Below are 115,343 nucleotides of genomic sequence, written 5' to 3'. Positions count from 1 at the left end.
CTGAGAATACGGGAATGAAAGCCGCTGCCCTGAGTTTTTCTTCAGGGGGTATCTCAAGAGAAGCCATATTTTTAAGCTCAAAAAACTGCCTGTAGACAGGTTTTCCTATCCTGAACAGGTTTGTAAGCCCCTGGGCTTTTCCAAAACCTGAAGCCGCTTTTACAAAAGCAGGGGACAGCCCTCTGCAGGTCTTTAATTTCAGCTCGCCGCTTGCCTCGTCCATTAGATAGATGCAGCCTGAGTCCAGGGGTCCGGCCTCAAGCGCCAGGTCAAGGAGCCGCCTCAAGATTTCCTGCAGCTCATCGGTGGATGCCAGGGCAGTGCCCGTATCGCGGCGGATGCGCAGGAAGTCCGAACTCTGCTTTTTTTCAGTAACGTCGATAACGGTCCCGTACAGATATTCGACATCCCCTTTTTCATCGGAATGGATAAACGTCTGCTCGTTCACCCAGCGGACTTCTCCGGAAGCTGTGAGAATCCTGTACTCCTGGAAAAAGTTGTTTTTGCCTTCTTTATAGTTCCTGAACAGGTTATCCCTGACTTTTTCAATATCAAGGGGATGAATAATATCCTCATATGCCAGTTCCCCTGAGGTGAAAGTCCCTGCAGGATATCCGAAAAGGATTACGTTTTCAGTTATGAATTCCACAGGTCTCTTTTCCCTGGGACTGCTCAAAAAAACAACTATAGGGCTGCTGCTTACGATTAATTCCAGGACTTTATTCACTTTGAGGGAGCTTAAAAGATCCCTTTTAATTTGTTTCTGCTCGCTGATATCGCTTGCAACCGTAAGGACCGTGCTTCTGCCCTCATAATCCATTACTTGAGCTTCAACTTCCACCGGGATAAGAGTGCCATCTTTTTTCAGGTAGCTGGTCTCAAAGACGATCTTCCCTTTCTGGTATATCTTTTTGACCTGCCTGGAAAACTGATTTCCATACCTGGTATCAATGTTTCCGGGAGAAAGCTTGAGAAGTTCTTCCTTGCCGTACCCGAGGCTTTCACATGCCTTTTCGTTTGTTTCCAGGAATTTTCCCTGCCTGTCCATGATAATTATAAGACTGCGGCTTGCGTTAAGCAGAGAGCTGAACTTCTGCTTCTCCTGCTCAAGCTTTTCTGCAAGCTCTCTGCGGATGTTAATGTCCGAAACAATCCCGATGTAGCGGCTTATCCTGCCGTTTTTCCCGTACTGGATGAGCGTCCTGTCCTCAACCCGGCGAACCTCTCCATTTTTTGTAAGAATCCTGTATTCCAGGGTATAGTCAGTAATCCCTCGCTCGGAGTTGCTTATAACCCCGAAATTGAAAGCTTCGAGATCCTCGGGATGGATGATATCAGCATACAGTATTTTTCCTGCCCTGAAGTCGGCAGGTTCATATCCGAACCCGGAAACGTTTGCAGAAGTAAACTCTACCGGAAAGCCAGCCTCGGCTTTCCTTATGAAAATAACCTGCGGAATGCTCCCCAGGAACATTTTCAGCTCGTCTTTTGACTCAAAAAAGTCAGGCAGCTCCTTTTCAGGAAGCCCCTTACCCGTGAATTTGTTCTGAAGGCTTTTTTCCGTAATGTTGATCCCCTGTTGAAATTAATACTGGCTGAGAATTATACCGGCTGGAAGTTATATTTTCTATTTACTTTTTATAATAATGATGCCTATTAAATAAAACTGTTCTTTTTTGTCACAGGGAAATGATATTTAAGGCCAATTCAACCGGAAGAGCAATTTATTGACCTCCAGAAAATGATTGAATGAGGGACAAAACGGGATTTTGAACGGAGGTTTTGAATGTGAAATTATATATAAAAATCATCTTAATTACTCTTATTGTGAACTAAACACAATAGGGGAGTGAAGTATGGCTGATAAAGCAGATAAAGTTTCTGAAAATGTTCCAGGACCTTATTATTGTGACTATGAATGTATCGCGTGCCACCTGTGTGTGGATACGTCACCAGAGAACTTCAAAATGAATGATGATGACTCTAATGCTTATGTATATAAGCAGCCTGAGAATGATGCGGAAAAGGAAGCCTGTGAAGAGGCACTGGAAGCATGTCCGGTTGATGCAATCGGCAATGACGGCTAAAATGGCTTTTTTTATTTTGGCCTACTTAATTAATTTTTTCAATTTGCCGGTTTTAGTTTAAGCAGTTTCTCTGGTTACCCGCAGTTTTTCCACAATTCTTATGCACAGGTTTTACGCATCTTTTGTCCTATTTTTTTGTCCTATCTTTTACCTTTCTTTATTCGATCAGTCCGATTTCGGAATAGATTCTGGAGAGCCCCTGGAGGGTGGAATACCCTTTTCTTGTGATGATGTAGTCCCCGCGCTCGTTTCGCTGTAAAACCATGCCTGTGTCGAGCAGTTTCTGCAGGTGGAAGAGCAGGTTTCCGCCGCGAAGCCCGGTGAGTTTCGAAAGTTCGGAGAAGGTCTTACTTTCCCCTGAAAGGGCTTTCAGCATCAAAAGCCTCTGTTTATTTGCTACAGGCTCGCAGACCTCAGAGACTATCCTGTCAGGCTCGATTGCACTGATATCACCTTTTTCGTCCTCTTCTTCTCTGTCTTCATAGATCTGAAGGGAGCGCATAAGGTTTACCTGTTTTTCAAAAAGGTTGCTGGCTTCTGAGAAGCACCTGCTGCATTGAGGTTTTTTTGCTTCTTTCTTGAATTCCTCAATCCTGTCCCTGTACATTTTTACAGTCTCGGCATTGACCCTCCCTTTTCCAACAAGTCCTGCTGTTTCCTGTAATATATCTTTAAACGCAGTTTCACAGAATTCCCTCATCCCGCAGTCCCGCGTCATCTGGTTGCTCATCCGATCATTTGCGTCCTCGCAGAGGTAATCAACCATGGGTTTCATGAAACTTTTCCGCATCTCCTCAAGCATGCCCTCGATATGCTGCTGGTTTGCCCGCTGGAGGAATCGGGAAAATTCGTTCCGGAGGGAGGTAACTTCTTCTTTTATGGAATGCAGTTCTTCGAAGTAATTACTCTCAACATCATATTTCAAAAAATAGTCAGGGACACTTTCAAGTGGACCTATGGGTTCCCTGCTTGTTGACTGGCTATTTTTTCCGCCCAGGTTCTTGCTTTCTGTAAGGGGTTCGGAGTTCATGTCAGGTACTTCCTGTGCTATATTTTGCATTGAAAATGTTTTAACTTTTTCGTAAACTTCTTCTTTTTTATTTTGTACTTTCTCATTCAAGGGTCATTTTTCTGTACTGCGCGCTATTTGTACATAATCATGACGCTTAAATATATATGTATTCTGCACATTTTTAAAATATGAAAACTATATATTTTATAATATATGGAGGCATCGATATATGAATATAGATGAATATCACGCCGCATGGAGGCGGTTTTGTCGCCCCTCGGTATACGAAAAAGTACAGTCTACACAGGAAGAAGAATGCGTAATGCCAAGTTTTGTCGACACTGACGACTACACGCACCCCATTACCGCTTTTGTTTTGAACGCGAGTGATGAACAGCTTGAAGCCTTCAGCTACCTCGATCAGTGGATGCAACACTACGGTATCCGGTTCTGCAACTCCGATTCCTGCGAGTGCGAACACACAGAAGCTTTCTACGGAGCCTTACGGTTTGCGAGCCAGCGTCTTGGTACGGATTAAGTAGATACACAACCCCCAAATCTGCTGTAGTGAGACTGATTTTTAGCCGTTTTTAATTCCTACACACCACAACATACGGCAAGTGTATACCTACTTTATTCGCATAGGGCTTGTGCAGCCTGGTGGATAAACTGCCATTTACCCTTCAGGCATCAAGTCCTAATATTTTTAGGTTTGCCCACTTATCAATATTTTTCTATATTGACCCGCTTTTTTATAATAAAAATTATTATTTTTACTATTTATATATTACGCCCATATTTTCAATACGTCCTGCAATCTGACTCAGATTTTTTCGGCCCCAGAATTCCTGGAAAGGTCCTTTCCTGCTCCCAGAAACCTTTCTCAGCCTCTGAATTTGTTCACCTTATCTTTCGCATATCCCCCAAAATATTCAGGAATGTCGTGAAAAATTCCTTGAAAAGGGTTTGAAAGAAATAAAAAAAAATCCGGAAAAAAGTCTGGAAAAAAAGTCTGGAAAATAAGGTTAAAACATAGGTAAATATATCACAAATGTCCTCTTTTTTAAATTTTTAAGGTCATATTTCTATACAAAAAAAGGGTATGTACATAATTATGACGCTCAGGTATATAAATCTGTACTCTTATTCACTGTATGGTGATAATTCGTGGAGTTAGAAGACCTTAACAACTTCGTACAGACTGCAAATGAAGAACAGCTCAAAGCCTTCGGCTTCCTTGGCCAGTGGCTGATGGAAAACAGCCCCAAGTACTGCACCTGCGCCTGTAAGTGCAACCAGAACTGCGAGATCGCAAAGTCTCTCGGTGGTGCCCTTATGGCTGCCGGGCAGAAGCTTCAGGGCCAGTAAATGAATGAGTAAGCAGGATTCCTACCAGAGTTCTGCTGTTCCTTCATTTTCTCCTTTATGTTTTATTTTTCAGCTTTGAAACGTTATAATTAGAGTTTTTACGGGTTTCGTTGCTATTTTTTATGCTGTCCTGTATCCTTTAAACCGTTTCCAAAACAAATCTGCCATATAAGCCTGCCGGATAAGCTGAATTTACAACACATTTATTGCCTGGACGATATATAAAATATAAATAAAATTATAAAACTATAAATTTTGAAACTATCAATCTTAAATTATGATTCAAGGGGGAATTTTGTATGGAACCAACAGCCTCAGATTGGATTAACTTCTGGGACGCAAACACTTTTGCAGTGATTACCGACAATACAAAGCCAGCCATGAAATGGACCGCCTCGGAACTCAAAAAGCAGGGCAAAAAAGTCTATGTCGTTGACCTCTCCGATAAACCCGACTCCAGCTCCCTGAAAAATGTTTCCGAACTCCCGACCGGCCTCGACCGTGCCATCATCGGCATAACAAAATCCGAACCCGGAGACCTGATCCCCGTCCTGAAAGAAAAAGGTGCCAAAAAAGTCTGGATCCACTGGAAAACCGAAACCGAAAAAGCCCTCGGCGCCTGCATGGACGAAGAACTCGAATACCTGGCAGGCCGCTGCCCGATGATGTACCTCGGAAGCGGGTTGAGTATACACGGGGTGCACAGGACGATTGCAAAGATGACGGGGAATTATTAAAAAAGACTGATCAAACCCGACAATAAAAGCAAACACTTTACTAACAAAAATTAAAGCAAAAAATTTCCCGGAATCCCAAAATTCATCCGGAAAAGTTCAAAAATTATAAATCAGAAGATTTGTCCGGGCTGTTTATTTGGACAGCTCTTCCTCTACTTCTTCGGCTCCTGCTTCGAGTTCCTCTTTTTGCTGGGTATCGAAGCGGAGTAAAAGCGTCTGAAACTCCCCGATATGGGTTTTTTCTTCCTTTGCAATGTCTAGGAGGATTGTCCTTATATCCTTATTTTTGGTAAGAGCAGCCATCTGCTCGTAAAGGTTTACGGCATCAAGCTCGGCAATAATCCCGGCTCTGAGAATTTCCTTATCGATATCGTCTTCAGATATACTTGCAAGGTCTATAGGAATTTTTGATAACAATTTATTCACCCCTGCTTACTATATATGGAGATCTAATTATAAATATTTTTACCAACTCAATAAATTTTTTAACTTCCTCATCAACCTTTTTATTTATCAACTGTCTTATTAATTTACCTTAACTCCGTCTTTACTTCTTCGGTGTATTTGCAGGGTATCAGGATCAGCCGTAACTGATCCTGTAGATTGCATTATTTTTATCATCCGACACGAGCAGAGCTCCGTCAGGCATTACAAGGACGTCCACAGGCCTCCCCCAGGCTGCAAGGCCCTGGAGCCAGCCGTCGGCAAAGGGTTCATAGCTTACAGGAGTTCCGTTTTCCAGCCTGACGAGGGTAACCCGGTAACCGATAGGAATTTTCCTGTTCCAGGAGCCGTGTTCGGCAATAAAGATCTGATTTCTGTATTCTTCGGGGAACATCGTACCTGTGTAAAAGGTCATCCCGAGGGCAGCCACGTGCGGGCCCAGTTTCTGTTCAGGCGGGGTAAACTCGGAGCAGTTCCGGAGGTCACCGAATTCCGGGTCAGGGATGTCGCCTGCGTGGCAGTAGGGGAAGCCGAAGTTCATTCCGGGCTCGGGCGCCCTGTTGAGTTCGTCAGGGGGAAGGTCGTCCCCGAGCCAGTCCCTGCCGTTGTCGGTAAACCACAATTCTTCGGTTTCGGGGTTCCAGGCAAAGCCGACAGAATTCCTTATGCCGCTTGCAAAGATTTCGAGCTGGCTCCCGTCAGGTTCCATCCGCATGATCGTCCCGTAGCGTTCGTCTTCCTGTTCGCAAATATTGCACGGCATCCCCACAGGCACGTACAGCTTTCCATCGGGCCCGAATTTGATATATTTCCAGCCGTGTGCGCGGTTGGAAGGGAAATCAGCATTGACCACAACCGGCTCGGGAGGATTTTCAAGCCTCGCTTCGATGTCATCATAGCGGATCACCCTGGAAACTTCAGCCACATACAGGGAGCCGCTCCTGAACGCCACCCCGTTTGGCATATTCAGGCCCTCGGCAAGCACGATTACTTCATCGGCTTTATTGTCCCCGTTCCGGTCAGGAAGGGCATAGACCTTTCCGGCGCTCCGGCTTCCCACAAAAAGGGTTCCGTTCGGGCTGAGGGCCATGGACCTTGCGTCTTCAACATTTTCGGCATAATAATCAATGGAAAAACCGGGCGGAAGCTCGATACAGCCAATCCCTACCTCGTTTTCCCCGCAGTTATCGAGCGGCACGGTTCTCAGGACGGCATAAGCTGCAAAAATAAGGACAACAAGAGCAAAAAAACCTAGTATTATCTTTATTCCCTTCATTTTTCCTCCCATTTTACCTGAAATCCGTTATCATCCGGGATTCATATTGATTCATAATATTTGGGATTTATAATATTTGGGATTTATAATATTTGGGATTCATAATATTTGAGATCCATACCATTTGAGATTCGTATCATTTGGGATTCATATCATTTAAGATTCATTGCAGCGTTGAGAAGTTCTTTTTCAGTCTCCGGGCTGGCGTATCCTTCCCCTTTCCAGCGAACGACACCCTCGGGGTCCAGTAAAAAAACGTGGGCAAGGTTCGTATTTTCCATTCCCAGGGCTTCCTGGTAACCGGAATAGTCCCCATAAAGGGTGACTACACTATCGTGTTTCTCCACAGGTATCCCTCCTCTCATCCCGGCATCAATCATCCAGGAGAGGACTTTCCAGCCGGTATTTATCATAGGGACTTCGTAGACTACGAACCTGCTGTCTTTTCCGAACTCCTGCTCAAAAGGGTGAGCCCAGGAATCAACCATGCTCTGCGCACTTCGAATAAAAGCGATACAGACAAGTGCTACTTTTCCTTTCACGGCATCCGGAAGGGTAACAACCCTACCTGCAAGTGACCTGGATGTAATTTCAGGAAAATGCTGTCCTATGATCTCGTTTCCGGCTATTTGACTGTCCTGTTCTGCTTGAATAAAATCCCCCCTTATTCAGGTTAAAAATAAAAGATTCAGCTTAACACCCATATTATCCCATATTATAATTCACTATTAATACAGAAATGCTTTTTCAAAAGGGGCTGATAGGAAGTTATATTTAATATTCCCATCTAAGGTAAGGATGTCCATTTCATACGACGGAAAGGGAGCCGCAGCACTCTGTATGAAGGGGCTGTCGCATTGGAGCCAGCAGGGAAGGCTGTCAGTGTTTTATTTATCGCTTTGTGACAGCCCGATTCATACTTACCCGAAGGTTCATATTCACCTGACTTTACATTTTGTGGTGATGAGTTAATGAGGATGAAAATTGCGCTGGCGTTGACATCAGTTGTTTTTATGATGACATGGGTCACGGGTTTTGTATCCGTTATATCCCGCTCCATGTCTGTCACAACAGCGGAGGTCATAACATCCGATTTATTTTTCATTGCCATCATCGAATTACTGAGCCTTATCTCTCTTTTCGGTTCCCTGCTTTTCTTGCTGGAAGCCAGAAAAACTCTCTCCCGATGGTATCTGACAATTCCCCTATGTGTTTCCATATTTTTATTCATTATAACGAATTTTCTGGTCTATTCCGATGAAAAATCCTTTCTTGGTGCCCCGGTAAGTACAGTGGAGACGCTCTGGCTGGTTATACTGGCATTACTGTCCCCTAGCTCCGTATTCTTTTTTTTATCCTCAAATGGACATGACGGTTCCATGTACGTATATGTTGCAGTTTCATTTGCAGTCAGTATTTTTTCTATTTTTTTCCTTTTTCTCGCCCTCCGAGAGATTTCAAAATGGTCAAGCATTGATGGGGTGCTGTTGCCTCTGATTTTTTACTGGGATATCTGCATGCCAGCTATAGGAGTTTGCTTCTTATCGAAAGCGACAATGCACAGGACTAACAATGATGAACAGGAGTCCTGACTAAAAAAGGACTCTGAACAGAGAAAGGAATCCTGAACATGAACAGGAGCGTTGAACATGAACAGGAGCGTTGAATAGAAGGAATCCTGAATAGGAAAAAGAGCAATGAATATTCTACTGAGATTACTTTTTAAACCGGATGTATTAATACTTTCACCCTACTCCCTCAAGCCTTTTTTACATGTTTTATTCTTATTCCTATGTGATGCCTGCCCCCAATTCCAAAACGAACGCATCCGAAAGGCGAATCACCTTTCATGTCGATATGGACAGCTTTTTTGCGTCTGTAGAGGTAAGAGAGAAGCCCGAACTGAAAGGGCTGCCCGTAGTTGTGGGTTCTGACCCTAAAGGAGGGTCCGGAAGGGGAGTTGTAAGCACCTGTTCTTATGAGGCAAGAAAGTATGGAATCCACTCGGCAATGCCTATTTCCCAGGCTTACAGGCTCTGTCCGGGGGCTGTATTTTTACCTGTAAACATGAAACTCTATGCAGGGGTTTCGGCAAAGGTGATGGAACTTTTGCGGGGTTTTTCAGATAAGTTCCAGCAGGTCAGTGTGGATGAAGCCTATCTCATACCCGGACCTGAGATCAGGAATTTTGAAGAAGCTGCCCTCTATGCTCTCAGAATAAAAGATGAGATGCAGAGGCGGCAGGGTATCACCTGCTCTGTGGGGGTCGGGCCGAACAAGCTAATTTCAAAAATTGCTTCGGGTTTTCAAAAGCCTGACGGGCTTACAGTTGTCAGGCCTGAAGATGTCCGGGAGTTTCTCTTTCCTCTGGCGGTTTCTAAAATCCCGGGAATAGGAGAAAAGACAACCGAAACCCTGAATGAGATGGGAATCAGCAGGGTGGAAGAGCTTGCAAACTGCGATATCCAGCTGCTTTCGGAAAGGTTTGGAAAAATGGGGCTCAGGATGAAACAGCTGGCAAACGGGCTCGATTTTGAAGAGGTCGTTGAAAAGGAAGGTGTAAAATCAATCAGCAGGCATGGAACCTTTGCAGAGGATACGAATGACCCCGTGAAAATCTCCGGGTCCCTGGATATTCTCATAGAGAGCGTACACGGAGCTCTCCTGAAACACCATTTCCTGTTCAAAACCGTAACCCTTACAGTGCGTTTTGAGGACTTTTCCACGTATACGCGCTCAAGGACGCTCCCGATCTGGACTTCTGATATCTTCGTGATAAAAAGGACAGCCATGCAGCTTTTATCGGAATTTATTGGCAGGCGAAAATTCAGGCTTGTGGGGATAGGGGTCACAAAATTCAGAGAAAGGGATGAAAGGCAGACTCTGATTACGGATTTTCCTTAAGCGGCCTACTTTCAGGCGTCTAACTTTACATGGTTGACTTCCCTCCCGAATTGCGATTCGGCACCCTAGTTTCTCTTCGCTCGCTCAGGAGGACCAATTTAAAGGTTAGAGTAGTAATGTTCACTCGAGTGGAATCATTCCAATTTCTCTAGCCCATACAGCCATAAACCCACACAGCCATAAACCCATACAGCCATAAATCCACACAGCCATAAACCCATACAGCCATTAACCCATATAGCCATATTCTCTATACTGAGTCGTTTTTGTCTCGCTCGACGTGGGAGAACGGTCTTCTCAAAAATGCAAAAAAAGAAAAGAAGGAATTTCGGTCTTCATTTCTCTTTCACTTATTCATCTTTTTGCGAAGTACCGCCAGATAAGCTGGCGGGGGCGCTTATATTTATTTGTGATTTTAAATGGGGTTCCCCAGGTCATGAAAAGTATTCTTTGGATAGGGGAAACAGTTCCGAATTCAGCATCTTTTAATGAAAGTATAAAATTCGCCTATGCTTGAGAAGAACTCTTATGCTTATATAATTTTATAATACAAAACCAGATAATATCTGATGGAAAGGTACGTTCGAACGGCACTGGCTTTGCTTCTTATTATTGTTCTGAGTGCCGTTATCCTCTACGCAGTTCTTCCGTATATAAACTATTTTTTTGGAGGTTTTATTCTTCATGCAATCTTCAAGCCTCTCTACTATTTCTTCCTGAAAAGAACCCGGATTAACAGACAAATTGTGGCAGTCCTGGTAATAGTAATTTCCATCTTCCTGATCCTGATTCCTTTTTATCTTCTCCTGAACCTGATTATAAGCGAAATCCAGCAGCTTTTACTTGACCGGGAAGCTATTATTGCCTCCATCCAGTCCGGGAACCAGTTTGTTAACCGTTTTTTCTCAAGAATCGATCTCCCAGATCATGTTTTCCAGGAAAAGGTGGAGGAAAAGATAGTGGACCTGGCATCTGAGGCCATCAATTACCTTAGTATCCTTATTCTGGGCTCGATACAGAACATAAGTAAGCAGGTCATTGGTCTCCTGATAATGTATTTCCTATTTTATTATCTTTTAACGGAGGAAGATTCGGATTTCATGCAAAAAATCTTTGTGGCGGTCCCTTTCAGTAAACGGAATACAATTACTCTCCTGGAGGAGTTCAGAAATGTTGTCTGGACAACTCTGATAGCCAGCGGGGCTATTGCTCTGATAGAAGGCGGGATTCTGGCTATCTCTTTTTTTATTTTTGGAGTACAGGGAGCCTTTCTCTGGGGATCTATCGCAGCAATTCTTTCTTTCCTGCCCGTGGTCGGGACTCCCATGATCTGGGTTCCTGCAATAATCATTCAGCTGTTCCAGCAGGACTATGCAGCAGCAATAGGCATTCTTATGACAGGAATTTTCATAACCGTGACAGACAACAGCCTCTTCAGGCCTGTAATCCAGAAAAAAGTAGGAGAACTTCATCCTTTCCAGTCTTTGCTCGGGATCGTTATAGGAGTCTCCCTTTTCGGACTTGTGGGAATCATCATAGGTCCCCTCCTCCTGGCTTATTTTTACCTTACCGTAAAAATGTTTTCGGAAGAATACCTTTCGGACAGAGAATGAGCAGAATACTTTAAACTTCTAACTGGTTTATCATGGAAATTCATTCCCTGTCATAACTTATCAGGGGAATCCTGCAGATAAATTCGCTGCCTATTCCGGGATGGCTGAAGACAAGGATCTCCCCTCCCAGGAGTTTCACCATCTGGTCCACCAGAGTAAGCCCAAGGCCCGTCCCTTCGTATTTTCTGGTGGAGGAAGAGTCCACCTGTACAAAAGGATGAAAAATTTTTCTAATATCTTCTTCAGCAATTCCGATTCCTGTATCTTTAACGGAGAGCTGGAGCATGTCTCCGGTCTTTCTGGCATTTACCTTTACAAGGCCGCCTTCTTCTGTAAATTTGATTGCATTACTTATCAGGTTATAGAGGATCTGTAAAAATTTCCCCTCATCGGAATAGACGGTCGTGATCCCATCTTCGATTTCAAACTCAATCCTTATTTTTTTCTTTGAAAAAACCGGGAAGAGGATGTTTCTGATTTCGTCAAATTTTTCCTTAACAGAGAACTCCGTGCATTTGAATTCCATTTTTCCGGCTTCGATTTTCGAGAGATCGAGGATTTCGTTTATCAGCCTGAGGAGATGTTTTCCGCTTGTAGAAATGTTGCCTATGAACTTCTTTTGCTTTTCATTAAGAGGACCAAAACTTTCCTCTCTCAGGAGGTCGGCAAAACCTATTACCGAATTAAGAGGCGTCCTGAGCTCATGGCTCATGTTAGACAGGAACTCGCTTTTGCTTCGGTTTGAATTTTCGGCCAGAATTTTTGCCTGGAGCATTTTTTCTTCGGATTTCTTGACTTCCGTAATGTCCAGGATCGATTCTATGGCTCCGATGAGCTTTCCTTCTTTGTCCCTAACCGAGCCGATGGTCACGGACCATGTCTCCCCTTTCCATCTGTCATTATCTTTTATATTGATCTCAAAAGATTGGGTTTTTCCGTTTTTCAGAGCTTTTCTAACAAATGGGGCTAGAAAAGGGCTTTTATCGCCCCAGAGTTCGTGGTGCGTTTGGCCTGTGATCGCTTCAGCCCCCTCTCCGAAATATTCGTTTATCTTGCTGTTTGTCCAGACAATTCTGAGCTCGGAGTCAAGGTAAATTATCACTTCTCTAAGGGAATTCAGCAGAGCATGTTTCTCACTTTCCCTGTGCATAACCTCCTTCTGGGATAACTCCAGGTCGTGAAGCATACCGTTTATTCCCCTGGAAAGCCGGATAAACTCGTCTCCTCCCTTGATTTCAAGCCTCCTTGAAAGATTATTTTCTTCCCCTATGTCAGTAACGAAACTTTCAATTTCTGTCAGGTTGGAGATAATGAGGCGCTTGAGCAGGTAATTTGTTGCAATTGCCACGATTACGCATGCCAGGCTGAAAATAATTATGAAGAAAACTAGGTTATGTTTTCCCTGGGTATAAAGAGTTCTTGGAGAATTTACTTTTATGAGAATCCCGGGCTCCTCTTCAAGGTCTTTTATGCTGATGTAACCTGAAATCCATTTTTCGTCGATTACCTCTATGCTGTGCTGTTCGTGTATCTCTATTTCCGGGTTCTGAAAAGGAAAGCGGTCTTCAAAGTAAGAAGCGGGTTCAGGTTCAAAATCCACAATCTTCTCCAGTGTGACCTGAACTCCCTGAATCCCGGAAATCTTATTCAAAAGGGCTTCATCGACATACCTGCCCATGATAAGGGTTCCCCTGACGGGCCCGGAATCCGTACTTGTAAGTACAGGCCTGGAGCTGATAATAAGGGGGCCGTTTTCAGTCCGGATCAGCCCGCTTTTCTGATCCCCTGGGTGCCGGGCAAGCAGGTTCTCTCTCTCGGGGACTATCTTCTGGAGGTCAGAAGGCATTTGAAGTTTTTCTCCGGTTTCCGGATCTATGACTTTCTCATAAACAATTCCCCCTGAATTGTTCACGTAAAGAACGAGGTTGATCCCGGCTTTTGAAAAGATCTCATCCGTAAGGTAAGAATTTACATATGCCGGGTTTCCGTTTTCAATAAACTCGGAGGTTTTGTCCCAGGAAGCCCACTCATGGTTAAGGGAGGATATCCTTGAAACCTCACCCTGGAAATTGCTTTCTACAAGCTCGAGCTTTTCCCCTATGTCCTGCTCTTCAAGGTCCAGATAGCCTGATAACAGGATGGTTCTGGAGGCGGCTCCGGAAACAGCAATCAGGAATGCAAAAATAAGGCAAATTATGATCAGCGTTTTATCACTAACATTCATACTTACCGCTCAAAAATTCCAATGTAGGGCTTAATTCAATCATAACTTTTTTCTTGCGGTGAAGCTGCTCTTTCTCAGAGAAGAATCTTCGCTCTGGACAAAATCTCAGTCCATAAAGATGGTTTTTCAGAAAATGTCGCATAAAGCCCACCTCTCAGTTAATTTCCCTGATTGAAAAGTACCCGCATTCCTTGAAAATGAAGACTGCATCCTGAGACCTGGCAAAATCGATAAATGCCTGTTCCAGGGGGTCGGGTTTTCCTTTGGTAAGATAGTTCAGGGGTCTGGTGAGGGTTAAGTTTTCGGATGGAAACGGCTTTTCGGTTCCCGCAAGAGCGGCTCTTATGTTTTTATCCGTTATTTCCGTACTCCCGTAAGATTCTATCCCGGCAATGGAAACCTTCTGACTTCTTTCCGCAAAACCGAAATCAACAAAAGCAATGGAACTGGATGTATTTTCAGTGGCTGCAAGCACTCCCTCATTTCCCAGCCTTCCTTCAGCCCCGTAGCTGTCGAGGTTCTTTCCTATCCCGAGGTAGCTTGCAAAGATTTCTTCAGTACCGCTTTCATCCGATCTCTGGAAGACCTGAAAACTGTTGCCATCCTTATTTACGCGAATTTCCCCGCTTTTTTCGTCGAGAACAAGATCCGCTTTCCCATCGGAATCGCTAAAAACCTTAATAAGCTCATTTTTGTCTGTAAAATTGCCCTCTATTCCGTTCAGGATCACCACAACAGCACTCTGTCCTATTGTATGGGTCTGGAGATCTGGATATTTCAGGAGTTCTTCATCTGTTACAGCTCTCGAAGCCGAACCTATGTTTACTATTCCCGTGCCAGCCGATGAAATCCCCGCACCTGATCCTCCTCCGATTACGGTTACAATGCAGTTTTCATGAGTCTCCGTAAAAGCTTCGGCCAGGAGATCCGATACAGGCTTTACTGTGGTACTACCTGAAATAGTAAGTTCGGAATGGGGAGAAAGTTCAGTTTCAGGGGCCTCCGTAAAATCTGTTTTTTCAACTGGCTGAAAAAGGGAAAAAGGGTCTTCAACCATCCCAATAGCTGCAAATGCCGCAATAACTACAATCAGAAGAGCTATCATAGCTCCGGGAAAAGAACCCGCTTTTAAGCGGGCAGGACGCTTTTTAGGGGAGTTCTCGGGGTTCATGTCTTTGACTCCGTTTTATATGGTGGCTTCAAAAAAATAGATTTTTTCGAAAACTATTTTTTTAGTTTTTAAAGAAATTTTATTTAGGATTTTTCAGAGAATTTATTTAATATTATCAGAGATATGCTTTATATTCTTTAAATTAGATATCAGCTAGAGATTTTCCACATGTGTCATATATCAGCTTATTTTACCTTAGAGACACTTTGTTATAGTTATAATTATCACTATCTATATTGTTTTAGAAACTTCCTCCTATATAATCTTTAACATAGGTTTTAATATTTATTTTGTAGGTAAAGGCCATATTACGTTTAAATTAACAATTTTTTTCTTGTTAAAGCCTCAGAAAAACAGTTTTATTCTTAATACCAATAAGAACGCATGAAAATCGAAATCCTCGGGTGCGAGTCCTTCGGAGCAAGGTCTCTTGCCTGCACTGTAATAACCGGGAAGAAAAAAATTCTGATCGATCCGGGAGTTGCCCTGGCTCGCCTGCGGTATGGTTTGCCTCCTCACCCTGTAGAGATTGCAGCTGCCCTCAAAATCAGAAAAAAAATCCTTTATGCCTTTGAGGGTGCAACTGATGTAGTAATCAGCCACTACCACGGGGACCACATGCCCATGAAAGCCGAAGACCCTTACCAACTGCCAGTAGAAGCTCTACCTCCTCTGAAAGATATCCGGTTCTGGAGCAAAGGTCCGGAAAAGATTTCAGGTCTGTCGGCCCGCAGGAGAAAAGAGTTTTCTCATTTTCTGGATTCCTCCCTCCCTTCGTCCGAAGGCAGCAGTTTCGATTGCATAAGTTTTTCGTACCCTGTCCCGCACGGGACAAGAGATAAGGGGTTTGGCACGGTAATGATGACCCGGGTCTGTGAAGGGGATGACGTGTTTGTCCACAGCTCAGATATCCAGCTTCTGGACAGGGAAACTGTGCTTGAGGTACTTGCCTGGAAACCGACAGTAGTTTTCTCTTCAGGTCCCCCGCTCTACCTCTCCCACCACGTCCCTGAAGCTTCGGAAGAGGCGTTTGAAAACGCACTTCTGCTTGCCAGAAATGTTGAAACCCTGATCCTTGACCACCACCTCCTGAGGTCTCTTGAAGGCTATATGTGGTTAAAAAAGCTTGCAGGAAAGGTTGAAAACACTGTCCTTTGTGCGGCAGAGTTCATGGGAAAGGAGCCGGAACTGCTTGAAGCAAGGAGAAAAATGCTCTATGAAAAATTGCCTGTGCCCCGGGGCTGGCATGAAGCTTATGCAAAAGGAGAGGGGGGACTTGAGGAGTATCTCTGATCAGAACCTCGGGACTATCTTTAATATATCTTGCAGGAATCGATAAACATCTCTAATATGTCTTGCAGGAATCGACAAACATCTCTAATATATCTTGCAGGAATTGAAGAAACGGAATTGACAAATACCTCTACACATCGCAGGACTTAAGGATACATATCTAATTTACCATACGAGGAATTTTTTTGTTTTTTTCAGGGCATACTGCTGGCGTAGCTGTCTATATTCTGAACTCCTTCCGAGTTTTTTTCGTAGTAGTTAAAGAGTTCTTTGCCCCAGGCAAGAGCTCCGGGTTCAAAACTTATCAGGTATTTTCGATCAAAGGCGGCGTCCTTAGGGAAAAGGGCCAGTCCCATGAAATTGTCTGCCGCCACAATATTAGGATGCATTTCACAGTCTTTGCAAACCCGGATTTTAGTATTCTCCATCTCAAGAAACTGCCTTGTTTGCTCCCTGTAATCCTCCTCGATCCACCTTCTAAGGATTGATTTGGGAAGGATCAGGGATACCGAGGTACCTTTTTTGGCAAGTCCGAGATAAAATGAAGGAAAAAGAGGGTGGAAATAAGAAATAAGCGCTTCGAACTTCTTAGCTTCTTCAGCATTTTTTACATATTCGGGAATCATTTCGAACATATGTTCTATCTGGGGTTCAATTGTAATGCAGTGCCCGAGTTCGCCTATACGGTGCAGGAGAAAAGGTGGGATTTTGCTCAGATCCCTGTCAGTCCAGTAATCTACACTTTCTTCCAGCACAGAAAGGGTATCCAGAAGGGGTTTCATTTTTTCGGTGATGATTTTTCCTATATCGCTGAGCCTGTAAAGGTCCTTTTCCTGAACTACAAGGTGTTTTTCCCTGAGCATTTTTATCTGGGGCTGGACTGAAGTTGCACTTGCTTTAAGTTTTTTCTTAATCGTATTGATATCCTTCGGTCCCTCGAGCAGCAGGAGAAGCACATTTTTTCTTTTTTCTGAGAGGAAAATAAGGTTAATTAAAGAGTCTTCCATATTATGCACCTGAACCGGACAAATGAAGTCTTTAGCCTGTACTTTTACAGCATATCCAAGCTTAAAGCATGATAATCAGGTCTATAGTATCATCAGGCATCAAATCGATGATAAGGTCTGTAAGATTTGTAGTACTTTATTCAATCGTACTGCACCCAATCATATTATGCTTATTATAAAGCACACATTTATACATTTTATATGATATATTTTATTAATTATAATGTATATTTCCTCCTCTCTTATAAATATCGTTCGTTATAGGTGCTTTTTTCTTACAACCGGTTTTTCTTCAAGTAAGTTTTTCAAGATTAAACAGAGAAACGAGTTCTTTTGACCTCAAAAACTGCCTTCCTATCCGCAGATAGATATAGGGAGCCTTTTCCAGCTTGGTTGACGCCCCTGCAAAAAAAGCACAAAAAGCAAAAAAGAAGTTTGAATGAAAAAGAGACTCAAAAAATTATTTTTCAGGTAGAGTTTGATTTGTTCGTTTTTTGTTTTTACGGCTTCTTCGAGTGTTTTTACTTTCGGGTTTTCTTCATCTTCTTCTTATTTGTCTGCAAGACCATTCTCCTGCGCCTGGCGGGACAGTATTATACCTGGCAGGACAGTATTGAATAATCTACTCAAAATTTAGTCCTCTTGAGCTAAACTCATTGCTAAAATCCATAATCAGGTTACATCCCGGTTATTTTCAGGTTTTTTGAGCTTTTCAGTTATGTCTTCGATAAGGCCCTGGAAACTGGTCACCTGCCCTTCCTGGTTGCGCTGGATAAAGGTTTTTTCTTCCACCCAGCGGACTTCCCCGCTCTTTGTCAGGATGCGGTACTGGCGGTTGAACTCTTTCCCTCCCTCTTCACAGTTTTCCTCAAGTTCGAGTTCCACAAGAAGGAGGTCTTCAGGATGAATGATTTTTCCGTAGAGAACTCTTCCTGAAATGAAATCTTCAGGCGTATACCCGAACTGCCGGACATTTTCGGATACATAGAGCGTGGGCCAGTACTTTTCAGCTTTCCAAAGAAAAACCACCACCGAGCTATTGTTTATCACTGTCTCAAGGGCTCTCTGCCGCTCAAGCAGGGCTTTTTGCTTTTCCATGAGACCTTTCTGGCTTTCAAGGGCGTCTCGTAGTGCTTTTTCGTTTTTGAGTTCAGAGGTAACGTCCCTTACTATGCCCTGGAAATTGACCACGTTTCCTCTTTCGTCGCGCTGGATAAAGGTCTTTTCTTCCACCCAGCGGATCTCTCCTTTACCTGTAAGGACCCTATATCTATTGACAAAATCATCTTTTCCGATTTCACAGCATCTGGTGAGTTCCTTTCTTACCCGGTCTATATCCTCGGAATGGACTATGTTTGCATACATAATCCTGCCCGTAAGGAAGTCCTCTGCACTGTACCCGAGCTGGGTCACGTTTTCCGAGACGTAGCTGGCAGGCCAGTCATCTTCCGGGGTCCAGAGAAAAGCCATTACAGGGCTGTTATCGATTACGGTTTCCAGAATTCGCTGCCTTTCGAGTGCTTCGTCAAGAATAAGTTCGTCGCTTTCAGCTACCTGATTGAATCCCATATTATCCCTTTTCCTCCAAAGCCTTTTAAATCCAGAGCCCTCAACGGCAAAGGTAAAAATGTATTTATAAAACCCTCAAGCAATATACAATATATTTTGACATCTTATAAATTAATGTCCTTTTTGCTCAGGGGGAATGTTCTGGATTTTGAAGTCCCGGTAGAAGACGACGAAAACACCGAAGCAGAAGAAGAGTTCTCATGGGATATGCCCGACATTTCCCTGAAAGCCAGGGAAATATACGGAAGGTATTTCGGGATCTGCAGTTCCTACCACCACCTGAAAGCCTGCGTCTGCAAAACCTGTCCCTCTTATCCGGGGGGCACAGGTATGTTCTGTGCTAGAGGCAACAGCGAAGAGAGGAGCAAAAAAGAGGGCTGTCTCTGCAAAACATGTGAGCTTTTTAAAAAGTTCCGGCTTGAAGGAGAGTATTTCTGTCAGCCCAGAGAGAGCGTGGAAGCTTTTAAAGGTCCCCGGATCTCTCCTAATATCTGCACAAATTTCCACACGAGTGCCGGGACGATCAGGGTCTGCGTGCTGGATGACCGGAATATGCATTCAAAGTAACGAATGAATAACGCAGAGATTCTTTAGGAATCGATTTCTGAGAATCTTTAAGAATCGATTCCTGAGAACGCGGATTCACTTCCTGATTTCTGAACCCATTCCTTTTTTTGTCTCGATTTTTATTTGTATTGAAAATTTCAATGCAATTAAAAAAACTTATTGCTTGAGCCTCAACCAAAGAGCCTGTCCTTTGCCTCCGTTCCTTCACGATGCTTCCGGGAGGTTCCAAATCCGCACCATTAAGAAAAAACACTATAGGCTGGGCTATATAATTCTACACATATAATATCTACAATCAGGAATCAAACTTCAGTCACGGTGCTTCGGATGCTGAAGAGAGTTTCTGAGGAAATCGGAGGTTTAAAAATGGCAACTAAAGAAGAACTTATTCAGGAGCTTTCGGACGCTGTAATCTCCTGTAAAAAAGATGCAGTACTCGCTGCAGTTGAGAAAGCAAAGCAGGTTATGGAGCCTTCAGAAATTATTGAAAAAGGGCTTTCTGCTGGCATGAACCAGGTAGGAGTTTTGTTTGAGAGGGGAAAACTCTTCCTGCCCCACGTGATGATCGCAGCCGATGCAATGACAGCAGGAGTCAAGGTCCTTGAAGCTGATCTTCCTGCAGGGGCTGAAACAAAGAAACTCGGAGTTATCGTAAACGGCACAGTCGAGGGAGATGTGCACGATATAGGTAAGTCTATTGTCTCAACCATGCTTCAGTCAGCTGGTTTTGAAGTCTATGACATCGGCAGGGATGTCCCTATCAAAAACTTTGTCGAGAAAGCAAAAGAAGTCAATGCAAACATGATAGGGCTTTCTGCACTTATGACCACGACTCTCCAGGGGCAGAGAGAGGTTATCGAGCTCCTGAAAGAAGAAGGATTGAGGGGAAAAATAAAAGTCATGGTAGGCGGTGCCCCTGCAACTCAGGCATGGGCTGAAAAAATCGGTGCGGACTGCTATGCAGAAAATGCGAGCGAAGCAGTGGCAAAGGCAAAAGAACTGCTGCTCTGAACTCTCGATGGAGGATCAAAAATGGCAACTGAATATGCTTTAAGGATGGGGGACGGGAAACGCGTCTTCCTCACAAAAGAAAAGATCATAGAGGAACTTGAGGCAGGAATGGCTAATGCCTCAGACCTTGGAGAAATCCCTGATCTCAGCGCTGACGAAATTGATAAGCTTGCAGAAATCCTTATGATGCCCGGAAAGGCTGTCAGTGTAGAACAGGGGATGGAAGTCCCTGTTACTCACGATATAGGTACCATCAGGCTTGACGGGGATCAGGGGAACAGCGGCGTTGGAATTCCTTCCAGCCGGCTTGTCGGCTGCATGACGCATGAGAGGGCTTTTGGTGCCGACACAATGGAACTCGGGCATATCGACTACAGTTTCAAGCCGGTTAAACCCGTGGTCTCAAACGAGTGCCAGGCAATGGAAGTCTGCCAGCAGAATATGATTATTCCCCTTTTCTACGGCGCAATGCCGAACATGGGACTTTACTATACCCCTGACGGGCCCTTCGAAAACCCCGGCGACCTCATGAAAGCTTTCAAGATACCGGAAGCCTGGGACTCAATGGAACACGCAGCCGAACACCTTACAAGGGACACAGTCTGGATCATGCAGAAACTCTTTGCTTCCGGCGCAGATGGAGTTAACTTCGACACGACTGCAGCCGCAGGCGACGGGGACTTCTACGGAACCCTGCATGCAATCGAAGCCCTGAGAAAAGAGTTTCCTGACATGTACATCGAAGCCGGAATGGCAGGCGAGATGGTACTCGGGATGCACGGGAACCTGCAGTACGACGGCGTAACCCTTGCAGGGCTCTGGCCTCACCAGCAGGCTCCCCTTGTCGCAAAGGCAGGAGCAAACGTTTTCGGGCCTGTTGTGAACACGAATACCAGCAAAACTTCTCCCTGGAATCTTGCAAGAGCTGTCACCTTCATAAAAGAGGCCGTAAAGGTATCTTCCCTGCCCTGCCATGTTGACATGGGCATGGGTGTGGGCGGAATCCCAATGCTTGAAACTCCACCTGTGGATGCTGTTACAAGGGCTAGCAAGGCAATGGTCGAAGTTGCCGGAGTCGACGGCATATAGATCGGGGTCGGCGACCCTCTGGGTATGCCGATTTCCCACATAATGGCTTCCGGTATGACCGGGATCAGGGCCGCAGGCGACCTTGTTGCAAGGATGCAGTTCTCAAAGAATATGCGCATCGGAGAGGCAAAAGAGTACGTGGCAAAGAAACTCAACGTTGACACCATGGATCTCTCGGATGAACATGTCATGCGTGAACTCCGTGAGGAGCTCGACATTGGCGTGATCACCTCAGTTCCGGGTGCTGCAAAGGGTATTGCCGCAAAGATGAATATCGAGAAGCTGCTCGATATCAGGATAAACTCCTGCGAACTTTTCAGAAGGCAGACAAGATAAACACAGGCAAGAAACAAACCGAAACATAACCGTATTTGCACAAAAAATTGCCAAAAAAGTAAGGATGGATATCAGGACCTTCCTTTCCCCCTGAACCTTCGGGATTTGGGTGTGAAACTTTTCCGGATCTTGCTGCTGGGAATAAAGATGCAGCTTCCTGATCCCGGTCCTGACTTCCTCCCACTTCTTCTGCTTGCAGGTACTGCAGGCTTATTCATGCTGCAATAGCTGTGCGAATCGTCAGGTTATGCCAGCAAATAACCAACGGAGTGTGTGTTGAAATGAGCGACGAAAAAATTGAAACCGGAGGGCTTCAGCGAACAATTGACTGGAAGCAGGGGCTTGCAATCGCCCTTGGTGTTCCTGTGCTGATTCTTCCTTCTATCGGCTACTTTGCAAGTTATGTCTGGGCTTTTGCTATTATTGTGTGGGCGCTTTCTGTCTTCCAGGGCTTCATGCAGAACTTTGCTTATGGGGAGCTTGCAACAATGTTCCCTAAAGCTTCCGGATTGCCAGGGTATGCCCAGAGCGTATTCGGGGCAAAGGATGAGAACAAACAGTATGACAGGAGTAAATTACTCGGAGGTTTCAGTGCCTGGAGTTACTGGTTCGCCTGGAACCCCGTGCTTGCTATCTTTTCAATCCTTATAGGAAGTTACCTCAAAGGGCTTGTCCCTGCATTTGCCGGGGTGCCTGACCTTGCTCTCTATCTCGCATCCGGTGCAGTTGTATTTTTGTTCCTGATCCTTGTCAATTACCGCGGACTTTCAGGCGGAGCGACACTCGGGTATATCCTTGCAGTGCTTTCGCTTGCCCCGCTTATAATTATCTCTCTTGCACCTTTCGTAACAGGGCACTTTGAGCTGAGCAATATTACAGGCGCCTGGCTTCCGACTGACTGGAGCTGGGATCTGGATCACATCCTTATCCTGCTAGGGCTTATGGCAATGGCCCAGTGGAGTGCCTGTGCCTGGGAAACTGCAGCTATATACGGGCCTGAATATAAGCAGCCGAAGTCTGATGTGCCCAAAGCCCTCTTTATTTGCGGGGCTATCTGCCTTGTGACCTTTATCCTTGTTCAGGCAGCCTGTACCGGGACTCTGGGTGTCGAAGGAATCCTGGCCGAACCATTTTCGCCAATGCTTCCTATGGCTCAGATGACCCTGGGTTCGATAGGAGGGGCCCTTACCATTCTCATGCTGATTGCAGCAATGATCCTTATCATCCAGACTGCTTTCCTGGGCGCTTCAAGGGCTATGTATTCCATGGCTGAAGAAGGAAATCTGCCGAAGTTCTTCGGGAAGATGAACCCCCACGGGACTCCTGTTAATGCAATGATTGTTATTGCACTTTTTAACATGGGTTTCATCTTCCTGGGGACGCCTGCAGCTATCCTGGCAGCCTCTGCAATAGGGTATGTCTGTGCAAACGGGATCAGCCTTTTCGCATATGTGAAAGCAAAATTCGACCCCCGTTTCTCAACGCTTGAAAGACCTTTCAAAGCCCCGGGGGGCTGGCAGTATGTTGCCGCCTTCTTTGGGTTCTTTAACCTGCCTCTCTGTCTGATCGGGATTATTTATCTCAATAGCCTTGAGGTGGGCTGGACCTCTACAATAGTCGGTTTCGTGGTACTTGCCCTCTATATCCCTCTCTGGTTCTATTCGCAGAATGAAAACCCGATAGAGGTGGAAAAAGAAACCTCCGTACTGGGTGAAACCGCAACATGAGTTTTAAGGATGCAGAAACTATCCTGCATTCCTTCTTTTTACCGTATCTAATTTTTCACATTTTCACATATGCTTTAAGATGTTTTTTAGTAGTTTTTAAATATTTTAATTGCTCATAGAAATTGTCTATTAAAGGTTGCACCTGATTTTTCCTGAGGTCGGGAAATCCTTCTGACTAAAAAATATTTCAGGATTTAACATGCAAAAACTGAAAGTCTCATACAGCACGGATTCTCCGGTAGAATAATGAAATTTAAGAGCGGGTCTTTTTTCGGGGCACAAAAGTAATTTTCCCCTGTTAGGCAGCTAAAAAGGGTGAAACAAAAAATGAGGGTCAATAATGCTCAGTGATACCCCGTTGAAAACAAAGATGATTCTCTATATCGTACTCGGGGTTTTTCTAATCCTTACGGCTTCCACAGCCGTGATTATTTCCACGGTTACAACACAGGAAGAAAAGCTGGCGTATCAGCAGTCGGTTGAAATGGCTTCCAATTATGCAAACCAGTTCGACACTGATATGAAAGCCAACCTTGTCATTGCAAGGACAATTTCCACAACCATGGAAAGCTACGAAACCTCAGACAGGGCCGAAGTCCTCCTTATTCTTGAAAACCTGCTTCGTGACAACCCTCACCTTCTCGGGACCTATGTTGCTTTTGAACCTGATGCTTTTGACGGGAAAGATGCCGAATACATAAATACACCTGCTCATGATGAGACTGGCAGGTTTGTCCCTTACTGGAATAAAATGAACGGGACTGTTTCAGTTGCTCCTCTCCTTCATTATGATACTTCGGATTATTACCAGCTCCCAAAGAAAACTAAAAAAGATTTGCTCACCGAACCCTACTTTTATGAAGGGGTCTTCATGGTGAGTTACGTTTCTCCAATCATCAGAGATGGAAGATTTGCAGGGATCGGAGGGGTGGATGTTTCTCTTGACTATGTGGACGAGGAGGTAAGCGAAGTCAGGACTTTTGATACCGGATACGCTTTTATGGTAAGCAACACCGGAGTTCTTCTCTCCCATCCCACACGTAAGGACTGGATAGGAAAAAATAACCTTCCTGATTTTGGAGGAGATGAGCTCGGAAAAGCCTCCGTCGATATAAAAAATGGTGTTGGTGGGCACCTTGAAACAACAGACCCTACAACAGGCAAGAACGTTATTCTTTTCTATGAACCTGTTAAAACCGGAGACTTTGCTTTCGTACTGGTCGTCCCAAAAGAAGAAATGCTTGCCGGAGTAACGGACCTGAGAAACCGACTGCTAATCATTTCTGCAATCTCAATTCTGTTCATGGCTGCTCTTGCTTATATGATTGCAAGGTCCGTAACAAAACCAATTGACCGAATTGTTGAGGATTTTGAGAGCATTGCCCATGAAGTGGTTAAAGGAGAACTGGGGGTACGGGCTGATACGGATGTGGGAGTTGATTTCCGGGAAATTCCCAGAGGTCTGAATGAAATTCTCAACGCGGTAGTAGTCCCCATCAGGGAGACGATGAGGGTGACCAACGCTCTTGCAAAAGGAGAGCTAAAGGAAAGAGTCAATGTTGATGTACAGGGGGAGTTTCGGGAACTTGAGGATACCCTTGATAAGTTCTCCGAGACTCTCAATATGATTATTGATGACTCAAATTATGTCCTTACAGCCTTCCAGCACAATAACTTCAAAAGATCCATCAGGGTCCAGGGCCAGGGTGATTTCAAGCTTCTTACCGATGGGATTGAAGAGACTCGCCTAGTTCTTGACAGGATTACGAGCCAGCGCAGGGAAGCAGAAAAAGCCCTTATCGATTATGCGCGGAAGCTTGAGCACTCTAACAAGTTAAAAGAAGAGCTGGAACGCATAATTAACAGCAGCCCCGTTATTGTCTTTTTGTGGAAATATGAGGAAGGCTGGCCAATAGAGTTTGTCTCGGAAAACGTTACAAGACTCGGGTATGAAGTAGAGGACTTTACTTCAAGAAGAATCCTTTACGGGGACATAGTCTATCCGGAAGATCTGGAAAAAGTTGAGGTCGAACTTGCAAGGAATGTGGGATCTGGCTGTGAAGACTACAGTTTCGAATACAGGATCCTTACCAGGTCAGGGGAAGTCCGCTGGGTGGACGAACGGACTTTTATTCAGAGAAATGAGAAAGGCGAGATTCACCTTCAGGGCGTCGTTCTTGACATAACCGAACATAAAAAAGCCGAAGAAGCCCTTTTGCAGATGGAAGAAATCCGCAAAAAAGAGATTCACCACAGAATCAAAAATAACCTTCAGGTAATCTCTACCCTGCTCTACCTTGAGTCCGGAAACTTCACCGACGAAAAGGTAATCGAGGCTTTCAGGGACAGCCAGCACAGGGTAAAGTCTATGGCTCTTGTCCACGAAAAACTCTATCAGTCCGATGAAATGATCAGCGTTGACTTTTCGGACTACATCCAGAACCTTGCAAACTATCTTTTTGGGGCCTATTCGGTGGGGGACAGAGACATCAAGTTGAAGCTCGATGTTGACAACGTTTTCCTGGGCATGGACACGGCAGTTCCCGTAGGGATAATCATCAACGAACTTGTCTCAAATTCCCTTAAACATGCTTTTTCGGAAAAGGAAAGCGGGGAAATCTGCATCTGCCTCAAAAAGGAAGAAAACGGAAAGGATGGCAAGGAGACCGGAAGACTTGAAACCGGAAAAGGAAGCAAGGCAGGAGTCCCTGGGAAGTGTTTTTCGCTTATTGTCAGGGATAATGGCAAAGGCTTCCCTGAAGATATTGACTTCAGAGAGACCGACTCCCTTGGCCTGCAGCTTGTTGTTTCCCTTGTGGACCAGGTTGAGGGCAGCATTGAACTTGACACGAGCAGGGGAACCGAATTCAGGATCAGGTTCCGGGAATTGAAATACAGGCAGAAGATATGAGTGTTGATATTATAGTCATCTCAACAATCAACTGCACTTTCTAGAGTTATTTATGGTTATTGTTCTTGTTTATATGTGTAAATATTTCCTGGCGTGACTATATATGAAAAAACAAAGAAGGAGGAATAAATGATAAATAAAGAAAAACTGTTTACAATAGCCTTTGCTTTTGTATTCTTAATTTCCTTTACATCTGCAGAGTCGGCAGCTTCTACACAGCGCGTAGATGGTCAACTTACCCTCACGGAAACTCAGATCACAAATGAATCAATTCAGGTAGATCCTTCTATCTATGGTGACAGGATCGTGTGGCAGGATAACCGCAATGGAAACTTCGATATCTACATGTACAACCTTTCCACTTCCAAGGAAACTCAGATCACCACAAATGAATCAATTCAATGGTGTCCTTCTATCTATGGAGATAGGATAGTATGGACGGATATGCGTAATGGAAACTGGGATATCGCTGATATCTATATGTATGACCTCTCCACTTCCAAGGAAACGCAGATCACTACCAATAAATCCGACCGGGCTTACCCTGTTATCTACAGGGACAAAATAGTTTGGGGTGATTCGCGCAATGGAAACCCTGATATCTACATGTATAACCTCTCCACGTCAAAAGAAACTCGGATTACTACCAATGGATCCGATCGGGCTTATCCTGCTATCTACGGGGACAGGATAGTGTGGCTTGATAATCGGAATATATACATGTACAATCTATCCACATCAAAAGAAACTCGGATTACTACCAATGAATCCGACAGGGCTTATCCTGCTATCTACGGGGACAGGATAGTGTGGCTTGATAATCGGAATATATACATGTACGATCTATCCACATCAAAAGAAACTCGAATTACTACCAATGAATCAGTGGTAGAAGGTCCTGTTATCTACGGGGACAGGATAGTGTGGACGGATTCTCGCAATCCTTATGAAAGCAACGGTACCTTTGATGAGATACCTGCCACTATCCCGCTAGATAAATACGATATCTACATGTACGACATCTCCACTTCCACGGAAACCCAGATCACCACCAATGCACAGCCGGAAATGCTTGCTATCTACGGGGACAGGATTGTGTGGACAGATTATCGCAATGGTGAACAAAACCCCGATATATACATGTGCACTATTTCAGAAGATGGATCGGAAGCCGGAGTCTCAGGGGAGGGATCGGAAGCCGGACAGGAAAATGAACAGAATGAAAGCCTGAGAACGCCTGGTTTTGAAGTGATTTTCGGCGTGGCCGGCTTGCTTGCAGCATTTATGTATAGAAGAAAGTAAAAAGTCATAGAAGAAAATAAAAAACTTGAGTTGTGGGGTGAGTCAATGATCAAATCTGAAAAAACGAGCACATCCTTTGTGTTTGGGAAAAATGTAAAGAGATTCTTTGCTTACGTTTTTCAGTAACTCACCCTCAAGATCCAGCGGCTAATCTGGCAGAAACTGCTCTCAAAATAAGCAGGATTGTTGAAGTATATCAGGATGAAGGAAGTAAAATTAGAAGGAAGTAAAAGGTGAAATCTGCAGGGAATGAGATTATTACAGTGATTTACAGTGATTTATATGCCAGTTCATTTCACTGTTTTTACTTTGTTCCCAGGTAGAGTAAAGAAATGTTCAACAGCTTATGTATCAGGCCATACATTATCCCGATCTTGTTTCCTGATGACCCTCAAGTTGCCATAATCTCAAGTCGCCATTCAGGATAATGTCCACAACATCACAAAACCCTGACTTGAGATCTTGAGGGTCTTTTCGACCATTAGCTGTTTACTAATTGGGGCTTTCCCTCTCATATCTATTAATTCGGGTTTCTCTCTCAGTTCGGGGGTTCTTATGAGAAGTTATTTTAACTGGCATTCTCTCGTTTTTCTCTCCTATCCTAACAGATTTTCTTTTCTTCGATGAGTTCCCAAACTCATCTCCCGTTTTTTCTGAAATCCCGTTTTTTTCATAAGGTGGTGTTTTGTTCTTTTTGATGAGTTCCAAACTCATATCACTTTGAGGTTCTTTTTGATGTATCTGGTTTTACATCTTATGTTTGCTTCTCAAAATTATCCCTTCTTTTGAGCCTCAAATCATGCCAGGAAGAACCTCTTTTTGCTGTTCCTGACAGCTTTTATTATATGATTTATGATATATAGCCCAACCTATGAAGTTCCTTCAACTGCCATGGGTTAGGGAAAGGATCTCAGGACATTACTTATTTCATGTGATTTTTTGATTCCATTAAAACTTTCAATTACTTAAAATAAAGCAGGTAAATCCTTAAAAAGAGCAGGTATTTAAAGCAGGTAAATCATTTAAAAAGAGCAGGTATTATTTGGAGGTACCTGAAGAATATGACCCTGAACCCCACGGCCACAGACTTCAGGTAAATGTTGTAATGCAGTTGCTGGGTTCACGAGCAGCTAAGGAAACTGCCTTCAAATCTCTGATGGCACTCAGATATTCTTTTTCTCTCTGTTCTCAGTTTGTCCCGGAAGTTCCAGATTGCATTCCCACATGCAGCCCGGAAAGCTTTCGTTGTTCCCTGAGATTTCTTTTAATTTCTTTTCGAGGATGCAATAATTTATCTATACTATACTTAATCCATTTTTTTTGCCATTTTTAATCTGCTTTTAAACCTTCTCTTTTATGGCACCAGGGATTTACTCAAGACAATTTGTCTATCCCAGAAGGTTTGATAATGTTCCCAGTTTGTGATTTATACTATAACTCCAATAATATATAGCCCAACCTAGGGGGTTTTTTCAAAACTTTCAGGTTAAGGAGTGAGTAGTGGGAAAATGCCATTGTGAAGAGATTTTTTGATGCTGTTAAAATTTTTGAGAGCCTTAAAAGCCTCCTCCCGAGAAAAAGTATAATTCTCGGGTTTAACCTAAGTTCTCCTGTAATATCGGGATAGGTAAAAGTCAGGAATAGGCAAAAACTCAGGAAATTGCAAAATAGAGAAAGGTAAAAAGTTAGGGATTGCAAAATAGAGAGAGGTAAAAAGTTAGGAATTGCAAAACAAGGAAAGATAAAAAGTCAGGATAGATAAAAAGTCGGAAATTGCAAAAAAGGACAAGAGATACTCTTTTTATTCTTTCAATGAAAGATCAGGCTTCCCATCCAAATTTATTTCCTGATACTAATTTATTTTTCATAACATAACATATTAATAAAAGGTTTCCAATATTATAAAAGTAGCAATGAGCTCATCTTTATGCGATACTATCTGGCTTTCTGAAAAAAGGAAAAACCTTCTCCTCTTGTTGATGGAAGGGCCCCGGGACATCGAGCAGATTAAAACCTCTCTCAATGTGACTGCTAAAGCGATGATGCCTCAGATCAAGATCCTGAAAAAGCAGGAGTTGATCCTCCAGGAAGGGGACACTTATGAACTTTCGGAGATTGGAAAACTGGTGGTAGGGAACATGCTGCCCCTGCTCAATACACTTGAGGTTATCGAGGAAAACAAGGAATACTGGGCAAGCCGGGATACGAGCGTGATACCGAAGGAGATGTTCATGCGCCTTGGTGAACTTGGTGAATGCATGGTTATCGAGCCTGACCTGAACCACCTTTTTGACCTCCCCAGGGAGTTTACTGAAAATCTTGCAAAATCCAGGTGCATCCTGAGCTCTCTTTCTTATTATCATCCCCTGTATCCTTCTTTATATTCGAAGCTTGCAAAGAGTGAGGCTGAAGTGGAACTCGTGCTGACAGAATCCGTGTTTGAGAGGCTGAAAAATGAGTTTCCTGATGAACTTGGTTCTCTTCTAGATTCCGAAAACACGGTTGTGGTGGTTTGCGAAGAAAGCTTTAATATTCCCACCATTGCAGTTACAGACCGTTTCATGTACCTTTGCCTCTTTGACAGGCAGGGAAAATACGACCACAGAAAGGTTATGAGCTTCGATGCAAGTGCACTTCGCTGGGGCAGGGAGCTTTTCATGCATTACAGGAAATCCGCCAGGGAAGTAACAGACATTTAATGCCCGTGGTTTTTTAATACTAAACAATAACCGTTCCATCCGGAGTTCTTTCTCAAAAACACCAATTGCGGGAGTTTAGTACGATGAGGTTCAAAGACATCCCCTTAAAATCAAAACTGGTTATCTTTATTGTTGTGGGGGTTTTTCTGGTGCTGGCGGTATCCACGGCAGTCATTATAAACACGGTTACGGCTCAGGAAGAAATGCTGGCCTACCAGAAATCCGTCGAAATGGCTTCCAACTACGCAAACCAGTTTGATGCGGACATGAAAGCCAACAGGGCCGTTGCAAGAACCCTTGCGCTTACTATGGCCGAGTACGAAGCTTCCGACCGGGAAGAGGCAATGGATATCCTGAAAAATATCCTCAGAGAGAACCCCAATCTTATAGGGGTCTATGTAGGGTATGAGCCGGATGCTTTTGATGGCAGGGATTCCGAATATGTGAATGCTCCGGGGCATGATGAAACAGGCAGGTTCGTTCCTTACTGCAATATGATTAATGGTCAGATGACTATCGATCCCCTTGTTAATTATGATTCCTCGGACTACTACCAGCTGCCAGAAACCACAGGTAAAGACGTCCTGACCGAACCTTACTTTTATGAAGGAGTATTCATGGTGAGCTACGACTCTCCCATTTTTAAAGACGGGGAGTTCAAAGGAATAGCTGGCGTTGACGTCCCCCTTGAATATGTCGACGAGGTCGCAAGCGAGATCAAAACGTTTGATACCGGGTATGCTTTTATGGTGAGCAATACCGGGATCTTTCTCTCACATCCCACACAGAAGGACTGGATCGGAAAGAAGAGCCTTTCTGATTTTGACGTGGAGGAAATTAGAAGGGCAGCCAGTGATATCCGGAAGGGGATCGGAGGAAACATCGAGATCGATGACCCTACCACTGGCAAGACCGTTATTATGTTTTATGAACCGGTTGAAACCGGAGACTTTGCCTTCGTTCTGGTTGTCCCAAAAGAGGAAATGCTTGCCGGAGTTACTGCCCTGCGGAACAGGCTGCTAATCATCTCTGCAATTTCGATCCTGTTCATGGCTGCCCTGGCTTACATGATTGCCCGCTCCATCACAAGACCTATTGATGAAATCGTTGAGGACTTCAAGAGCATTGCCCAGGATGCGGTTAAAGGAAAGCTTGATGTAAGGGCAAAAAACGATGTGGAAATCGATTTCCGGGAAATCCCAACTGGCCTGAATGAAATCCTTAAAGCTGTAATTATCCCTATCCGGGAGACAATAAGGGTAACCAATGCCCTTGCAAAAGGGGAGTTAAAGGAACGGGTCAACGTAGATGTACAGGGGGAGTTCAGAGAGCTCGGGGATACCCTTGATAATTTTTCCGAAACCCTCAACAGGATCATTGATGATTCAAATGCTGTTCTGACGGCTTTTCAGAATAATGATTTCAAGCGAGAGATCCTTGTGCATGGGCATGGGGACTTTAAGCTCCTTACGGACGGAATCGAAGAGACCCGCAGGGCTCTTGATCTTGTTACCGCGCAGCGCAGAGAAGCAGAAAAAGCACTGCTTGACTACGCAATGGAGCTGGAACGTTCCAACAAGCTTAAAGAAGAAATGGAACGAGTCATCAATAATAGTCCGGTAATTGTCTTTTTATGGAAATATGAAGAAGGATGGCCTGCGGAATTCGTCTCGGAAAACATTACAAGGCTTGGCTATGAAGTAGAGGATTTTACCTCAAAGAAGATGCTTTACGGAGAAATCGTTTATCCCGAGGACCTGGAAAAGATGCAAAAAGAACTTACCAGAAATGTGGAAGAGGGCTGTGACGTCTATACCTCAGAATACCGGGTCTTTACCAAATTCGGGGAAGTTCGCTGGGTGGACGAGAGGACTTTCATCCAGAGAGACGGAAAAGGAGGAATCCACCTCCAGGGCATTATCCTGGACATCACCGAGCACAAAAAAGCCGAAGAAGCTCTGCTGCAGATGGAAGAAATCCACAAAAAAGAAATCCATCACAGGATCAAGAACAACCTGCAGGTAATCTCAACCCTGCTCTACCTGGAGTCCGGGAATTTTTCAGACCGAAAGGTAATGGAAGCTTTCAAAGACAGCCAGCACAGGGTTAAGTCAATGGCTCTTGTCCACGAAAAACTCTACCAGTCCGAAGATATGGTAAGTGTGGACTTTGCGGACTACATTAAAAACCTCGCTGATTACCTCTTCCAGGCTTACTCTACGGGCAGCGGAAAAGTCAGCCTGAAGCTTGATGTTGAAAACATTTTCCTGGGCATGGACACGGCAGTTCCCCTTGGTATCATCATCAACGAACTTGTTTCAAACGCCCTCAAACATGCTTTTTCCAACGGCGAAGACGGGGAAATCTGCATCCACCTGCATAGGGAAGGGGGAAATCTGCCCAGGAAAAGAGAAAATTATAAAAATACAGAAGATCAAGTGGCTAAGAGTGAGAAAGTTTATTCTAACGGTCCTGGCAGCAGCATACAGGGGGATAAAAAAGTAGAGGATAGGCTGACCCTGATAGTGAGGGACAACGGCAAAGGATTCCCTGAAGGCCTTGATTTCAGAAACACGGATTCCCTCGGGCTCCAGCTGGTGACCGCACTTGTGGACCAGATTAACGGGTGCATAGAACTTGATACCAGCAGGGGAACCGCGTTTATAATTGTCTTTCAGGAGCTGAAGTACAAACAAAGGGTGTAAGGAATGGCAGAAGGACGAATTCTGATTGTTGAAGATGAACATATCGTTGCGATAGGAATAAAGCGCATGTTGAAAGGCCTGGGATATACGGTTACAGGTGTCGCTTCATCCGGAGAGGACGCCATAAGCAAAGCTGAGAGCACCTTTCCTGACCTCGTGCTGATGGACATAATGCTTAAAGGAGAACTTGACGGCGTGGAAGCTGCAAAGGAGATCAAAGAACGCTTTGATGTGCCTGTGGTTTATCTGACTGCTTATTCCGACAGCAATATTGTCGAACGGGTTAAAAAGACCGCCCCCTTTGGCTACATCGTAAAACCCTTTGACGAAAAAGACCTGCACAGCAATATAGAAATATCTCTGCACAGGTACAGGAAAGAAAAAGAAAATCAGGAAGCGATTGAAGAGGAAAAATAAGACTATGAAAGGGAAATATCGGTTTTATTTATATTTTCTCCGTGGGATTTGTTCTGCTGGAATTTTTTTCCTCACGAGCCTCCTTCCAAATTTGATTTCTCCTTTTCTTGTTTTCTAAACTATCCTGTTGTAAAACTGCTGTAAAAGGCAGAAGAAGACGATTAATGTCCTGGAGGCAATGGCTGTCCCGAGAGAGGGTAATTTCTTAAGGTTAAAATTTTGGTCGTCCCTCTTTACATGGTTGATCTTTTTGAAAAAAACAAGTCTGACTCAAATTCCTGAATTCTGCCCCTTACAATGTCATTCCAATGTCATTCGCTTTATTGTGTCGTTCTTGTCCCGCTCGACGCGGGAGAGTGGTCTTTCCCAAAAAGACAAAAAAGAGATAGAAGAATGAAAACAACAGGTTAACAAGTAAAAGCTGCTGAAGGCGTTTGTGAGTTTAAAAGAAGGACAAAAGGCTAAAACGGTACCAATTTCAGTCTCATTTCTCATTCATTTCTTCTTCCTTTTGTGCAGGGCCGCCAGGCAAGCTGGCGGAGGCGTTTATATTTAACTGTGAGTTTTAATGAGGTCCCCCGGATCAAGATATAAATTCACTTGTTCATTTTTTTGCGTTGCAGAAGAGAAAAGTTCAGCCCTGCAAAAAGTAGAATCAAAAAACAAAAGATCTTAGTTTCAGATATAGGAATAATATCAACTGATTAATACAGGACCACCAAAATTTTGAATGGCATCAAATTATCACGTATCCCTTGCAATAACCTTTCTGTCCTGCACAGGATAAAGCCTTGAAATTATCTCTTCTCTTATGTCAGTACCGTATGGAGGAGGCTATATAGCTTCATTTATATAGAAATTCCGTATAAGAAAAACTCTCGGATTGAGTCTTTGTTTGACCACATAGTTTCTCTGGCTATAAAGTCCGCTGGATAGGTGAACTGATGGCAGTCCAGAGAGGTGTTCAGGGGATAACGTGGAATTTGCAAGTTATTCAAGACCATCAGTTGATTGCCTCTTACAGTGATTGCCTCTTGTCTTTGCGGTGATAGAAAGGAATGTAAGTTTGAAGTTTGATATCGACAGTAGTTCCCTTACTGGATACTACAGTTCCCTTCGAGATCATCATCAACAAACCTGTGTCAAAACCCTTAAACATGTCTTTTCTGAAAGGGGGCGGTAAGATTTGAATCCAATTGATAGAAAGATTGATAATGATGTTGGTAGTGAAATCTACAGCTTCAGCAGGGTAAATAGGGGAATAAAAACAATTCAGGAGCTGAAGTAAAAAACGAGGGTTCAATTCATGGCAGAAGTAAGAATTCTGATAGTCGAAGACGAACATATTGTCGCAATGGGAATAAAAAGGATGTTAAAGAGTTTGGGTTATACACTAGCAGGCGTTGCTTCATCCGGAGAGGATGCTATAAGCAAAACCGAAAGCACTTTTCCTGACCTTGTGCTGATGGACATAATGTTGAAAGGGGATATGAACGGGATAGAAGCTGCAAAAGAGATCAAAGCACGCTTTGATTTGCCTGTGGTTTACCTGACCGCCTGTTCCGAAAGCAAAATAGTGGAACGTGCCTGGAAGACAGGACCTCTGGGGTATATTGTGAAACCCTTTGACGAAAAGGATCTGCAAAAAAGTATTGATGTGGCTCTGCGCAGGCACAGGATGGAAAAAAATGAGCTTGAAAAGGGCTCTGAAAAAACTGAGAAAAGTTCCGAAAAGTGTGGAAAAAACTCCAGAAAACTTTTTGATTCTGTTGAATGCACTGAACCTGTCGAGTGCACTGAAAGTTTTCAGAATTTAAAATAATCCTCTGATTTTTTGATCAGATATTCAATTCTTCATCTATTCTTTTCTAAATCCTTTCAAGATTTAAACTGTTTCTAATTTGTTTATCTCTAATTTGTTTTCTCTAATTTGTTTTCTCTAATTTGTTTTCTCTAATTTGTTTTCTCTAATTTGTTTTCTCTAATTTGTTTATCTCCAATTTGTTTATCTCTAATTTGTTTATCTCTAAATCTGTTTATCTCAATTTTTTCAATTCAAATTGATTTTTTAAGCCTTCTTTAATTCTTCTTCAAGTGTTTCAGCTACGGTTTTCAGGACTTTTATCCTTGAATAACGCTTGTCTCTGGATTCGATAACTATCCAGGGGGAACCTGTGGTACTCGTTTTCTGGAGCATCTCATCGGCTGCAACTTTATAGTCTTCCCATCTGTTCCGATTTCGCCAGTCTTCCTCTGTAATTTTCCAGCGTTTTTCAGGGTCTTTCGTCCGGCTTTCGAAACGTTCTAGCTGGGTTTCTTTATCTATGTGAAGCCAGAACTTGAGAATAATTGCTCCTGCATCGGTAAGGATTTTTTCAAATTCATTGATTTCCCTGTAAGCTCTTCTCCATTCTTCTTCCGTACTGAGCTCTTCCACTCTTTCTACAAGGACGCGGCCGTACCAGCTCCTGTCTAAAATAGTCATGTGTCCTGCCATCGGGACTGCTTCACAGAAGCGCCAGAGATAATGGTGGGCTTTTTCGGAATCATTCGGGGAACCTACAGGCACAACCCTGTAAAGCCTGGGATTGAGCTCTTCGACAAGACGGCGGATGTCTCCTCCTTTCCCTGCAGCATCCCAGCCTTCAAAGACTATGACAACTGATCGCTTCTTTTTGTAAAGCTCATACTGGAGGTTTTCAAGTCTGTGCTGGTAAAGTTTTTTAGCCTCCCTGTATTCTTCCACGGAAAGGCTTTTGGAGAGGTCAGTCTTTTCCAGGGCCGAACCGTTGAGTACCGGGAGATTTACAGTTGCAGTGTCAAGATACTTGATAGTCTGCTGCCCCGGAGTCCTTGTTACCTTTTCAATGCAGATCTCGATCGTATGGGCTACTGTCACCATGATTTTCAGGACTGCAAAGTTCCTGTCATTCGCCTCGACAATTGTCCAGGGGGCATTGGGAGCATCTGTTCGCTCAAGTATTTTTTCAACAACAGGAATATATTCATCATATTGCTCAATAAAATCCTGCTCTATTCCGTTTTTTCCCTTATATTCATCGAGGATAAGGGGGATATCCCTTTTTTTGATTTCCTTGAAACGTTCTTTCTGTTCTTTTTCGCTTATGTGGAGGAAAAACTTGAGTATCAGATACCCGTCATCCGCAAGCTGTCGCTCAAAATAGGTAATTTCTTCCAGGGCATTTTCCAGGGCTTCTTCATCTTTTTCTTTTCCAAATAGCTCTATTACTGCCCGACTGTACCAGCTCCGGTCAAAGATTCCGATCCTTCCTTTTACAGGAACCCGTGTCCAGAACCGTAGGAGAAAAGGTTTAAGAAGTTCTTCGTAACAGGGCCTGGTCATGGTATGGAAATCAAATCCTCTCGGGTCCAGGGGCAGGATAAAACGGTTGATGTCCTCTCCCATTCCTGAGGCGTGCCAGCCTTCAAAAACAAGTATAATAGGGATTTTCAGCTCCCATGCCCTGCGTTGAAGCTCCCCTAGTTTAACTTCAAGTGTTTTCATACTCGTTTTATATTCTTCGTTATTTATCGTCTGGGATAAGTCTAATTTTTCAAGCATGCGGAAGCCCTGTTTCTTCTTTAAATGAATTTTTCTTAATATACTTTTAAGTAATATTGACTGTGCAGGTATAAGTTTTGTCCTCATGGAAAATAAGAGTAAAGAAAGTAAAGCGCATGTTTTCTTTAGAATATTCGATTAAAAAATAATTCATGTTTTTTCGATTAAAAAATAATGAAAAATAATTCATGTTTTTTCGATTAAAAAATAATGAAAAATAATTTATGTTTTTTCGATTAAAAAATAATGAAAAATAATTTATGTTTTGTTTTCGGCACAAATTGAGAAAATCAAAGATTTTGCCAGAAAATGATGAAAAATAGGCAAATATTTAAAAAAAAGATATTAAAATTAAAGGTATGTTTTTCGTGCATAATTCATTTCAACTAGTCTATACGAACGAGATCAAAAATTATTATATAAATATATGTCAATAATACTAATGAAAAAAGTTAATAAACAGGGATTTCTTTAAAAAAAATATATGTTTTACAACATGTTTTATGATACGATTTGACGCTGTATTTATATTAAAACTATAATTGTTCGTGCCAGGTAATATAATATATATTAATTAGTTGTTATTATTTTGACAAATATTGTACTCAGTATTTGTATATAGTATTAATTGAATATTTCTAAATAAAGATATCAGCTTATATGTTTTTCAGGAGTTTCTTTTTAAGACATTCTGAAAATTGATATACATGTAATCAATGACAAATGAAAATATTCATCTTTTTATATACTTTTTACTAAGTATGTTTGTAAATTTTTGCTTAAATATGTTACTCTATATATATACATTCAAATATGATAGTATCGAAGATGCTGTTTGCAAAATTATGATTTATTAAAAATATACATTATATAATGTGTGCATATTTTTGTTTCATATAACTGTACTTCATACAACATATTTAAAAATAGATACTTTAAATAACATACATCACTAAAAAAATAACTAAAAAATAATATATTATATAGTGGACTCTCTTATTCATTCTTTTCTCCTGGGTAGCTTCTTAAAGATATATACTAGAATAAACATTTTTCATTATATCTTTTTAAAAAAAGTATCGTTTAAAAAGTATCAACGTACCTGTTAATATAGTTACATCAAGATAAATTATATTTTATACAATATTTTTACAACAATTACTTTGAGAATCAAATATACACCAGAATACATCTTTTTTCTAAAAAAGAGAGGTATTTTTTACCTGTAAATATACTATTCAATTTATTTTTTTCGAGGTGTCCAGTTTTTTCGGCAGTCTCTTTAACTTAACTCTATATTTATAAAATAACTTTTAGATGAAATAGGGTATACTGCATAGCTCAAAAATACTTCAAAACACATAAGTAAAAAATAGCCTTTTTAGATGATATTTTATTAAATTATTCTCATCTATTGTGTAGTATAACATATTTTTGGAAAAAGCTTGTTCCGGCGACAAGATTGAAGAGAGTTTCTTTTATTCATATAGTATATATGTATAGATACTCTAATTTTCAGAATTATTTTTTAGCAATATTAGTTCATAGTTAATCATGCGGTGATCGGCAAAATATGCCTTATTCCCATAGTCTTTGGAATACATGACTTGACAAAATTGGGGGTTAATCCGGAAATTAAGCCCGGGAAAAAAGATGCTCTCATATACTATAGGAATGAATTTTGAGATGACGCCTGCATGAGTACTGGATCCTGGGCGAAGGAGACTGCAGGAAACTAAAATAATGCATTATGCAATCAAATAATAATTATTAATGTAATATATTACGAAATTGCCCTTTTGTCCAATGAAAGGTGCTTTTAACATTTGAAAAATAATTTTTTATTATTTTGTTGACCTAATGAGTACTAACAGGAGGACGAAGAAAAAATAAAATGTTTTTGGAACGAGAATTTTCTTAAATGTGATGCTTATTTTTAGGGCAACTAATATAAATAAATACCTATAAAATTATTTTATTGATCTATTTTTATATATTATTTTTTAAGCCAAATACTCTACACTCTGTACTTTAAAAAGTGTGTAAAACGCATATGCAAAAATATAGTTATATGCATTGACAAATAGTCAACGTTGAGTTTAAATTTTCTTTTAGGACTAAATCCTGTCAAAGCTAAGTAATACCTTCTAAATGTCAAATTAAATTGAAGTTATTACATTTAAGTCATATTTAAATTATTTATGTCTGTTTTTCTCTATTCAAGCATTCTCTATTCAAGCTTCATTTTCCAACTGATTTTTCAGGTAATTTGTTTAAGTTCGAAGCAGAGTTGTGGGTACTTATTAAAATGAAGTTAACGTTACCTGAAATAAAACCCACTTCGACATTTTGATTTATTGTACTTCTATATTATTACTTAAATTTAATACACGTTTTTCACTCAATTCTGCCTATTTCTTGCTCAAAACCAGGACTTTGATGTAATAAAATTATAACTCCAGCCTTAAATCGAAGATTTCTTCAAAAAGTTCGTACTTTTTGCGAGCCCTGTAGAGGTACTGGCGGACCGGAGTCCGGTCTTTTGCCCTGTCAAAGAGGGCTTCGATCTCCCCCTTTGAAAAAACGGCTTCAAGCTTTTTTATGGGAACGTTTTTAAGATCTTCCCAGCTGTCAATTACAGGGTTGCTTATAGGTATGGGGATGGGGAGGAGCATCACCTGGATCTCGTCCACCCAGTTCCAGTCGGAATCATATATATTTGCATAAAAGGCCCCGCACGAAGTGCATCTTGTTATGACTGCCATATACTCTCCTGTAGCATGATAGCTAAGGCTCATAAGAATGGAGTCACAATTGGTACAGTTGCCGATCTCATTATTTTCCAGGCTATGCGCAGGTATCCGGTTTTCATCGATATAAAGAGTTTTTTCATTAAGGTCATACCTATATTCCACATTATCCGCTCCTGAATGAGGCCTGAATCCTGGAAAGTAAATTTTTTGTCCCAGGTTTATTATTTAATTTCCTTTTTGATTTCTGTCTAAGGTAATAACCCTATTAATATTAATCCCTCTTTTTCAAGAAAGTTGTTATTTAAACAAACACTTTTTTTCCCTGAAGCCACCTGTTCTTCCTTGCCTTTACATGATCTCAGCTTTCAGGGCTTCAATTAAAGTTGCCGCATATTTCTCAGGCAATAGACGTTTAAATCTCTTTTTTGTATGTAATCAATTTATTTTAAAAAAATAAATTCTATACTGGATCAGGAAGGAATGTGTTCGAGAAACAAAAGCAGCCTCAGTTTTTTCTATATTTTCTAGTATCATGGAGGATATTAAACTTATCTTAAATGAACAGAAAAATATGGACTTTTGTTATATCAATCAAATAAACTCTGCTCATTTTAGCAATTTAAACACAAACTTAATATATATGTTCGTAAGAAAATAATAATGTTGATAAGTAAATATATTATCTAAGTATTCAAATTCATCAAAGAAACTTAAAAGGCTTTTTTAACGTTAAAACGGATGAAAAGCTTTATCAAAAAAATAGTTAAACGCAAAAATATAAAAGTCCTGCCTTCTGGCAGGGGGATTTTAGGAAAACTCCCGATGTACAGATAGTAGGAATGGATGATAAAAAGCAATATATTGGAGAAGGAACATACCAATACACAAAACTGAACTTGAAGCAAAATAAAATTGCCTGAAGAACAGGAGCTTTAATATCCATTCCCATCAGAACGAATAAATTTACAAACCTATATATAGAGCTATAACTGACATTGTTTACTACATCAGTAGAGGTGGTAATTATGGTATCCATCCGAGCTAAAGTTAAATCCAGATTAGAGAAATTTCTTGAAGTAGATTCCAATGGATATCGAAGGGCTATACTGTGTATCTTCATAAAGGTAAAGAAAGCAACTATTGATGAGCTACATGAAATGCTTTCAAGCAGATATAATGTATCAAGAAATACAGTAGCGTCCATGGTAGGATATATCCATTCGAAACTCGGAATCTTAAGGGCACATAAAGAGTCCTACAAGACCCCTATGGTTTACCTTTTAAGAGAAGAGTACATAGACCTGCTAATGAAGATAGTTGCTTCATCCACGAAACCATCTACTGATTCTACAGCCTGAAAATTTATAATTTCAATCCAATTGCCTGATAGACAATGTCGCTTGTGAAAAACGCACCAAGAACAGCAACCACTATTGTGGTACGGTCGGATTCGAATACCCGTATAGGTCACTCAAGAGACCCGTACTATAATCTAATGAGGCGCATTTTCCAGGAAGACGCAACTGCGGTACGGGGTCAGAAATTCCTGTCAATGGTTGAAGAACGACAGGCAGCAGGCAATGCCATCCGAACTGATGAATGGCAGGTCATTCTGGAAGAGCTCCAGATAGGTCGTGCCTCTTTTTATGCAATGCGCAATAAACTCCTCGGAGCCGGGCTTATCTCTATAAAAAATAAAGAATACCGGCTTTCCGGTCAGTTCTCAAAAGACCTCATGGACATGGCCCGCTGGTGGTGGACCGCTGTCCTCAACCAGTCCGAAGAAAGTCTGTGATCGAATACTTGAGTAATCGGTCCTTTTGACGCAAATGATCTTCGAACCGGATAATACTTAATTTTGGAATAATACTTCATTTTAGAATATTGTTTCATTTTGGAATAATACTTTATTTTAGAATACTGTTTCATTTTTTCAAATTAAATTTTTAAAGATTCTGATTTTTAACTCAATTTATTGAATTTTTGGCGGATAAAAGGGCGCTCATCCGAAAGCTATATATATAAAATCTTCCTTTAGAAGATACGCTTCAGGGCGCAAGAATCACGCCCCACAGCGAAAAATCATTGAAGCCCGGTAGTGTAGTGGTCAATCATGCGGGACTCTGGATCCTGCAACCTCGGTTCGAATCCGTGCCGGGCTATACTTTCTTTGTATGTAATCCTATCACTTCCATTTAGAATGTGAAGTAATGCTACTTTCTGTTTTTGTTGAGTTCAATACTGATTTAATACAAATTATTCTTTTTTCGAATAAAAATTATGCATTTCCCTAACTTGAATTAATACTGATTGTGTAATTCCAATGTTGCGGCATGTTTCATAAAATCTATCAGATTAAGGCATTATTCGAAGGGAACATATATTCAACTAATTCGGGTATCGCATCCTTCGAGATCCCAAAAGAATCCATTAAGACCTGTTCGAGATTTTCTGGCAACCTGCCCGCAGATAACAATATTCTTTTTATGTCCTTAGCGAATGCCTTTAAAGTTAAGGTTTCTGTAACTTTTATGTTTTTTACAACATACCTGTGGACTTCAGATCTTCCATTGAAACGCATATAATCTTCTATCTCTATTTCTACGTTCAGATACAGGACTTGTCCAGAGTCAGGACTAACGGTCTTGATATACATTTTTCTTGCCTCCTTTTCCCCGAAGGCAAAGTATTAAAAATCAGAACAGCCCAACAGTATATTGCTAGTATCTATTTGGAATGTCCTGGAGTTTGATCCTCCGGGGTATTTCATTAATTCACTTTTGAAATTATAATCAGCTTTTTTAGAGTCATAGCTACAATGTAGCTACATATATATAGAGTTTTTGATGAATTTGAGTTATTTTTTGAATAGGAATAACCACTAAATATATATTATATCGCCACATAGTGGCTGAAATATGGAAGTAAAATTAGAAGCCTATCAAGTGATTGAAAAAACGGTAAAATCTGCTGGGAACTCAGGTCGGGTTTATGTCCCTAAAGAATGGGTTGGAAAGAAGGTAAAAATTTTACTTTTGGAACCGCTTGAAGAATAAATTACATACTATTTTTTATCACATTAAATTTTTTAGTTGCCAGTCAAAAATATGTAATTCTTTTAGAAAAAGAACTTTATCTTTCAATCCAATCTTCTATGACTAACTTGCTAACTTAAATACTGTCCAATATTTTTTGATATAACTTAATATCACTTTCTATTAGTTTTGAGAATTTCAAGTAATTTTCTTTGCTTTCTTCTTCATATATATACTTCTCATAAGATGCGCGTGTATCGTCTTTTGCAAGGTATTTATACTGCGCGATTTTTTTGAGTTCTTCAACTGCATATGTAGTAGCTCTTTCAAATGGATCCATACCAAGATACTCATAACCTCTTTTGTGCTTGTTAATTTCAAGAGATTTAGCTCTATCAGTTGGATTGGTAGTAAACCCATCAACAATTTTTATAATGTGTTGTGCAGGTATGTAGAATTTCTCAAGTCTCTTTTGGATGTCCTCTACTTCAGTTTTATCATTAAACATTTCAAAATTGACAGGAGTCAAATCATTTATCATAGATTTCTTTACATATGGAACGTGAGAGTAACTTTCTCTATTAGAATTATCTTCATAATAAGAATCAAGTCTTTCATCAAGACTAAATCCTTCAAAATGTGGGACTATCGGTGAAATCTGTAATAGTTTACTGAGATCTAAACCTAAAAGGCTATATTCAGCTACATTTTTTGAGACCTCTTTTCCACCTATACACCCATATCTTAACAGTTCAATTAACTTGTCATATTTTATCCATTTTTTTATTTCTGTATCATAAGTAACCTTAGGGTCTTTTACCATCGGGCTGCTTATTGCATAGATCTGTAAGTGGTCAAGGAGTTCTCTATTTAGATTAAGAGAAGAAATTAAGGAAGGCCACTTTATACTTATCGCCACAAATTTTGCGAGTTTTTTGCAGTTCCAAACATTAGGATTTTTAGGATCATAAAGGAATAGACCAGTCCTATATCCAATCGTTTTCTGAAAACGGAACATATTAATAAATTGCTTTATTTTACGAGGATTTTTATCCAAAGCAGGAGCAACCATTTCCACAATATTTCCAAAGTTGTTAAGTTTTTCCTCACAATCGGGGGAATAACTGACTGGTACCTTACTGAAATCCAGTCCTGAAAGACTATATTCAGCTACATTTTTTGAGTTCTCATCTATACATCCATATCTCAATAATTCAATCAATTTAGTATCATTAATCCAATCCTGTAGTTTTTCATTATTGTTTTCCAAGTTCAGTGCGTATTCCTGTAAGTTTTTAAGAATATTTTCGTTTAAATTTTTACCCAAAACCAAGGAGGGCCATTTAATGCTTATCAATAAAAATTTTGCGAGTTTTTTATAGTTCCAAGTATTTTCTGGACTTGCGTCTTTATAATTAAAAAAAAGATCCATTTCGTACCCAATTTTGTAATTGGTACGAAGCACTTCAATAAATTGTTTTGTTTGACGAGGATCATTATCCAAAGCAATAGCGGCCATATTAAGAATGTCATTAAATTCCTTTGGATTTTCTACATAATCATAATTAGTTGCCGTAAACTTTTGATATTCCCTCTCTTTTCTGGCATTGTTACTTTCAAATGGATAATTTTTATTTATTAGAGATTTATTTATTGGTTTAGAGTACTTGGTAAATTCCGAGGGATTTTCCTTTTCATGTAATAGAGATTTCAACAATTCTTTAAAATCCCCATTTTTTGGAGTTGGTACTCTAAAAGGGAGCTGAATAAATTTTTCAATGAAATTATAACCATATTCTATTTCATTATTATATCCAATTTCATCATTAGTTAGATAATGATAGATTTTTTCTTGTTTTGCAGCAATCCCCGCAGAAATAATTTTTCTATCCATACCTATGGAAAAATAAACATTTGCTCCATCAGATATCATTAGATTTAACGCTTGCATGAGTTCCGCAGCTTTGGGGACTTCGCAGCGGTCAAGGTCATCTATGAATACATAAACCCTTGATTTTCCGACATAGGATTCAATTATTTTGTCAAAATCAGAATGAAAGTGCTCTATAAATGAGATATGCTCTGTGTAATTTGGACTGGATACAATTTTATTTAAATCAAAAGGGTTCCCGACAAAATTTGATAAATTTTTCCAAGAAGAAAGAAAACAGCGTATTAGCCCTACAGCAGCAGTTGCTATAAGTAAAACATTTGTGATCGTTTTGACAAAGTTTTCATCGTTAGAATTTGTGAATACCCATTCAATCAAATTCCAGCTATATAATATAATTGCGATCAAGAGTGCTGAAATAAACAAGACATGACAAATTTTCGCGAAAACATGGAAAATAATTGAAATGGTATTCTTCCACTTAAATTTTAGTCTCAACCATACCAATTTCAGTTTTGCCTTCTGACGTAACCGCCAAGAAAGTTGTTCTGACAACTGTTCCATTAAACTAAGGGCAAAAGCAGCCCATAATTCATCTTCTTTTTCGTATCTCCAGCAGTTAAACCATACTGTAAAATACTTTTTTCGTTTTGTTTTTTAGGAGATATATATAAGAATTGATTTTATTTTACTCTTAATGGAATATATATCAAAAGTTTGATTTTGCTTACTTGATTTATCCCCCTTATTTTGAATTAGATATCCATTAATGGAAAAGAAAAGGGGTTTTAGTTTAGAAATAAGAGATTTCAATTCAGGAAGCTCTGCTTTTTTTTTATTTAATAATAGATACTTCAAAAATTCCCTAATAGATATATTGCATATATTTCCCTTTTCTATTTCGTCTTTTAGTTGTCTCATAAAAGAAGATTTTCCACATCCCCATTGTCCTTCAATCGAAAGCGTAATCGGAGATGTAGTATCTTCGTCAGTAAGAAATTCTGCAATAGCTTCAACATAGTGTTGGAATCCGAGCCGATCTTTACCTGTTGCGAGATCGTTACTTAGGTATTTCGACACATCACCTAACAAAGAAATTAGCCTCTCTTTTGTTTTATTTTATTAATTATATATATTAAACTGGAAATTAATTTATAGTTTGGATTACAAAACTATCAATTTCTACATTCATTTACTAAGAAAATATAAATATTTGTTGAAAAGTTGTGTTCCTGCAAGTTTTGAAATATTGTCTAAAACACAAGCGTATAAGAAGACCATAGAAAGTTAGATACTAAAAACTGGAATTCTATATATTACATACATAAACCGCACCCCAACAAAAAAGAAAGCGGTAGCAGCAAAAATAAAATGAATCTTTTTCTTGCCTTTTGTTAGTTAGTAACATACATACTTTATTCAAGAATCCTAGGCAAAATTTCCCATTTATCTCAATTTCTGTTTTTTTCAAAGTATCACCTACCTGATAAAATAAATAGTTCATGTTAAAACATGTGTATTTTGGAAGATTTAAGAGAGGAATAAACCCGAAAGAGCAAAAAATACATGAGATTGCACAGGTTTTATTACAAAACCTGTGTATTCGAGGAACAGGACATAAATACAAAAAAGAGGGCGGAGCTTGAGAATATTATTTTATAAAAACATATTTGTCACTTATTGTTCCAATTCGATGAATTTAAATCTGATTCTCATATCGCCTCTATTCGAGCACCTGTAGCTAATACATATATTATGAATATTAAAAATAATATAATGGCTAATATGTTAAGTATCGTTTCCATAGACTTTGACATGTTTATACCCTCTATAGGTTTTATGAGTTCTTTACATTAATACCTTAATCGACACAAAGGAGAGTTAAGCCTATAGGTAATTTAGAATCAAGAAGATCTTCAAAGAAGTTCATGAAAAATAAACCCACGTTTGTCTAAAAATAATCCAAAGTTTGTTTTAATTAACTTGTTTTGATAGAATTCATTCAAGATATAAACCAAAATCAGTTATATTTATATACTACTTCTTTTCCCAAAAAAATATTTGTGTATCTTCTCATTTTGGTATGATTAGGTATGATTAAGTCTCTTGATATCGTTTTATAGGTATGATTTTGGTATGATTTAGGTATGATTATGGTTGAACATACCTTAAACATACCATTATCATACCTTAAACATACCTTAAACATACCTTAATCATACCAAAACCAGTATCAGTAAAAAAATGAACAAAAAACAAAGAAAAAAAATATTTTTGGGAAAAAGACCTATCTAAAACAAGTTAATTCTAAATGTATGTCAAAAGAAACAAACTTCTGTAATGCTATATTAGGTCTTTCATTTAATGTTAAAAAATGCTCTTATATACGCCAATGATAAATAAAATTATACTACAAAGACCTGATAATAAAGAAACTAATTCAGGAAATGACAAACCTAAAAAAACAGGCTTTTTTAAATCATGTACCTCATGATCGCAGGATCCCTCCATTTTTTTTTGATAATAGTATCTCGTTACAAGACTAATCGCAAGAAAAAAAACTCCAATTATAATAAATTCAGTTCCAGTCGCCATGAAAAACCCCTCTTATTATAATCAAACACAATATAGGATCTCAAAGTAGAAAAACTGGTAGTAACCAATCTTAAACCTAAATGGGGTAATTCACACGAAAACTCTCCTATCTTGTAGGGTTATTCCTGCTAACAGCGCAGGCGGATAGGGGTGTCACAGGCTTACGAATGGATATGGAAGAGAGCTTTGGTAAAGCTTTCAGCTTTGGAAGAATATAACAGAACAGTTCCCTACCTAATAATCTTTGTTGATGATTTTATCAGCTGGTACCCAGAATACAGCAGTGCGTATGGTAGATGAATTAAAAAGTTAATATTTAACACTAACTATTAATTCAATTTTAGGTAGTTTCTTATTTTTTGAGTTATTCCTCCAGACTCTTTTTCATTTTGGTGGGATTAGTGGGATTAGTGGCAACCGATGGCGAATCATAAGTGGGATTAAGGTGGGGTTAGGTGGGATTGAAAAAAGTGATAAAGAAGAGATTAAAGTATATTTTATAGTATATCTATATATTTTCTTATTTTTTACTTAGTAGTTAACCCCACCTAATCCCACTTTAACCCCACTTTAACCCCACCTTAATCCCACCTTAACCCCACCAAAATCGTTATCGGGTAATTATCTCATATCTTTCCTCATATTTTCTTAAAAAATATCTACAACCTATCTTTTATCAATTATTTTGTATCTTTTAACAGATATAATTTTAAACTAGAAATAATAGCTCCTAATTTAAGAAAAAAAATGTAATAAAAGTGTTTTTAATAAGAAAAAAGATCAATTATTTTTTTATGCTCTTTGTTTCAGCTTTTTAAACATTACTTCAATATCTGGAAATCCATGACTTAATAAAATCTCGCTTCCTTCTTTTGTTTTCACAAACTCTTTTGCAGCTTCTTCTGCAGTGAATTCAATAGTTTTCATCTCAGGAAATTCTCTTAAATATTCCTCACATTTTTTCCGTAACTCTACCCGGGTCTGATTTCCTGAATTCTGAATGGTTTCTAATCCATCTTTTGTTCTCTCGTCGGAAGTAGTTTGAATGGCCGATCTAACTTCAGAATCCCTGATATTCAAAACTTCCTGGAACTTCTCAAATGTTATATAGACCCCTCGTATTTTCTTGCCTTTTATAGTTGAGTCAAACTTCCAGCTTTTTCCGTCTTTTCTTCTTGTTAGGATATCTTTGTCTGACCAATCTTTAATAGCCCTATCAAAATTGAGCCCCTTGCTTTCCAGATATTTTCGAAGCATATCCGGATCATATATTATTCCTGATGGCGTGACCCACCCTTTAATTTCTACGTTCCCTTTAGGGGAATAAGTGTCTTCAGGATCCATATCTGAGCTATATTCAAAAGATCTCCTATTCCTCAGATGCCAGCTATACACAGTCTCCAAGGCTTTTTCATAGTATGGTGTCGTAGAATCGTTTACTGAGGTTGAAATATAGTATTTTTCACATATCTCTAAAGGGTTTTTATTTGGAATATTATGTTTTTTAAATACGCTTTCTAATATCTGTCCTGCCAATGCAAGTGCAGCAAAATAGTTTTTCTTCCTGGCTGCAAATGTAGTAGAGGATTTCTCAAATGAACCTCTAATTTTTTGATAGCGGGTTTTTAAGATCGATTTTGATTTGAATATTGTATCCATTACGTCGTCTAAAAAGAATCCATGATGGTTAATGACGGCTTCCTCAACCTCTCTAATGTATAGCTCGTCTATTTTCTGGATACCTTCATAAATCTCTATTACTCTTGTACTGATCCCGGTTGCTGTGCTCAAATACTGCGTTAAAGTATATTCCCCGGTTGTTAAGGTTACATTTCTCCATGTATCCATTTTTGCCAGGCCTACCTCATTATTGGATACAGTCCCTCTCGTTTTACCCCTTCCGTTTACTAATGAATATACCATTTTACTGAACTCAGGGGTCTTTGTTGTTTCATCAACAAACAAGGCAGTATCTGTATTAAGTGCCGCAGCTTTTTCAAGCCCCACCTCTGAAATAGCTGCATCCCTTCGTAGATGCCCCGGATTTCCTATTAATGATATTGCAATATCCATTGTAATTGTTTTTGAACCTGAACTTTCATAATAATTATGAATAATAAAAGAAGGCGCGTCAATAAGTTTTAGGATCATTGCGCAAACTACCGCATAACACTTGATTCTGGTTAGATCGTACTCTAACATAGGAATCATGGTTTTAATCCAATAATCCAGATCTCCTCTTACTTCATATGCATTGGTAACAGAATCATCTAAAGAAATAATGGGCGTTTTCCCTTTAGCAGAATACAAGTTTCCCCCAATTATAAAGAGGGAATCATCTTTTTTCCAGCCTGTTTTCTTAGCTGTATATTCCCGGGGCATTTTTGAAACATGCCTTACCATCTTTTTGAAGTAACTCCTCATATGCTTGGAATCTAAATCGGTTAAATGCAATCCCATGTTGATTAGTTCTTTTAAATCAGTTGTAAGCAACTGGTTAGGAGTTACCCATTTTGTATAGTGGGTACCTATAACATTTTTATAAGTACACTGATAAAGAAAAGAATCATCGTCCAGGTTGGTTCCGGTAGCTGTAATTATGATGGGAGTTTCGGTAATTGTATTGTACTGCTCTTGATCCGAAGATTTATCAATTATTTCAATTCCGTTTTTTGAGACTCGATAAGGGTATAAATCATAATCGACCTGAAAAATATCAATTGCAGGATCTACTGAAGATTCCATTATCTGAATTATTCTCTCTTTCAATCCCTTCTCATTGGAATTCCAGATCTCAGGCGAATATGTTTCAAAAACTTTGCAAGCTTCCCAGCCCTCTAAACCAAAGCTCCTTAGTATATTTGCTACTTCTTCAAACTCTTTAACTCCCCAATTCCCAGCCCATGACATCAATTCTCTTAACTCTTCAGATAAGAGCATGATGTCTACCAATTCATAATTCAAATTCGAAGAATCTATGTCAGAATCATATGGTATTTTGTTATACCAACTCAGCAACTGATCCTTTAACGTAGCCATTTTTAAGCCCCCGTAGATTTTTTGTTAAGGAGCTTTACAGAAAGGTATTTAAAGACAAAAGTAGAATTAACCGCTAACAGTTTGTAACTTGATTTTGTTACCTTTCTTTTTTGTGTTTGCGGGGTGGCAACCACAACACGTTTTTTGATTTTAATTCTTTCCATTAGAACCACATCCCGCAGCTTTCATTATCATTGAAGCCATTGCTTTTTCGTAAAGGTCGGAACTTTTATACATTATTTCAATGATGTCTTTTTCCTGCCTGTAAACTTCCTTTGCCCACTCTGAAAAAGACCTACCGGTATTGGGGTTATTTTTGAACATGGTTTTACCTCATATTGAGGCCTGAAAAACAGCAAAGAACAAGAAAACGGCTCAAAGATAATCTTTATAAACAAAGATGTGATTATCTTATTTGTGGGATAAGTAGTCTTTTGAGCCGTTTTCTTGTACTTGATTACTGCTTAACAGGCTACTTCCTTTCTTATGCTGCTTTTGATTATGTCTTCTAAGTAAGTGCTTCTTTTTACAAGACCTCTTGAGTTTTCTATATTTTCAAAAGTTTCATTGTCCAGGTAAACAATACACTGGTTTTTCTTTCCATGATAGTTTTTTTCTGAATCTGTCATTATATCATCTCAAATTAATTGCTTTGTTTGATTTTCATATTGATATTTTGGTATATAAACGGTAGCAATATCTATGTTTTTTAACTTTTTTAACTAAAAATTAGTTCTTTTGTTGATTTAATTTGTATGTACTAACTAACAAGGGGAAAATATTTTCCGGAAGGGAAATCGATATCGAAAGAAGCAAGATATTATTATCAAGCGTTGATATCCCCTTTCTATATCCATGAATGTTTTTTAATTCATACAGTTTCTATAAATTATTCAATCCATTTTTTTATATTTAAATCTGGACGCAATTGGGACTATTAGGTCAATTGGGACTATTAGGTCAATTAGACCTATGAATCCGGAATAAAGTATGTATGTTACTAACTAACAAGGGGAAAATATTTTCCGGGGGGAAAATCGATATCGAAAGAAGCAAGATAATATTATCAAGCGTTGATATCCCTTTTCTATATCCATGAATGCTTTTTAATTCATACAGTTTCTTTAAATTATTCAATACATTTTTTTATATTTAATACTAAATGCAATTATGACTATTATGACAATAATCATATTAGTCATATGAATCTTGGATAAAGTATGTATGTTACTAACTAACAAAAGGTAAGAATCCACAACTGGAAAAAACCATATCATGTGACATTAGTACTCCTTCCATTATCCATGAATCTTTTTACCTCTTCCATAAAGGTAAACATCTGTGTGGGATCTATCTGTAACTTATCCGAAAAGCCTTCTTTAATCGCCTGTATTTTATCGGCTGCTTCCCGATCCAGGACTAAAGAGCATTGAGAACAAAACCGATCCTCAGGCCTTAATACATTTCCGCACCGGGGGCATTTCTTTAAAGTCACCTGTCTTTTATCTTCTGTCTTCAATCCGCACTTTTCATAAATCCTATCGTTCATTTCTTCGTCTGTAAAGTTAGCATAAATCCTTAACATCTGTTGGGAACCTTTAGACCATCCAGCCCTATGTTTAACCTCCTGCTCGTTATATCCGTCCAAAATCCAATTTGTAATAGCTAAGTGCCGGAATGAGTGAGGGTTTACTGGCTTCTTTATTCCGGCTCTATCTCCAAGCCTTACAAGCATATTTCTTACAGCTGGGTAGCTTATAGCTTCAGACTTGTTCTTTTGAACCCACAAAGGAGCCTCAGGGTTTTCTTTATCGGGGTGAACGGATAACCACTGATTTAAAAACCCTGTAGACCAAGTAAGCGGAATCCCTTTAGGTTTCGTTGTCTTTCGGCTTTTGCTTGTCTTTGATATGTAAATCGTTGCTCCGTACTGATTAAAGACTAAATCTTTAATTCTACATGACGTTAAAGCGCCAACTCTCATACCACTATCAGCAATTGCAGCAATTAAGGCCTTATCTCTTGGGTGTCTGCATGTATCCAGAAGTTTGTTAAACTCTTCTTTTGTAAGAAGGTCTGAAGGCTGAACAGGTGTTTCAATGGCTTCTAACTGCAACTTTTGTACCCAATCCGGTTGGGTTCCGTCTCCTAACCATCGGTGAAACTTTTTCATGAATTTTTTATAATTCCGCAGAGAGTTTTTAGATAATCCTTTTTGGCCTTTGTACCTGCCCGGGTATTCATCTTCCAGGTAAAGCAGTAATTTATCAAAGTCGTTAGAATCCACTTTATCCAGAGTTTTAGTTATCCCTATTTCAGATAGCCTTTCAATCATTCTTTTAGCATGCTCCACATAGCCTATAATCGTACTTTTGGCTATACCTTCCCTTCTACATGCCGCAACAAAATTTTCTATCAATTCTTTATTGTATGGATCTGTTTCAAGCTCTCTAAGCTTTCGCAGAGCCTGAATATATCTTAAGTCAAATCCATGAATATCATCGACGTTGACCATCACTGTTAAAATAGGAGCAATAGGATTATGAACCTTTTGATAATAGCCCGTGCCGGGCTATACTTACTATTTTATTAAACCGTTTTTATCATCCACCCAGCTTAAAGTACTCTTAATAAACCGGTTTTTGACCTATTGCAGAAAATATTTTTTACATTCTTTTTCTTCAGATATATTTTGCCGGTGAGCAACCGGCCCGGACTTTAGCCAAAAAAAACTTTCCAAGAAAAAGTCGGATTGAGTGAGAAAACAGGGAAGGTTTTGTTGAGAAACATCCGGTATTATGGAAGTTGGCTCCTAAATATGGTAAAGCGAATAAAACTTTTGTGTAAAAAATTCTTATGTTGGGGGAACAAAACTTCTGATAGAAAAGATCTGGGGCAAGGCTGTTCCGTATTCCGCAGATGTGCACAGCTGCCTGATTTACTTTTTTAAGCAATTACCAGGTAAAAAAAGAGGTTTTTTGTGTACTTCTGCGGAAAGTAAAGTAAATGGTTTTGACTATTTATTTCTGATGCAATGGAATCGAGTGACTTCTGCTGATTCGAGTGACTCCTTCATCCGCCCTTTATTCGCTTTTGTCAGGTTTCAAACTCGTTTCAAACTCTAAATTGCAACAAGCCATCAATTAAAGAATCTCGGTTTAGAAAAGACCCGGTTTAATTTCAAACTTGAAATAAGTAATCCCGGATTCAATGATCTGAATATTTAAAGCAGTATAGCTAATATTTTTTTATATGAAAAATAGGTAAAAATTATTATAAGATTAGATGATAAAGTCTAAATTCTGGTTTTTATTCATTTTAAGGTATTTTAAGCCTTTTTTTAAGCGACTAATATGAGCGAACTATTCGATATACTATTGAAATAACATTAGATCAATGAGATAACTATTTATAATAAGTGAGTGTAGTATGTACTGTAGTAAAAGTACTGTAGTAAAAGTACTGTAGTAAAAACATAAAATAATTTAAAACTTAACCAGCTTAGAACCTTAGAACATAAAATAACTTACAGTGGGGGAAAAACATGAGAATAAGAGTGGTCAGTTCAAGAGAAGAAATTTTTACACTTAATCCGAATGAGCGCCTTGTCCACCTGGCTTTCAGGCCCTCAAACAAGGACATTTTTGGATTGGTTGAAACCTGCCCGAAAGTTGAGGTAATTCAGTTACCTAAATCATACAGGCGTACAGTCTCAAGATCTATAGAGATGTTCCTGCAAATGCAGAGAGTGCAGCTTCTTGAAGGAGATGTCTGGGGTCACAGGAAAGATATTAATGAATATTACAACATTCCATCCTCAGTGATCGAAAAGATTAAAGAAATGAAAATAGAAGGCAAATCCTTAGAGGAGATTGAGAAAAGAGTTTCAAGGGAGAGTAAACTGAACCCCGAAATGGTTACTTATATCCTGAGTAAGGAAATGCCAGCCTGAACCTACACAGGCAGGTATGACATTTTGCTGGAGATTAGATTGTACAGAGATCGATTCCACATACATCAACATTCGTTATCTAATCTTCAGTTTTAATTCCTTTAGTTTTAATCCCTTTAATTTTAATTCCTTTAATTTTAATTCCTTTAATTTTAATTCCTTTAATTTTAATTCCTTTAATTTTAATCCTCTTTTGAGTTGTATGAAAAATCAAACATGTAATTCAGGTCAATTTTTCAGGAAAATCCTGCCTATTCTTCAAGGGGTAAATAGGTGGGAAATTTGAGGATTTTTGAGGTACTCTGTGTTTTCTAATTATTAATCGCCCTTTCAGCTAATTCTCTCTGTCCTATGCTGTCTTCTCCCCATTTCTGTTTTGCTTCTTCACTCCAGTAGAGCTTATACTCTCCAATCATAGATATGGGAATTGTAAAGACTTTTGCTCTTGAATTCCTTGGGGTGCTGCACCTTAACCATTTATACTGGTTTTTCTCAGAGTCGAATACCAGGCAATAGTCAAGTTTAAAGGCGCGGGGTACGTCCGAGGATTTATAATAAACCTGCTTTAGTCCTCCTTTTGGCTCCTTTCTCTGCCTTCCTCCGGCTACCTTAGCCTCTTCTTTTCTAATATCATCCAGATACCTCAAACTCCTTTCGACTTCACTTTTAAAGATAATCATATGCCATTTTAGGGATAGCGGATATTGTTTTTTTAGAAGTTCATTTAATTCGGCTATTAGATAAGAGTCATTTGTCGTGCTTTCAATTTCTTTCATTATTTCTTTCATTCTGGCTAAATTTGCTCTCTGTCTTTCCTGACTTGTTACCATAGCTATCGCCATCATTTAAATTTAAATTCAACAGTCTAATAATATGAAATTCATATTCTTAAGTTTTTTTGTCAGTGGGTATGAAGGTGAGGATGATATCGAAAACAATGAATAAAAAAGAAACAAAAAGACGCTAAAGAAAAATATGAAGCCATTAAGAAAAATAGCAAGACGTTAAGGGTAACAACCAGACGTTAAGAGAAGTAGCAAGACATTATGTGGAAAAAAAGGCTTTTTTGCGAAAGCTCTGCAAAAAACGAGTATTCCGGAGTCGAAGGCCTGATCAACCAGGGGCATCCATTAACCGAACGTTAATTTTCACCAGGGCATCAGTACCTTCGTACCATTTCTTCCTGCCATTTTACCTCCGACCACCCCTTTGCCCCCTGAGCCTATTAACTCTGTCCAGGTATTTTACCACATCGCCGGCACGAAAACCAAGGTCCCGAAGCACACATCCGAACACAGTGCCAGTACTGCCAATCCCGCCCATACCGTGGACAATAATTCCCACCCCTGCCTCCATCTAACTACTTATTACTTCGGCGGTATCCCTTACAAGTTCCTCTTCCGTTTGACGGTTAATCGGCGGAAAACCGTAGTGGAGATCTTCTAACTCTGCAGAAAACAGCGCTTCAAGGGAAGAGGGATTATAAGAAACCCTGGAATCGCAGAGGCAGACAGCACCTGAAAAACCGGCATCCCTTATATTTTTCCAGGAGATCCGCATTCCGGATAAGACATGCCGGCAAGAAGTGCAGGCTCCCTAAGCACGACATATAAGTTCAGTGTTATTTTTATGCCGTCAATTGCAGGTACTCAAGAGGACTTAGCAGGAAAGGGGCCAATCTGAAAAAATCCGATACCCGGTTTTTTAAAAAAATTGTCTGAACAAAATAGGAATAAAATAGGAATAAAAATAGGAATAAAATAGGAATAAAATAGGAATAAAATAGGAATAAAATAGGAATAAAATAGGAATAAAATAGGAATAAAATAGGAATAAAATAGGAATAAAATAGGAATAAAATAGGAATAAAATAGGAATAAAATAGGAATAAAATAGGAATAAAATAGGAATAAAATAGGAACAAAATAGGAACAAAATCGAAACAAAAACGGAATGAAATCTGATGAGAATAGGGAGAAAATCTGAAAAAATATACAGGGATGAGGTTAAACATTATTGTCTATGCTCAACCCGCTTCCTGCAGAAATGCCTTCCTGAATCTGAATTTGCTTATTGATTGTTTGCTTAGTAATTATTTGCTTATTGACTACTGTCTCAATTGCAAATTCAGTTTGGGACGTTGATTCTCACTGCCTGCTTCTGAACTGTAGAAAGCTATGTAATCGTTGCTTTCCGTGCGGGCTTTTATGAGGAATCCCGTGTTTTCGTATTTGCCGCTGACATATTCATTTACTAGGTCTGTTACGTCGATCTCATGATAGCTGTTATCCGGAAGGCTGCTGCCTTTAAGGGTTATTGTGGCATATGGGGTGCTACCCTGCAGGACCCCGTTCTTATCGTACCAGTCTCCTCCGGCATTATTCCAGGAAACACCCTTGTCTATTTTATTCCAGCTCACGTATTTCGGATTCCAGGAACCGGCAGGCCTGTAAACTTCAATTACAGTATTTTCGGGTCTTGTTTTTCCTGAAGGGTAATACCAGTAGAGAGAAAGGGTCGCACTGTTCGCTTCACTGTAATCAGCATACTCGCTCAGGTCAAACTGCATCAGATCTCTATACCTGCCAACTCCACCTAGTGCACCGACATCGACATAGGCTGAACTCTGGTAGACGGTATCAGCGGAGGCTTCACGCAGGCGGTTGTCCTTCGCCCCGGTTACGGTTACATCAATAGGCTGGACATCAATAACCGGGCTTACAGGCTCCTCCTCGGTTGCAGTTACCGTAAGCTCAGGCTTCCGGTTTTCGTTCCCGGCTTCTGAACTGTAGAAAGCAATGTAATTGTTGTTTTCCGTGCGGGCTTTTATGAGGAATCCCGTGTTTTCGTATTTGCCGCTGACATATTCATTTACTAGGTCGGTTACATCGATCTCATGGTAGCTGTTATCCGGAAGGTTGCTGCTTTTAAGGGTTATTGTGGCATATGGAGTGCTACCCTGCAGGACTCCGTTCTTATCGTACCAGTCTCCCCCCGCATTACTCCAGGCAACGCCCTTTTCTTTTTTATTCCAGCTCACGTAGTTCGGATTCCAGGAATCGGCAGGCCTGTAGACCTCAATTACAGTGTCCTCGGGTCTTGATTTCCCCGAAGGGTAATACCAGTAGAGAGAAAGGGCTGCATCACTGACTTCTTCGGAATCTGCATACTCGCTCAGATCAAACCACATTACATCCCTGTACCTGCCAATGCTCATTGCACCGACATCAATAAAGGACGAACTCTGGTAGACAGTATCAGGGGATGCCTCACGCAGGCGGTTATCGTAGACCTCTTCTGTCGTAGTTGAGGGGTCTTCCTGTTTGAGAACATTTATGGTTATTGTATCCGAATCCGTTAGTTTCCCATCGCTTACCACAAAGGTTATACTATATGTTCCCTCCTGCCCGGCAGCCGAAGTCCAGCTAAAAACCCCTGAATTGATGTCAAAAACTGCACCGGTGGGAAGGCCTGAAGCCGAGTAGCTGAGGCTGTCCCCATCTGCATCCGAAGCGCTTACCGTAAAGGTCAGGCTTTTTCCGGCCTCAATAGTAGTGTCCGGGATGGAATTAAACACAGGAGCCTGATTGATAATTACTGCCGTTGTTCCGGATTTGGAAGCATACTTTGTATTTCCGTATACTCCGATGTTAATCCTGCCTCCATTGTCTTGGGGTTCTGCAGAATAGTCCGATGAGCTGTATCCTGCATCGATGCAGGGGGAACTTGTGCCGTCAGTAACCCAGCTTTTTCCGTTCCATCTTCCTGCCTTTGATTTCAGGTGGTAGTCGTGGTTGCTCCTATTGGAAAATTGCGGGTCTAACTTTAGATCAGAGGATGAGAGCTGAACATTTTTGGAATCCCCTCCTGCATTCCCATAGAGGCAGTTGTTCTGCAGGACAAAAGAGTGAGTGCCTGAAAGCTCATTGTTTATTCCATATCCGCTTCCTCCGCCTGAAGAGGACCTGGAGTTTGAAATTATGTTATTTCTTACGGTCAGAGCAAAACCCGAACCTGACGGGGCCGGGGAATATACGGTCTTCTGGATAATTCCGGCTCCATAGGCACCATCGATCACGTTGTTTTCGATAAGCCCGCCGAACCCGTTGGATACGATTCCTCCTATTATGCTGTTACTGGTCTTGGTTCCGGTATCGTATATCTGGTTATGGTGGATGTGGACATTTGCCGTAGAAGCAGAATAGGATCCTGATCCGAAAATCCAGATTCCTGCAAGAGCGGTTTTGTAGATCACATTATTGTAAACTTCAATATCGTCCATTGTAGGGGTGTTATACTTCTGGATTTCGATGCCTGCTCCCCCGGAACCTTCCGAGGTAATAACGTTGTCATGGAAGCTGGCTTTGTTGGTGTTATAAAGCCTGAGCGCACTGTTTGTTCTGCAGGTTATTATGTTGTTGTAGGCCTCCACGTCCGAACAACTGCTGGCATAGAGCCCGTCGTGCCCGATCAGGTAAATTTCGTTATCGTAAAGTTCCACATTTGTGCATTTATCGGTTTTCAGACCGTCTCCGTGGTTGTTGGTCAGATACATATTATGTACTTTTATGTTCTGACAGCTACTGAGGTGGATAAGGTTATAATATCCTTTTCCGCTGACCACATTTGTATTTCCTTCCCGGTTTCCGTCGATTGTAAAACTGCGAATGGTAATTCCACTGCTGCCGGTACTTCTTTCTTTAATCATTGGCTTCCAGGCGTCCCAGTTAGCATTGCTGACAAGCTTGATAGTCGCACCGGAGTCTCCCTCGAGGATAGTATTGCTGCCGATCAGAAGCGTATCGTCAATAACATAGGTAAAAGGGCCCTTAAGGTGGACAGTTGTATAGGCAGAGTTTTCGGCAACGAATTTAAGGGCCTGATTTATCTGAACTTGGTCATCTGTTCCGTCACAATTGAAATCTCCGCTTCCGTCGCCTGCTACATAAACGACCGGTGCGGAACTTATGCATAAAGCTGCAGGAATGCCCGACAGGACAAGGCAGTTTACCATAAAAAGTATTACTAACTTTCTTACTAACTTCCGATTCAACAGCTATCACCTTGATTCTATCAAATAAAGTTTCGGTTAACTTTAACTAAAAATTAATTCTTTTTATTCGAGTTTTGTTCATAGTTCAAATACTGACTTGTTCATAGTTCAAATTCTGGACTGGGGTCTATTTTGACTGTGATTCACACTTTTTGGGGTATATGATCGGATCTGGCAGACAGTATCCACTATCGCAGTTTTGAGTTCAAGGATTAATCCTTAAAATGTGTCCGGATCAGGGGCTATTTCATCGGGGTTATGAACATTGAGATAGCACAGGCCCTTTCTTTTTCAGGATTTGATCTCTCGCCTGAACAGGCTTACAGGAATTAACAGTACAAGCAAATTACATTCAATATATTTAATTAATTTAGTAAGTTGTATCGTACTTTATGTGTTATATTATAAAAATATTTGTAGAACTGGAATAATAATTTTAGACTGTATTTGGAAAAAAAGCAGAATAAGAAAATAGGAAAACAAAAATCGATATTCATGAACGAATTTTAACTTAAAATCAAAGATAAGATTTAATATTAAAAATCCTTTAACTTTTTATTTAAAAATATTTTTTGCAGTTGTGCCCTGACAACTTTAAACTCATTCGTATAATTACGAATTTTAACTGTGCCGGTGAAGTATAAAGCCAGGCTGCGGAGAGAAGCGTCAGAGACCCGATGAGTAAACGATAAATAAACCGCATAAAAGTTTTTGCCAAATTTTGTCGAAAGGGTCGCAGCATGATCAATTCAGGCAAAAATCAATGTGAAAAATAAGGGACTCATATTTAAGATTTGTAAACTGAAATTCAGCAAAAATAATTCTACTGTATACATTAACAGCCGGAAGCAAAAATATAATTCAAGGTTTCTAAGCTGCCTTATTTACTTCTTATTATTTTTCTTGATAGAAATTTATAGGGCTTTCAAAATCAGAATATCTTTATAAAGTACGGTGACTCATTCCCGTTAACTGATGGAATAATATTTATAAATAATATTAAATATAAGTGAATACATCTGTTATATCTAATCAATATTTTGTTACTAATTTAACTGAATTTTGGCGAAGTGAGTGTCGGTTGGGGATCGTATTTCTCGCTTTTTAGCAGTAAATTAAACGGTTAATAATCGGAGTTTTCGAAAAGAACAATATGTTTTTGACTTGGTAGTTTTTAAACAGTAGCATGTTTTCTGATGACGATATACGGCCAATGAAATGTAATTTGTAAGCAGGGGGGTATGAGTTTAATTAAATGCTATTAAGTTGGGAACATGTTTAATTAAGTGCCATTAAATGGGGAAAATGCTTAATTAAGTGCTATTAAAGGGGGAAAATGCTTAATTAAGCGTTTTAGGCTCCGGAAGCGGGCATTACGGCACTGATCATTTTAAGTGGGGGGAAATAGTTGAAAAAGCAACTGAAAGTTTTGTTTATAGGAACCTATGTTCCGAAAGAATGTGGGATTGCTACATTTACTTTTGATCTTTTAAATTCGGTAGCCGGGGTGCATGATGATATACATTGTGAAATCATAGCCCTTAGTGACCCTACCGAAACTTACAACTATCCTGAAGAGGTCGTTTTTCAAATACAGAGGAACAAACTTGAAGATTACTACAGGGCTGCAGATTTTATAAACCAGTCCGATGCGGATATTGTCTGCCTTCAACATGAATTCGGGCTTTTCTGGGGAAACGCAGGCGACTACATTTTTGCTCTGCTTTCAGGAATAAACAGGCCCGTTATTACCACGATGCATACGGTGATTAGGGAACCGGAACCGGAGTACCGCATATCAACGGAAAAGCTCATCAGATACTCGGAAAAGCTGGTTGTGATGAGCCAGACTGCAGTTGAGATGTTAAAAGATGTCTATAAAGTTCCGGAGGAAAAAATCGAGACTATTTTTCACGGTTTACCTGATTATCCGTTTGATAGCTGCAACAAATATAAACAGAAACTGGAGCTGAAGGGTTCTCCTCTTCTCCTTACTTTTGGCCTGCTGAGTCAAAATAAAGGCATCGAAAGTATGCTCGAAGCTCTCCCGGAGCTTGTAAGCCAGTATCCTGATCTTGTTTACCTTATACTGGGTGCTACCCACCCTGTGGTCAAGAAACAATATGGAGAAACCTACAGGCAGTATCTCATGAAGAGGGTTTCCGAACTGGGGCTTGAGAAGAACGTACTGTTTCATGATAAATTCGTCGAAAAAGAAGAGCTCTGCAATTATATCCTTGCCAGTGACATCTATGTATCTCCATATCTTTCCAGGGAACAGATAGTAAGCGGGGCTCTGACCTATGCGATTGGCATGGGAAAAGCAATAGTATCCACCCCTTACTGGTATGCTCAGGAAATGCTTTCCGAAAACCGGGGTTTGCTTGTCGATTTCGGGGATACCGAGGGCTTTAAAAACTCGCTTTTATACTTAATCAAAAATCCTGAAGAGTGTGACAAAATGCGTAGAAAAGCCTACGATTTCGGGCGGAAAATGACATGGAAAAACATAGGGAAAGAATACAACACGATTTTTACTAAGGCACTGAAGCAATACAGACCTTACCCCGGAATCCAAAACAGGTTTGATTTCCTTCCGGACCAGCTTCCCGAAGTAAAACTCGACCACCTCAAACTGCTGACCGATGACGTAGGAATTATCCAGCATACCAATCTGGGGGTGCCGGCCCGGCATTACGGATACAGTACCGATGATGTGGGCAGAGGGCTTGTTGCACTGACCCAGCTTATCGACAGCCAGGAAAAAGCCGAAGAGCTCTGGAAATTGATTACCACCTGTATGAGCTTTCTCGAACATGCCCAGACCGGTACAGGGCACTTCCATAACTTCATGAATTATAAAAGGGAATTTCTGGACAAAGAAGGCAGTGAAGACACCCTCGGACGTGCTGTTTATGGGCTTGGGCATGTGATAAGCTGTCCTTATCTCTCAAAAAACATGCGTACACTGGCACACACGCTCATCAGTAAAGCCGGAAAGCAAATGGAAAAACTGAGTTACCCGCGAGCAAAAGCCTATACAATGTGCGGGTTGTATGAAATGCTCAGGGCAGGCGTGGATGCCGACTCCTTTGAATCAATATTCAATTCCCGCAGGGATGCGGTCAGGACAGTAGATTCCCTCATAGACAGAGATACATTTGAATCCATATTTTTCAGCCATGCCGATTCTCTGGTCGACCTGTATGAAGCTAACAGAAAAGAAAGCTGGGACTGGTTTGAACCCACAGTGACCTACAGCAATGCAAAGCTGAGCGAATCCCTTATCCTTGCGTATAAATATACCAAAGACCGCACTTACAGAAGAACCGGACTTGCCACTCTGGACTTCCTTACCGAGATCCAGTGGAAAGGTGATTTTTTCGATATCGTTGGAAATAAGGGTTGGTATTCCCTGGATGGAGATAAACCTATTTTTGACCAGCAGCCCATCGAGGCAGGCTACCTGACCCAGGCTTATGTTTCAGCCTACGAGGCTGTCCGGGATAGAAAATATCTGGAACTTGCAAGGTATTCTTTTGAATATTTCCTGGGCAGAAACCGCCTGCAAACTCCTATGTATGACTCTTCGACAGGTGCGGTCTGTGATGGGATCAACTGTGACGGGATTAACTGCAACCAGGGAGCAGAATCCGTGATCTGCTTCCTCCTGGGTTTAAACTCTTTGAATAAACATGCAGAGGAAGCTTACAGTGCCATATTCCAACCCGTGGTAAGGGGTGAAGATCTGCCGGATAAAAAGATGTTAGCAGCAAATAGAGCCGACTGAGAAGTGAGAACATGATCTGGAAGGACCAAGGAGAATTGTTTATTAGACATAAAAAAAATCCCATACTAACTGTCGAAGACTGGCCGTACCAGGCTAATTCGGTGTTTAACCCTGCAGCCGCTATGGTTGACGGCAAAACTCTCTTACTGGTGCGGGTTGAAGACCACAGGGGCTTTTCTCACCTTACGGCAGCCAGGAGTAATAACGGAATCGACGGCTGGGAAGTTGATCCCGAACCAACCTTAACTCCGGATGCTATTAACTACCCTGAAGAGATCTACGGTATTGAAGACCCGCGTATAACTTACTTAGATGAAATGGGAAAATGGGCTGTAGCATACACTGCTTTTTCGGATTCCGGACCTCTTACATCCCTGGCCCTTACGGAAGATTTCCGCAATTATAAGCGGATAGGAGCTACCCTGCCTCCTGAAAATAAGGATTCGGCTCTCTTTCCTGTAAGGTTTAACGGGAAGTGGGCAATGTTGCATAGGCCGGTCTCTTCAATAAGCGGGGCAAAGGCAAACATATGGATTTCCTTTTCCCCGGATATGCGGCACTGGGGAGACCATCAGGTTCTGCTGTACGCCAGAGAAGGAGGGTGGTGGGACGCCCGGAAGATAGGCTTATCTCCCCAGCCAATTCGTACATACGACGGATGGTTAATCATGTACCACGGAGTGCGCCCGACAACATCAAAACTAAGTTACAGGCTTGGGCTGGCTCTCCTTGACCTTGAAGACCCGAGGAAGGTCCTCCACAGGTCCGAAGGATGGGTTTTCGGGCCCCGGGAACTGTATGAACGCAGTGGAGATGTTAATGATGTTGTTTTCCCCTGCGGCTGGGTCCTGAATGATGACCAGATCCGTCTTTATTACGGGAGTGCGGATACATCGGTATCCCTTGCAAGCGCAAAACTTCGCGATGTTCTGGAGTATATCCATGAGTGCCCTGAGGAGCAGTGTCCAGCAGAGTTCTGCAGGTCTTTTGAAGGGCACAAGCATACCTTTTTCGAATAAAAATCAGGGGAAAAGGATCTTACCAAAATACCGGGGGGAGCTTTATCAGAATTGCAATGTTATCTCCGATTGCCTGGAGCACGCCACCTAAAAAGTACGGACCATGGGAATACATGGTCTCCTTATTAACCGAAGGCCTGGTAAAACGAGGGATTGACGTTACACTGTTTGCAACAGCAGACTCGCACACTGCTGGCAAACTTCATGCAGTGTGCCCAAGACCTTATGAAGAAGATAAAGATATGATAAGAAAGGTATACGAGGGCCTGCATATCTCAGAGGTTTTTGAAAGAGCAAATGAATTTGATATAATCCACAATCACTTTGATTACCTGCCGCTCACTTACAGCGGGCTTGTAGACACGCCAGTTGTAACAACCATACATGGCTTTTCTTCGAGGAAAATTCTACCGATCTATAAAAAATATAACAACAGCACTTTTTATGTCTCCATAAGTGATGCCTACAGGTGCAATGAGCTGGATTATATAGCAACAGTCAGGCACGGGATAGACATCGAGACTTTTCCTTTTAATGACAGGCCTGAGGATTATCTTCTTTTTATCTCGCGCATCCACAGGGACAAAGGTGCAAAAGAAGCAATAAAAGTTGCAAAAAAAACAGGCAGGAAATTGAGAATGGCCGGTTTTATTGCAGACCCTGAATATTTTAAAAATGAAGTTGAGCCCCACATCGATAACGACCAGATCGTTTACGAAGGGCATGTAACCCAGGAGCGCAAAAAAGAGCTGCTTTCAAATGCCCATGCTCTCCTGCACATGATCAATTACGAAGAAGCCTTCGGACTCGGGGTGGTCGAAGCCCTTGCCTGCGGGACGCCCGTAATTGCAATAAACAGGGGTGCAATGCCTGAACTGATAATGGACGGAGAGACCGGATTCCTTGTAAATAACATAGACGAAGCTGCAGAGGCTGTCGAGAAGGTTAACTTCATCTCCCGCAGGAGATGCCGGGAAAGCGTGGAAAAACGCTTCTCTGTTGACCGGATGGTAGAGGACTATATCAGGGTTTACGAGACAATTCTAGAAAAACGAAAACGTGAAGAAAAAAGGCCCTGGGGCTTCTACGAGATCCTCGCCCAAAAACCGGGATATAAGGTCAAACGCATTACGGTCCTGCCACAGGAACAAATCTCACTCCAGCGCCATGCTCACAGAAACGAACACTGGTATGTGGTCAGCGGCGAAGGTCTTGTAACTAAAAACAGTGAGCACCTGAGGGTTCTTGTAGGAGGTACGGTCGACATTCCCTTAAACGAAGTACACCGCATAAAAAACACAGGCATTCAGAACCTGGTATTCATCGAGGTATCACAGGGCGATTACCTTGGAGAGGACGACATAGAAAGGCTAGAAGATAAATACGGAAGAGCCTGAACAGGCTTATCCGGATTTTTATTGTTCAACAAAGGTACCTGTGTGAGAAACTCAGACCCAGAGTACCGGAGCCTTTAAGTAAACATTTCAGGCCGGGCATTCGGAGTTTTCATATGTTTTTTTGACCTTAGCTGCAACCTCTTCCCCCATCCTTTCGGATACATTCTCCACAAAGAGGGTCATGTAATCAAATGGCACGCAGCCCAGGCTTTCTTCTCCTGACAAAATGAGCCTGATGAGGTATTCAAGTTCATACATGGACAGCATCTTAATCCTCCTCAGGAAATCGGCTGCATCCTTTGAGTAGTGGTTTGCCAGGGGCGGAAGAATGGAACGATAGGGCACTCCCGAACCCGAGCAAAGAAGCCCTTCACACTCAGGAGCAAGCGTCTTTAAGATCCCAATATCTGTTTCTGAAAGTATTCTTGCCATAATGATCACCAAATAAAGCAAAATCTAATTAAGTGTAATTCCCGAACAAAAGATGATTCTATGTTTCTGCTATTTAAGAGATGGGGCTGCAATCCTGTGTTACTATCTTATTGAACCGGATGCTATGGAAAGAAACTCTGCCAGGACCGGTAAGAATATCCTTGATCCAGAGATCGATTTATAATTTGAAATTTAAAAAATATCCCCGCTAGCTTTCCAGGAGTTGCCTCCCAAAAAGAACAGGGTGAGATAGTGAATAAGATTTTGTTGGGCAAAATGGGGTATTAACAATTTTTAGTGTAAAATTAGTCCTCTTGAGCGAAGCATAGCGTGGCGAAAAGGACCGCGTACTGTTGCGATTACATCGCAACTCCCAGAAAATCTCCGATTTCCTGCGATCCCGAGGCTCAACTCGGGCGTTACAGTTCAAGCCTCATCAGGTCTTCTGCAAGGATCACCTCTCCTTCGATATAATCCCTGAGGCGGTGGACTGCTTCTTTTTCATGCCCTTTCATTTCGGGGTAGAAGTGGGTAAGGCAGACACTTCCGATCTCGCTGTTATAGTCCTCAAACATTTCAGCAAGCGTGCCTGGGGTTGTGTGGTTTGTTACTTTCGTGCCGGCAGGAAAGGAGCATTCGTGGATGAGGAGGTCGGTTTCAACTGCGAGGTCCATTATATCTCTGCAAGGCTCGGTATCCCCGGAGTAAACGATTTCTCCGGTTTCTCCGGTTATACGGTACCCCAGAGTCGGGACGCTGTGGACAGCGGCTGCACAGGTTATTTCGCAGTCAAAACCCTCAGGGGTAAATTCTTTTCCGGGAGAGAGCTCTATAACGTCCACGTCCACGTCGTCCTGAAAATACTCATAAGCCCCGAGCACCTGTGAGAACCAGTCGTCAGTCCCCTCAGGCCCATATACCCGCATGTCGGTTTTTCCTCGAAGCCAGTTTGCTTTCACGAGGGGGACAAGGTCAGCTACGTGGTCAAGGTGAAGGTGTGAGAGAAGTACGGTATCAACTTCCGTATGTGAGATTCCGGCATCGGGAAAACGGCTCAGTACGCCGCTTCCGCAATCAATAAGAAGAGGTTTTTCCTCAAGTCTTACAAGTACTCCGGACTGTACCCGACCCTTCTGAGGGATCGCAACTCCAGTGCCAAGAAATGTAATCTCCATAAGGTAAAGAATAAACTTTAAATAATTTAACTTTATTTAAAGCATGTCCGCGTAATAAATTTTTTGCGGCTCAAAACCAGCCAGCTTTTCTCCAGGCGCGAGGGTTGCCCAGCCAGGCCAAAGGCGTCGGACTTAAGATCCGATATCGAAGGATTTCGTGGGTTCGAATCCCACCCCTCGCACCTAATTCTTGGAATATAGACATCTCTATTTTCGTTACAGGTCCTTTAGATAGTTTCGCTGTACCAGTTATTGCAAATGAAGAGAGTCCTGAAGTTTTAGCTGTGAAATACACGAATTTGTAATCTTCTCCTGAACGATTTGCTGGGGATTGCTCTCATTTTTTATCACTTTATCTGTTCAGAGCAATGGAATCCTTATCGATCTTTTTGTCCTTTATCCAAACTTTTTTAGCCTTAAAACAAACAACTGGATTTCCTATATTTTTTGAAGTTGCAACTCCTCCGCGCCCAACCCACACATTAAAAGGACCGGATAGGAATCCTGAAATTAGAGACATTGCTATATTTCGTAGGATCGTCAAAATTTATTATTGAGCTTATCATGAACTTAATATTAAGCAGGACTTATGTAATAGGACTGAGAAATCAATAAGCTTTGGAACTCAAACTGTATAACATGTAAATTCAAAAAACAATGCCTATTGTACTTTATTTTGGTGCTCAATTGCATAAGTGATTAAAAAATGAAAACAATTTTTGGGCAGGGTTTCTTTTAAAAAAAATTCGGTATAATTCTTACAATAACGTACAAAAAATTTAAGTGTTCTATATTTCTACTATTTAGTGTGATGTTCAGATAAAGATTATAACTAACAGGGCGGTGTGAAGTGTGTGCAAAATGTTTGGATATACTATATGTATAATTCTGTTAATATTTTGCGTGGGATGTATAGAAAACGGGCAAAGAGTAATTGCGGAAAATATTGAAAATAATAATTCGACCAATGAAGTTGCAATAAATCTTGTTGAAGATTACTATAAAGAACTTGATAAAGCCGGAGAAATGGCATCTTATATAAATAACATGAAATTGATAGATTATTATAATCGACCTAGAATATTATATATGTTTGATGAAGAAGTCTTTTATATGAATGAAAGTGAATTAGCTAAACTTGAATACGAAAGAGCAACGATAACACTTAAGAGGCAATCAATTAACTTAGAAAATCTTAATAAGATAGAAGAATTTGGGACATCGAATTATACTAATACTCATATAAATTCAATTGTATATGATGCATTTACGCCGATGTATAATCTTGATGATGAACAAACTAATTGTATAATATTTTCCAGAAATATTCTATTAAAACATTGTTCAACAGAAGCCGGAAAAAATACGCTGAACGAGTATTTTAAAACGATAGATACATGGAGTAAATTCAAGGATAGTCTTGTGTATGCTAATGTACCTATAAATAATTCAGATGAAAATAGAACATTCGTAATTGAGAACGTTGAAGACATGGATGTAATTACTGGTTTAAAGTGGAAACAAGCTGATCTGGAACAATATTTTGAATTCTTAGATTCATCAGGTTTTAATTCATCCGATGATATGTTAACTTTTACTCATCAATTTAGAATTGCACGAAAGAATATTAATAATGAATCGTCTGATAGAGAAAAAGAAAAAATATACAGCGCAAGGGAATTTGTAATTACTAATTTCCCACAAAATAGTAATGATATTAATAAAGCGGATATTCAAATCTATTTCAATCAGTGTGATACCAAAGCATAAATGTTTTCTCCAACATTTTTTAGTGTGGATCGTTTATTGATTTCAGGTTTTTAAGTAATACTTCATGTTTTTTATCATTGAAATATACATTCCCGACAAAATCCAACTTTTTTTAATCAGTCAATGTTTTGCAATGAATGCAAGCACAGTCTTGTTAAACGTTGTGGGTTACATTATGAATTAAATATGGAGCACCAGGAATTATCACACTTTCTTTGTTTGGGAGGCATCGTTCAAGCTTATCTATTATTAGATGAAATAATTTAGAACTCAGTTCGCCTTTCACTAAAAGCGTTGATAAATTCCAGATCCACAAGGGACCTGAAAGACTCCTGGAGGTCATAAGGCTAAACTGTTACGTTATGTCGTGACCGTTCAAAAGAGGAAGCTTCATTAGAAATCAACCTCCTTCTTTTCTTTGGGAATTTTACGCAATAAACAATGGCGATGTACATGAACTATAGCAAAATGACAAAGGACGATTTTAACAGAATTCTTTACACACGTCTTAATGAGGAAACTCTTCAATCGATAGTTAATATTCCGGGTGTTTCTGAAACAGTATCCAAACATTTCAATAATGATACACTTCTTAACGAGGAAACCCCTCAATCAATAGTTAATATTCCAGGCGTTTATAATATGGTATCCAGGCATTTCAATAATGATATACTTGAAGTGTGGGAGTATGAACAGTATATAAAGGTTAAAGAGATTGTAGAAAGAATCGAGTTGTGGAATCCGGAATTCCAGCGAACCATAGTACTGTTAAATTTACTGAACGAATTAACTGAAATTCTTTACGATACCCTGGATCTAAAACTGGACAAATATGTTAATCTTCGAGCACTTCCGGTCAGGGAGTTCCACAAAGAAACTGTGGACAAATATTCAGCATACCCTATCTGGACGTGTGATTTTGAGGGGTCCTGTCTTGTTGGCGCGGAGAAGTTTGAAATCGAACCTATCGATTCAATTCTTCACCGCTTTGGGGATGAGTAAAGGTTTCTGTGTTTGTTATTCATAGGACTAAACAAAAAAGTTTATAATTATCGACAAGAATTTACTTTAAATGTATTTGAACAGGAGAGCCTATGAAACACTTCATTACAAAAGACACGCCTGTTACGGACGAGACACTTAATGTCATTGCCCATTTGCCCACGAAAAGTCTTCCTGCGATAGTTGAAGATGAATTCTTCGTTAAACTGAGCGACCGCAATTTTATGCGTATAGCTGTTTTACTTGCACAAAAAAGCTATGATGAAGGTGGCTGTCCCATCGGTGGAGTCATCATCGATAACAAGACGCGTCGGATTGTCGGCAAAGGGCATAATACGCTTGTGCAGGATAACGACCCTTACAACCACGGTGAAACTTCAGCAATACGCGATGCAGGGAGACAGGACTTCAGCGAAACCACGATATTCACGACGCTCAGCCCCTGTGATGTTTGTGCCACGTTAATATATATGCGTCAGTTCTCCCGCGTGGTAGTCGGGGATGTTACGAATGCCTGTGGTAATGAACAGATGCTGCGCGAGAAGGGTGTCAAAGTCGATATCCTTGAAGACCCTGTGGGGATAGCATTGTATGCAAAATATCGGGCTGAAAAACCGGAGCTTGATACGGAAGATTGGAAAGGTTTGGCTGCCTGCCGTTAGCAAGGCCCGATCTGACCAGGCTTAATAAAGGAGCTAGCTCAAAAACTAATATCATATTAACATTATAAACTCACATTACAAACTGAGGTAATGTTATCAGCAATAATGAAATTAAATCAAGTTTTGGGATGAGCTCATAAAGAGACGTAAAAAACAATTCTATTTATGTTTTACAACCTTTTCGCATTTCCATACGCAGTTTTACTATTACCATATATGGAAGTACCTCTAGAATTAACATTTAACATTTTTGCAGTAAATATACACCCTTTTACTTTTAACCTGAAACCAATGCTTTCCGCATATTTACCTTTTCCAGAACATGAGCATTAGGAGTAAACGTTTTCTCCGACCTGGCATTCTGCTTCATATAACCTTGGTATTCCTTCACTTAATTGCGTAGTGCAAAAAACTTAATCCTGTAATTGGCATCACAACTAGCCAGTAAAGTAAATAAATTGCTATGAGACCGTCACTGAAAGACGCTTCGTGTGAGTGTCTTGATGAAAGTTCCCAGACTGCAAACAAAAGGGAAAATATGGAAATAATGCTCGCCATAGATGAAACTGCAATATATGCTTTCACCGAGTCTGGATGTCTATGCAAAGATAAAAAGACCAGTGACGAAAAAGGGGATAATAACGCCAGAAGTGTTACCACGAGGGGTGTTACGAGGTATCTAAAGTCGCTAAGAAGTTCTTTACCACTAACTTCCCAAAAACTTACGATAACCAGTAAAAATAGTGAAATACAAAACGGGACTGCCAGATACCATCCGGGCAGTATTTTTCTTGCATCTGATAAAAAAAGTACAGAACCGAAAAAAGAGATCGTGCTCATTATTTCAGAGCCAAGCCTAACAAAACCAGTTTCTCCTTTTTGCTAGCAAAGTGATTGGCTAACTTCTTTATCTTTAAAAAGATAACATAACCCTACGAACTTTTTGTTATTTCTGATTCTATACTTTCATTTTGTTCAGGGACCTGAGGTTCAGGCAGGATTTCGATCACAGTTTCTTCTGCTGCAAGCTTGTCTGTTATTGCAAAGGGCGAGAATCCCGGAGTTTCTGCTGTGAAATACAGATATTTGTCATCTTCCGTGAGCAAGTGCCCGGAAGTTCATGCCATTTCCTGTCGCTGTACCTGTTCAGGGCAATTGAAGCCTGGGAGCCGGGTTGGCGTATCCGTAAACGCCATAGTAAGAAATATTTATATTTTTTATCTCCATTAGTAAGAATCAATAATCTTAATTTCATATCTCAACTTGAAAAATCAGGTTCTTTGTTTCTTCCTGAAAGCAGGAATTAACCTCCTTATCTCTAAAAGTCAGAGGAACCTCACTTCATACGAATCATGATTTATTTCCTCCTTAATGTATGTAAAATTTAAGAAGGTGACTGAAAATGAGTGAAATTGACTGGGACTCTCCCGAAAGTGCCGAAAGGTACGACCAGAATTGCGATCACCAGTTCCAGAAAGGACAGGTACTTGTGGAAATGATGGGAATAAAGAAAGGGGATTCGGTGCTTGATGTCGGCTGCGGGACCGGACGGCAGGCCCTGAACGTCGCTGGAATTATTGGGCCGGCTGGCCAGCTCACGGGGATCGATCCTTCTTCATATCGCATTGAGCTTGCACGAAAAAAGTTTGACGGAGATCCTTCCGGCAATGTCCATTTTCTGGTAGGACAGGCTGAGGCTCTCAGAGACATACCGGATAACTCGATAAACCATGCATATTTCTGCTCCTCATTCCACTGGGTTGATGATAAGAAAACCGCCCTTTATGAAATATATCGGGTGCTTCGGCCAGGGGGCATGGCTGGCATGACAACACTTGACAGAAACAGCCCTAACGCGATGGGGGCACTTGTAGACCCCATTCTCGCAAAATATGGCATCGCAAGGCGCCATGAATGGCACAGGGGTATGAAAAAAGTAACTTCACCGGAACTCCGCGATCTGCTCTCAGGAGCCGGCTTCACCAGTATCTCAATCGAGCCAAGAGCCGTCCCGCGGAAATATGGTTCTCCGGAAGAGTTTTTGAGGCACCTCGAAGAGAAGGACAGCCCGGGAGGAGTATTGAAAGACATCCCCGACGAGATCAGAAATAAGATCAGACAGGAGATCGCTGAAGAATTCAGAAAGGTCCAGGGTCCAGACGGTGCCGGTTTTGGGAATGTTACGCTGTTTGCAATTGCGACAAAACCCGGTGAAGAGACAAAGGGATAAAATCAGTCAACAGGATATTTTTCATCATTTCTTCAGGGTAGTAAAATTCAGTTTTTTGCTTTCTCTTCATGTAACGAGTTAATCATTATATTTAATGTTCCGTGCTAAATATAAATAAAAAAAAATTTAACGTAAAAACCGAAATAGCATTAAACATCAAAAATACAATAAACCAGGCTTGAGCTAATCAGCAGGTTGATGGAGCTTATGATAAAATCGGGTGGTCCTTTTCTCTATAAGGGAGAACGCTGTACTATCGGGGCCGTCATCTTGCTCAAGGGCCTGCCTTACATGGTTACGGTTTCTCATATATTTCGGCATGGGGAGGGAGACCATTTAACAGTTGACGGAAGAAAACTCACTGTGACAAGCATTTTGAAAGCCTTTGATTTAGCTCTGATAGAGCTTCCTCCCGTCTGTACTTTTGAAATCACCGAGTTTGGCAGTGCAGCTGAACTGGAGCAGGCTGTACTTGTAAATGATATCCATGCTATTAAATGCAGGGTGGTTAATGCCGGAGCTTCATTGCTTTTTCTTGGCTTCCGATGCTATAATATGCCGGAACCGGGAGACAGCGGTTCTCCTATCCTGCAGGCGGGAAAGGTAATAGGGATCATTTCCTCGATAACGCTGGACACCTGCATGGGAATTGCAATTTCATCCAATGTTATACGCAGCCTGGAGGATAAAGAAGTGAAGGATGAAGTATAAAGGATGGAAGATAAGGGATAATAGATAAGGATGAAAGATAAGGGATAATAGATAAGGATGAAAGATAAGGGATGAAAGATGAAACAGTGATTAAAGAAACAAGTTCTTTTAAAACAAGCCTGACTTTTAAAAGCAGTTTGTCGGAAAATCAAAAAAGAAGGCTTGATTTAAGCCTTCCTCTTCTCTCCTCTCCTTAATCGTATAATACATAAATAGTGGATGACCAACCTTTTTAAGGGAAAATTTGGCCCTCAAAAACTTGAGTTTTTAGCTGATGTTTCTTCTTTTTCTTGCTTTGCGTTTCTAGCTGGTTACTCCGAAATGCAGTTATTGGCTCTGGAATTTACCTCTGAATTCCATGAGAACATCGGCAGTATTATTGTATTCCCGATCTGGAAACTTCTCAAGAGCTCTAATAACTTCACTACGAGCATTGTGCTTTTTAGCATTTTCGATAAGTTGACTCTTCGTTGAAGGATATTTCAGCTCCCTGAGGGCCTCTACAGCCCTTTGAATGCCTTCGAATTGCTTAAGGACATCGGCAGCGTTATTGTATTGCCTATCTGGAATGCCCTCAATAGCCTGGATCACTTCGCTGCGAGCATTCATACTTTTAGCTTTCTCGATAAGTTGGTTCTTTGTTACAGGATATCTTATCTCACGGAAAGCCTGTATAGCTTCCTGCATAGAACTCTGAACTTCAGCAGCAGAACTTGCTTGCATTTATTTTATCCCCCATGTTTTGGTTTTATTTGATGTAGAATTCTTTCTAACATCAGGTGTTGCCTTATTTCTGTCCAGAAGAACCTTAAGAGCTCCCATGATCTCTCGTATATAAACCCCTCTCCTGTTTGAATTTTTCTTGAGGAGTCCATCTCCTGGATTCAGATATCAGTTGCCTTTCCCAATTAAGTTGTCACCCACCATTGGTCATTATATAATTATTATTATAAAAAAGAATTCAACTCAAACATTTATTAGAAGCTGAATATTGGTCATATCATCCCCGCATTCTGAAAAAAACAGAATTCTGAGATTATATGATTTATAAGGCAATTTATTATATACTCTAACTGTATCGTGCCCTGATGTGGACAATCTCAATAGCAGCAGGGAAAAACCCCGGTTAGTATTGTAAACGCCCGACTCGTCACTTGGATCCGGCAAGAGCAACGGCAGGCTTGTAGACGTCGCAGCTTTCGGGAAGTTGTACCCCGGATTTGCCCCAGAAACTCAGGGGCGTCAGCCTGTACTGTGCCTGAAGAGCATGCACAGCTGGCAGGTCATCGACGCTATCCGCCAGAGTGCGGTCAGGGATCAATATCCAGGGTGTCGGGAAGGACGGCATCACGGCGGTTACCCCTTCGGGGAGCTCGCCATGCCAATCATGACTGATAAGATATAGCTGCCTACCTTTGAGCCAACCCTCTTGCCAACGTAGGCAAAGTTGTCCAAGGTAAAAGAGATTAGTTCAAATGTCCTGTACCTGTCATCCGGGATCTCAGGCACGGTGAGAATAACTGGCTCTTTGCTGAGATCTACCCAGGCGACCGAGTACAGTGTGTCGTTGTTCGGGCAGCCACCGTCACGATAAGTAGCGTCTATAAGCTCGGTAGCGTGCCAGAAATGGTTAACAGGCGCATAAGGAACGTGCTTTGGGTCCTGGGGAATGTTTGTCCACTTATAGCGTGTGATAGCGTTATAGACATACGGGAAACCATAGATAAGCGCCTGCAATCCCGGTGAGTATGCGTATTCCTCCTGCCAGTCAAGGACCAGGGGAGCTGCCTGTGGTGCTGTCTGTGGAGTTGCCTGTGACACTTCGGCTGCCTTAACTGCCAGGTCATTCGTACCCTCAGCCGCGCCCAAACCTGCTCCTATCCGCTTCAAATCATCGACAGTAAGAACCTGGGCGCCGGCTTTCCTTATGCCATCCTCGACCTTTCCAGCATACTGCGGGTCCACAAACAGACCAATAGCCACAGTGCCCGGGTTTAGAGCATAACCCAGATGTGTAGCCCGTACGTTCAGCTCAGTTGGGCTGCCTACCGGCTTGCTAGCAACGGTGATTATGTCCTCTGCGATACGTTCAGCCAGAGCAGCAATATTCACTCTGGACGTCGAACCGATATCAATGATGTTGATGTCGACTTTGCCCTTATCATCCTTAGCGAGGACCAGGATATTGCTGGAGTTTACCATCCGAAGCTGGGAGCTGAGACTCTTAATCTTCTCCATAGCAGCGTCTGCAGCTGCCTTGCTGGCGAAAACTCCTGCCACCAGTTGTCGCTTCTCAGATAGCGGTTTCACCGGCTTTTCAGCGATTGCGGTCAGGCCTGCTACAATAAGCTCAGCCAGCGCGGCGATGTCCGCTCCAGAACTAGAACAGATACCGATGACATTGATATTGGCTTTGTCTTTATCGCTCCGGTGAGTATCAGGACTAAACATTTTTCTGCCAGAACCTTAACAAGTAGAAAAAGAGAGAAAAGGTGAAAATAAAAAGTGAAGATAAAAAGTGAAGATAATGAAGCAAGAATGAAGTGAAGCTCTTTTAAAACAAAGCTCTTTTAAAATTCCCCGATAATCTGAAGCACAATTCTTCTTACCTTCTCAATCCTATCAAAATTTATGTATACAATCTGCTGCCAGGTTCCGAGTGTCAAACTTTTTTCAACAAAAGGAACTGTAAGGCTAGGGCCGACAAGCAGTGCCCTTAAGTGAGAGCCTCCGTTAAAATCGCCCCAGGTTTTATGGTGGTGATAGTCCTCATTTAGAGGGATCAGCTTATCAAGAGTCTCTGAAACGTCCTTTGAAAGGTTTGACTCAAATTCCATTGTGGTTATTGCTCCGGTTGACCCGATGCAAAAAACCGTAACCGTCCCGCTTCTTATTTTTGATTTTTTGACTTCTTTGGATACCATTTCAGTAACATCAACAATTCCGCAGTCTTCTTTACCGGTGACTGAAATTTCTCTTGTTTCTACAGGCATAAAACGATATTAACAGGCCAGATTAATATATTCTTGCAAGCCCTGAAAAGTAGTACCTATAGACTAGCATATGTACCAGCATATAGACCAGCGTATGGACCGGCAACTCTCAAGAAAGCCATGAGATAATCCGAAAATCAGCGTTGTCTGAAAAATACCTGCATGGGAATTGCAATTTCGTCCAACTATCCGTAGCCTGGAATGGTAAGAAAAAAATCCCCGGAAATCAGTCTCCCGATAATCTGCATCACGATTTTTCTTACCTTTTCAATTCGATCGAAGTTTATGTATAAGAACACATTAAAAAAGATTGGAGAAAAGCCCAAAAGAATTGTGTTTCTTTCCCTGTCCCCCGACAGGGAACTAATATCTTCCAGGCAGTTCTTATTCGCATCATTAACGATTGCTCAATCTTTAGTACTCATCCATTTCTTTTCTAAATTCTATGAAATCTCTCTCAACTTCTTCTAGTTCGTGTTCCATTTTATACCCCCATTTTCAGTTGTGATAAGATTTACGCAGTTGAACTGAGATTATTTCTCCATTTCTTCCAGTTCAAATTATAGTAGTATTATGGTTACTTAAAATTAATTCTACAAAAAATTGTATTGTATCAAAACATCTCTTTGGATCAAAAATTTCAAAGCCGACATTGAACTCTGGATGAGGAGACTGCTCGAAAGGAAAAAAGCTATAATGTAAGCTCATCCCAAAACTTGATTTAACCTCGGTATTGCTACTAAAATTACAACTCTCAGGTATGATATTTCTTTGATTTCATGTCCTGAAAACACCTTTTTTTCATGATTCTATCCGGCTAGAGAATCTGTCTGCTCCGCTTGTCTTTTTGCATTCCCAAAAACAGATTAAAATCAGACGCTAAAGAAAAAGTAGAAATGAATTTGAGTAGTTTGTCAAAACTACACCAATTCAAAAACGCAGCAAAATGAAGTTAAAAACAAATCTTACATTGCGAACAATCGCCGCAGCTTGTTGTTTCCGTATAGTCTCCACCCGTGATTTTGAAAGTACTATCAGAGATCCTGTATTCATTTGCTTGCTTGCCGTCATCAACGGTTACGGAATCTTCTCCGAAGCGCAGTTTTATCGGCACCTTTTCATAGTCATCCATCAGGCCCGGTTTCAGCTTTGGGAAGGTGATTTTCTTTTCGCCGTTGCTTTTTTTGACCGAAATGATATCAAAGGTGGCAAGAGAGGTTAACCTGCCGTTTCGGTCAAACCCGAGGGAGTTTTTATCCGCTTCGATACCCAGTGCATTCGCATCATATGCGTTGACCGGACCGATGGGGGTTTCAACAGGGACCGGTTTTGCCGGTTCTACGGATTCTATGTTCCCGTCTTCAAAAAGCTTGAACCCTGTGCGAATAGGAATTTTTCCTGCCGGGGTTTCAATTGTGATTCTTTCGGTAGGCCAAAGGATCAGGCTTTTGACTTTTCCGCTGGGGTAAAAGCGAAGCCCGATTATCTTTGCACTGAAGCTCCCGAAAGGGAATGTAAAATCATACTTTTGAGCCAGGGCTCCTTCGTCTTCTTCCGACCAGAAACCGCTGATTTGTCCGTTTAAGGGGAACAAACTATTGAGCGAGCCGTCTTCAAAAAAAGTGACCAGTTCAGCCGGGAATGTGCCTACTGACGTGCTTATTTCGGTCTGCTGTTCCAGAGAAATGCTTTTAATTTTCCCACTTTTGTAGAAAGACAGGGCTTTTAGCTGTTTCCTCCTGATTCCGGGGTCTCCATACTGCGGAACAAAGTCGCCGTATTTTGTGCGGATCAAATTGGAATCATTAAGTTTGCACTCATGCAGTTCTCCACTATCATATGTGGTAAAGCTCGTTATCCCTTTGATTCCGCTTGTTTCTACAGTTAACATTTTTTGTCTCCCTGAATAAAACTGAGTCCATCTCTTTGCTTTAATTCGTATACTGAAAGCAATGCTTCATATTAATAAATTTAATTGTATATTAATGATCTAAAACACATTGCACTATAAATTGTGCCATAAATTCTGCTGTGCACTGTGTTGTAAGCACCGCGCTATAAGTCGTACTATACACTGTACTAAAAACCCTGCCCTTGCTTATATTATTAAAAAACTCCATGATTACTTCAATTTAACCTGCCGCAATATCTGCCATTTCCAAACTTATGCTTTTTAGGCTAGTGGTTTATGCAGGTCTGTTGCATGCAGATCTGTTTGCCGACAGGTTAAATGCAAAAACTTGAATCAACATTCAACTGATACCTAAAATGATTTTCATGTCTGCTTCAAATTGCAGGATCTAATAGAACGGAAGTTCTGATCTATTTATCGTTACCCATATGTGAGATAGAGAAGATCTTACTCATTCTGCATTCCAGGCAGTATCGCCGGGACTTTAAATTTTTTCAAAAGAACTGTAAAATCGCAATTAAGTAACCTACTATAGATTTCAGTAGAAATATTTTTTATAGATGTTTACTTTTTTTTGAGATGTAAAGGGGTTCCATTTTGCAGAAATCTATTTCTGGTAGACATCGCAATAAGTAAAATAAATATATCAATAAATCCATAACTTATTAATTAATTTATTTCAGTTTGTAAAATCACACCGAGTTAAATCACACTGAATTATTTGTACAGATTTGTATATATGTGGAAATATGCAATGGATCAGTTGATAAAATTGAGACTCAGGGAGGGAAATCATATGACAAGAAAAACAGATGAAGTTGTCTGTCCAAACCCGGAATGTGAATATTATCTCAAGGAAGAAGGAAAAGCCATAATAAAACGTGGAAAATACAGGACCGGCCACCAGAGATACTATTGCAAACACTGCGGGAAATTTTTCATGGATACGGTTGGTACAGCCGTTTACCGCAAACATCTTCCCAATGATAAAATCGGTTTGATATACCGACTTTTCCTTGAAAAAAATGGGATACGAAGTATTGAACGGATAACAGGGCACCACAGGGATACCGTAAGCAATCTGCTAAAAGGCACGGTCAAAAATGAAAAAACAGAAGAATATCTGATCAAAAAGATAGGACTAACCCATGCTGAATGTGAAAAGTTATGGGTGCTTCTAGAAAAGAAGAGAAATGCTTCCCGAAAGTCACCTCAAAGCGAGTGACAGGTACCTCTAAGTGAACTTTAACGCTTTCTCTTCACCGACATCCCTAAGTACTCTCTGTGAATACTAATGTGTGGCAGTTTAGCCTAAGGTAGATACTCTTACAAAAAACACTATTAATATAATGAAAACAATGAAGTGAAAAATCCAGGAATCAATAGTTCAGGCATCAATAATTCAAAGATCGAGGCTCGAGGTCAATATTATAAAAACGAGTATTTTACGCGATAACAAAAATTTAGCATACTTACAGGGCTGAAAGTTTGTTAAGAGTCCGATACTTACTTTTTCGAGATCTCTTTTTTGGTCTTAATAAAAAGTTTGCATAATTTAATCCAGCTAAAAATTCTGTTATAATTAGCTAGAGATTCTGTTATAATTAGCTAAAAATTCTGTTATAATTAGCTAGAGATTCTGTTATAATTAGCTAAAGATTCCATTACAAAATTTTTCTTTTTAAAATTTATCTAATTAAACCGAAAAGATTTGTTGAAGTAGTAAGTATTTTATACGCGGACATACTTCAATTATAAAACCCACGCACTTTGAAAAACTATAAAATGCCTGAAGGCCGGATATAGAGAATCTCTTGCAAGGGTTAACGACTTATAATGCTGATTTTTTCAACCCGGCCCTATGGTTTCCCTGTGATCTGGCACTTTGCAGATACAAAAGGAACCTTGAGTGCGTTGGTTACACCGGAGGTATTCATGACTGGCTCGGAGTTCGTGAAATTCTGGAATCCAGCCTTTGTGAAATGGAATAAAATAGATCAAAATAAGCAATCTCTGAGAGTAATACACAGATAAAGGAGTAAGATATATGAGTAAAAGTACGCTATTGAGGGCAATGTCTTTACTTTCAGGCATACTGCTTTGCCTGGCATTGATACAGGCTGCATTTGCTCAAATTGAGGGTGAAGGAGTTTCAGGTCCCCTTTCGAATAAAACCGTACTACATGATATTAATCCCGGTTATCAGGACCTGTATTTGCAGCAGGGGGAAAGCAGTAGCTTCAATGTGAGTTTCAGAAACAACGACAAAAAAGCACTTGAAGTAGAACCGAAACTTATAACTGTACCTTACAGCTATTTTGATGATTTTGACGAAAGCTGGATAACCATATCCCCGGCAAGCATAACAGTAGATCCTGATGAAGAACAGGAATTTACCGTTGAGGTAAATGTCCCCGAGGATGCGGACGGTGGAACCTATGAAACCTACATTGCCTTTACGGACGATATAACACCAGACTCCGGGGAAGACTTCTATGCCGAATATATCAATGTAATGTACCTTTCCGTAACAGTCCCGATTTATCAGAAACTTGAGCTTCAGACATATTACATCTCCGACTCCGTTGAGGCCGGTGAGGAATATGTATACACGATAAAAATCAAAAACGTGGCAGCCAGGGAGATCACAATCGACCCGGAACTGAGCAGATATAGGTATGAGTATTCATTTGACGAATTCGGGCTTGACGATGACGCAATAGAAGTCTCGGCACCTTCCGTTTTAATTCCGGGTGAAATCGCTGACATGGTCATCCGGATCCCGGTTCCGGAAAACGCCGCAGGAACTTACAACGGGTTCATCAAAATGAACGTAGACGGGGGAGAGGATGACGGGTCTGATCCGCAAATAGACCTGTACTTAACAGTTAGGCAGCAGCCAACAGTTCCTTACGTTAAAACCTTTAACATCAGGACTTCCGATCCTATAACAATTGAAATTTCAACTTATACGTATAGCTCGGAGGCATGGTTGCGTTCCTCCCCGAAAGATGAAGAACCATCCTTTGAACTGAGCCTGAAATACGATTCCAGCCCCGTTGACATGCGCCTTGTGAAAACAACCCGGAGAGACAATGTAAATATTGGCGGGTATGATTTCCCGGTATGGTCAACTGAAGATAGGTCGATCTACCAAAATCATAACAAATACTATGTTGAAACGTACACGATACCCGGAGCAATCGGAGAATGGGAGCTTTCAATTCTCCCGAAAAATGCGGACAATTTTGAATATTCGATAACTATCGGGGATTCCGAATAAAAAAGAAGTTCTGGCCGAAATGCAAAAAAGGGTGAATAACAGGGCGTATAACAGGGAATAAGTAGCAGGCCCGGATCATTTTCCAGGGTTCTGTTATCCACATTCCTTAATTTTTTAATCTCATTATTTTTGGAGATTTCTGATTAATTGCTCGACCCGTTTCGGAAGCCCGGAGAGAATCTTCCTTTTTTCTTACCCTGTACCGCAAAGGGCCTGGGGCGGCATGCCCGCAGGAGAAAAAAACCTCGACAAAACGGCACCGCAAGTAAGAGAGCCAAATATTGAAAGAAATATCCCGGGACCGAAAATTACGTAATGGTCGAAAAAGACATTTTGTGATTGAGAAGAGGACAGGATGAGGATAATGCCAATGTCAGGAAGGGCTCATATTTAGAACTCCCCTGCTTGCAGTTCTCGAATATACATATCATAAAGGGCTGTGGAACGGCCTGAAATACACGCGATATAATAATCCGCAGCAATTGAAGCCTGTTGTTCGCGGTTATAGTCACAGAAATGCGGTTTTGTGCCAAGATCGTATCCATATCCCTCTGTTGCCTGGGCATGAAATGCTTCGACCAGATATTTCGAACCGATGTGTTCCATCTGTGAAACGTGGGCTAATTCATGAATAAGCCACTTCATGTCCGAATTGCCTGAAGAAGTTTTAATCTTTTTATTGAAATTGATTGTATGAAAAATGGCAATCCCCATACCCGAGCTATTTTTTATCTTTGCCCCTATCCGGGCAATCAGCGAATGTTCATCAATACGTACCTGCCGGTAATTGATGCTGTCTCCGAACACGGTTCGAGCCTCCTGCTCCTCAAGTGACGTTAGCTTTCTTGTACCGGGCTTTATGATCTGCCAGAAAAGATCCATAACCTTCGGAAAAAAGCAGATGTCAAGAATTTTTGCGAGAACCCTACCTGTCCAGAGAGCAGAGGAAAGCAAGTCACTCAGTATCCGTTTACAAAAATCCATGGTCTCCTGCACAACCGGGATCATGACAGCTTTCAAATTATCCCACACACTGTCCTGCAAACTGTTCCTGGAAGGAACCGTACGCATCGTCTGCCTGTATGCATCATTTTCTTCCCTACCCGTACACATCACCCACATGTACATATCGGCTTGCAGAATCCGGCGTTTTTGTGTTAATACCCCTTTTTCAAATCATATTGATAAGTATATCCGAAGAATCTTTCTCTTTGTTTCAAGGATTCCTCCGATTTTTAAAGTTTTTTTGTTTTCCGATTCCTTTACTGAGAAAGCCATATGAAACATGCAGTTATACATTGATAGGAAAAACTAAACTCTTAAAACATGCCGAAAAAAGATGCCCGATACGTACTGTAGCGGGTACGGAATTACTTTATCAAAAACAGAGTTACTTTAACAATACCTGAGTTACATTACAGGTAAGCAGTATAAGATTTAGAATTTTTCAGGGGGTTAAACATGATATTTGAGCGGATTAAATCTGAGGGGCTGGCTCATCTTTCTTATTTCATCGGTTCGGGAAATGAAGCTGTTGTTATCGATCCTCGAAGGGACTGTCAGGTCTATTTCGATCTTGCCAGAAGTGAGGGGATGAAAATAAAATACATCTTTGAAACCCACCGGAACGAAGACTATGTAATAGGCTCTCTGGAACTGGAGAAACTCACGGATGCAGAAATTTATCACGGTTCGGGAGTGGATTTCAAATACGGAAGCATTCTAAAAAGGGATGGCCAGGAATTCAGTTTTGGGGCATTAAAGCTGACTGCTCTGCATACTCCGGGACACACCGACGAAAGCATGTCCTATGTTCTCGCAGATCCTGATGCCGGCAAGGAACCGATAATGGTTTTCACAGGTGACGCCCTGTTCGTGGGGGATGCGGGCAGAACCGATCTTTATGGCCCGGGAGAAGCTCCCAGGCTGGCAGCAAACCTTTACGACAGCATTTTTAACAAAATACTTCCGCTTGGAGACGGAGTAATACTCTGTCCTGCACACGGTGGAGGTTCGCTTTGCGGAGGCATGATCTCTGATAGGGAATACAGTACCCTGGGCCTGGAAAGAATCCAGAACCCTGTTCTACAGAAGACTGAAAAAGAAGAGTTTGTAAAGTTCAAGCTTGAGGAGAGCCTCGAATTTCCGCCTTACTTTAAGAAAATGGAGAAGTATAATCTGCAGGGTCCTCCCCTACTGCAGGGACTGCCGGTTCCGAAACTGCTTTCTCCGGAAGAATTCAAAACAGAGATAGAGAAAGGAGCCGTGGTTGTAGATACCCGCATGCCCCACTCGTTTGGTGGAGCCCATATAAAGGGTTCGTACAGCATCTGGCTGGGAGGTCTGCCTTCCTTTGCCGGCTGGATGCTCCCCTACGACAAGCCCATACTTCTGGTACTCGAAGAAAAAGAGCAGCTGGAAACTGCTGTCAGGTACCTGGTCAGGCTGGGGTATGACAATATAAGAGGTTTTCTGAACGGCGGAATTGCAGCCTGGTATATGGAAGCCCTGCAAATTGACAGTTTTAATCTCATATCCGTCCACGACCTGAAGGCCAGAATCGAAAATGACGAGGAAATTGTGATCCTGGATGTCAGGAGCAATGAGGAGTGGGAAGCCGGACACATCGAAGGGGCCAGGCACATATATGTCGGACATGTGGAAGAGAATCTGGACAAAATTCCAAAAGAGTGTCCGATAGTTGTCTACTGCGGCAGTGCCAGGCGTTCCAATATAGCAGCTTCGATTTTGAAAAAGCACGGTTACAGAAAAATATACAATGTCCTTGGAAGCATGGCTGCGTGGAAGAACGCAGGGTATGAAGTCGTAAAATAAGGTAGTGTGATTTTAGCCCCATTCTTATTTTGATTTTGGGAGTTATGGGAGCTGTTGTTTTTTCCGGGGGAATTTGCGTGGAGAAAACCCTTTATTCTTCACAGCCCCGCAAGCCACCTGAGCCCGCCTGAACCCGCCTGAACCCGCCTGAACCCGCCTGAACCCGCCTGTTACGGGAGATAACAACAAAAACACTAGCTGTGCCCGGGGTCCGAGTCAGGATCCTCTGTTTCCAGCATATGCCCGGAGAAGTTTTCGGATAAAGAGTTTAGAAATCTTTATATCTCCTCTCTATTTTTTTATTATCCATGATATTACACGTTCCTCACATTATTCTCCCGGAGGCTAACTGGAAAGAATGGGCAGTAATTGCCTGTGACCAGCATACCCAGGATATGGAGTACTGGAAAAGAGTAGAAAAATTTGTTGGAGATACCCCTTCCACTCTTAATTTAATTTACCCCGAAATCTATCTTCCTTTAGATGAAAATAGAGTAAATAAGATTCATGAAGCGATGCACAATTACAGAGCTATTCTTGTTGATCACGGTCCCTGCTTTATTCTTGTAAAGCGTGAGGTCTCAGGGAATGAAAGGACAGGTCTGGTCGTTGCGGTTGACCTGGAAGGGTACGATTATGACGGATCCGAATCCTTTATCAGGCCGACTGAAAAAACAATCAAAGAAAGGCTTCCTGCACGAGTGAAAATAAGAGAAAATGCCGAACTTGAACTTACTCATGTCCTTGTTTTATATGATGACCCGGGTTTTTCCGTTTTGCCCAGAAACACAGCTGATCCGGTTTATGAAGAAAATAAGGTTTATGATTTTGACCTTATGGAAGACGGCGGTCATATCAGAGGCTTTAAGATAAAAGATGAAAAAGCAATTGAGGAAATTTCGGAAAAAATTCAGGCACTTGGGACCCTCCTCGTTGGGGACGGAAACCACAGCCTTGCCGCAGCAAAGAGTTTCTGGGAGAAGATTAAAGGAACAGTCCCGGACAACCACCCGGCCAGATACGCCCTTGTCGAGCTTGTAAACCTCCATGACCCGGGACTTACCTTTGAGCCTATTCACAGGCTTGTACGAGGAGTTGACCCTGAGGAACTGCTACAAAAGTTCGATGCAAGGATTGTAGAATCTTCAGCCCGGGATTCAACCTGGCCTTCAGATACTAACCACTCAATTGGCTTTATAACAAAAGATAGGCGGGGCTTTCTGATATTTGATAACCCGAAACACGACCTGGAGGTCGAGACTCTTGACGAGGTTATTGACGCTTATCCGGTCGAATATGAACACGACCCAGAGGTAGTTGAGAAACTCGGTAAAGAGCCTGAAAGTGTTGGCTTTTTCCTCCCGGCCTTAAAGAGAAGCGAATTCTTTGCTCTCATAAAAAAGAAGGGAATTCTCCCGAGAAAATCCTTTTCCCTTGGAAAGGAAAACGAGAAAAGGTACTATATTGAAGCCAGAAGGATTACGCAGTAATTCTTCCGGCAGCTTTTTCATCCATTTTTCTCTTTTTTCAGTCACTTTATTTCTCCGTAGGACTTGCAGGACATGATGATCGAGATTCAGGCTGCAAGGGCTACGCCATACGAAGCCAACCAAGATCCTCGGAAAAGTACGGCACACGCTGCCATAGCATAGATCAAAAACACGCAAAATGCGCGAAAAATAGGGACGCTTCGAGAGTCTCGGATTCGAAAAAACGGGGTCGTGGGCTAAGTATAATTATAGGGGATTTTCAGGGAACTGTACAAAGCACCTAAGTATCAGAAATTAGCCATGCCAGTTCAAGTTTCCGGTCTTCAGTATAGCCCATCTCGACAGCACCAGTTTTTGTGATCCCAAGATAGTCCTCAAGCTCTTCAGGCGCAAGCGGTATCATGACTGCTTCTCGCATGTTTATTTTCCGCAAGCTTCGGAAATGCTTCATGCGGTATACTTTTCTCCTATTCGTCTTACAGCGCAAATCAAAGCCCAACTTAATGCGGCGAAGATATCAGATACCAGCCCGGTTTTTGTAATCTTGTACCTTCCTTTCGGCAGGTCTACATTTGATTTTTGATTAATTGTAATGCTGACGATTTTGAATCAATGCTTTCAAATTGTGTGTAGTTTCTTGGTTTACATATGACTGATTATTGATCTCTCATACCAATCTGTAATGAAAAAATGGTTCAGTACTTATATGTCGTAGGAGTTGCTGCATGTTAACCAATTTTAAATCAATATAAAGTTAGCTAATGTTATAAAGCGGTGCCGAGAAAAATATTCTAATCTCTAATGTCGACCTGCCGAAAGGAAGTTGTACCTATATGAGCTCCCTTGTTTCTTGAGCAGACGCTGGAAATAAGGATAGCCCTGATGGTGGTAATAACTCATTGCACGAGCGACGGTATGATATTTTATTCCAGTTTTGGCTGCAATTTCACGGTACGTGAGTGCAGTCTCATCCTATATATACACACATCTTAATAGTCACAATATTCTAAGGAAGTTAACCTTGTCCCACATTCCGCAGTATTTTTTCAAAAATCAATATTTCCTCTGATAGCGTTTTTGAAACAAATCAAATTAATTTGGACTTTTAATGGAACTTGGTGAAAATTGAATGATATCGTTTTTTGTCTTTATGATACACCATATAGCTGCTTTACCTCCTGAATAAAAGTCCAATAAATCCACGTTTTATTGAAAATCGACAGCAGAAAAAATGTGAATATGTGAAAAATTTACTGCGGAAAGTGGGCTTATGATAGATACCGCTTCTCATACTCGAACTTCCCCGCGAGTGAATTTCACACCGTTCGGCTCATAAGAAATTAGGAATTCGTCGCCCTTCGCCCATCCTTTGGCTTCCACGATCGATTTTGGAATAATGAGCCAATAGTTTCCGTTATTTGAGTTTTGCTGGAGTCTTGTCAGAATTTGCCCGATACCTCATCTACCATATATAGCTGATTGACTAGCCGGTCAGTTCTAAGCCAGAGATTGTAATATATCTCTGACATGGACTTTTGGAGTTATTTGAGCACCAATGTTGAACGATCACTCGAAGGTTGGCATGTTTGTGTGCCTAAAACCTTGTAGAGCCTGTAATTGTTCAAAAAAGAGAAGAAGGGAATCAAAAATCACAAGTATCATTTTATTGTGCTCAACTGTTTCTTATCACTTAATTAATCAACAGAGTAATAACTTATATGATAATACTCATTATTCAGTTTTATATACTCAGTCCTGTTATCCCACATGATGGTAGCAAACTCCGTCATATTTTCATTATAATCAGAAGGGAGCTTAATATCTTTTCCTGGATTATTTACTGCTTCCTTGACATCAGGGTATTTCTCGATATCTGCTAAACTGAACTCCACGTATTTTTCTGGCGTATCTTGAAGTTTATCCGCGCGAACATACGTGCCTGCTCCAGGCTGATAAATCATCAAAAAGAAAATAAGGCATATTGATAGAACCGCAAAAGAAATAGCTGCTAAAATTTTTGTCCTTGCTTTCATTAATAAATCTCCAAGCACATTATAAAATAAAATGCAGGGTTTAATCCTGCACAAAATAATTTAAAAATGATTTCTATTAGTTTCAATCACACTATCGCAACTACTGCACCAGTTATCTAATGACATCATAAACGTGTATGTCATTATGCATTCCGGACCAAGATAATCATGATCTGGACAATCATAGTTATGTGATGCTTCATGCTGCGCAAGATGCCAATCCCAACCTGAAGTTATTTGATGTTTCATTATCCACGCATCACCTCGACGTTCAGACATACCTCTGTTATCCATCCCCTGATTACTGAAAACGGCAAGCATATCCATACCTTGATGATCAGAATTCCATCCAGTTTCACTCTGTACTTCTTGGAGAAGTAAAGTACAATTACTCGTACTGTCGTCACTATCCCACGTTGAGTATTTGCCGATTACAAAATCTATGTTATGATCGCTGTAGAATGCGTTATCAGCGTTTTCGATAGTATTGTATGCTTGAGTAGGCCAGTTACTTCCGAAAGTACTCCAGTATTCTTCATCTGCAACTACCCAAACATTAACCGTATTTATCGTCGTTGTTGCTTTGGTTGAGGGTTGTTGACTAATATTTCTTGATGTAAAATTTTCTATTACTGCCTTTTTTATATCTTCAGGATAATTCTTAGGAAGATTTTCCAGATCTTTGAGACTTTCAATTTGTACAGGTTCAATTTTTAAATCTTCCTCGATCATTTTTCTTACTGTTTCATTTTGTTCAGCAAGGGCACGAAGTTCATCGCCACTAAGTCGATTTAACTCGTCACCTTTTTCGAACCAAGGATCGCTGATAAATATAATATCTTCTTTCTCTTTTTCCGTACTATTCTGCTGCGCTTCTGCTGCACTTCCCGCTAATACAAACGCGGTGCTCACCAGTAGTATCACCAAAAGAAGTACACTTATCTCAATTTTGTTCTTACTCATTAGTCTAACTCCTATTATTTCTCTCTATGAGGCAGGATCAAGCAAGTTTAAATAAAAGCACAGCTAACAGAATCACTGCCTCATAGGCACACTTTGTGGAGTTAGGGGGTGACTGAGGAAAACTACCTTCTAACTCCATAAATTCCTCTTATCCAACTCCTTATAAGTTTTCTGACCATACCATCTAACAATCTACCTTTCATACTCATTTTGAGTCTGAAATTTTCCCCCGAACGTTGATTGTTAAAGACCGTGATCAGAAACTATATATTTAAGCATCCATCCATTCGCATTCAAGCAATTATATAATAAAGAGAATAGCACGACATGGATTCATGCAAGAAGATCTTTGTGAAAGTCCCACGGCTCCGGAGTGAAAAGATCAATCGCCGGTCAGGATTTGTATTTTCATATAGCCACAAACCTCAAATTACGTCAAGTTTTTTCATAGTTTACCAAAATAATCACAGGATTCATAACAGCGAAATTCTTAGAAAATTTAACGAATTTTTTAACTGTCAAATGTTATTTTCTGATATAATCGGAAAAAAGAAGAAAGTTTTCATTAAAGTTGGTGGGAACTGTCAAAGTCAGGTTAAAAAGATTTAATAAAATTTTTTGGGCCTCCAAAGTATGTTATTTTTACTCATAGAGTCTATTGCCTGAAAAATATATGTTGAAGATAAAAGGGCTTTTCTAGAAAGTTAGTTTCTTATTAAAAGACATTAAATGATTTTTCTCCAAAATAAGCAAAGCATGGTCGGGAGAGCTCTTTCGGCAGGTTCTGATCTTGTAGGCCAGTATCGCGTTGGAAATGTGATTAAAAGGGGTATGGACATCCTCAATGACCGCAAGGAAGGAATGTCTCCAGAATGGAGAAGAGTGAACAGGACAACCTCTGCGTGGAATGTGCACCCAGGGAAAACGTGGAGCTAACCACAATAAGGGCAGAACGCATGGTTGATGAAATGAGGGAGAAAGCTTCCAGTGCAAACGTATTCAAAGGCGAGATCGAGAGAAAGCAGACCATATGCCCCGAATGCGGAAAACCTCCAGGGGGAGGAAAGTTTTGTAACAACTGCGGTGCATCCATTGCTCTCACAAAATGCCCGAACTGCGGGAACAAAGTATCCATTGGCACCAGGTTCTGCGGGGAAAGCGGAACAAAGTTAAACTAATGTCTTTAATTCGAAGAACATTCTTTAAATAAAAAATGGGTCTATGCAAGTTTGACCCTTTTTTCTATTTTTTTCTTTCGTTTTATCTAATTTACCCGGCTCCGGTCTTACAAAGGCGCCGAGTTCCTCAAATTTTTTTATATTAAAACCCATAGACAATTGTAAGATTATTGACATTAGAAGCAGTTAGAGTAGGTTCTATCAGATTCCGATACTGCAAGAGTCAAGTATGTCAGAGTTCAGTTTATCAGAATAAAGAGATTTTTTACTGAGATTGAGCCGGGATTAATTATTTATTTTATATAAATACCGCAAATTTGTTTCAAAAAGGGATTTTGAATGAAAAAAATACTCCAGCTTATTTAAAAGTCATTTAATTTGACAGTCAAATTATAAATACCTCTAATCTAATAATGAATTTAGCGGTTAAACAACCAGAGGGGGAATAAAATATACCAGATTTGATTGGTCTTGCAATAGTATTTTTAATCTTGGCGCTGGTTGCATATATTTTGGGTGCAAGGGGAATTGCCGGTTTATCCATGAATATCGCAAAGTGGCTTGTCATAATCTTCATTATACTTGCGATAATTTCGCTATTTTTGTGACGGCACCCCATATCGTAACAGGGTTAAAAGATAAGAGATGGGCATAAAACAGTTTTGTGTCCATGCTTCTTTTTTATCTTCAGAATCGAAAATAAAGAAATAAATTTGTAAGCTCAACTTTTATTATATATTTAACTTAATAGCTTGAAAACTTATCTAAAATCTTTTGTATTATTATTAAGTTTGCAAAAATCCAAATGGAGTGATTCCCGATTACTAAAAATTAGAAGAATATAGGCCTTCACAGGCATATAAATACTGTATGAATAAATTAATCGATAAAACTGCGAAGAAACCGCCGCATGGAACCGAAATAAAAGATATATAATGATTAATCTGCGCAAAAATTATACTATTTTTCAGGGCAAGTTAATGAAAAAATTATGATAATGTTTTTAGTAATTGTGTTAGATTATAAAATATCTTTATATTAATATTTATTTATACCAATATACTTATATTTAAGTTTATAAATCCCCGTTTAATTAACAGAAGTATCGATCCATACTTCCCTGAATTTACGGGGGAATCCGAATAAACAGGTTAATAACGTTATTGGCAGCTCTTTTTATCCTGATTTCAGGTTCGGGTCTCGTAACTGCAACTGAAATTTTAGTCCAGCCAGGAGATTCGATACAGACAGCAGTGGACAACGCAACTTCAGGCGATGAAATTGTTATTCAACCAGGAACCTATACCGAAAACATCGTTATCAGTACAGACAATCTGGTAATCAGGTCCGAATCCGGAAATCCTGAGAACACAATCCTCAAAGCCAGAAGTTCAAGTTCCCATGCACTTTCCGTGAAGGCAGATTCCGTGAAAGTTAGTGGGCTTAAGATAACGGGGACAAAATCCAGCTATGCAGGAATTCAGTTATCCGGATGCAGTAACTGTGTTGTTGAGAACAATGTAATTTCGAACAACGGATACGGGATTTATCTTCTGAGTTCCAAAGGGAGCACCGTCTCAAACAACGAGGTTACAAACAATGGCGATTACGGGATTGTGCTCGGAACCTCAAACGATAATACGATCTCAGACAACAGGGCTTCTGACAATAACGGACGGGGCATTCACCTGGGCACTTCGGATGGGAACACAATCTCGGGAAACACCGTTACCTCAAACGGCGTTAGCGGACTTTATGTGTGTCCGAGGAGTGATAACAACCTGGTTTTTGATAACTACTTTGTTAACACCGTAAATGGAGAAATTAAGAACGGAACAGGAAATACATACAGTACTGCAAAAACCGCGGGCACGAACATTGCAGGCGGTCCCTATACAGGCGGAAACTTCTGGGGAAAACCTGACGGAACAGGCTTTTCCGATACTGCAACCGATGCGGATGGAGACGGCATTGCCGATGCTGCATACAGTTTCGAAAACAGCATCTATGCAGATTCCCTCCCTCTCGTATCCATTGCTGGAAAATCAACCGAAGAAACCTCAGCTGTACTTCCGGTTGCAAACTTCGAAATCAATACTACAGGCGGCCCTGCTCCCCTTTCCATCCTCTTTACCGATCTCTCGGAGAACACCGAAGGAAGGGAATGGGACTTTAACGGTGACGGACAAATCGACTCTATCGAACAGAACCCGGTTTATGAATACACAACCCCAGGGACTTACACCGTCACACTTACCGTAACCAATGCAAACGGCACGGATTCGGAAACTGCTACAATTACAGTTACGGAAGCGAAAGAAGAAAGTTCAGCAGACAGCGGGACCGGAGAAAGTGAAAGTGCAGATGCCGGGTCAGGCGACGAAGAAGACAGTGTAGGAAGCGGTGGAGGAAGCAGTGGAGGAAAAAGCCACAGAAGCGCAGGCGGCAGTTTTGGGGGTTCTCCCGAACCTGCAAAAAACGTTGAGGTCAAGGAACTTTCCCAGGTCTTTATTACAAACGGGAAAGAAGTAGAGTTTGATTTCACAAAGAATGCAACCTGCATTGTGTATGTAGGCTTTGACGCCAAAAAGACTGCTGGCAAGACCACAACCATTGTTGAGGAACTGAAAAATAAATCAACGCTTGTTTCCGGACTTCCTTCCGGGGAGGTTTATAAGTTCACCAACATATGGGTCGGCAACAGTGGGTATGCAACCGAAAAGAACATTGAAACCCCTGTAATCGGCTTCAAGGTCGAAAAGGCCTGGATGCAGGAAAAAGGGATAGACAGTTCTTCCATAGCCCTGAGCAGGTACAGCGATAAAGCCTGGGAACAGTTACCGGTCAGCCTTTCGGGAGAAGACGATGAGTTTACTTATTTTACAGCCGAAACCTCGGGTTTCTCCTTCTTTGCAATAACCGGCAATGTGAATGCCTCTGCCGAAAATGTAACTGAACTGGAAGGACCGAAAACCCGTTCGGCGAATCTGCAGGGTGAGGAAGGCACAGACCTGACGGCCGAACAGGTGACCGAGCAGGGAAAAAATACAGTCGGGAACGTCTTTACAATTCTCTCTGAAGTGGCCAACCTGCTTGGTGAATGGATTAAGTCTATATTAGCCTGGAAGAATGGTTAACCCTTTCACCCGGCTTTTTTCTTCTTTTTTTGAGGTTATTCTCCTTTAAAAGTAATCGATTTATGACGAATGCATTCCTATATAGGGATTCTATATATGGATTGGATTATAACAATCAGAGGAAGGGTATACTGTATGATAAATTTTTGATTCAGATCAAAAGAATAATTATAATGATAATTCATGATGTTTTTATTCTTTTATTGCGTAAATTTACTTTAAGAAGAGAGATCTCTTTTGTCCTGTATGTAAACCGAAAAAGTAAGAAAAAAATGCTCGCTTGTTCACGAAATTCCTTACATAACGAATAAGTTTAGAGGTGTCCGAAAAAGGCTAATCCGACTTTCTGGTTTTGAAGTCGAGCTTTTGTAGCTTATTTCCGGAAAAGGAACCATGATAGGGCTCCAAAGTCGATCTTAAAATCCCGGATTTATACCTCTGGAATCGGTTCTTATCCAGATCTTTTGGGAAAGACATTGTAAATGAGTTTTTTCTCAGGCAGCAGTTTGACCCGATAATGATAATTAAATTTCCATCCCAACACGTTTATATACTAAGTCAAGCAGGTACTCCTAATAAAATTTGGAGGAACTTTCAAATAAATTTAATAAGTTGAGTTTTCTCCGGTTTTAAGAAAAACAATATCAAACTTACAAGCGTGCTTGCTGCCTCTCAGCATCTGTTCGGTATCCGAACCAGTTACTGAGGCATTGGTTAATGGCTCGAAGTTCCCTACCGGACAGTCATCGTGCGAAAAAGAGCAGCAGCCTTTAAACCGGGCTTAATAAACATCTGAAACGGAAGAATAAACTGTCTGTTCAGGATGCTGGCGAGCTTAACCCACTGCTCCCTGAAAAACCCGGAATTTAACCCCAAATCCAATAAGGATCGGCAGAGATCTGACAGGACCCTGCCAGAATCCGGTTTCGAATTCGGTTTCGATCAAAACTAAAACCGATTCATTCCAACCAATCGAAACCCTACCGCAGTCCAACCCACGGGGCGCCACCCGAGAAAAAAACCAGTTCACAATTTCTCGGGTACTGCCAGAAAGTCCGGTTATTCTTGAGTGCTCAGCAACTCTTGAGTGCCCAAACCCCGGTGTTACGTAGAATCCGGCGGAGAACCCAAAGCGCCCGATTCGATCGCACATTGCCCGGACTTCAGCCCCAAGTACAATCGAAGACCTAAATCAATCCAACCCAGAAGGTCGTTAATAGCCATGTCGGTTGTAAAAAAGAAAACCCAGTTAGACTTTGTCTTAAAAGCTCACCATGGAGCAATCGGACAAAATATCGAGCAAAAAGACAGACACGACGACGTATTTAAGACTTACAGCTGTTTCAAGGAATTTGAAACCGCAGACTTTGAAACCCAGAATCCTGAAATGAAATTTTCCATTCAACACGATACTTATTTCACCCCGTCAAATACCAGTCCCCTATCTGGTAAGATCCGTAAGGTTAAAGAACCAGGCTTAAAACTCCTGCAGCCTGCAGAAGGAAGCCTTTCAAACTTCTTTGACCAGCTGACCGAAAGTCATTTAGCCGTAGCTGGCAGGGCAAAGGAACTCTGTTCTTGCCCACAAGCCCCGGAATACAGAAATTAAGGGCACTGGGATTCTCATGTCAGTTAATGAATCGGTCAATCGGATAGTGGCAGGTTCCGGTGTGATCCTTGCGGGTACGCTTATTGGAATGCTGCTTGACATCGTAATTAAAGGCGTACTAACCTCTTATCTCTCACCAGCTGATTTCGGCACCTACTCCCTTGCCCTTACGGTAATCTCCATTACGGGCGCCGTGGCAACGCTTGGACTCCATGAAGGGGTGCCAAGGTACATTGCCTACTTCAGAGGCAGGCACGAGGAGCACAACATTCCCGAGTTGATCATCTCGGCTATATTAATGGGTCTTATTGCGGGGATGCTTGCCATGCTGGTCTCACCCCTGCTGTTCGAACGGCTGGCTGGAGAAGGGTTTGATATCCAGGGCAAAATCCTATCCGTTGTCAGGATAATGATCTTTGCCATTCCGTTCACCATACTCCTGAACCTGTCAGTAGCGATCTACAGAGGTTTTGACCGTACAAGTGTCAACATGTACTTCTATAACATCGTAAGGCCGGTATCCCTGCTCGTGTTTGCTTCAGCTGCCGTGTTCTTCGGGGTATCTCTGAAAGGAGTCGTATTTGCAGACCTGCTTTCAATGGTCTTTACATTCGGCGTGATGTCAGTTTACTTTATAAGAAAGCCTCCGATCAAGCCGGAATGGAAACTCAAATTCAGCGATCCCACAAAAAAGCTGATCCGGTACTCATTCCCGCTGTTAATAAGTGCGACCCTGCTCAACCTTATGACCTGGACCGATACCATAATGCTCGGTTATTTCAAATCCGCCGAAGTTGTCGGGGTTTACAGTGCAGTATACCCTCTTGTCGGGTTTCTGTCCCTGATAATCAGCTCTATGGGGTTCGTATACATTCCCGTAACCTCAAAACTCTGGGGAGAAAACCGGACTGAATCCCTTGGTTCAATTTACGCGATAATGACGAAGTGGTGCTTCCTGCTCACTTTCCCGGTCTTTGCCCTGATGTTCGCATATCCGGATATCATCCTCACAAAAATCTACGGAGCAGACTATGCAGGCGGGGCTACGGTTCTGCGCATCCTTGCCCTGGGGTTCGTAACAAACTCGTACTTCGGGTTTAACTACCACACAATAATGGCATCCGGAGACTCTGATTTCCTGATGAAGTGCTCGGTTGCAAGTGCAGGGATCAACGCCGTACTTAACTTCATACTCATACCCCCGTACGGAATGATAGGTGCTGCAGCAGCTTCTGCCGTGTCCTTTGCATCCATAGAGGTCCTAATGACCCTGAGAGCCTGGAGGTCACAGCAAATGCATCCGTTTACTCCGATGTACAGAAGGTTAACCCTTATAGGGGCTATTCTGGTTGCGGGGATGCTCACAGCAAGAGAAATGCTTCCGCTGTCAGGGGCAAGCTGGGAATATGCAGCCTTTATGGTTGTGTACTTCGCCGCCATCCGGTATGCAAAGGTTCTTGATGAGATGGAAATGGATATGTTAAACGGCATCAAGAAAACAATTGTGCAGAATATGAGTATCCTTCTCTCACAGGCCTTCAAGGCTCCCGGTCTCAAACTGTAAAAAAAGCCTTTCCCGGCATCTAAAGAAAAGCGACAACTTTCCTCTGTTTTTTGAGGGATGCCGGGAATTTGTTTTTACAACTTTTAAGTGAAGTCTCGTACACCAGGGATGGTAAAACCTTCAAAGCTATCCGAACATTTTCAACTTAACTTTCCTTTATATTTCTTCTGAGTTTATTCTTCAGTCCTTTTATTTCCGTTAAGCCGGCTCTCGATCTTTGAATTCTAACTCATCAATTTTTTTTATCACGAAAGCTTAATTTGTGTTATTTGTTAACATACTACATATTATCACGGATTACGAACTGATTCGTTGATCCGCTGGAGATAAAAAATGCTCGGAATTAGTGATCCCCAGATCTGGATTGCGTATATCCTGTGTTTTGTTAGCGCTTTCGGATGCATTGCCTATGGCATATTGAAATGGAACGTCGGGGCTGAAGAGGAGGCCTGAAATAATGGTTGTAAGTACTCCTGTTCTCGGAATGGCTGTTCTGATCTATTTGATGGTGATATTCTACCTGGGATGGGTGGGATACAAAAAAACGAAAGACATAGACGACTATATGATTGCAGGGCGGAAGATTCATTCATACGTACTTGCTCTGTCATACGGAGCCACTTTTATCAGCACCTCGGCAATAGTGGGATTCGGCGGGGCAGCCGGAGTCCTCGGAATGGGGCTTTTATGGCTCACATTTATGAACGTTTTTGTAGGGATATTCATTGCATTTGTTTTATTCGGGTCAAAAACCAGGCGTATAGGCTTAAACCTCAAGGCGGTAACCTTTCCGGAATTAATGGGAAAACGCTTCGAATCAAGGTTCATACAGGGCTTTTCCGGGATTCTGATAGGTATCTTCATGCCGCTTTATTCGGGAATAGTCCTGATCGGCGCGGCAAGGTTCCTTGAGACTACACTTGGAATAAACTATGATGTTGCTGTTTTGATCTTCACAATTATAATTGCAGCCTATGTGATAACAGGTGGCTTGATTGCGGTTATGTACACCGATGCGCTTCAGGGGTCCCTCATGTTTCTGGGCATGGGAATTTTAATGGTTCTTACCTACTCAAAGCTCGGCGGCATTACGGAAGCACACAGAATGCTCACGGATATGGCTCCTCTGGTCCCGGAATCCCTTGTGCAGGGAGGACACCTCGGGTGGACTGCAATGCCCGCATTCGGGTCAACCATATGGTGGAATCTTATCTCAACCCTTGTCCTGGGAGTAGGAATAGGAGTCCTTGCCCAGCCCCAGCTTGCAGTCAGGTTCATGACGGTAAAAGACGACAGAGCCCTTAACAGGGCAGTCCTCGTGGGTGGACCTTTCATTTTCATGATGACAGGGGTTGCATTTACCGTAGGGGCACTTTCAAATGCGTACTTCTATAAGACACAGAACCTCATCTCAATAGCCGTGGCAAAGGGAAATACCGACCTTATAATCCCGGAGTACATCAACAGTTCAATGCCTGACATTTTTGTAATTCTTTTCATGCTCACCCTGCTTGCTGCCGCAATGTCCACGTTGAGCTCGCAGTTCCACACAATGGGCACGGCTATAGGTCACGATTTTTACCGGGAGTACCTGATGAAAGGAAAATCCGGCAAAACCGTCACCATAACAAAACTGGGAATTGCAGTAACAATCCTTGCAAGTATGGTTCTTGCCTATCTCCTTCCAATAAGCATTATTGCAAGCGCTACGGCGATTTTCTTCGGGCTGTGTGCAGCAGCCTTCCTTCCAATGTACACAGGCGCCCTTTTCTGGAAGCGCATGACAAAGGAAGGAGCTATAGCAAGCCTCATTGTAGGGACATTTGCCAGCCTTTTCTGGCTTATTTTCGTACACGCAAAAGAAGCTGCCCTCCTCGGCATCAGCCAGGCCCTCTTCGGAAAAGCAACCCTTCTGACGGGGACCTGGACCATTATCGACCCCATACTTGTTGCAACCCCGCTTGCCATGCTTACAGCTGTTGTTGTGAGCCTTGCAACCCGTCCTCCTTCAAAAGAGCACCTTGAAACATGCTATGGAAGATAATATGGAAGATAATATGGAAGATAATATGGAAGATAATATGGAAGATAATATGGAAGATAATATGGAAGATAATATGGAAGATAATATGGAAGATAATATGGAAGATAAAGCCATAACCAGATAATGATTAAAATATATGAAGGGCTAAAAATTCTCATGGGTTGAATTTATTGACATTCGGCCCACCGAACTGTTTTTGGATAAATTTTCAGGTAATGGTTATTTATTTTTTTCCGGAGCATTTTTGCTTTTATATAGACTTTCCTCCGCTCTTCATCCCGGATAAAAAACTTCGGTAAACCGTATAGCAACCCGGATAAAAAATCAAGAGTAAAATAATTAAACAGTTGTTTTTAGAGTCAAATCTGTCGAAAAATCAAAAGAGTTATATGTGGTGAAAGAGTATATATCAATATCAAAAAATTTACAAAATAATTGGGCAGAAAAATGAGAGAGTAAAAGAGGAGTGGGGACTCATGATAGGAAACAATTTTCACAGAAATCGAAGAAAAAAAGTGAAGCATACAGCTTCTACAGGGATAGTACATGTCTCAAGAAAACGTTCTTCGCCGGAAATGAGCCCGAAAAAACCATATCTGGATAGAAAAAAGCCAACCTTTGCTGAAAATGACATACCAGAAACCGGGCTATGTCAAAGTGAAAATTATGATACTGTAGTGCGCCAAACTGTAAACTTTTATTCACCTCAATTAATAAGAATAAAGGCTACCGATAGAGAGGGAAACTCTATTGAAGTCACCTATTGATTGAAGGAAAAACCCTAACATATACCATGAAGAGAAAAAAGTTAAAATTGAAACTTCATGGCATTTTATCTATTTTCCTATTTTTATGCAGTTGAAGAGTAAAATCAGGTACACATCCGAATTCGTTACAGAATGTTCTAATTTATACAGTCAAGTCTTTTCAACTCATGTTTTCAGTTCAACTGCGTAAGTCCTATATGCTTTAAATTCAGAAAAATAAGGTTTCTATGGATTCTGTTATGTCTATGGCTTATCCCAACCCCATTGATTTCCTATAGAAGTAAATGTCAAAAGGCACTATTCAACAATTCACTTGTTCTGGTTACGGTTCTACCGGGCTTTCAGAGCTTCAAATACTTTTCGAGCACGATAGAGCCAAAAACTGCGGATTGTCATCTGCTACCCTATGGACATTAGCCGTGTGCCTGAAGTAATCTGTACTGACCTTAAGGCAATTCTGAGGCTGATATTTAACAAGATATTTTCACCTGTGAACGTGGCTCAAAGTCTTAACCCATGTATGTGGGGATAATAGTGACAAGCTTGAAAAATACTTACCCCGTTTCGAGCGCTTCGTTGCAACTGCTCAGTCCAGAACCTTAAAGAATGTGTACAATTTTGGAGATTTTAGCGCCGGAGGTAGGTGCATTTTTGCAGCCGGGAACTCGTAGCTAAAAATCAGGTTGGTGGTATTTGATTTTGAAAATCCAGATGTGAACCTTATCAAGAGAAAGAAGTTGATATTAGTAAAGAAATTGAGAGAGATTTCTGAATTTTAAACGGGAAACTCTCCGATTAAATAAAATCACATTACAGTTAGTTGACGAATTTTCAAATTATTACTTACTAACTGAGTTAAAAAACTTTTCCCCTATTGAATAAACTCCCTTTAACATGTTTTTCTTAAAAAGAAAAAAACTAAAGTGATGTTATTTATAAATAAAAAAAGTTATGCAACTTTTCCAACAAAATGAACGCCTTTAAAGGGTTTAAATTGAATTTAGTTGAGAAAATCGAGCTTATACAACTATTGAGATTATATATTCGCTTTAATCTTGGATTGCAGATTATAATTTCGGATTTATCGGGAGCTTTAGAGGAATCAGAACTTGTAGATTAAATGTAAAAGTAAATGTGTTTTGTTGAGAGAGGATTTATTCAATATTTAATAGACTATTTATATTAAGAAACAGTTATTCTGGTATTTTTATATAATCTGCAATTATATTTTTGTTCGTACTTTCTGGCAATCAAATCTGTTCCTCTCCAAATGAAAAATAGGTAACAAGAATAATTTCTAAAAAGAGTTGCCGGGAGAGTATAATTTAGGTGGATGAAGAGCTTGATTGGAGAATTATATGCTCTAATCCTGAAACGTTCACCTTTTCTATCAAAAGAGAAAAAGAAACATAAACCCACGGAGGTAAATGATATGTTTGGATTCGGAGGCTGTGGCTGGGGAGGCTGCGGTGGCTGGGGTCGCTGGGGTCGCTTTGGCGGCTGGGGCCGCTGCGGTGGCTGGGGCGGCTGCGGTGGCTGGGGCGGCGGCGGCTGTTGCTAATATTGATAACCAGGCAACAACTGAGCCTAAAATCAGCAACTAAGCCTAAAATCAGCAACTAAGCCTAAAATCAGCAACTAAGCCTAAAATAGCAAGGTTAACTTAAACCTGCATAACGGTCATCTTTTCAAGACATTTTGGGGGAATTCCTGATAAACTGTCTTGAAAAGATGACTATAAATTTTGAAACTCATTACTATCTTCCGGGTCGCCAATTATAGTCCCTGGGAATTAACGACAATCAATTATTTTACTATCTTCAAAATAAAATATAGTCTTCACATAAACTATTTTCATTTACAAAATCATCTTTATATTTAAGATGAAATCTATCATACTAACCAAAAGATTTCTCTTGAGAAGCTTGGTTGACTCATAAAGATTGAAAGAAACACTAAAGTTCAATAGAAGTTATATGCTCTTCGCTGTTTTATGTGGGTTGAAAATAATTGCTCAGTTAGAAAGTAGCTAGGCCAAAAGAGAAACATCACGCCTGAATGTGATTTTCAACCAGAATTGTTTCTTAATTTTAGATATGCTACTTTGACATTCAGGAGATGAATGTAAGTCACCCACATAAAACAGCGAAGAGCCAGTTATATTTTATTCGGTTTAGATATTTGTCGGTCCTATTGAGGAGGCAACATCGAGATTAGGAGTCGCTAAAATAACCGGTCATTATTGGCAAAATCGATGGAATACATGAGTATGATCCAATAGTTGTACTCGATAACTCCAAAACACACCATGCAGACATCACAGTTAAAAAAGCAAAACAACTGGATATAGTACTAGTGTTTCTGCCACAATATTCACCAGACTTAAACCCAATTGAGTTTATATGGAAGAGTGTAAGGAAAAAAATTTTAAAAGAATTTATTGAATCAGTTACGCAACTAAGAAAATTGATTAAAAATGAGTATGAAATTAGCTAAATCAAAATCTTTTGCTAACAATTGGATGAAATTATTTGAGGAACAAATTAAAAGTGTAATTAATTCATGAGTTGACTCTAAATAAAACTATTTTTCGCTTAAAAACAATTATTTTATACAGAATTCAAAATAATTTATCTTATTAGTATGTGCTTGAGTCAGAGAATGAGTTAGTGTATCATCAAAATAAAAGACACCCTGGAGGCGCTGATCCTTCTTCGAATTACTACACATTGGGGGAGCATAATATTCGAAGAGACCGTATTGGGGGATACAGTAAATGCAGCGCCTCCGGGCTTTTTCTACATTAATTATGCTGAAGATTCCTTATTTAAGTCTTTTTTCCATTCCATTCTATTTGATTTATTTTGTTCAGTTCCGCTCTTGTTTCTTGTTTGTCTTTCCCACCGTATCCTCCACCACCCGGTGTCTCGATAGCAAAAACATCTCCTTTTTTTAGCTTAATTTCTGCCTGTCCCTCTACAGTGATAACATTGCCGTCCCTGCGGATCAGCGTGTTCTTTCCGCACTCACCGGGCATGCCGCCATTTAAGCCGAAGGGCGGGAGTTTCCTGTGGCTTGAGAGAATGGCAGCATGCATGTCCTTAAGGAACCTGATTTTTCGGATAACCCCATTTCCGCCTCTGAATTTGCCCGCTCCTCCACTCCCCTGCCGGATGGAAAACTCCTCAAGCAAAACCGGAAACCTCGTTTCAAGGATCTCGGGGTCAGTGATCCTTGAATTGGTCATATGGGTATGGACAGCATCCGTCCCTGAAAATCCGGGGCCTGCTCCTGCTCCCCCGCAGATGGTTTCATAGTACTGGAAGTCCGAATTTCCGAAGGTGAAATTGTTCATGGTACCCTGGGAAGCCGCCAGCGTGCCAAGAGCTCCGAACAGGGCATCAACAATGTACTGTGAGGTCTCAACATTGCCTGCAACAACTGCTGCAGGATATTCCGGTCTGAGCATGGAACCTTCGGGGATGATAATTTCAAGCGGCTTTAGACAGCCCGCATTAAGGGGGATGTCACTTTTTACAAGGGTCCTGAAAGCATAGAGAACGGCAGCCAGGCAGACCGAGGCAGGGGCATTGAAATTATTTGAAAGCTGGGATGATGTTCCGGTAAAGTCAATTTTTGCACCGCGGTTCTTGCGGTCGATTGTAACCTTCACTTTAATGGCACTTCCGTCATCGAGCATGTAAATGAATTCCCCGTCTGCAAGCCTGTCAATGACTCTTCTTACAGCTTCCTCGGCGTTATCCTGCACATGGTTCATGTAAGCTTCAACGGTTTCAAGGGAGAATTCGTCAACCATCCTGCGCAGTTCCTGGAGCCCTTTTTCATTTGCAGCCACCTGGGCTCTGAGGTCAGCCATATTCTGGTCCGGGTTTCTTGCAGGGTATTTTCCCGAGTTCAGCCAGACCTTCAGCTTTTCTTCACAGAAACGGCCCTGTTTGACGATTTTCATGCCTTCGCTCAGCACCCCTTCTTCCTCAATGGTTCTGCTGCCCGGAGGAACAGAACCAGGACTTATCCCTCCCACATCGGCATGGTGGCCCCGGGAAGCCAGATAAAACAGAATCTCTCCGGAGCTGCCAAACATCGGAGTAACAACCGTGATATCCGGGAGATGGGTACCTCCGTTATACGGGGAGTTAATCAGGTAGACGTCTCCTGCCCGCATCTCATGAAATTGTGTCCTGATAAGGGCTTTTACGCACTCCCCCATGGAACCCAGATGCACGGGGATGTGAGGGGCATTTGCTATAAGGTTGCCGTGCCTGTCGAAAATCGCGCAGGAGAAGTCCAGCCTTTCTTTTATGTTTACAGAGTAGGCTGTGTTCTGCAAAGTGTAGCCCATCTGCTCGGCAACGGACATGAACCTGTTATTGAAAATCTCAAGCATTACAGGGTCAACTTCTGTCCCGATGGCGGTATGGGTCGGGAGAGGAATTTTGCGGTGCAGGAGGAGATGATCGTGTTCCGTAATCTCTCCTTCCCAGCCGGGTTCGATAATAATAGTCGTATTCTTCTCAATTAAAATCGCAGGCCCGCTTACACAGGCACCGGGTTTGAGTTCTTCCCTCTGGAAAACGGGAGTCTCATGAAATTCCCCATAGCTATACATTTGAACCGCCGATACGGGAGAAAAAGCAGGGTTTGTTTCGGTTTCCAGCACAGGGCCGAAAGCTCTTTCAGTAATCCCTATGATTTCCACGGAAACGGCTTCAATAACCATGGCTTTGCCCTCTATCACAAACCCGAAGCGCTTTTTATGCGCTTCTTCAAACCCGCTCCTGAGTGCGTCCTTATCCGCAAAATCCACAACTAACTGAGTATCCGATCCCGCATAACGCATATGGGCCTTAAAGAGGGCAGTAATGCACTCCTGCCGCACTCCCTGTCCCAGCATCATAAGGAGGCCTTCTTTTTCAAGCCTGGCAAATACTGTCTTTAATTCATCTATCAGCTCGTCAGAAAGTTCGGTTCCTACATAATTCTCTTTTATCAGCCTCTGGTCTGCAAGCCCCATCCCGTATGCCGAGAGCACGCCTGCATAAGGGTGAATGAAGATCCTTTTAATTCCGAGGCTGTCTGCAACCCTGCAGGCATGCTGGGCGCCGGCTCCTCCGAAGCAGCAGAGGGTATATTCTTTTATGTTGTACCCCCGCTGGACCGAGATTTTCTTTATGGCATTTGCCATATTCTCGACTGCGACTGAAAGAAAACCTTCTGCTACCTGTTCAGGGGTCCGGACACTGCCTCCGCTTGAAATTTCTTTTTCAGCGACTTCTTTTTCAGGGATCTCCTTTCCAGGAACTTTATTTTTAGAGACTTCCTTGTCAGATACTTCCTTTTCAGAAACCTCTTTTGCAATCTCTGCAAATTTCCTGCGCACTAGTTCGGAGTCAAGGGGCTGGTCTCCATCGGGCCCAAAAAGGTTAGGGAAAAACTCAGGCTGCAATTTTCCGAGCATGACATTGCAGTCGGTAACCGTAAGAGGCCCACCTTTTCGGTACGAAGCCGGTCCCGGGTCCGACCCTGCTGAATCCGGGCCTACCCTGAACCTGCCTCCTTCGTAGTGAAGGATAGAACCCCCGCCTGCAGCTACGGTATGGATGCGCATCATAGGAGAACGCAGGCGGACACCTGCAATTTCGGTTTCAAGGCTGCGCTCGTATTCCCCGCTGTACTGAGCCACATCCGTAGAAGTCCCTCCCATATCGAAAGTGACGACCTTTTTTGCACCTGCCATGAGAGAAGTAGCAACTGCACCTACAATTCCACCTGCAGGCCCGGAGAGGATGCAGTCCTTGCCCTGAAAAGCGTCTGCATCTATAAGCCCGCCGCTGGACTGCATAAACATGAGTCTGGGACTATTTTTTCCCCTGTTTTCCTCTTCAGGACTTTCTTCTTCCGGGTTCCCTTTCTTTTCGTCTTCTTTTTCTTCTATTTCTGCCCCTCTTTCTTCCAGAGTTTTCTGGACCATATCAACGTACCTGCGGAGGACCGGGGAAAGATAGGCATCCACGACAGTCGTTTCCCCCCGGCTCACTAGTTTTATTAGCGGGCTCGTCTGATGGGACAGGGAGACCTGCGTAAAACCTATTTCCCGTGCAAGCCTGCCGAGTTTTAGTTCATGTTCGGGATACCTGTAGGAATGCATGAAAATAATGGCAATTGAGCGAATCCCGGATTTGTAAGCCTCTTCAAACTCTTTTTTTGCACTTTCGAGGTCAAGAGCTACAAGCTCTTTTCCATCTGCTCCGAACCTTCCGGAGACCTCGATTACCCTTTCATAGAGCTGGTCAGGAAGTTCGATTTTCTGAGCAAAAATATCCGGACGGTTCTGGTACCCTATCCTCAAAGCATCTCCAAACCCCCGCGTTATGGCAAGAACAGTCCTCTCCCCTTTCCGTTCAAGGAGGGCATTTGTGCCAACAGTCGTGCCCATTTTTACGGCTTCGATCAGTTCCGCAGGCAGGGGTGCATCTTTTGGAAGACCAAGGATCTGGCGGATCCCGTGAATGGCTGCATCTTTATAATGAGTAGGGTCTTCGGAAAGCAGCTTGTGTGTAATCAGTTTTCCATCAGGGCTGCGGGCTACGATATCAGTAAACGTGCCTCCGCGGTCTATCCAGAACTGCCAGCGGGTTTTGGGGGACATGTAGGGAATAATTGTAGAGGTGGTATTAATTATTAATCGGAAATTTGAGGTTGAGGTTGATTTTCAGAAAGTAACAGGCTCATTTTTTCAAAATTATTTCGAGATAATTATAGCCTTATACAGGGACTCGAATAAAAAGAAAAAGCTTTTGGAGTTAAAGTGTGATGAAAAAGTGAGAGAATTGAAAATTTCTCTGATAAATCAGGTGTGCAAAAAGGATTTTGAAGGGATATTTAAAATCTGTCCGCGTGAGACAAATTTTGGGATAAAACATCTTTTTGCTATCAGCAAAAAAGATATTAACGATCTCTCACGAACCCTTCTTTGCTGATAACAAAAAGAATTTATTATTTAACCAAATTGTAAGCCCATTCGATCCATTCACAGAGGCATTCTAAATCCTCTTTCTCGACGGTAGCACCGCACCAGATGCGCAAGCCCGAAGGGGCATCCCGGTAAGAACCGATGTCATAAGCAACTTTTTCATTCTCAAGCGTTTTAATCAGTGCTTTAAGCTTTTCGTCGGATAAATCAACTTTAAAGCAGACACTGGTACTGGACCTTATCTCTTTTGTTTCCGCTAAGAAATGGATCCAGTTGTTTTTAGCAACAAATGCCTCAAAGACCGCCAGATTATCATTTGTCCTCTGGATAAGTTGTTTAAGCCCTCCGACAGACTCTGCCCATTTTAGTGTTGCCAGCCAATCTTCATTAGCCAGCATGGAGGGGGTATTAATAGTGGAGCCTGCAAAAATCTCCTTATTTAGTTTGCCCCCTTTGGTCAGTCGGAAAATCTTGGGCAATGGCCAGGCAGGAGTATAGCTTTCTAATCGCTGAACAGCCCGCGGAGATAAAATCAGCATCCCATGTGCACCTTCCCCACCTAAAACCTTCTGCCATGAGAAGGTAATTACATCCAATTTATGGTAGGGTATATCCATAGCAAATATAGCAGAGGTGGCATCGCAAAGCGTGAGCCCTTCACGGTTATCAGGAATCCAGTCGCCGTTGGGTACTTTGACTCCGCTAGTAGTCCCATTCCAGACAAAGACGACATCATTCTTGAAATCGACCTTCTTTAAATCTGGTAATTTCCCGTATTCTGCCTCAAAAACTCGGGTATCTTTTAATTTTAACTGTTTAGTGATGTCGGTTGCCCATTCTTTACTGAAAGATTCCCAAACCAGAACATCAACCCCGCGGCACCCCAGCATAGACCACATGCACATTTCAAAAGCGCCTGTATCGGAAGCCGGTACAATACCTACGAGATAATCATCAGGAAGTCCAAGCATATCTCTTGTTCTTTTAATTGCTTCAGCTAATTTTTCCTTGCCAGGTTTGCTCCGGTGTGACCGGCCAAAAGGTGTATCCTTTAGCTGTTCAACAGAATAACCTGGATGTTTGGCACAAGGCCCAGAAGAAAAACAAGGATTATTAGGAACTCGTGTTGGTTTCATTTTATCTTTTCCTTTTTGGTACAGTTATGTTTTCGGGGAAGAAGAAGTTTTCCAGTTACAGGCAAACATGTAATTATAGCCATCCCCGAAGACTTAACAGCGTACCTTTTATTTATTACAATGGGAGCGCGGAGGGTCACGAATACCCCGCCCTTCACAGGCTGTCCGACAATTACTGTTAGTAATGAAATAAAATCATCTCTTGTAGATTGGAACTTTTTTATGAGATTTATTTTCTATTCCCTATTACTCAAATCTTAAAGTGAAAAGTTCCATTTATTTCCATTTTCCTATCCAATGATCTCGTTTTTATTTAAGCAAATCCATATTTTCTTTGGGTTAACTGCAGTACACACTAAATTAAACTCATTTTTGACTGATTTCAATCCTCTGGTTAAAAATTCTCTAAACCCTAAAATACAGGTCGAATTTGATGATTTAAGAAGGGAAATTGAAGACTTAGATCCAAAACTTAAAGAAGAAATGGTTAAGATTCAGGACAATTTGGATGAGGTGAGTTCAAATAGTGAAAAAGAAAAACTGAATAAACCTCTAAATAAGTTAGGCCGTTTCCTTAAAGAATTGGATGATCCTAATTTTAATTTTAGCAAGATTATTAAAGGGACTCAAAAAGGCATAGAATATACACAAAAGCTTGGCAGAACCTATAACAAATTTGCCCAATGGCTTGCAAAGCCTCAGGTTCCAGACTTATTTCTTGGAAAATAATTGTCTGAATTTTTAACCCAATTATCTTACATCTTCCAAAGGCCTCGTTTTTCCGATAAAAAAGCCCTTCTTCTCACTACCGCCGAAGCTTGACTTGATATCCGAACGGTTACTGAGAAGAAAAATTCGAAAGGAATTGAAAGAAACAGAAGTTTAATCCCTTCCGGACCCGGAGTCATTTTTGCCGTTGTTCACACTAAAATTTCTTAAGCATATCGCGCAGGATTTAATTCTTTTTTGCCCGAATATTTCAAAAATACCTGCTGAAAAACTTTAATAATTTGGAATACTATATATAAAAATAATGATTGTGTGAAGTCCGGAAAGTGGGAAAAGAAAGCAAAACGGTATGAAATGATTTTCTCAGTGATAACCTTATTTTTTTGGGGATTTCACCAAAAAACGTTTACCAGGCATTGGCGGCTGTAAATATCGATTTAGTAGGCAGGGCCGCAAAAAAAGCAGTACATATGAATAGTTAGTAGTGTCGGAAGTGATTCTTTGACAGCTAAAAGAACAGTATCAATAGAAAAGCCCTTAATCGCACTTGAAGACGTGGATCCTGCGGACGAAAAAAAGATCCTTGAGTTTTTGAATACCGTTGAGAACGCAGGAGAGATTGCAAAGACCGTAGAATTTCCCGATGAACCCGATATCGGGATAAAAGTTGCTGAAAAAATACTTGCAAAAAAAAATAAGATCGGAAGTTTCAGTAATCTCAAAGAAGTTATGGATGTTAAAGGGGTGGGTCCCAGGAGGTTCACCGAGCTGGTATCCGCCGTTTCAGGCAAATATGAGGTCGCTGAGACGGAGAGGACTTTCTTTAAGTACCTGACCGCGATAAACCCCAATTATTTCGGGAACCTGAAAGAAAGTTCTTTTGAAGCTGTAAAGGTGATGATAAATAAGACCACCTATGAAGAACTGAAATGTGTGGGTTTTAACCCCAGGTTCGAAAGGGTGGAGGCTGTAATACATATCAAAAAATCTTCCGGTTACGGCGGAAATCTCTGCTCCGGCGGAACCCCCGAATATATCCGCTTCTATGTGGACTGGAACGATACGGACACATGGGAAGACCTCGGGGTGGTCAGCTTCAAGGCTTACAATATACCCGGCGACAAACCCCTGGAATATGCTGTAAGCATCCCTCTTGATGCGAAGAAGAAGTGGTGCATAAAAGAAAACCTTCCTAAGGTACGGGCAATCCTGTCCTGGAACACCGCTCCTCCCGCTGACACCCCGGATTTTGTACCTGTATGGGGAAATTCGCTTGATGCATATATCCAGATAGATGCCCTCAGGTTTGTTCTCATAAAAGATATTCTTGAACTGGAAGCGGTCAGCATTCCGGAGAATATCCTGGAGCTTGTGGACCTTGAGAAAGAAATTACCCTCAAGGAACCTGAAAAGCTTAGCCTGCCAAAACTTCTCCAGCTATACAAAGATAAAGAAGTACCCGGGCACAGGTTCGGATTTTCACAGATCAAGAACCTGCTTGGCAAGGATACGTTTTCCCTCGGGCAAACGGTTGCGGAAAAATCCGGCAAAAATATCATTGCTTCCAGTACCGTATCCCTGCACAATACCCTGATCGATGCAGGGTTTGAGCTCTCTATAGTACCTGGCATAATTGAGGGACTCGTTCCGATATCCTCAGGAGACACGACATACGAGGAGCTGAAATGCATCGGCCTGAACACGAACCTGGACGAGCTGGCCAGTGTAATCGAACTCAAGAAGTCAAGCGGCTATTCCGGAGGCCTGTGCACCGCCGGAAGTGAGGAGTATGTGGCGTTCTGGGCAGACTGGGGAGACGGAACCGGCTGGACATATGTGGGAACCTCAGTGGTGAACGTGCACGACATCAAAAACATCCCTTCGGGGGGACTGCAGTACTCCGTATTTTTGCCCGTGAACCTCACAGGCCGCCACAAGCCCTGCAGTGAGGGAGCAAAAATAGTTAAGGTCCGGGCGATCCTTTCCTGGGAAGTGGCACCACCGGCATGGGACCCGAACTATATCCCCAGATGGGGCAACCGCAGGGATACACTTATACATATACCCCCGGGTCCGACCGTCGAGGAAGGGGACCACACGCCTTACATCTCGGTTATCGGCAACATGGGGATCGATGACATCGACAGCTCAACAGGGCTTGCTACCGGTAACGGGGTAATGGCTGCTTTCACCGCAAACGAAAGCCCGTTCGGCGGGGTGGTGACGATCTGCGGACATATTGCATTCCCGCCAAATACCTTCACGGGAAGCGGGATGAGTGCAATACCCCTCAAATACAGGGTGTTCGTACGCCGCAGCCTTCCGGGCGAACCCTGGCAACAGCTGACCAATTCCTTCAACGTCAAACTCGTAGACCAGCTGGGTTCCAGTTTCACCGGCCCCTATAACCACACACAGAAGCTTGATTCCGACGGGTATTACACATATCTTGAGGACCTGGAAGGGAACGAAAGGCGTTTTGTGGAAGGCTTTGTACTGGCAAAGTGGATTACGAGCGCCCCCATGGACGGGTTGTGGGAAATTTGTATGGAAGCCTTCGACCCCATGACATTGACAACATATCCGGCCCTGAATGCGGATGGGACCGACCAGATCATAAGGGTTATGATCGATAACACATGGCCGACACCTGACCTGAACATTACCGGGTACACCCGGGACGGAGTTACAAACCCGGCAGAGGGATGCGGAGCGTTCAGACAGGGAGATATCATCCACGGCACCTACAGTATGAAAAACAACTATATCCGCAGCTTCTACCTCAGGGCCGAACCTTTGGGCCCGGCGGATGGTGGTGAGTTGTGTGTCCAGCCAGGCACTACCCCCTGCACGGCAAGCTCGGGCTGGAGCACACCTCCCTCGGTAACCCGGGCTTATCCGTCCCCGGTCGTCTCCACCACCGGAGAAGAAGGCGTATGGTCACTGAAGACCGAAGAGATGGACCCCTGCGGTTACATCATGAGGTTACACGGGTCTGACAGGACCATCGTCGACAGCGGCTCCATCGGACATTACAGCGGAAAAAGCGTTGGGTTCTGCCTGTTGAAAAAAAGCTGAAGGGGAACAGGGAATGAAAGGGTTTCCGGACCCCTTCATTTATTTTTTCCATTTAAACCTGATCTTTTATGATGAAAACAATAAAAAGACATTTCCTAACTCCTGATAAAGGAGAAAACCTTATTGACAGTATTTACCCGAAAAAACTGCTTCCATGGACGCTTGGGTTGGAGCTGATCCTAAATTCAAATCAGCAAGCTGTATCAAAACCAATTTGAATTCTACTATTGTTTGATTTTTCATCTTTACTTTTGTTATCTCAAACTTGCTCCATAGTTTGTGGGTGAATCAACCTGAACAGATTCAGCGCTGGTTAGATATAGCTTCAAATTGTTGGTCGTCTCAATTTCTTTCTCTCCTTTAGCAACTATTGAGATTTCACCGCCAGCGTTAACTACAAAATTAAGTTCAACGGAAGCTTTCTGAAGCTTAAACCTGGGAGCATCTACAAGTGCGTTTTTTATCCCCTGTTCTATTCCCATAATTAATTCTACTAAATTATCTTCGATATCTTCCTCACCGAAAAGCCGGGTATCATCAACAGGAATCAGGGTAAGTTCTATCGTATGGGTTTCTTCTTTTGAGATGCTGCCCCCAAGCCCGAGATCCAGATCCACAACCGGTACTTTCAGCTCCAGGCCGCCTTCTTTACTATTAAAAGTTTTTAGTTTCAAATCCAGCTTTTCAACTTTAACTCCCAGCTCAGATCTATAAGATTGCTGTTCCACTTCACGGATTGCTTTTTTCACTTTAGATATTATTTTGTCGATTTGAATCCCCACATTTTCAGACACTATCACACCTCTACTTTACTCTACTCTACTTTACTCTACTCTACTTTACTCTACTCTACTTTACTCTACTCTACTTTACTCTACTCTTCTCTTCTTTGCTCTTTTCTACTCTTCAGTTTTCCTGACACCCGGATTCTTTCCTTTGACGCCTTGCTGCAGGTAGGATCGATTTCTATTGCTTTATCGAGAAATTCTATTGATTCTTCATGTTTACCCAGCCTGGAAAGTGCCAGCCCTTTATTAAACCAGGCATCAACCATTGAGGGGTTGAGTTCTGTTGCTACCTCAAAATATTTTATCGAATCTTCATATTTTTCCTCTATTGCAGAAATTACGCCTCGGTTGTTCCGGGCTTTGGCGTTAAGAGGGTCAATCCTGATGGCTTTATCATAGCAGTTTGCAGCTTCGTCATATCTACTGGCCTGCTCGTAGTAGACACCCATGTTATACCAGTCATCAGACATTGAATTTGAAAAATCGGTTAGTTTCATTCCTGTCAAACCAGCATTATTCACAAGCTTCAGGACTTCATCAAAACACTCGATCGCTTTATCATTTTGAGTAAGGGCCAATAGGGTAATTCCCTTCAAGTACCACGTCTCTATATCAGATTGTTTGATTGCCAGGGCTTTATCAAAAGACTGGACAGCATCGTTATATTTTTTTAAGCCGTACAGGCAGAGAGCTTGATATTTCCAGAGCTGGTGATCCTCAGGGTGCAGGTCAATTGCCTGTTTAAATAAAGCCAGAGCCTGCTCATACATACCTATTTTAAGATGAGCATAACCTTCAAACAAAAAAGTTGGAACAAGAATCGGGCTAAAAGGAGAATAAACAGTAGGATGAACATCTTTTGGATATACTGGATTTCCGGGCAGTTCGATTACTATTATTGATTCATGACAATCTGCCGGAAAATTTGCTCCGGCTGCAACAAGGACTGAGATTCTATTTTCAATCGCCCGATTGATAGCTTTGCATACATTTTTTACGGCTTCCGAACATCCAGGGTAGTTGCTGATGTCTTCCTTTCTTTTTTCCATACCAACCGAGAGATTAATTATTCTTGCCCCGCTGTCTATTGCCCAGTTTACGCCCCGTGCAATTCGATTTATATATTCGGATAAAGGCACATCATCATTTTCATAGACCTTACCAATCAAAATTGATGCATCAGGAGCAGTCATTGCAAGATTCAAAGCAACCGCAGTGCCATGTCCTTCTCTGTCCTGAAACCCGTGACCTGTAAAATCTTCAATTGCATCCATCCGGTCTTTTAAATATGGGTGGTCAGTGAGAACCCCACTGTCCAGGATAGCACATTTTGTGTTTTTACCTGCATAAACTGACTGATGGAGTTTATTCGCATCACCGTTTCCCTGAAAAATTGGAACATAATAAATGTCTTTTTTCTCGTCAAAAATATCGCTGATTTTTAGCTCATGAACTCCAAAAAGCCTTACTCGGGGAACATTCTGTTCAGGCATAAATTCTCCATCTCGCGCTTCTATGTAAAATACTCGAAGGTATCTTATAAATCTGTCTAAATTTTACGTACAGCAAAGTATTTGATGTGAAGCAAAATCAAGAGATAACGCCTTTGTTTCTGAGCAATATTCTGGCTTTTTGGAAATATTTATACATTGGAGAGTGAAATAAGTCCGCATGAAAAAGTATCTGGGGATTATTGTCGATGCCGTTTCCAGGCGGCAGTTAAAAGGCGAGGTTACCGTTGAAAACGGGAAGATCATTCTTATTGAAGAGAAAGAGCACGATAAGGAACAGTACATTCTGCCAGGACTTGTAGACTCCCATGTGCATATGGAAAGTTCCATGACCGTACCTTCGATTTTTGCTCGGATGGTTGTTGCAAAAGGGACGGTTGCAGTGGTCAGCGATCCTCATGAGATTGCAAACGTTATGGGGGAAGAGGGCATTGATTTCATGGTTGAGGATTCGAAAAGATCTCCTCTGAAAGTCTTTTTTGGGGTACCCTCCTGTGTGCCGGCAACTCCATTCGAATCCGCAGGAGCAGTCCTTGATGCGGAGGCTGTTGACCGCCTGCTGGCAAGAGAGGATCTGCATTACCTTTCCGAGATGATGAATTTCCCTGGTGTGGTTCTGGGATTCCCCGATGTAATGGCAAAATTGGAGTCCGCAAAAAAGTGTGGCAAAGTGATCGATGGACACGCGCCTGGCCTGAGGGGAGCCGACCTCGAGACATACATCGGGGTAGGGATTTCCACAGACCATGAATCTTTTACTTACGAAGAAGCAGTCGAAAAAATAAAACTAGGGATGAAAATCCTTATCCGGGAAGGGAGTTCAGCCCGAAATTTCGAAACCCTGTACAGCCTGATAGATGAATATCCCGAAGCGGTCATGCTCTGTACCGACGACTCTCACCCCGATACCCTGATCTATGAAGGGCATATCGATAAGCTTATCAGGCGCGGGCAGGAAAAGGGACTTGATATCTTTAACCTTATCAGGGCAGCGGTGATCAACCCGGTAGAGCATTACGGGCTCAATGTCGGGTTGCTCCGTGAAGGTGACCCTGCGGATTTCATTATCGTGGATAACCTGAAATCCTTCAACGTGATAAGCACTTTCATCGACGGAGAATGTGTTTACGAGAACGGAAAGGTTCTTTTCCCGATGGAAAAGGTTCCTGCAAAAAACGTGTTCAACCGAAATAAAATTTCAATCGATGATATAAAACTGGCTGTGCCGGCAGGGGAAACCGGGGACAGAAAGGAAGGAATGCGAAAAATCAGGGTGATTGTTGCCCGGGACGGAGAACTGGTTACAGGCCAGGAACTGGCTTTTCCAAAAGTCGAAAACGGCGGCCTGGTTTCGGACCCGGAGAGGGATATCCTGAAAATGGTTGTCCTGAGCAGGTACGCAGATGACCCTGTCCGGATCGGTTTCATAAAGAACATAGGCCTGAAGAAAGGAGCTATTGCAAGCAGCATTGCCCACGACAGCCACAACATTATTGCAGTTGGAGCCACTGATAAAGATATAGTTGAAGCTGTCAACCGGCTAGTGGAAAATAAAGGAGGAATCGTTGTGGGCACCGTAGAAAACCTTCTTGATCTCCCGCTTGAGGTTGCGGGCCTTATGAGCACCCTCGATGGAGCAGAGGTAGCTTCCCGGTACCGGCTGCTGAACGAAGAAGCCCGGAAACTCGGAACCTTGCTTGAGTCGCCTTTTATGACCCTTGCATTTATGTCGCTTCTTGTA

General features: G+C 41.4%; 87 protein-coding genes, 2 tRNA genes and 3 pseudogenes (2 of these 92 only partly in view). 55 read left to right on the top strand and 37 right to left on the bottom strand.

Annotated features, from left to right (window positions below):
* A protein-coding gene (locus ACSAZL_RS09890) for a PAS domain S-box protein (protein WP_440948503.1) crosses the window boundary here: on the bottom strand, positions 1-1,474 show its 5' portion. The gene continues 488 nt to the left of window position 1, outside the view; 1,474 of the gene's 1,962 nt are visible here — the first part of the coding sequence; the start codon lies at positions 1,472-1,474; its stop codon lies off the left edge, out of view.
* 382 nt (positions 1,475-1,856) lie between these two features.
* Between ACSAZL_RS09890 and ACSAZL_RS09885 the strand changes: the two genes are divergently transcribed.
* The gene (locus ACSAZL_RS09885) at positions 1,857-2,087 is read left to right on the top strand and encodes a ferredoxin (protein ID WP_440948502.1); all 231 of its coding nucleotides are present in this window, start codon (positions 1,857-1,859) and stop codon (positions 2,085-2,087) included.
* Positions 2,088-2,244: 157 nt separating this feature from the next.
* Here ACSAZL_RS09885 and ACSAZL_RS09880 read toward each other — a convergent pair whose 3' ends face one another.
* Entirely contained in the window at positions 2,245-3,147 is a 903-nt protein-coding gene (locus ACSAZL_RS09880) for a winged helix-turn-helix domain-containing protein (protein WP_440948501.1), read from the bottom strand.
* A gap of 181 nt (positions 3,148-3,328) precedes the next feature.
* Here ACSAZL_RS09880 and ACSAZL_RS09875 point away from each other — a divergent pair, with 181 nt between their 5' ends.
* The 3 genes from ACSAZL_RS09875 (at position 3,329) to ACSAZL_RS09865 (ending at position 5,204) form a co-directional block, all read left to right on the top strand.
* Entirely contained in the window at positions 3,329-3,637 is a 309-nt protein-coding gene (locus ACSAZL_RS09875) for a hypothetical protein (RefSeq protein WP_440948500.1), read from the top strand.
* A gap of 629 nt (positions 3,638-4,266) precedes the next feature.
* Positions 4,267-4,467: a hypothetical protein gene (locus tag ACSAZL_RS09870; RefSeq protein WP_440948499.1), complete on the top strand. Its 201-nt coding sequence runs from the start codon at positions 4,267-4,269 to the stop codon at positions 4,465-4,467.
* Positions 4,468-4,766: 299 nt separating this feature from the next.
* Entirely contained in the window at positions 4,767-5,204 is a 438-nt protein-coding gene (locus ACSAZL_RS09865; protein ID WP_440948498.1) for a CoA-binding protein, read from the top strand.
* 132 nt (positions 5,205-5,336) lie between these two features.
* Here ACSAZL_RS09865 and ACSAZL_RS09860 read toward each other — a convergent pair whose 3' ends face one another.
* The 3 genes from ACSAZL_RS09860 to ACSAZL_RS09850 all read right to left on the bottom strand — a co-directional run bounded on the left by ACSAZL_RS09860 (position 5,337) and on the right by ACSAZL_RS09850 (position 7,466).
* The gene (locus ACSAZL_RS09860; RefSeq protein ID WP_440948497.1) at positions 5,337-5,621 is read right to left on the bottom strand and encodes a ferritin family protein; all 285 of its coding nucleotides are present in this window, start codon (positions 5,619-5,621) and stop codon (positions 5,337-5,339) included.
* A gap of 163 nt (positions 5,622-5,784) precedes the next feature.
* Positions 5,785-6,924, bottom strand: a complete 1,140-nt coding sequence (locus tag ACSAZL_RS09855; RefSeq protein WP_440948496.1) for a PQQ-dependent sugar dehydrogenase — start codon at positions 6,922-6,924, stop codon at positions 5,785-5,787.
* A 152-nt stretch (positions 6,925-7,076) separates the two neighbouring features.
* Positions 7,077-7,466 carry a hypothetical protein gene (locus ACSAZL_RS09850; RefSeq protein ID WP_440948495.1) on the bottom strand — a complete coding sequence of 130 codons (390 nt, stop codon included), beginning with the start codon at positions 7,464-7,466 and terminating at the stop codon, positions 7,077-7,079.
* A 429-nt stretch (positions 7,467-7,895) separates the two neighbouring features.
* On the opposite strand from ACSAZL_RS09850, the gene ACSAZL_RS09845 reads away from it, so the two are divergent.
* From ACSAZL_RS09845 to ACSAZL_RS09835, 3 genes are all read left to right on the top strand, one after another.
* Positions 7,896-8,516, top strand: a complete 621-nt coding sequence (locus ACSAZL_RS09845; protein WP_440948494.1) for a hypothetical protein — start codon at positions 7,896-7,898, stop codon at positions 8,514-8,516.
* 202 nt (positions 8,517-8,718) lie between these two features.
* Positions 8,719-9,828, top strand: coding sequence for a DNA polymerase IV (gene dinB, locus ACSAZL_RS09840; protein WP_440948829.1), 1,110 nt, complete (start codon positions 8,719-8,721; stop codon positions 9,826-9,828).
* 569 nt (positions 9,829-10,397) lie between these two features.
* Positions 10,398-11,441, top strand: coding sequence for an AI-2E family transporter (locus ACSAZL_RS09835; RefSeq protein ID WP_440948493.1), 1,044 nt, complete (start codon positions 10,398-10,400; stop codon positions 11,439-11,441).
* A gap of 40 nt (positions 11,442-11,481) precedes the next feature.
* Here the strand turns inward: ACSAZL_RS09835 and ACSAZL_RS09830 are convergent, their stop codons facing one another.
* Positions 11,482-13,665 carry a CHASE4 domain-containing protein gene (locus ACSAZL_RS09830; protein ID WP_440948492.1) on the bottom strand — a complete coding sequence of 728 codons (2,184 nt, stop codon included), beginning with the start codon at positions 13,663-13,665 and terminating at the stop codon, positions 11,482-11,484.
* Between the two features lie 154 nt (positions 13,666-13,819).
* On the bottom strand, positions 13,820-14,836 hold the full coding sequence (locus ACSAZL_RS09825; RefSeq protein WP_440948491.1) for a substrate-binding domain-containing protein: 1,017 nt from the start codon (positions 14,834-14,836) through the stop codon (positions 13,820-13,822).
* A gap of 384 nt (positions 14,837-15,220) precedes the next feature.
* Here ACSAZL_RS09825 and ACSAZL_RS09820 point away from each other — a divergent pair, with 384 nt between their 5' ends.
* Complete coding sequence (locus tag ACSAZL_RS09820; protein WP_440948490.1) at positions 15,221-16,129, top strand: MBL fold metallo-hydrolase; 909 nt, start codon at positions 15,221-15,223, stop codon at positions 16,127-16,129.
* 194 nt (positions 16,130-16,323) lie between these two features.
* On the opposite strand, the gene ACSAZL_RS09815 is transcribed toward ACSAZL_RS09820, so the two are convergent.
* Together ACSAZL_RS09815 and ACSAZL_RS09810 are read right to left on the bottom strand one after the other, a co-directional pair.
* On the bottom strand, positions 16,324-17,136 hold the full coding sequence (locus tag ACSAZL_RS09815; RefSeq protein WP_440948489.1) for a helix-turn-helix transcriptional regulator: 813 nt from the start codon (positions 17,134-17,136) through the stop codon (positions 16,324-16,326).
* 672 nt (positions 17,137-17,808) lie between these two features.
* Positions 17,809-18,705 carry a PAS domain-containing protein gene (locus ACSAZL_RS09810; RefSeq protein WP_440948488.1) on the bottom strand — a complete coding sequence of 299 codons (897 nt, stop codon included), beginning with the start codon at positions 18,703-18,705 and terminating at the stop codon, positions 17,809-17,811.
* Between the two features lie 123 nt (positions 18,706-18,828).
* On the opposite strand from ACSAZL_RS09810, the gene ACSAZL_RS09805 reads away from it, so the two are divergent.
* The 6 genes and pseudogenes from ACSAZL_RS09805 (at position 18,829) to ACSAZL_RS09780 (ending at position 27,648) form a co-directional block, all read left to right on the top strand.
* Positions 18,829-19,272, top strand: a complete 444-nt coding sequence (locus ACSAZL_RS09805) for a DUF2769 domain-containing protein (RefSeq protein WP_440948487.1) — start codon at positions 18,829-18,831, stop codon at positions 19,270-19,272.
* A 366-nt stretch (positions 19,273-19,638) separates the two neighbouring features.
* Positions 19,639-20,283 (top strand): dimethylamine corrinoid protein MtbC, encoded by a 645-nt coding sequence (mtbC, locus tag ACSAZL_RS09800; protein WP_440948486.1) that lies wholly within the window; start codon positions 19,639-19,641, stop codon positions 20,281-20,283.
* A gap of 21 nt (positions 20,284-20,304) precedes the next feature.
* A pseudogene (gene mtbB, locus ACSAZL_RS09795) lies at positions 20,305-21,708 on the top strand ([dimethylamine--corrinoid protein] Co-methyltransferase).
* 281 nt (positions 21,709-21,989) lie between these two features.
* Positions 21,990-23,435: an APC family permease gene (locus tag ACSAZL_RS09790; RefSeq protein WP_440948485.1), complete on the top strand. Its 1,446-nt coding sequence runs from the start codon at positions 21,990-21,992 to the stop codon at positions 23,433-23,435.
* A 340-nt stretch (positions 23,436-23,775) separates the two neighbouring features.
* Positions 23,776-26,346 carry a histidine kinase dimerization/phosphoacceptor domain -containing protein gene (locus ACSAZL_RS09785; RefSeq protein ID WP_440948484.1) on the top strand — a complete coding sequence of 857 codons (2,571 nt, stop codon included), beginning with the start codon at positions 23,776-23,778 and terminating at the stop codon, positions 26,344-26,346.
* Between the two features lie 129 nt (positions 26,347-26,475).
* Positions 26,476-27,648, top strand: a complete 1,173-nt coding sequence (locus tag ACSAZL_RS09780; RefSeq protein ID WP_440948483.1) for a PGF-CTERM sorting domain-containing protein — start codon at positions 26,476-26,478, stop codon at positions 27,646-27,648.
* 492 nt (positions 27,649-28,140) lie between these two features.
* Here the strand turns inward: ACSAZL_RS09780 and ACSAZL_RS09775 are convergent, their stop codons facing one another.
* Positions 28,141-28,362 carry a hypothetical protein gene (locus ACSAZL_RS09775; RefSeq protein WP_440948482.1) on the bottom strand — a complete coding sequence of 74 codons (222 nt, stop codon included), beginning with the start codon at positions 28,360-28,362 and terminating at the stop codon, positions 28,141-28,143.
* Between the two features lie 1,199 nt (positions 28,363-29,561).
* Here ACSAZL_RS09775 and ACSAZL_RS09770 point away from each other — a divergent pair.
* The 4 genes from ACSAZL_RS09770 to ACSAZL_RS09755 all read left to right on the top strand — a co-directional run bounded on the left by ACSAZL_RS09770 (position 29,562) and on the right by ACSAZL_RS09755 (position 35,291).
* Positions 29,562-30,347 carry a helix-turn-helix transcriptional regulator gene (locus ACSAZL_RS09770; RefSeq protein WP_440948481.1) on the top strand — a complete coding sequence of 262 codons (786 nt, stop codon included), beginning with the start codon at positions 29,562-29,564 and terminating at the stop codon, positions 30,345-30,347.
* 83 nt (positions 30,348-30,430) lie between these two features.
* Positions 30,431-33,052 carry a histidine kinase dimerization/phosphoacceptor domain -containing protein gene (locus tag ACSAZL_RS09765; RefSeq protein ID WP_440948480.1) on the top strand — a complete coding sequence of 874 codons (2,622 nt, stop codon included), beginning with the start codon at positions 30,431-30,433 and terminating at the stop codon, positions 33,050-33,052.
* A 3-nt stretch (positions 33,053-33,055) separates the two neighbouring features.
* Positions 33,056-33,469, top strand: a complete 414-nt coding sequence (locus ACSAZL_RS09760) for a response regulator (protein ID WP_440948479.1) — start codon at positions 33,056-33,058, stop codon at positions 33,467-33,469.
* 1,306 nt (positions 33,470-34,775) lie between these two features.
* A complete protein-coding gene (locus ACSAZL_RS09755) occupies positions 34,776-35,291 on the top strand; it encodes a response regulator (protein WP_440948478.1) in 516 nt (171 codons plus the stop codon).
* A 246-nt stretch (positions 35,292-35,537) separates the two neighbouring features.
* On the opposite strand, the gene pap is transcribed toward ACSAZL_RS09755, so the two are convergent.
* Both pap and ACSAZL_RS09745 read right to left on the bottom strand, forming a co-directional pair.
* A complete protein-coding gene (gene pap, locus ACSAZL_RS09750) occupies positions 35,538-37,052 on the bottom strand; it encodes a polyphosphate:AMP phosphotransferase (RefSeq protein ID WP_440948477.1) in 1,515 nt (504 codons plus the stop codon).
* A 2,450-nt stretch (positions 37,053-39,502) separates the two neighbouring features.
* A complete protein-coding gene (locus ACSAZL_RS09745) occupies positions 39,503-39,967 on the bottom strand; it encodes a hypothetical protein (RefSeq protein ID WP_440948476.1) in 465 nt (154 codons plus the stop codon).
* 863 nt (positions 39,968-40,830) lie between these two features.
* On the opposite strand from ACSAZL_RS09745, the gene ACSAZL_RS09740 reads away from it, so the two are divergent.
* From ACSAZL_RS09740 to ACSAZL_RS09730, 3 genes are all read left to right on the top strand, one after another.
* Entirely contained in the window at positions 40,831-41,163 is a 333-nt protein-coding gene (locus ACSAZL_RS09740) for a DUF2551 domain-containing protein (RefSeq protein WP_440948475.1), read from the top strand.
* Positions 41,164-41,198: 35 nt separating this feature from the next.
* A complete protein-coding gene (locus ACSAZL_RS09735; RefSeq protein ID WP_440948474.1) occupies positions 41,199-41,600 on the top strand; it encodes a hypothetical protein in 402 nt (133 codons plus the stop codon).
* A gap of 294 nt (positions 41,601-41,894) precedes the next feature.
* Positions 41,895-41,967, top strand: a tRNA-Gln gene (locus ACSAZL_RS09730).
* Between the two features lie 188 nt (positions 41,968-42,155).
* Here the strand turns inward: ACSAZL_RS09730 and ACSAZL_RS09725 are convergent.
* Positions 42,156-42,461, bottom strand: a complete 306-nt coding sequence (locus ACSAZL_RS09725) for a hypothetical protein (RefSeq protein WP_440948473.1) — start codon at positions 42,459-42,461, stop codon at positions 42,156-42,158.
* Positions 42,462-42,723: 262 nt separating this feature from the next.
* On the opposite strand from ACSAZL_RS09725, the gene ACSAZL_RS09720 reads away from it, so the two are divergent.
* Complete coding sequence (locus ACSAZL_RS09720; protein WP_082092923.1) at positions 42,724-42,861, top strand: DUF2080 family transposase-associated protein; 138 nt, start codon at positions 42,724-42,726, stop codon at positions 42,859-42,861.
* A gap of 115 nt (positions 42,862-42,976) precedes the next feature.
* Here the strand turns inward: ACSAZL_RS09720 and ACSAZL_RS09715 are convergent.
* The 6 genes and pseudogenes from ACSAZL_RS09715 to ACSAZL_RS09690 form a co-directional block, all read right to left on the bottom strand.
* Positions 42,977-45,316: pseudogene (locus ACSAZL_RS09715) on the bottom strand (P-loop NTPase fold protein); the annotation flags it as partial.
* A gap of 72 nt (positions 45,317-45,388) precedes the next feature.
* A complete protein-coding gene (locus ACSAZL_RS09710; protein ID WP_440948472.1) occupies positions 45,389-45,823 on the bottom strand; it encodes a P-loop NTPase fold protein in 435 nt (144 codons plus the stop codon).
* Between the two features lie 2,295 nt (positions 45,824-48,118).
* Positions 48,119-50,365 (bottom strand): DUF927 domain-containing protein, encoded by a 2,247-nt coding sequence (locus tag ACSAZL_RS09705; RefSeq protein WP_440948471.1) that lies wholly within the window; start codon positions 50,363-50,365, stop codon positions 48,119-48,121.
* A 150-nt stretch (positions 50,366-50,515) separates the two neighbouring features.
* Positions 50,516-50,689 carry a hypothetical protein gene (locus ACSAZL_RS09700; RefSeq protein WP_440948470.1) on the bottom strand — a complete coding sequence of 58 codons (174 nt, stop codon included), beginning with the start codon at positions 50,687-50,689 and terminating at the stop codon, positions 50,516-50,518.
* Positions 50,690-50,829: 140 nt separating this feature from the next.
* The gene (locus ACSAZL_RS09695; RefSeq protein ID WP_440948469.1) at positions 50,830-50,994 is read right to left on the bottom strand and encodes a hypothetical protein; all 165 of its coding nucleotides are present in this window, start codon (positions 50,992-50,994) and stop codon (positions 50,830-50,832) included.
* 644 nt (positions 50,995-51,638) lie between these two features.
* Positions 51,639-52,880, bottom strand: coding sequence for a tyrosine-type recombinase/integrase (locus ACSAZL_RS09690; protein WP_440948468.1), 1,242 nt, complete (start codon positions 52,878-52,880; stop codon positions 51,639-51,641).
* Between the two features lie 1,029 nt (positions 52,881-53,909).
* Here ACSAZL_RS09690 and ACSAZL_RS09685 point away from each other — a divergent pair.
* Complete coding sequence (locus ACSAZL_RS09685; protein ID WP_440948467.1) at positions 53,910-54,317, top strand: DUF1699 family protein; 408 nt, start codon at positions 53,910-53,912, stop codon at positions 54,315-54,317.
* A 311-nt stretch (positions 54,318-54,628) separates the two neighbouring features.
* Here ACSAZL_RS09685 and ACSAZL_RS09680 read toward each other — a convergent pair whose 3' ends face one another.
* On the bottom strand, positions 54,629-55,105 hold the full coding sequence (locus ACSAZL_RS09680) for a hypothetical protein (protein ID WP_440948466.1): 477 nt from the start codon (positions 55,103-55,105) through the stop codon (positions 54,629-54,631).
* Between the two features lie 421 nt (positions 55,106-55,526).
* Between ACSAZL_RS09680 and ACSAZL_RS09675 the strand changes: the two genes are divergently transcribed.
* Positions 55,527-55,763 carry a hypothetical protein gene (locus ACSAZL_RS09675; protein WP_440948465.1) on the top strand — a complete coding sequence of 79 codons (237 nt, stop codon included), beginning with the start codon at positions 55,527-55,529 and terminating at the stop codon, positions 55,761-55,763.
* A 661-nt stretch (positions 55,764-56,424) separates the two neighbouring features.
* On the opposite strand, the gene ACSAZL_RS09670 is transcribed toward ACSAZL_RS09675, so the two are convergent.
* On the bottom strand, positions 56,425-59,331 hold the full coding sequence (locus ACSAZL_RS09670; RefSeq protein ID WP_440948464.1) for a disaggregatase related repeat-containing protein: 2,907 nt from the start codon (positions 59,329-59,331) through the stop codon (positions 56,425-56,427).
* A 1,447-nt stretch (positions 59,332-60,778) separates the two neighbouring features.
* Between ACSAZL_RS09670 and ACSAZL_RS09665 the strand changes: the two genes are divergently transcribed.
* Genes ACSAZL_RS09665 through ACSAZL_RS09655 form a run of 3 tightly spaced genes read left to right on the top strand, consistent with a single transcriptional unit; the run spans position 60,779 to position 65,576 of the window.
* Positions 60,779-63,160 carry a glycosyltransferase family 4 protein gene (locus ACSAZL_RS09665; protein WP_440948463.1) on the top strand — a complete coding sequence of 794 codons (2,382 nt, stop codon included), beginning with the start codon at positions 60,779-60,781 and terminating at the stop codon, positions 63,158-63,160.
* Positions 63,161-63,171: 11 nt separating this feature from the next.
* A complete protein-coding gene (locus tag ACSAZL_RS09660; protein WP_440948462.1) occupies positions 63,172-64,179 on the top strand; it encodes a glycosidase in 1,008 nt (335 codons plus the stop codon).
* Positions 64,180-64,235: 56 nt separating this feature from the next.
* Complete coding sequence (locus ACSAZL_RS09655; protein ID WP_440948461.1) at positions 64,236-65,576, top strand: glycosyltransferase; 1,341 nt, start codon at positions 64,236-64,238, stop codon at positions 65,574-65,576.
* Between the two features lie 87 nt (positions 65,577-65,663).
* Here ACSAZL_RS09655 and ACSAZL_RS09650 read toward each other — a convergent pair whose 3' ends face one another.
* A complete protein-coding gene (locus tag ACSAZL_RS09650; protein WP_440948460.1) occupies positions 65,664-66,008 on the bottom strand; it encodes a hypothetical protein in 345 nt (114 codons plus the stop codon).
* Positions 66,009-66,427: 419 nt separating this feature from the next.
* Entirely contained in the window at positions 66,428-67,183 is a 756-nt protein-coding gene (locus tag ACSAZL_RS09645) for an MBL fold metallo-hydrolase (RefSeq protein ID WP_440948459.1), read from the bottom strand.
* A 97-nt stretch (positions 67,184-67,280) separates the two neighbouring features.
* On the opposite strand from ACSAZL_RS09645, the gene ACSAZL_RS09640 reads away from it, so the two are divergent.
* Positions 67,281-67,365: transfer RNA gene (locus ACSAZL_RS09640), tRNA-Leu, on the top strand.
* A 170-nt stretch (positions 67,366-67,535) separates the two neighbouring features.
* Here the strand turns inward: ACSAZL_RS09640 and ACSAZL_RS09635 are convergent.
* Positions 67,536-67,703 (bottom strand): PGF-pre-PGF domain-containing protein, encoded by a 168-nt coding sequence (locus tag ACSAZL_RS09635; RefSeq protein ID WP_440948458.1) that lies wholly within the window; start codon positions 67,701-67,703, stop codon positions 67,536-67,538.
* A gap of 383 nt (positions 67,704-68,086) precedes the next feature.
* On the opposite strand from ACSAZL_RS09635, the gene ACSAZL_RS09630 reads away from it, so the two are divergent.
* The 4 genes from ACSAZL_RS09630 to ACSAZL_RS09615 all read left to right on the top strand — a co-directional run bounded on the left by ACSAZL_RS09630 (position 68,087) and on the right by ACSAZL_RS09615 (position 71,503).
* A complete protein-coding gene (locus ACSAZL_RS09630; RefSeq protein WP_440948457.1) occupies positions 68,087-68,953 on the top strand; it encodes a hypothetical protein in 867 nt (288 codons plus the stop codon).
* Positions 68,954-69,421: 468 nt separating this feature from the next.
* Positions 69,422-69,955: a hypothetical protein gene (locus ACSAZL_RS09625; RefSeq protein ID WP_440948456.1), complete on the top strand. Its 534-nt coding sequence runs from the start codon at positions 69,422-69,424 to the stop codon at positions 69,953-69,955.
* Between the two features lie 155 nt (positions 69,956-70,110).
* Positions 70,111-70,617: a nucleoside deaminase gene (locus ACSAZL_RS09620; protein WP_440948455.1), complete on the top strand. Its 507-nt coding sequence runs from the start codon at positions 70,111-70,113 to the stop codon at positions 70,615-70,617.
* 538 nt (positions 70,618-71,155) lie between these two features.
* Positions 71,156-71,503 (top strand): hypothetical protein, encoded by a 348-nt coding sequence (locus ACSAZL_RS09615; RefSeq protein WP_440948454.1) that lies wholly within the window; start codon positions 71,156-71,158, stop codon positions 71,501-71,503.
* A 46-nt stretch (positions 71,504-71,549) separates the two neighbouring features.
* Here ACSAZL_RS09615 and ACSAZL_RS09610 read toward each other — a convergent pair whose 3' ends face one another.
* Entirely contained in the window at positions 71,550-71,723 is a 174-nt protein-coding gene (locus ACSAZL_RS09610; protein WP_440948453.1) for a PGF-pre-PGF domain-containing protein, read from the bottom strand.
* Between the two features lie 296 nt (positions 71,724-72,019).
* Here ACSAZL_RS09610 and ACSAZL_RS09605 point away from each other — a divergent pair, with 296 nt between their 5' ends.
* The 3 genes from ACSAZL_RS09605 (at position 72,020) to ACSAZL_RS09595 (ending at position 73,755) form a co-directional block, all read left to right on the top strand.
* The gene (locus ACSAZL_RS09605; protein ID WP_440948452.1) at positions 72,020-72,847 is read left to right on the top strand and encodes a class I SAM-dependent methyltransferase; all 828 of its coding nucleotides are present in this window, start codon (positions 72,020-72,022) and stop codon (positions 72,845-72,847) included.
* A 198-nt stretch (positions 72,848-73,045) separates the two neighbouring features.
* Positions 73,046-73,558: a serine protease gene (locus ACSAZL_RS09600; protein ID WP_440948451.1), complete on the top strand. Its 513-nt coding sequence runs from the start codon at positions 73,046-73,048 to the stop codon at positions 73,556-73,558.
* Positions 73,559-73,629: 71 nt separating this feature from the next.
* A complete protein-coding gene (locus ACSAZL_RS09595) occupies positions 73,630-73,755 on the top strand; it encodes a hypothetical protein (RefSeq protein WP_440948450.1) in 126 nt (41 codons plus the stop codon).
* 130 nt (positions 73,756-73,885) lie between these two features.
* Here the strand turns inward: ACSAZL_RS09595 and ACSAZL_RS09590 are convergent, their stop codons facing one another.
* The 4 genes and pseudogenes from ACSAZL_RS09590 to ACSAZL_RS09575 all read right to left on the bottom strand — a co-directional run bounded on the left by ACSAZL_RS09590 (position 73,886) and on the right by ACSAZL_RS09575 (position 78,442).
* Positions 73,886-74,281, bottom strand: a complete 396-nt coding sequence (locus tag ACSAZL_RS09590) for a DUF2795 domain-containing protein (protein WP_440948449.1) — start codon at positions 74,279-74,281, stop codon at positions 73,886-73,888.
* A 427-nt stretch (positions 74,282-74,708) separates the two neighbouring features.
* Positions 74,709-75,760 (bottom strand): annotated as a pseudogene (locus ACSAZL_RS09585) (DUF1254 domain-containing protein).
* A 368-nt stretch (positions 75,761-76,128) separates the two neighbouring features.
* Positions 76,129-76,551, bottom strand: coding sequence for a secondary thiamine-phosphate synthase enzyme YjbQ (locus ACSAZL_RS09580; RefSeq protein WP_440948448.1), 423 nt, complete (start codon positions 76,549-76,551; stop codon positions 76,129-76,131).
* A 952-nt stretch (positions 76,552-77,503) separates the two neighbouring features.
* Complete coding sequence (locus tag ACSAZL_RS09575) at positions 77,504-78,442, bottom strand: hypothetical protein (protein ID WP_440948447.1); 939 nt, start codon at positions 78,440-78,442, stop codon at positions 77,504-77,506.
* A gap of 817 nt (positions 78,443-79,259) precedes the next feature.
* On the opposite strand from ACSAZL_RS09575, the gene ACSAZL_RS09570 reads away from it, so the two are divergent.
* A complete protein-coding gene (locus tag ACSAZL_RS09570; RefSeq protein WP_440948446.1) occupies positions 79,260-79,688 on the top strand; it encodes a transposase in 429 nt (142 codons plus the stop codon).
* Positions 79,689-80,510: 822 nt separating this feature from the next.
* The gene (locus ACSAZL_RS09565) at positions 80,511-81,746 is read left to right on the top strand and encodes a COG1470 family protein (RefSeq protein WP_440948445.1); all 1,236 of its coding nucleotides are present in this window, start codon (positions 80,511-80,513) and stop codon (positions 81,744-81,746) included.
* A 390-nt stretch (positions 81,747-82,136) separates the two neighbouring features.
* Here ACSAZL_RS09565 and ACSAZL_RS09560 read toward each other — a convergent pair whose 3' ends face one another.
* On the bottom strand, positions 82,137-82,868 hold the full coding sequence (locus tag ACSAZL_RS09560; protein WP_440948444.1) for a hypothetical protein: 732 nt from the start codon (positions 82,866-82,868) through the stop codon (positions 82,137-82,139).
* A 339-nt stretch (positions 82,869-83,207) separates the two neighbouring features.
* On the opposite strand from ACSAZL_RS09560, the gene ACSAZL_RS09555 reads away from it, so the two are divergent.
* Both ACSAZL_RS09555 and ACSAZL_RS09550 read left to right on the top strand, forming a co-directional pair.
* Positions 83,208-84,581, top strand: a complete 1,374-nt coding sequence (locus tag ACSAZL_RS09555; RefSeq protein WP_440948443.1) for an MBL fold metallo-hydrolase — start codon at positions 83,208-83,210, stop codon at positions 84,579-84,581.
* Between the two features lie 308 nt (positions 84,582-84,889).
* Positions 84,890-86,071: a DUF1015 domain-containing protein gene (locus tag ACSAZL_RS09550; protein WP_440948442.1), complete on the top strand. Its 1,182-nt coding sequence runs from the start codon at positions 84,890-84,892 to the stop codon at positions 86,069-86,071.
* A 280-nt stretch (positions 86,072-86,351) separates the two neighbouring features.
* On the opposite strand, the gene ACSAZL_RS09545 is transcribed toward ACSAZL_RS09550, so the two are convergent.
* The 3 genes from ACSAZL_RS09545 to ACSAZL_RS09535 all read right to left on the bottom strand — a co-directional run bounded on the left by ACSAZL_RS09545 (position 86,352) and on the right by ACSAZL_RS09535 (position 89,067).
* The gene (locus ACSAZL_RS09545; protein ID WP_440948441.1) at positions 86,352-86,489 is read right to left on the bottom strand and encodes a hypothetical protein; all 138 of its coding nucleotides are present in this window, start codon (positions 86,487-86,489) and stop codon (positions 86,352-86,354) included.
* 1,276 nt (positions 86,490-87,765) lie between these two features.
* Positions 87,766-88,104: a hypothetical protein gene (locus ACSAZL_RS09540; RefSeq protein ID WP_440948440.1), complete on the bottom strand. Its 339-nt coding sequence runs from the start codon at positions 88,102-88,104 to the stop codon at positions 87,766-87,768.
* A 60-nt stretch (positions 88,105-88,164) separates the two neighbouring features.
* Entirely contained in the window at positions 88,165-89,067 is a 903-nt protein-coding gene (locus tag ACSAZL_RS09535) for a zinc-dependent metalloprotease (RefSeq protein ID WP_440948439.1), read from the bottom strand.
* Between the two features lie 756 nt (positions 89,068-89,823).
* Here ACSAZL_RS09535 and ACSAZL_RS09530 point away from each other — a divergent pair.
* The 12 genes from ACSAZL_RS09530 (at position 89,824) to ACSAZL_RS09475 (ending at position 101,862) form a co-directional block, all read left to right on the top strand.
* Complete coding sequence (locus tag ACSAZL_RS09530) at positions 89,824-90,003, top strand: hypothetical protein (protein WP_440948438.1); 180 nt, start codon at positions 89,824-89,826, stop codon at positions 90,001-90,003.
* Entirely contained in the window at positions 89,940-90,245 is a 306-nt protein-coding gene (locus ACSAZL_RS09525; RefSeq protein WP_440948437.1) for a zinc ribbon domain-containing protein, read from the top strand. The genes ACSAZL_RS09530 and ACSAZL_RS09525 overlap by 64 nt, the downstream gene beginning before the upstream one ends.
* 461 nt (positions 90,246-90,706) lie before the next feature.
* A complete protein-coding gene (locus ACSAZL_RS09520) occupies positions 90,707-90,853 on the top strand; it encodes a DUF1328 domain-containing protein (RefSeq protein ID WP_440948436.1) in 147 nt (48 codons plus the stop codon).
* Between the two features lie 555 nt (positions 90,854-91,408).
* Positions 91,409-93,382 (top strand): PGF-pre-PGF domain-containing protein, encoded by a 1,974-nt coding sequence (locus tag ACSAZL_RS09515; protein WP_440948435.1) that lies wholly within the window; start codon positions 91,409-91,411, stop codon positions 93,380-93,382.
* A 1,087-nt stretch (positions 93,383-94,469) separates the two neighbouring features.
* Entirely contained in the window at positions 94,470-94,991 is a 522-nt protein-coding gene (locus ACSAZL_RS09510) for a hypothetical protein (RefSeq protein ID WP_440948434.1), read from the top strand.
* A gap of 16 nt (positions 94,992-95,007) precedes the next feature.
* Positions 95,008-96,555 carry an oligosaccharide flippase family protein gene (locus tag ACSAZL_RS09505; protein WP_440948433.1) on the top strand — a complete coding sequence of 516 codons (1,548 nt, stop codon included), beginning with the start codon at positions 95,008-95,010 and terminating at the stop codon, positions 96,553-96,555.
* A 333-nt stretch (positions 96,556-96,888) separates the two neighbouring features.
* The gene (locus ACSAZL_RS09500; protein ID WP_440948432.1) at positions 96,889-97,008 is read left to right on the top strand and encodes a symporter small accessory protein; all 120 of its coding nucleotides are present in this window, start codon (positions 96,889-96,891) and stop codon (positions 97,006-97,008) included.
* 4 nt (positions 97,009-97,012) lie between these two features.
* Positions 97,013-98,599: a sodium:solute symporter family protein gene (locus ACSAZL_RS09495; RefSeq protein ID WP_440948431.1), complete on the top strand. Its 1,587-nt coding sequence runs from the start codon at positions 97,013-97,015 to the stop codon at positions 98,597-98,599.
* Positions 98,589-98,723 (top strand): hypothetical protein, encoded by a 135-nt coding sequence (locus tag ACSAZL_RS09490; RefSeq protein WP_440948430.1) that lies wholly within the window; start codon positions 98,589-98,591, stop codon positions 98,721-98,723. Before ACSAZL_RS09495 ends, ACSAZL_RS09490 begins: the two co-directional genes overlap by 11 nt.
* 352 nt (positions 98,724-99,075) lie before the next feature.
* Positions 99,076-99,366: a hypothetical protein gene (locus tag ACSAZL_RS09485; protein ID WP_440948429.1), complete on the top strand. Its 291-nt coding sequence runs from the start codon at positions 99,076-99,078 to the stop codon at positions 99,364-99,366.
* A 1,342-nt stretch (positions 99,367-100,708) separates the two neighbouring features.
* Positions 100,709-100,927, top strand: coding sequence for a hypothetical protein (locus ACSAZL_RS09480; RefSeq protein WP_440948428.1), 219 nt, complete (start codon positions 100,709-100,711; stop codon positions 100,925-100,927).
* Positions 100,928-101,604: 677 nt separating this feature from the next.
* Positions 101,605-101,862 (top strand): transposase, encoded by a 258-nt coding sequence (locus ACSAZL_RS09475; RefSeq protein WP_440948828.1) that lies wholly within the window; start codon positions 101,605-101,607, stop codon positions 101,860-101,862.
* Positions 101,863-102,193: 331 nt separating this feature from the next.
* Here ACSAZL_RS09475 and ACSAZL_RS09470 read toward each other — a convergent pair whose 3' ends face one another.
* A complete protein-coding gene (locus ACSAZL_RS09470) occupies positions 102,194-106,036 on the bottom strand; it encodes a hydantoinase B/oxoprolinase family protein (protein ID WP_440948427.1) in 3,843 nt (1,280 codons plus the stop codon).
* Between the two features lie 19 nt (positions 106,037-106,055).
* Here ACSAZL_RS09470 and ACSAZL_RS09465 point away from each other — a divergent pair, with 19 nt between their 5' ends.
* Positions 106,056-106,367: a hypothetical protein gene (locus tag ACSAZL_RS09465; RefSeq protein ID WP_440948426.1), complete on the top strand. Its 312-nt coding sequence runs from the start codon at positions 106,056-106,058 to the stop codon at positions 106,365-106,367.
* A 16-nt stretch (positions 106,368-106,383) separates the two neighbouring features.
* On the opposite strand, the gene ACSAZL_RS09460 is transcribed toward ACSAZL_RS09465, so the two are convergent.
* Positions 106,384-107,496 (bottom strand): phosphoserine transaminase, encoded by a 1,113-nt coding sequence (locus ACSAZL_RS09460; RefSeq protein ID WP_440948425.1) that lies wholly within the window; start codon positions 107,494-107,496, stop codon positions 106,384-106,386.
* Between the two features lie 372 nt (positions 107,497-107,868).
* On the opposite strand from ACSAZL_RS09460, the gene ACSAZL_RS09455 reads away from it, so the two are divergent.
* Both ACSAZL_RS09455 and ACSAZL_RS09450 read left to right on the top strand, forming a co-directional pair.
* On the top strand, positions 107,869-108,225 hold the full coding sequence (locus ACSAZL_RS09455) for a hypothetical protein (protein WP_440948424.1): 357 nt from the start codon (positions 107,869-107,871) through the stop codon (positions 108,223-108,225).
* 501 nt (positions 108,226-108,726) lie between these two features.
* Positions 108,727-111,303, top strand: coding sequence for a hypothetical protein (locus ACSAZL_RS09450; RefSeq protein WP_440948423.1), 2,577 nt, complete (start codon positions 108,727-108,729; stop codon positions 111,301-111,303).
* A gap of 254 nt (positions 111,304-111,557) precedes the next feature.
* Here ACSAZL_RS09450 and ACSAZL_RS09445 read toward each other — a convergent pair whose 3' ends face one another.
* On the bottom strand, positions 111,558-112,097 hold the full coding sequence (locus ACSAZL_RS09445; RefSeq protein WP_440948422.1) for a trypco2 family protein: 540 nt from the start codon (positions 112,095-112,097) through the stop codon (positions 111,558-111,560).
* A gap of 80 nt (positions 112,098-112,177) precedes the next feature.
* Positions 112,178-113,584, bottom strand: coding sequence for a tetratricopeptide repeat protein (locus tag ACSAZL_RS09440; protein ID WP_440948421.1), 1,407 nt, complete (start codon positions 113,582-113,584; stop codon positions 112,178-112,180).
* A 178-nt stretch (positions 113,585-113,762) separates the two neighbouring features.
* Here ACSAZL_RS09440 and ade point away from each other — a divergent pair, with 178 nt between their 5' ends.
* On the top strand, positions 113,763-115,343 hold the 5' portion of the coding sequence (ade, locus tag ACSAZL_RS09435; RefSeq protein ID WP_440948420.1) for an adenine deaminase. It continues 81 nt past the right edge of the window; only the first 1,581 of its 1,662 coding nucleotides appear in the window; it begins with the start codon at positions 113,763-113,765; the stop codon falls past the right edge of the window.

It is taken from the genome of Methanosarcina mangrovi, assembly GCF_052057765.1.
Classification (GTDB): domain Archaea; phylum Halobacteriota; class Methanosarcinia; order Methanosarcinales; family Methanosarcinaceae; genus Methanosarcina.
The sequence above is the reverse complement of the archived record's forward strand: the minus strand, read 5'-3'. Positions and strand labels throughout refer to the sequence as shown.

Bases quoted from the DNA above. Each gene is read 5' to 3' on its own strand.
- ACSAZL_RS09775 (WP_440948482.1), bottom strand. From the start codon at position 28,362: ATGAGTTTGGAACTCATCAAAAAGAACAAAACACCACCTTATGAAAAA.
- ACSAZL_RS09820 (WP_440948490.1), top strand. From the start codon at position 15,221: ATGAAAATCGAAATCCTCGGGTGCGAGTCCTTCGGAGCAAGGTCTCTT.
- ACSAZL_RS09495 (WP_440948431.1), top strand. From the start codon at position 97,013: ATGGTTGTAAGTACTCCTGTTCTCGGAATGGCTGTTCTGATCTATTTG.
- ACSAZL_RS09565 (WP_440948445.1), top strand. From the start codon at position 80,511: ATGAGTAAAAGTACGCTATTGAGGGCAATGTCTTTACTTTCAGGCATA.
- ACSAZL_RS09530 (WP_440948438.1), top strand. From the start codon at position 89,824: ATGGTCGGGAGAGCTCTTTCGGCAGGTTCTGATCTTGTAGGCCAGTAT.
- ACSAZL_RS09700 (WP_440948470.1), bottom strand. From the start codon at position 50,689: ATGTTCAAAAATAACCCCAATACCGGTAGGTCTTTTTCAGAGTGGGCA.
- ACSAZL_RS09570 (WP_440948446.1), top strand. From the start codon at position 79,260: ATGACAAGAAAAACAGATGAAGTTGTCTGTCCAAACCCGGAATGTGAA.
- ACSAZL_RS09635 (WP_440948458.1), bottom strand. From the start codon at position 67,703: ATGTCTCTAATTTCAGGATTCCTATCCGGTCCTTTTAATGTGTGGGTT.
- ACSAZL_RS09825 (WP_440948491.1), bottom strand. From the start codon at position 14,836: ATGAACCCCGAGAACTCCCCTAAAAAGCGTCCTGCCCGCTTAAAAGCG.
- ACSAZL_RS09605 (WP_440948452.1), top strand. From the start codon at position 72,020: ATGAGTGAAATTGACTGGGACTCTCCCGAAAGTGCCGAAAGGTACGAC.
- ACSAZL_RS09615 (WP_440948454.1), top strand. From the start codon at position 71,156: ATGGAAATAATGCTCGCCATAGATGAAACTGCAATATATGCTTTCACC.
- ACSAZL_RS09855 (WP_440948496.1), bottom strand. From the start codon at position 6,924: ATGAAGGGAATAAAGATAATACTAGGTTTTTTTGCTCTTGTTGTCCTT.
- ACSAZL_RS09770 (WP_440948481.1), top strand. From the start codon at position 29,562: ATGAGCTCATCTTTATGCGATACTATCTGGCTTTCTGAAAAAAGGAAA.
- mtbC (WP_440948486.1), top strand. From the start codon at position 19,639: ATGGCAACTAAAGAAGAACTTATTCAGGAGCTTTCGGACGCTGTAATC.
- ACSAZL_RS09755 (WP_440948478.1), top strand. From the start codon at position 34,776: ATGGCAGAAGTAAGAATTCTGATAGTCGAAGACGAACATATTGTCGCA.
- ACSAZL_RS09660 (WP_440948462.1), top strand. From the start codon at position 63,172: ATGATCTGGAAGGACCAAGGAGAATTGTTTATTAGACATAAAAAAAAT.
- ACSAZL_RS09830 (WP_440948492.1), bottom strand. From the start codon at position 13,665: ATGAATGTTAGTGATAAAACGCTGATCATAATTTGCCTTATTTTTGCA.
- ACSAZL_RS09690 (WP_440948468.1), bottom strand. From the start codon at position 52,880: ATGGTCAACGTCGATGATATTCATGGATTTGACTTAAGATATATTCAG.
- ACSAZL_RS09765 (WP_440948480.1), top strand. From the start codon at position 30,431: ATGAGGTTCAAAGACATCCCCTTAAAATCAAAACTGGTTATCTTTATT.
- ACSAZL_RS09560 (WP_440948444.1), bottom strand. From the start codon at position 82,868: ATGTGGGTGATGTGTACGGGTAGGGAAGAAAATGATGCATACAGGCAG.
- ACSAZL_RS09670 (WP_440948464.1), bottom strand. From the start codon at position 59,331: ATGGTAAACTGCCTTGTCCTGTCGGGCATTCCTGCAGCTTTATGCATA.
- ACSAZL_RS09625 (WP_440948456.1), top strand. From the start codon at position 69,422: ATGACAAAGGACGATTTTAACAGAATTCTTTACACACGTCTTAATGAG.
- ACSAZL_RS09740 (WP_440948475.1), top strand. From the start codon at position 40,831: ATGGTATCCATCCGAGCTAAAGTTAAATCCAGATTAGAGAAATTTCTT.
- ACSAZL_RS09550 (WP_440948442.1), top strand. From the start codon at position 84,890: ATGATATTACACGTTCCTCACATTATTCTCCCGGAGGCTAACTGGAAA.
- ACSAZL_RS09525 (WP_440948437.1), top strand. From the start codon at position 89,940: ATGGAGAAGAGTGAACAGGACAACCTCTGCGTGGAATGTGCACCCAGG.
- ACSAZL_RS09865 (WP_440948498.1), top strand. From the start codon at position 4,767: ATGGAACCAACAGCCTCAGATTGGATTAACTTCTGGGACGCAAACACT.
- ACSAZL_RS09735 (WP_440948474.1), top strand. From the start codon at position 41,199: ATGTCGCTTGTGAAAAACGCACCAAGAACAGCAACCACTATTGTGGTA.
- ACSAZL_RS09875 (WP_440948500.1), top strand. From the start codon at position 3,329: ATGAATATAGATGAATATCACGCCGCATGGAGGCGGTTTTGTCGCCCC.
- ACSAZL_RS09880 (WP_440948501.1), bottom strand. From the start codon at position 3,147: ATGCAAAATATAGCACAGGAAGTACCTGACATGAACTCCGAACCCCTT.
- ACSAZL_RS09780 (WP_440948483.1), top strand. From the start codon at position 26,476: ATGATAAATAAAGAAAAACTGTTTACAATAGCCTTTGCTTTTGTATTC.
- ACSAZL_RS09725 (WP_440948473.1), bottom strand. From the start codon at position 42,461: ATGTATATCAAGACCGTTAGTCCTGACTCTGGACAAGTCCTGTATCTG.
- ACSAZL_RS09885 (WP_440948502.1), top strand. From the start codon at position 1,857: ATGGCTGATAAAGCAGATAAAGTTTCTGAAAATGTTCCAGGACCTTAT.
- ACSAZL_RS09580 (WP_440948448.1), bottom strand. From the start codon at position 76,551: ATGCCTGTAGAAACAAGAGAAATTTCAGTCACCGGTAAAGAAGACTGC.
- ACSAZL_RS09440 (WP_440948421.1), bottom strand. From the start codon at position 113,584: ATGCCTGAACAGAATGTTCCCCGAGTAAGGCTTTTTGGAGTTCATGAG.
- ACSAZL_RS09485 (WP_440948429.1), top strand. From the start codon at position 99,076: ATGATAGGAAACAATTTTCACAGAAATCGAAGAAAAAAAGTGAAGCAT.
- ACSAZL_RS09720 (WP_082092923.1), top strand. From the start codon at position 42,724: ATGGAAGTAAAATTAGAAGCCTATCAAGTGATTGAAAAAACGGTAAAA.
- ACSAZL_RS09705 (WP_440948471.1), bottom strand. From the start codon at position 50,365: ATGGCTACGTTAAAGGATCAGTTGCTGAGTTGGTATAACAAAATACCA.
- ACSAZL_RS09655 (WP_440948461.1), top strand. From the start codon at position 64,236: ATGTTATCTCCGATTGCCTGGAGCACGCCACCTAAAAAGTACGGACCA.
- ACSAZL_RS09845 (WP_440948494.1), top strand. From the start codon at position 7,896: ATGAGGATGAAAATTGCGCTGGCGTTGACATCAGTTGTTTTTATGATG.
- ACSAZL_RS09680 (WP_440948466.1), bottom strand. From the start codon at position 55,105: ATGAAAGAAATAATGAAAGAAATTGAAAGCACGACAAATGACTCTTAT.
- ACSAZL_RS09685 (WP_440948467.1), top strand. From the start codon at position 53,910: ATGAGAATAAGAGTGGTCAGTTCAAGAGAAGAAATTTTTACACTTAAT.
- ACSAZL_RS09695 (WP_440948469.1), bottom strand. From the start codon at position 50,994: ATGACAGATTCAGAAAAAAACTATCATGGAAAGAAAAACCAGTGTATT.
- pap (WP_440948477.1), bottom strand. From the start codon at position 37,052: ATGCTTGAAAAATTAGACTTATCCCAGACGATAAATAACGAAGAATAT.
- ACSAZL_RS09505 (WP_440948433.1), top strand. From the start codon at position 95,008: ATGTCAGTTAATGAATCGGTCAATCGGATAGTGGCAGGTTCCGGTGTG.
- ACSAZL_RS09815 (WP_440948489.1), bottom strand. From the start codon at position 17,136: ATGGAAGACTCTTTAATTAACCTTATTTTCCTCTCAGAAAAAAGAAAA.
- ACSAZL_RS09555 (WP_440948443.1), top strand. From the start codon at position 83,208: ATGATATTTGAGCGGATTAAATCTGAGGGGCTGGCTCATCTTTCTTAT.
- ACSAZL_RS09645 (WP_440948459.1), bottom strand. From the start codon at position 67,183: ATGGAGATTACATTTCTTGGCACTGGAGTTGCGATCCCTCAGAAGGGT.
- ACSAZL_RS09460 (WP_440948425.1), bottom strand. From the start codon at position 107,496: ATGAAACCAACACGAGTTCCTAATAATCCTTGTTTTTCTTCTGGGCCT.
- ACSAZL_RS09540 (WP_440948440.1), bottom strand. From the start codon at position 88,104: ATGAAAGCAAGGACAAAAATTTTAGCAGCTATTTCTTTTGCGGTTCTA.
- ACSAZL_RS09835 (WP_440948493.1), top strand. From the start codon at position 10,398: ATGGAAAGGTACGTTCGAACGGCACTGGCTTTGCTTCTTATTATTGTT.
- ACSAZL_RS09790 (WP_440948485.1), top strand. From the start codon at position 21,990: ATGAGCGACGAAAAAATTGAAACCGGAGGGCTTCAGCGAACAATTGAC.
- ACSAZL_RS09535 (WP_440948439.1), bottom strand. From the start codon at position 89,067: ATGAGTAAGAACAAAATTGAGATAAGTGTACTTCTTTTGGTGATACTA.
- ACSAZL_RS09490 (WP_440948430.1), top strand. From the start codon at position 98,589: ATGGAAGATAATATGGAAGATAATATGGAAGATAATATGGAAGATAAT.
- ACSAZL_RS09470 (WP_440948427.1), bottom strand. From the start codon at position 106,036: ATGTCCCCCAAAACCCGCTGGCAGTTCTGGATAGACCGCGGAGGCACG.
- ACSAZL_RS09785 (WP_440948484.1), top strand. From the start codon at position 23,776: ATGCTCAGTGATACCCCGTTGAAAACAAAGATGATTCTCTATATCGTA.
- ACSAZL_RS09595 (WP_440948450.1), top strand. From the start codon at position 73,630: ATGAAAGATGAAACAGTGATTAAAGAAACAAGTTCTTTTAAAACAAGC.
- ACSAZL_RS09650 (WP_440948460.1), bottom strand. From the start codon at position 66,008: ATGGCAAGAATACTTTCAGAAACAGATATTGGGATCTTAAAGACGCTT.
- ACSAZL_RS09575 (WP_440948447.1), bottom strand. From the start codon at position 78,442: ATGTTAACTGTAGAAACAAGCGGAATCAAAGGGATAACGAGCTTTACC.
- ACSAZL_RS09810 (WP_440948488.1), bottom strand. From the start codon at position 18,705: ATGGGATTCAATCAGGTAGCTGAAAGCGACGAACTTATTCTTGACGAA.
- ACSAZL_RS09500 (WP_440948432.1), top strand. From the start codon at position 96,889: ATGCTCGGAATTAGTGATCCCCAGATCTGGATTGCGTATATCCTGTGT.
- ACSAZL_RS09590 (WP_440948449.1), bottom strand. From the start codon at position 74,281: ATGCAAGCAAGTTCTGCTGCTGAAGTTCAGAGTTCTATGCAGGAAGCT.
- ACSAZL_RS09600 (WP_440948451.1), top strand. From the start codon at position 73,046: ATGGAGCTTATGATAAAATCGGGTGGTCCTTTTCTCTATAAGGGAGAA.
- ACSAZL_RS09545 (WP_440948441.1), bottom strand. From the start codon at position 86,489: ATGCGAGAAGCAGTCATGATACCGCTTGCGCCTGAAGAGCTTGAGGAC.
- ACSAZL_RS09760 (WP_440948479.1), top strand. From the start codon at position 33,056: ATGGCAGAAGGACGAATTCTGATTGTTGAAGATGAACATATCGTTGCG.